This window comes from Photobacterium sp. GB-50, from assembly GCF_003026755.1.
In the GTDB taxonomy this organism is placed as follows: Bacteria; Pseudomonadota; Gammaproteobacteria; order Enterobacterales; family Vibrionaceae; genus Photobacterium.
This window is the reverse complement of sequence record NZ_PYNX01000002.1, coordinates 1-115,343: the sequence shown is the minus strand read 5'-3', so window position 1 is coordinate 115,343 and position 115,343 is coordinate 1. Positions and strand designations below refer to the sequence as shown.

96 protein-coding genes, 5 tRNA genes and 2 pseudogenes (1 of these 103 running past the window's edge) are annotated in these 115,343 nt (G+C 39.4%); 33 read left to right on the top strand and 70 right to left on the bottom strand.

The window, feature by feature from the left end; genetic code table 11:
* The 13 genes and pseudogenes from C9J41_RS03255 to C9J41_RS22135 all read right to left on the bottom strand — a co-directional run.
* Nucleotides 1-183 carry the start of a GDP-L-fucose synthase gene (locus C9J41_RS03255; RefSeq protein WP_107294210.1) on the bottom strand. The gene continues 795 nt to the left of window position 1, outside the view, so the window shows 183 of its 978 coding nt (coding positions 1-183); the start codon lies at nucleotides 181-183; its stop codon lies beyond the left edge, outside the window.
* Nucleotides 183-1,289, bottom strand: a complete 1,107-nt coding sequence (gmd, locus tag C9J41_RS03250; protein ID WP_107294209.1) for a GDP-mannose 4,6-dehydratase — start codon at nucleotides 1,287-1,289, stop codon at nucleotides 183-185. Before gmd ends, C9J41_RS03255 begins: the two co-directional genes overlap by 1 nt.
* Nucleotides 1,290-1,291: 2 nt before the next feature.
* The gene (locus C9J41_RS03245) at nucleotides 1,292-2,005 is read right to left on the bottom strand and encodes a glycosyltransferase family 2 protein (RefSeq protein WP_107294208.1); all 714 of its coding nucleotides are present in this window, start codon (nucleotides 2,003-2,005) and stop codon (nucleotides 1,292-1,294) included.
* Nucleotides 1,977-3,206: an oligosaccharide flippase family protein gene (locus C9J41_RS03240; RefSeq protein ID WP_107294207.1), complete on the bottom strand. Its 1,230-nt coding sequence runs from the start codon at nucleotides 3,204-3,206 to the stop codon at nucleotides 1,977-1,979. The genes C9J41_RS03245 and C9J41_RS03240 overlap by 29 nt, the downstream gene beginning before the upstream one ends.
* Complete coding sequence (locus C9J41_RS03235; protein ID WP_107294206.1) at nucleotides 3,199-4,041, bottom strand: glycosyltransferase; 843 nt, start codon at nucleotides 4,039-4,041, stop codon at nucleotides 3,199-3,201. Before C9J41_RS03235 ends, C9J41_RS03240 begins: the two co-directional genes overlap by 8 nt.
* On the bottom strand, nucleotides 4,034-4,729 hold the full coding sequence (locus C9J41_RS03230) for a glycosyltransferase (protein ID WP_107294205.1): 696 nt from the start codon (nucleotides 4,727-4,729) through the stop codon (nucleotides 4,034-4,036). Before C9J41_RS03230 ends, C9J41_RS03235 begins: the two co-directional genes overlap by 8 nt.
* The gene (locus C9J41_RS03225; protein WP_107294204.1) at nucleotides 4,722-5,975 is read right to left on the bottom strand and encodes an O-antigen polymerase; all 1,254 of its coding nucleotides are present in this window, start codon (nucleotides 5,973-5,975) and stop codon (nucleotides 4,722-4,724) included. Before C9J41_RS03225 ends, C9J41_RS03230 begins: the two co-directional genes overlap by 8 nt.
* Nucleotides 5,976-6,047: 72 nt before the next feature.
* On the bottom strand, nucleotides 6,048-6,611 hold the full coding sequence (rfbC, locus tag C9J41_RS03220) for a dTDP-4-dehydrorhamnose 3,5-epimerase (protein WP_107294203.1): 564 nt from the start codon (nucleotides 6,609-6,611) through the stop codon (nucleotides 6,048-6,050).
* Between the two features lie 19 nt (nucleotides 6,612-6,630).
* Complete coding sequence (rfbD, locus tag C9J41_RS03215; protein ID WP_107294291.1) at nucleotides 6,631-7,524, bottom strand: dTDP-4-dehydrorhamnose reductase; 894 nt, start codon at nucleotides 7,522-7,524, stop codon at nucleotides 6,631-6,633.
* Nucleotides 7,525-7,533: 9 nt separating this feature from the next.
* Entirely contained in the window at nucleotides 7,534-8,406 is an 873-nt protein-coding gene (rfbA, locus tag C9J41_RS03210; RefSeq protein WP_107294202.1) for a glucose-1-phosphate thymidylyltransferase RfbA, read from the bottom strand.
* Nucleotides 8,407-9,486 (bottom strand): dTDP-glucose 4,6-dehydratase, encoded by a 1,080-nt coding sequence (gene rfbB / locus C9J41_RS03205; protein WP_107294201.1) that lies wholly within the window; start codon nucleotides 9,484-9,486, stop codon nucleotides 8,407-8,409.
* A gap of 510 nt (nucleotides 9,487-9,996) precedes the next feature.
* A pseudogene (locus C9J41_RS03200) lies at nucleotides 9,997-11,037 on the bottom strand (polysaccharide biosynthesis tyrosine autokinase); the annotation flags it as partial.
* 18 nt (nucleotides 11,038-11,055) lie between these two features.
* Nucleotides 11,056-11,244 (bottom strand): annotated as a pseudogene (locus C9J41_RS22135) (polysaccharide biosynthesis/export family protein); the annotation flags it as partial.
* A 19-nt stretch (nucleotides 11,245-11,263) separates the two neighbouring features.
* Here C9J41_RS22135 and C9J41_RS03190 point away from each other — a divergent pair.
* On the top strand, nucleotides 11,264-12,457 hold the full coding sequence (locus tag C9J41_RS03190) for a YjbH domain-containing protein (RefSeq protein WP_255418306.1): 1,194 nt from the start codon (nucleotides 11,264-11,266) through the stop codon (nucleotides 12,455-12,457).
* Between the two features lie 70 nt (nucleotides 12,458-12,527).
* On the opposite strand, the gene C9J41_RS03185 is transcribed toward C9J41_RS03190, so the two are convergent.
* The 3 genes from C9J41_RS03185 to C9J41_RS03175 form a co-directional block, all read right to left on the bottom strand.
* Nucleotides 12,528-14,678, bottom strand: a complete 2,151-nt coding sequence (locus tag C9J41_RS03185; RefSeq protein ID WP_107294200.1) for a polysaccharide biosynthesis tyrosine autokinase — start codon at nucleotides 14,676-14,678, stop codon at nucleotides 12,528-12,530.
* Nucleotides 14,679-14,705: 27 nt separating this feature from the next.
* Nucleotides 14,706-15,791 (bottom strand): polysaccharide export protein, encoded by a 1,086-nt coding sequence (locus C9J41_RS03180; protein WP_107294199.1) that lies wholly within the window; start codon nucleotides 15,789-15,791, stop codon nucleotides 14,706-14,708.
* A gap of 331 nt (nucleotides 15,792-16,122) precedes the next feature.
* Nucleotides 16,123-18,135, bottom strand: coding sequence for an NADPH-dependent 2,4-dienoyl-CoA reductase (locus C9J41_RS03175; protein WP_107294198.1), 2,013 nt, complete (start codon nucleotides 18,133-18,135; stop codon nucleotides 16,123-16,125).
* Between the two features lie 243 nt (nucleotides 18,136-18,378).
* On the opposite strand from C9J41_RS03175, the gene sppA reads away from it, so the two are divergent.
* From sppA to C9J41_RS03160, 3 genes are all read left to right on the top strand, one after another.
* Nucleotides 18,379-20,226 carry a signal peptide peptidase SppA gene (gene sppA, locus C9J41_RS03170; protein WP_107287170.1) on the top strand — a complete coding sequence of 616 codons (1,848 nt, stop codon included), beginning with the start codon at nucleotides 18,379-18,381 and terminating at the stop codon, nucleotides 20,224-20,226.
* Nucleotides 20,227-20,476: 250 nt separating this feature from the next.
* A complete protein-coding gene (ansA, locus tag C9J41_RS03165; RefSeq protein ID WP_107206102.1) occupies nucleotides 20,477-21,490 on the top strand; it encodes an asparaginase in 1,014 nt (337 codons plus the stop codon).
* A 146-nt stretch (nucleotides 21,491-21,636) separates the two neighbouring features.
* The gene (locus C9J41_RS03160; protein WP_107260126.1) at nucleotides 21,637-22,320 is read left to right on the top strand and encodes a glutathione S-transferase family protein; all 684 of its coding nucleotides are present in this window, start codon (nucleotides 21,637-21,639) and stop codon (nucleotides 22,318-22,320) included.
* Nucleotides 22,321-22,322: 2 nt separating this feature from the next.
* On the opposite strand, the gene C9J41_RS03155 is transcribed toward C9J41_RS03160, so the two are convergent.
* Nucleotides 22,323-22,622 carry a YeaC family protein gene (locus C9J41_RS03155; RefSeq protein ID WP_107206100.1) on the bottom strand — a complete coding sequence of 100 codons (300 nt, stop codon included), beginning with the start codon at nucleotides 22,620-22,622 and terminating at the stop codon, nucleotides 22,323-22,325.
* A 313-nt stretch (nucleotides 22,623-22,935) separates the two neighbouring features.
* On the opposite strand from C9J41_RS03155, the gene C9J41_RS03150 reads away from it, so the two are divergent.
* Complete coding sequence (locus C9J41_RS03150; protein ID WP_107294197.1) at nucleotides 22,936-23,709, top strand: DUF2989 domain-containing protein; 774 nt, start codon at nucleotides 22,936-22,938, stop codon at nucleotides 23,707-23,709.
* Between the two features lie 140 nt (nucleotides 23,710-23,849).
* Here C9J41_RS03150 and msrB read toward each other — a convergent pair whose 3' ends face one another.
* Nucleotides 23,850-24,236, bottom strand: a complete 387-nt coding sequence (gene msrB, locus C9J41_RS03145; RefSeq protein WP_107245799.1) for a peptide-methionine (R)-S-oxide reductase MsrB — start codon at nucleotides 24,234-24,236, stop codon at nucleotides 23,850-23,852.
* Between the two features lie 333 nt (nucleotides 24,237-24,569).
* Between msrB and gap the strand changes: the two genes are divergently transcribed.
* On the top strand, nucleotides 24,570-25,565 hold the full coding sequence (gene gap, locus C9J41_RS03140) for a type I glyceraldehyde-3-phosphate dehydrogenase (RefSeq protein ID WP_105059727.1): 996 nt from the start codon (nucleotides 24,570-24,572) through the stop codon (nucleotides 25,563-25,565).
* Nucleotides 25,566-25,805: 240 nt separating this feature from the next.
* A complete protein-coding gene (locus C9J41_RS03135) occupies nucleotides 25,806-26,678 on the top strand; it encodes a D-hexose-6-phosphate mutarotase (protein ID WP_107294196.1) in 873 nt (290 codons plus the stop codon).
* A gap of 37 nt (nucleotides 26,679-26,715) precedes the next feature.
* On the opposite strand, the gene C9J41_RS03130 is transcribed toward C9J41_RS03135, so the two are convergent.
* Nucleotides 26,716-27,096: a VOC family protein gene (locus tag C9J41_RS03130; RefSeq protein WP_107206096.1), complete on the bottom strand. Its 381-nt coding sequence runs from the start codon at nucleotides 27,094-27,096 to the stop codon at nucleotides 26,716-26,718.
* 527 nt (nucleotides 27,097-27,623) lie between these two features.
* On the opposite strand from C9J41_RS03130, the gene C9J41_RS03125 reads away from it, so the two are divergent.
* The 3 genes from C9J41_RS03125 to C9J41_RS03115 all read left to right on the top strand — a co-directional run bounded on the left by C9J41_RS03125 (nucleotide 27,624) and on the right by C9J41_RS03115 (nucleotide 32,482).
* Nucleotides 27,624-29,558 carry a PrkA family serine protein kinase gene (locus C9J41_RS03125; RefSeq protein WP_107206095.1) on the top strand — a complete coding sequence of 645 codons (1,935 nt, stop codon included), beginning with the start codon at nucleotides 27,624-27,626 and terminating at the stop codon, nucleotides 29,556-29,558.
* Nucleotides 29,559-29,587: 29 nt separating this feature from the next.
* The gene (locus tag C9J41_RS03120; protein ID WP_105059723.1) at nucleotides 29,588-30,859 is read left to right on the top strand and encodes a YeaH/YhbH family protein; all 1,272 of its coding nucleotides are present in this window, start codon (nucleotides 29,588-29,590) and stop codon (nucleotides 30,857-30,859) included.
* Between the two features lie 93 nt (nucleotides 30,860-30,952).
* A complete protein-coding gene (locus C9J41_RS03115; RefSeq protein WP_107206094.1) occupies nucleotides 30,953-32,482 on the top strand; it encodes a SpoVR family protein in 1,530 nt (509 codons plus the stop codon).
* 80 nt (nucleotides 32,483-32,562) lie between these two features.
* Here the strand turns inward: C9J41_RS03115 and C9J41_RS03110 are convergent, their stop codons facing one another.
* The 4 genes from C9J41_RS03110 to fadR form a co-directional block, all read right to left on the bottom strand.
* Nucleotides 32,563-33,174 carry an outer membrane protein gene (locus C9J41_RS03110; RefSeq protein ID WP_107206093.1) on the bottom strand — a complete coding sequence of 204 codons (612 nt, stop codon included), beginning with the start codon at nucleotides 33,172-33,174 and terminating at the stop codon, nucleotides 32,563-32,565.
* Between the two features lie 147 nt (nucleotides 33,175-33,321).
* Nucleotides 33,322-33,723 carry a hypothetical protein gene (locus tag C9J41_RS03105; RefSeq protein ID WP_233217659.1) on the bottom strand — a complete coding sequence of 134 codons (402 nt, stop codon included), beginning with the start codon at nucleotides 33,721-33,723 and terminating at the stop codon, nucleotides 33,322-33,324.
* A gap of 83 nt (nucleotides 33,724-33,806) precedes the next feature.
* Nucleotides 33,807-34,652, bottom strand: coding sequence for a winged helix-turn-helix domain-containing protein (locus C9J41_RS03100; protein WP_233219352.1), 846 nt, complete (start codon nucleotides 34,650-34,652; stop codon nucleotides 33,807-33,809).
* Nucleotides 34,653-34,843: 191 nt separating this feature from the next.
* Nucleotides 34,844-35,695, bottom strand: coding sequence for a fatty acid metabolism transcriptional regulator FadR (fadR, locus tag C9J41_RS03095; protein WP_045084018.1), 852 nt, complete (start codon nucleotides 35,693-35,695; stop codon nucleotides 34,844-34,846).
* Nucleotides 35,696-36,216: 521 nt separating this feature from the next.
* Here fadR and nhaB point away from each other — a divergent pair.
* Entirely contained in the window at nucleotides 36,217-37,803 is a 1,587-nt protein-coding gene (nhaB, locus tag C9J41_RS03090) for a Na(+)/H(+) antiporter NhaB (protein ID WP_107206091.1), read from the top strand.
* A gap of 144 nt (nucleotides 37,804-37,947) precedes the next feature.
* Nucleotides 37,948-38,463 (top strand): disulfide bond formation protein DsbB, encoded by a 516-nt coding sequence (gene dsbB / locus C9J41_RS03085; RefSeq protein ID WP_107246047.1) that lies wholly within the window; start codon nucleotides 37,948-37,950, stop codon nucleotides 38,461-38,463.
* A 69-nt stretch (nucleotides 38,464-38,532) separates the two neighbouring features.
* Here dsbB and C9J41_RS03080 read toward each other — a convergent pair whose 3' ends face one another.
* Together C9J41_RS03080 and C9J41_RS03075 are read right to left on the bottom strand one after the other, a co-directional pair.
* Nucleotides 38,533-38,940 carry a (deoxy)nucleoside triphosphate pyrophosphohydrolase gene (locus tag C9J41_RS03080; RefSeq protein WP_107287174.1) on the bottom strand — a complete coding sequence of 136 codons (408 nt, stop codon included), beginning with the start codon at nucleotides 38,938-38,940 and terminating at the stop codon, nucleotides 38,533-38,535.
* Nucleotides 38,940-39,593 carry an SEC-C metal-binding domain-containing protein gene (locus C9J41_RS03075; RefSeq protein ID WP_107206089.1) on the bottom strand — a complete coding sequence of 218 codons (654 nt, stop codon included), beginning with the start codon at nucleotides 39,591-39,593 and terminating at the stop codon, nucleotides 38,940-38,942. Before C9J41_RS03075 ends, C9J41_RS03080 begins: the two co-directional genes overlap by 1 nt.
* Nucleotides 39,594-39,837: 244 nt before the next feature.
* Between C9J41_RS03075 and C9J41_RS03070 the strand changes: the two genes are divergently transcribed.
* From C9J41_RS03070 to C9J41_RS03060, 3 genes are all read left to right on the top strand, one after another.
* Entirely contained in the window at nucleotides 39,838-40,515 is a 678-nt protein-coding gene (locus C9J41_RS03070; RefSeq protein WP_107206088.1) for an NAD(P)H-binding protein, read from the top strand.
* Between the two features lie 79 nt (nucleotides 40,516-40,594).
* Entirely contained in the window at nucleotides 40,595-41,536 is a 942-nt protein-coding gene (gene dusC / locus C9J41_RS03065; protein ID WP_107206087.1) for a tRNA dihydrouridine(16) synthase DusC, read from the top strand.
* 417 nt (nucleotides 41,537-41,953) lie between these two features.
* On the top strand, nucleotides 41,954-42,937 hold the full coding sequence (locus tag C9J41_RS03060) for an MBL fold metallo-hydrolase (RefSeq protein ID WP_107206086.1): 984 nt from the start codon (nucleotides 41,954-41,956) through the stop codon (nucleotides 42,935-42,937).
* 64 nt (nucleotides 42,938-43,001) lie between these two features.
* On the opposite strand, the gene C9J41_RS03055 is transcribed toward C9J41_RS03060, so the two are convergent.
* Nucleotides 43,002-43,439, bottom strand: coding sequence for a YcgN family cysteine cluster protein (locus C9J41_RS03055; RefSeq protein ID WP_080896326.1), 438 nt, complete (start codon nucleotides 43,437-43,439; stop codon nucleotides 43,002-43,004).
* Nucleotides 43,440-43,704: 265 nt separating this feature from the next.
* On the opposite strand from C9J41_RS03055, the gene C9J41_RS03050 reads away from it, so the two are divergent.
* Nucleotides 43,705-43,953: a zinc/iron-chelating domain-containing protein gene (locus C9J41_RS03050; RefSeq protein ID WP_006646428.1), complete on the top strand. Its 249-nt coding sequence runs from the start codon at nucleotides 43,705-43,707 to the stop codon at nucleotides 43,951-43,953.
* Nucleotides 43,954-43,979: 26 nt separating this feature from the next.
* Here C9J41_RS03050 and C9J41_RS03045 read toward each other — a convergent pair whose 3' ends face one another.
* Nucleotides 43,980-44,225, bottom strand: coding sequence for a TIGR02647 family protein (locus tag C9J41_RS03045; RefSeq protein ID WP_107206085.1), 246 nt, complete (start codon nucleotides 44,223-44,225; stop codon nucleotides 43,980-43,982).
* 251 nt (nucleotides 44,226-44,476) lie between these two features.
* On the bottom strand, nucleotides 44,477-45,349 hold the full coding sequence (locus C9J41_RS03040; protein WP_199187027.1) for a Tim44 domain-containing protein: 873 nt from the start codon (nucleotides 45,347-45,349) through the stop codon (nucleotides 44,477-44,479).
* A 300-nt stretch (nucleotides 45,350-45,649) separates the two neighbouring features.
* Here C9J41_RS03040 and C9J41_RS03035 point away from each other — a divergent pair, with 300 nt between their 5' ends.
* The 3 genes from C9J41_RS03035 (at nucleotide 45,650) to C9J41_RS03025 (ending at nucleotide 48,739) form a co-directional block, all read left to right on the top strand.
* The gene (locus C9J41_RS03035) at nucleotides 45,650-46,054 is read left to right on the top strand and encodes an NINE protein (RefSeq protein WP_107206083.1); all 405 of its coding nucleotides are present in this window, start codon (nucleotides 45,650-45,652) and stop codon (nucleotides 46,052-46,054) included.
* Nucleotides 46,055-46,253: 199 nt separating this feature from the next.
* The gene (locus tag C9J41_RS03030) at nucleotides 46,254-46,847 is read left to right on the top strand and encodes a TetR/AcrR family transcriptional regulator (protein WP_107206082.1); all 594 of its coding nucleotides are present in this window, start codon (nucleotides 46,254-46,256) and stop codon (nucleotides 46,845-46,847) included.
* A 17-nt stretch (nucleotides 46,848-46,864) separates the two neighbouring features.
* Nucleotides 46,865-48,739: an MFS transporter gene (locus C9J41_RS03025; protein WP_107206081.1), complete on the top strand. Its 1,875-nt coding sequence runs from the start codon at nucleotides 46,865-46,867 to the stop codon at nucleotides 48,737-48,739.
* Nucleotides 48,740-48,810: 71 nt separating this feature from the next.
* Here C9J41_RS03025 and menE read toward each other — a convergent pair whose 3' ends face one another.
* The 5 genes from menE to C9J41_RS03000 all read right to left on the bottom strand — a co-directional run bounded on the left by menE (nucleotide 48,811) and on the right by C9J41_RS03000 (nucleotide 55,147).
* The gene (gene menE, locus C9J41_RS03020; protein WP_107294195.1) at nucleotides 48,811-50,247 is read right to left on the bottom strand and encodes an o-succinylbenzoate--CoA ligase; all 1,437 of its coding nucleotides are present in this window, start codon (nucleotides 50,245-50,247) and stop codon (nucleotides 48,811-48,813) included.
* Entirely contained in the window at nucleotides 50,235-51,209 is a 975-nt protein-coding gene (gene menC, locus C9J41_RS03015; RefSeq protein WP_107245761.1) for an o-succinylbenzoate synthase, read from the bottom strand. Before menC ends, menE begins: the two co-directional genes overlap by 13 nt.
* A gap of 89 nt (nucleotides 51,210-51,298) precedes the next feature.
* Nucleotides 51,299-52,108 carry a 2-succinyl-6-hydroxy-2,4-cyclohexadiene-1-carboxylate synthase gene (gene menH, locus C9J41_RS03010; protein ID WP_107245760.1) on the bottom strand — a complete coding sequence of 270 codons (810 nt, stop codon included), beginning with the start codon at nucleotides 52,106-52,108 and terminating at the stop codon, nucleotides 51,299-51,301.
* Complete coding sequence (menD, locus tag C9J41_RS03005; RefSeq protein ID WP_107206077.1) at nucleotides 52,092-53,819, bottom strand: 2-succinyl-5-enolpyruvyl-6-hydroxy-3-cyclohexene-1-carboxylic-acid synthase; 1,728 nt, start codon at nucleotides 53,817-53,819, stop codon at nucleotides 52,092-52,094. The genes menH and menD overlap by 17 nt, the downstream gene beginning before the upstream one ends.
* The gene (locus tag C9J41_RS03000) at nucleotides 53,810-55,147 is read right to left on the bottom strand and encodes an isochorismate synthase MenF (protein ID WP_369917464.1); all 1,338 of its coding nucleotides are present in this window, start codon (nucleotides 55,145-55,147) and stop codon (nucleotides 53,810-53,812) included. Before C9J41_RS03000 ends, menD begins: the two co-directional genes overlap by 10 nt.
* A gap of 392 nt (nucleotides 55,148-55,539) precedes the next feature.
* Between C9J41_RS03000 and C9J41_RS02995 the strand changes: the two genes are divergently transcribed.
* The 3 genes from C9J41_RS02995 to C9J41_RS02985 all read left to right on the top strand — a co-directional run bounded on the left by C9J41_RS02995 (nucleotide 55,540) and on the right by C9J41_RS02985 (nucleotide 58,853).
* Complete coding sequence (locus C9J41_RS02995) at nucleotides 55,540-56,754, top strand: pyridoxal phosphate-dependent aminotransferase (RefSeq protein WP_107206075.1); 1,215 nt, start codon at nucleotides 55,540-55,542, stop codon at nucleotides 56,752-56,754.
* Nucleotides 56,755-56,901: 147 nt separating this feature from the next.
* Nucleotides 56,902-57,486: a 5'-deoxynucleotidase gene (gene yfbR, locus C9J41_RS02990; protein WP_107206074.1), complete on the top strand. Its 585-nt coding sequence runs from the start codon at nucleotides 56,902-56,904 to the stop codon at nucleotides 57,484-57,486.
* Nucleotides 57,486-58,853, top strand: a complete 1,368-nt coding sequence (locus C9J41_RS02985) for an anti-phage deoxyguanosine triphosphatase (protein WP_107294193.1) — start codon at nucleotides 57,486-57,488, stop codon at nucleotides 58,851-58,853. The genes yfbR and C9J41_RS02985 overlap by 1 nt, the downstream gene beginning before the upstream one ends.
* A gap of 50 nt (nucleotides 58,854-58,903) precedes the next feature.
* On the opposite strand, the gene C9J41_RS02980 is transcribed toward C9J41_RS02985, so the two are convergent.
* The gene (locus C9J41_RS02980; protein WP_107294192.1) at nucleotides 58,904-59,515 is read right to left on the bottom strand and encodes a tRNA-uridine aminocarboxypropyltransferase; all 612 of its coding nucleotides are present in this window, start codon (nucleotides 59,513-59,515) and stop codon (nucleotides 58,904-58,906) included.
* A 46-nt stretch (nucleotides 59,516-59,561) separates the two neighbouring features.
* Here C9J41_RS02980 and rrtA point away from each other — a divergent pair, with 46 nt between their 5' ends.
* A complete protein-coding gene (gene rrtA / locus C9J41_RS02975) occupies nucleotides 59,562-60,098 on the top strand; it encodes a rhombosortase (protein ID WP_107206071.1) in 537 nt (178 codons plus the stop codon).
* Nucleotides 60,099-60,142: 44 nt separating this feature from the next.
* Here rrtA and C9J41_RS02970 read toward each other — a convergent pair whose 3' ends face one another.
* The 8 genes from C9J41_RS02970 to C9J41_RS02935 form a co-directional block, all read right to left on the bottom strand.
* Nucleotides 60,143-60,436 carry a ComEA family DNA-binding protein gene (locus tag C9J41_RS02970; RefSeq protein ID WP_107206070.1) on the bottom strand — a complete coding sequence of 98 codons (294 nt, stop codon included), beginning with the start codon at nucleotides 60,434-60,436 and terminating at the stop codon, nucleotides 60,143-60,145.
* Nucleotides 60,437-60,574: 138 nt separating this feature from the next.
* Nucleotides 60,575-62,467: a peptidylprolyl isomerase gene (gene ppiD, locus C9J41_RS02965; protein WP_107206069.1), complete on the bottom strand. Its 1,893-nt coding sequence runs from the start codon at nucleotides 62,465-62,467 to the stop codon at nucleotides 60,575-60,577.
* A 411-nt stretch (nucleotides 62,468-62,878) separates the two neighbouring features.
* The gene (locus C9J41_RS02960) at nucleotides 62,879-63,151 is read right to left on the bottom strand and encodes an HU family DNA-binding protein (RefSeq protein ID WP_005369098.1); all 273 of its coding nucleotides are present in this window, start codon (nucleotides 63,149-63,151) and stop codon (nucleotides 62,879-62,881) included.
* Nucleotides 63,152-63,370: 219 nt separating this feature from the next.
* Nucleotides 63,371-65,734 carry an endopeptidase La gene (gene lon / locus C9J41_RS02955; RefSeq protein ID WP_105061295.1) on the bottom strand — a complete coding sequence of 788 codons (2,364 nt, stop codon included), beginning with the start codon at nucleotides 65,732-65,734 and terminating at the stop codon, nucleotides 63,371-63,373.
* 192 nt (nucleotides 65,735-65,926) lie between these two features.
* On the bottom strand, nucleotides 65,927-67,207 hold the full coding sequence (gene clpX / locus C9J41_RS02950; protein ID WP_107206068.1) for an ATP-dependent protease ATP-binding subunit ClpX: 1,281 nt from the start codon (nucleotides 67,205-67,207) through the stop codon (nucleotides 65,927-65,929).
* Nucleotides 67,208-67,316: 109 nt separating this feature from the next.
* The gene (gene clpP / locus C9J41_RS02945; RefSeq protein ID WP_005369103.1) at nucleotides 67,317-67,940 is read right to left on the bottom strand and encodes an ATP-dependent Clp endopeptidase proteolytic subunit ClpP; all 624 of its coding nucleotides are present in this window, start codon (nucleotides 67,938-67,940) and stop codon (nucleotides 67,317-67,319) included.
* A gap of 105 nt (nucleotides 67,941-68,045) precedes the next feature.
* The gene (tig, locus tag C9J41_RS02940; protein WP_105059697.1) at nucleotides 68,046-69,344 is read right to left on the bottom strand and encodes a trigger factor; all 1,299 of its coding nucleotides are present in this window, start codon (nucleotides 69,342-69,344) and stop codon (nucleotides 68,046-68,048) included.
* Nucleotides 69,345-69,813: 469 nt separating this feature from the next.
* Nucleotides 69,814-69,890, bottom strand: a tRNA-Arg gene (locus tag C9J41_RS02935).
* A gap of 296 nt (nucleotides 69,891-70,186) precedes the next feature.
* On the opposite strand from C9J41_RS02935, the gene folD reads away from it, so the two are divergent.
* On the top strand, nucleotides 70,187-71,044 hold the full coding sequence (folD, locus tag C9J41_RS02930) for a bifunctional methylenetetrahydrofolate dehydrogenase/methenyltetrahydrofolate cyclohydrolase FolD (protein ID WP_107245750.1): 858 nt from the start codon (nucleotides 70,187-70,189) through the stop codon (nucleotides 71,042-71,044).
* A 155-nt stretch (nucleotides 71,045-71,199) separates the two neighbouring features.
* On the opposite strand, the gene galU is transcribed toward folD, so the two are convergent.
* Nucleotides 71,200-72,105 (bottom strand): UTP--glucose-1-phosphate uridylyltransferase GalU, encoded by a 906-nt coding sequence (gene galU / locus C9J41_RS02925; protein ID WP_107294191.1) that lies wholly within the window; start codon nucleotides 72,103-72,105, stop codon nucleotides 71,200-71,202.
* 89 nt (nucleotides 72,106-72,194) lie between these two features.
* Nucleotides 72,195-72,692 (bottom strand): transcription/translation regulatory transformer protein RfaH, encoded by a 498-nt coding sequence (rfaH, locus tag C9J41_RS02920; RefSeq protein WP_105059695.1) that lies wholly within the window; start codon nucleotides 72,690-72,692, stop codon nucleotides 72,195-72,197.
* Between the two features lie 453 nt (nucleotides 72,693-73,145).
* Here rfaH and C9J41_RS02910 point away from each other — a divergent pair, with 453 nt between their 5' ends.
* Nucleotides 73,146-74,534: a peptide MFS transporter gene (locus C9J41_RS02910; RefSeq protein ID WP_107294189.1), complete on the top strand. Its 1,389-nt coding sequence runs from the start codon at nucleotides 73,146-73,148 to the stop codon at nucleotides 74,532-74,534.
* A gap of 53 nt (nucleotides 74,535-74,587) precedes the next feature.
* Here the strand turns inward: C9J41_RS02910 and C9J41_RS02905 are convergent, their stop codons facing one another.
* Nucleotides 74,588-75,640 (bottom strand): response regulator, encoded by a 1,053-nt coding sequence (locus C9J41_RS02905; RefSeq protein ID WP_107294290.1) that lies wholly within the window; start codon nucleotides 75,638-75,640, stop codon nucleotides 74,588-74,590.
* A gap of 316 nt (nucleotides 75,641-75,956) precedes the next feature.
* On the opposite strand from C9J41_RS02905, the gene C9J41_RS02900 reads away from it, so the two are divergent.
* Nucleotides 75,957-76,841, top strand: a complete 885-nt coding sequence (locus tag C9J41_RS02900; RefSeq protein WP_107206063.1) for a LysR family transcriptional regulator — start codon at nucleotides 75,957-75,959, stop codon at nucleotides 76,839-76,841.
* A gap of 413 nt (nucleotides 76,842-77,254) precedes the next feature.
* On the opposite strand, the gene purF is transcribed toward C9J41_RS02900, so the two are convergent.
* From purF to fabB, 11 genes are all read right to left on the bottom strand, one after another.
* Nucleotides 77,255-78,772, bottom strand: coding sequence for an amidophosphoribosyltransferase (gene purF / locus C9J41_RS02890; protein ID WP_107206062.1), 1,518 nt, complete (start codon nucleotides 78,770-78,772; stop codon nucleotides 77,255-77,257).
* A 74-nt stretch (nucleotides 78,773-78,846) separates the two neighbouring features.
* Nucleotides 78,847-79,338, bottom strand: a complete 492-nt coding sequence (cvpA, locus tag C9J41_RS02885) for a colicin V production protein (RefSeq protein ID WP_006646399.1) — start codon at nucleotides 79,336-79,338, stop codon at nucleotides 78,847-78,849.
* 62 nt (nucleotides 79,339-79,400) lie between these two features.
* Nucleotides 79,401-80,057, bottom strand: coding sequence for a cell division protein DedD (gene dedD, locus C9J41_RS02880; protein ID WP_107294188.1), 657 nt, complete (start codon nucleotides 80,055-80,057; stop codon nucleotides 79,401-79,403).
* Nucleotides 80,058-80,108: 51 nt separating this feature from the next.
* On the bottom strand, nucleotides 80,109-81,368 hold the full coding sequence (gene folC / locus C9J41_RS02875; RefSeq protein ID WP_107294187.1) for a bifunctional tetrahydrofolate synthase/dihydrofolate synthase: 1,260 nt from the start codon (nucleotides 81,366-81,368) through the stop codon (nucleotides 80,109-80,111).
* Nucleotides 81,369-81,558: 190 nt separating this feature from the next.
* On the bottom strand, nucleotides 81,559-82,488 hold the full coding sequence (accD, locus tag C9J41_RS02870) for an acetyl-CoA carboxylase, carboxyltransferase subunit beta (RefSeq protein ID WP_107206059.1): 930 nt from the start codon (nucleotides 82,486-82,488) through the stop codon (nucleotides 81,559-81,561).
* Nucleotides 82,489-82,629: 141 nt separating this feature from the next.
* Nucleotides 82,630-83,415, bottom strand: coding sequence for a tRNA pseudouridine(38-40) synthase TruA (truA, locus tag C9J41_RS02865; protein WP_107206058.1), 786 nt, complete (start codon nucleotides 83,413-83,415; stop codon nucleotides 82,630-82,632).
* Between the two features lie 196 nt (nucleotides 83,416-83,611).
* Nucleotides 83,612-87,841 carry a FimV/HubP family polar landmark protein gene (locus C9J41_RS02860; protein WP_107294186.1) on the bottom strand — a complete coding sequence of 1,410 codons (4,230 nt, stop codon included), beginning with the start codon at nucleotides 87,839-87,841 and terminating at the stop codon, nucleotides 83,612-83,614.
* A 249-nt stretch (nucleotides 87,842-88,090) separates the two neighbouring features.
* Nucleotides 88,091-89,104, bottom strand: a complete 1,014-nt coding sequence (locus tag C9J41_RS02855) for an aspartate-semialdehyde dehydrogenase (RefSeq protein WP_045127745.1) — start codon at nucleotides 89,102-89,104, stop codon at nucleotides 88,091-88,093.
* Nucleotides 89,101-90,276 carry a 4-phosphoerythronate dehydrogenase gene (locus C9J41_RS02850; RefSeq protein ID WP_107294185.1) on the bottom strand — a complete coding sequence of 392 codons (1,176 nt, stop codon included), beginning with the start codon at nucleotides 90,274-90,276 and terminating at the stop codon, nucleotides 89,101-89,103. Before C9J41_RS02850 ends, C9J41_RS02855 begins: the two co-directional genes overlap by 4 nt.
* A gap of 19 nt (nucleotides 90,277-90,295) precedes the next feature.
* A complete protein-coding gene (locus C9J41_RS02845; RefSeq protein ID WP_107294184.1) occupies nucleotides 90,296-91,462 on the bottom strand; it encodes a nucleotide sugar dehydrogenase in 1,167 nt (388 codons plus the stop codon).
* A gap of 205 nt (nucleotides 91,463-91,667) precedes the next feature.
* Nucleotides 91,668-92,882: a beta-ketoacyl-ACP synthase I gene (gene fabB, locus C9J41_RS02840; RefSeq protein ID WP_107294183.1), complete on the bottom strand. Its 1,215-nt coding sequence runs from the start codon at nucleotides 92,880-92,882 to the stop codon at nucleotides 91,668-91,670.
* A 332-nt stretch (nucleotides 92,883-93,214) separates the two neighbouring features.
* Here fabB and mnmC point away from each other — a divergent pair, with 332 nt between their 5' ends.
* A complete protein-coding gene (gene mnmC, locus C9J41_RS02835; protein WP_107292391.1) occupies nucleotides 93,215-95,272 on the top strand; it encodes a bifunctional tRNA (5-methylaminomethyl-2-thiouridine)(34)-methyltransferase MnmD/FAD-dependent 5-carboxymethylaminomethyl-2-thiouridine(34) oxidoreductase MnmC in 2,058 nt (685 codons plus the stop codon).
* A 72-nt stretch (nucleotides 95,273-95,344) separates the two neighbouring features.
* Here mnmC and C9J41_RS02830 read toward each other — a convergent pair whose 3' ends face one another.
* The 6 genes from C9J41_RS02830 to C9J41_RS02805 form a co-directional block, all read right to left on the bottom strand.
* Nucleotides 95,345-96,643, bottom strand: coding sequence for a glycoside hydrolase family 18 protein (locus tag C9J41_RS02830; protein WP_107292390.1), 1,299 nt, complete (start codon nucleotides 96,641-96,643; stop codon nucleotides 95,345-95,347).
* Between the two features lie 310 nt (nucleotides 96,644-96,953).
* Nucleotides 96,954-98,327 (bottom strand): MBL fold metallo-hydrolase, encoded by a 1,374-nt coding sequence (locus C9J41_RS02825; protein WP_107294182.1) that lies wholly within the window; start codon nucleotides 98,325-98,327, stop codon nucleotides 96,954-96,956.
* A 177-nt stretch (nucleotides 98,328-98,504) separates the two neighbouring features.
* Nucleotides 98,505-98,945 carry a phosphotyrosine protein phosphatase gene (locus C9J41_RS02820; protein ID WP_107245730.1) on the bottom strand — a complete coding sequence of 147 codons (441 nt, stop codon included), beginning with the start codon at nucleotides 98,943-98,945 and terminating at the stop codon, nucleotides 98,505-98,507.
* A gap of 109 nt (nucleotides 98,946-99,054) precedes the next feature.
* On the bottom strand, nucleotides 99,055-100,113 hold the full coding sequence (locus C9J41_RS02815) for an LPS O-antigen chain length determinant protein WzzB (protein ID WP_107294181.1): 1,059 nt from the start codon (nucleotides 100,111-100,113) through the stop codon (nucleotides 99,055-99,057).
* 22 nt (nucleotides 100,114-100,135) lie between these two features.
* Nucleotides 100,136-100,396, bottom strand: coding sequence for a YfcL family protein (locus tag C9J41_RS02810; RefSeq protein WP_107206032.1), 261 nt, complete (start codon nucleotides 100,394-100,396; stop codon nucleotides 100,136-100,138).
* A gap of 41 nt (nucleotides 100,397-100,437) precedes the next feature.
* Nucleotides 100,438-100,962: an elongation factor P hydroxylase gene (locus C9J41_RS02805; protein WP_107260062.1), complete on the bottom strand. Its 525-nt coding sequence runs from the start codon at nucleotides 100,960-100,962 to the stop codon at nucleotides 100,438-100,440.
* A gap of 315 nt (nucleotides 100,963-101,277) precedes the next feature.
* Here C9J41_RS02805 and C9J41_RS02800 point away from each other — a divergent pair, with 315 nt between their 5' ends.
* On the top strand, nucleotides 101,278-101,898 hold the full coding sequence (locus tag C9J41_RS02800) for a trimeric intracellular cation channel family protein (RefSeq protein WP_107206460.1): 621 nt from the start codon (nucleotides 101,278-101,280) through the stop codon (nucleotides 101,896-101,898).
* Nucleotides 101,899-101,979: 81 nt separating this feature from the next.
* Here the strand turns inward: C9J41_RS02800 and aroC are convergent, their stop codons facing one another.
* The 3 genes from aroC to manA form a co-directional block, all read right to left on the bottom strand.
* On the bottom strand, nucleotides 101,980-103,065 hold the full coding sequence (aroC, locus tag C9J41_RS02795; RefSeq protein WP_107206030.1) for a chorismate synthase: 1,086 nt from the start codon (nucleotides 103,063-103,065) through the stop codon (nucleotides 101,980-101,982).
* Between the two features lie 184 nt (nucleotides 103,066-103,249).
* Nucleotides 103,250-105,154: a fructose-specific PTS transporter subunit EIIC gene (locus C9J41_RS02790; protein WP_107294180.1), complete on the bottom strand. Its 1,905-nt coding sequence runs from the start codon at nucleotides 105,152-105,154 to the stop codon at nucleotides 103,250-103,252.
* A gap of 405 nt (nucleotides 105,155-105,559) precedes the next feature.
* Entirely contained in the window at nucleotides 105,560-106,759 is a 1,200-nt protein-coding gene (gene manA / locus C9J41_RS02785; RefSeq protein ID WP_107294179.1) for a mannose-6-phosphate isomerase, class I, read from the bottom strand.
* Between the two features lie 282 nt (nucleotides 106,760-107,041).
* Here manA and C9J41_RS02780 point away from each other — a divergent pair, with 282 nt between their 5' ends.
* Nucleotides 107,042-107,884 carry a helix-turn-helix transcriptional regulator gene (locus tag C9J41_RS02780; protein ID WP_107291051.1) on the top strand — a complete coding sequence of 281 codons (843 nt, stop codon included), beginning with the start codon at nucleotides 107,042-107,044 and terminating at the stop codon, nucleotides 107,882-107,884.
* Here the strand turns inward: C9J41_RS02780 and C9J41_RS02775 are convergent.
* From C9J41_RS02775 to C9J41_RS02755, 5 genes are all read right to left on the bottom strand, one after another.
* Nucleotides 107,881-108,561 (bottom strand): PTS sugar transporter subunit IIA, encoded by a 681-nt coding sequence (locus C9J41_RS02775; protein ID WP_233217661.1) that lies wholly within the window; start codon nucleotides 108,559-108,561, stop codon nucleotides 107,881-107,883. The two genes, C9J41_RS02780 and C9J41_RS02775, sit on opposite strands and share 4 nt — an antisense overlap.
* A gap of 117 nt (nucleotides 108,562-108,678) precedes the next feature.
* Nucleotides 108,679-108,990 carry a PTS fructose transporter subunit IIB gene (locus tag C9J41_RS02770; protein WP_107206025.1) on the bottom strand — a complete coding sequence of 104 codons (312 nt, stop codon included), beginning with the start codon at nucleotides 108,988-108,990 and terminating at the stop codon, nucleotides 108,679-108,681.
* A 121-nt stretch (nucleotides 108,991-109,111) separates the two neighbouring features.
* Complete coding sequence (gene rluF / locus C9J41_RS02765) at nucleotides 109,112-110,185, bottom strand: 23S rRNA pseudouridine(2604) synthase RluF (protein WP_107206024.1); 1,074 nt, start codon at nucleotides 110,183-110,185, stop codon at nucleotides 109,112-109,114.
* A gap of 224 nt (nucleotides 110,186-110,409) precedes the next feature.
* Nucleotides 110,410-113,535 carry a multidrug efflux RND transporter permease subunit gene (locus C9J41_RS02760; RefSeq protein WP_107294178.1) on the bottom strand — a complete coding sequence of 1,042 codons (3,126 nt, stop codon included), beginning with the start codon at nucleotides 113,533-113,535 and terminating at the stop codon, nucleotides 110,410-110,412.
* Complete coding sequence (locus C9J41_RS02755; protein ID WP_107260054.1) at nucleotides 113,535-114,620, bottom strand: efflux RND transporter periplasmic adaptor subunit; 1,086 nt, start codon at nucleotides 114,618-114,620, stop codon at nucleotides 113,535-113,537. The genes C9J41_RS02760 and C9J41_RS02755 overlap by 1 nt, the downstream gene beginning before the upstream one ends.
* A gap of 180 nt (nucleotides 114,621-114,800) precedes the next feature.
* Here C9J41_RS02755 and C9J41_RS02750 point away from each other — a divergent pair.
* The 4 genes from C9J41_RS02750 to C9J41_RS02735 all read left to right on the top strand — a co-directional run bounded on the left by C9J41_RS02750 (nucleotide 114,801) and on the right by C9J41_RS02735 (nucleotide 115,338).
* Nucleotides 114,801-114,885 (top strand) — tRNA-Tyr (locus tag C9J41_RS02750).
* A gap of 66 nt (nucleotides 114,886-114,951) precedes the next feature.
* Nucleotides 114,952-115,036: transfer RNA gene (locus tag C9J41_RS02745), tRNA-Tyr, on the top strand.
* 66 nt (nucleotides 115,037-115,102) lie between these two features.
* A tRNA-Tyr gene (locus C9J41_RS02740) sits at nucleotides 115,103-115,187 on the top strand.
* A 66-nt stretch (nucleotides 115,188-115,253) separates the two neighbouring features.
* A tRNA-Tyr gene (locus C9J41_RS02735) sits at nucleotides 115,254-115,338 on the top strand.
* The last annotated feature ends 5 nt before the right edge of the window (nucleotides 115,339-115,343 follow it).

Here is a 115,343-nt window from a genome sequence, read left to right as displayed (position 1 = left end):
GTCAATACGTGCATCAGAAAAGAAATCACTGACTGCTTGTTGATTTAATAAATCGAGCTCGCTACGTGTACGTGTAATGATTTCAACGTTGTTACGCTGAGATAATTGACGAACAATCGCTGAACCCACCATACCGCGATGACCAGCAACAAAAATACGTTTTTTCACAACTGATACCGTCATTAGTTTTCGAGTGAAATCGCCACGTCAAAGCCATTGGCTTTAAGTAGAGCGTGTTGTTTTGCTTTATTGATGTCGTTTGCCACCATTTCAGCGCACATTTCTTCAACGGTAATTTCAGGTGTCCAGCCTAGCTTCTCTTTTGCTTTGCTTGGGTCGCCTAGCAAGGTCTCTACTTCTGCAGGACGGAAGAACTTAGGGCTGACACGAACAATCACATCACCGACGTTAACGCTTGGTGCTTTCTCACTATCAACTGCAGTAACAGTTGCAATCTCATCCACACCCGTACCTGTGAACTCAAGCTCAATACCCGCTTCTTTTGCAGACATACGAACAAACTCGCGCACAGAGATTTGTTTACCTGTTGCGATAACAAAATCATCGGCCACTTCTTGTTGTAGCATCATCCATTGCATGCGTACGTAGTCTTTAGCATGACCCCAATCGCGAAGCGCATCCATATTGCCTAGGTATAAGCAAGACTCTAGACCTTGAGAGATATTGGCAACCGTACGTGTGATTTTACGTGTTACGAAAGTCTCACCACGACGCGGGGATTCATGGTTAAACAAAATACCGTTACATGCATACATGCCGTAAGATTCACGGTAGTTCACTGTGATCCAGTATGCGTACATTTTTGCTACCGCGTAAGGAGAGCGTGGGTGGAAAGGTGTGGTTTCTCGTTGAGGGATTTCTTGCACCTCACCGTAAAGCTCTGAAGTTGATGCTTGGTAGAAACGTGTTTGCTTCTCAAGACCATTTATGCGAATAGCTTCAAGTAAACGAATGGTACCCATCGCATCTACATCAGCGGCGTATTCTGGTGATTCAAACGAAACGGCAACGTGAGACATGGCACCAAGGTTGTAGATTTCATCTGGCTGGATTTCTTTTACAAGACGAATAAGGTTAGAAGAATCGGTTAAATCACCGTAATGCAGATGGATATTGTCGTTCGTATTACAAACTGCATCTACACGCTCAGTATTGAAAGACGATGCGCGACGGATTAAGCCGTGAACTTCATAACCTTTTTCTAATAATAGTTCTGCAAGGTATGAGCCGTCTTGACCTGTAATACCTGTAATCAGTGCTTTTTTCATTTCTATTTCAACCTTAAACAAATTAGAGAATAAATTAATTTTACTCGATAAGATAATTTCACCCAAATACTATTTTTTGATTTCTCACCACTAGGGGAAACATTATTACCATGCCGCCTGTATAATAACATTGGTTCAGACAAGAAAATTATATTTAAATTTAAACATTCAGCCACCAAGCCGATATACCAATCGTGCATAGGTATGTTACCATATGCTTTATTCTCTAGTATAGAATCAAGCAATTCCCTACGAAAAGCCATACAACATCCTAAGTAAGAGTTTTTAATAATATTCTTTAGTAAACCTCTGTCACTTCCATTCACTTCAAAAAAAGAAGGGAATAAAACATTTTTATTCTCATCTACAATTGAACAATCGGATAATACTAAATCTGCATTTTTATGCTCAAATTCTATACAGTATTTTTCCACCTTGTTAGGGAGCCAAATATCATCTTGGTCAGCTAAGAAGATTATATCTCCTTTTGCTAAACTTAGTGCATTAAAAAAATTATCAATTAGCCCTGTTTGGGGACCATTGAACAATTTAACCCTAGGGTCTCCTATACTCTCAATTATTGATATAGTACTATCAGTAGAACCATCATCTGATATGATTAGTTCATCATCATCAGATAGTTGCTTCAAAATTGAAAGTAATTGTTCTTTTATGTATTTATGGCCATTATAACTTGCTAAACAAACACTTATCATCTGTTCTCTTTTTACTTAACAATAAAAAAAACAAAATAGTTAATATCATTTCAGAAGTAACAGTTGTAAACGCTGCCCATATTAATCCGAAATGTTGTAGAAACAGCACATTCAAAATGAGATTAATAAATGCAGAGAGCAAACGCAACTTCATGACCGTATTATAGCTATCAATATATATAAACTTAAGTTCTAGAATAACATTTGGATACCTAAATATAAAAAAGAAAGACAACACTATAATCAAATGATTTACAATATCTAGGTTATATTCACTTCCAAAAAACAATATAATAATTTCACTTGAGAAAAAGTAAATTACAAATATATATAATGCAGCACCAATGTAGGATATACACATTAAATAAATCTGATTCTTTTTACTAGCAAAAATCCTATTCACTCTCGGTAATAAAATATTCCATGCTACTCCACAAAAAATATCAGCTAAACTTACAAATGTTGCAGCAATTGTATAATATGCAAGTTCTTTGTCACCAAGTATGTTTCTCACTAAAACTTTATCTGAATTAAAGTATAAAAGAAATGAAATTGAGGATACTGCAAATGGAAGCCATCCTCTAAATTTAAACAAGGCTGAAGTATAACTAAATTTAAAATCTATTAAATTTCTAAAGTTATTAGATAAAAACAATAGAATTAAAGAAACTGATGAGAGCAAACCAGAAAAAAACAAAGAAAGATATAATTCTTTAATATAAATTATCAATGCTACTTTAAATAGAACAGAGCAAAAAAAGTATAAGACGTTGTATTTAAATACGGACTCTAACTTTTCATTAACTTGAAAATAAAATAATATTACTTTAGTAACGAAAAATGTAGAAAAAATATCAAAATAAGAGAACAACAACAACTTTGAAAAATCTGTTCTTTCATAAAAATGGAAAAAAAGCAAAAAAACAAAAAAGAGTAAAGAGTTTAATAGAATAACACTATAATATTCATTTTGAAAAACTAAACTTTTATCCTTTTTATTATCTCTATTATTGTTATTGCTAGATAAAAAATAGTCTTTTGAACCAAAATCTAAAAACAATAAAACATATGATATCAACACCATCAAATATGAATAATCAGAGTAATTTCCAATAGACATAGTTCTAGCAACACAAATATTAACTAGTAACCCGCCTAAAGGAAATAACATATATGATAGAACGTAATATATATTACCCATTAATATCCCTGAAAATCAATTCAAAATATCTTTTTAAGAAAAACATACTTTTCTTTTTTATTGTAAGCTTTAGCGCCCTTATTAACGCCCAAAATAAGACTATTCTTTGGTTTGACTTTTCCGAATAATACTTAGCTGATTTAATATAAACATCAAATCTTTTTAAAACAGATGTATCTTTCGGATTGAAAGTTGAAGTAAATGATGATAATTCATGCTGAACAGAGCTATTGAGTATATAAAAATTATTATATCTTAATTTGAACCTCTCAATAAAATCAAAATCACTATAATCTAGAGGTAGTTTATCATCAAAAAATATTCCATTTTTGAATACATCTATATTAATGCACAAAAGACTATTCAAAAGTGTTATATTTTCATTATTAACACACCCATGTATATCTTTTAAATCGTTATCAATCCAAGACTTATTAAACCTAACTTTGCTTGGGGAGATTAAAGTTTCATTGAAAAATAATTTTGGTGCTATAATTTTTGGTAATGGTGTTAATTTTATTGCCTGTAACAGATCTTTTATATATATGTCTGAAATATCAGTATCATGATCCATCAATAAGATCCATTTTGATTCATTATCCTTAACGAACCTATTTATATATTTATTATAAGCTCCAACAACGCCAGGATTCGTTTTATCATGTATATAATTAAACTTACTTAAATCAATGGATGAATTATCCATTTCATCTTCGGAGTTGTCGTATATATATATATTTTCACTTAGTCCGTTTTTAACTATAGTATTAATAGCTTTTATGTCTTCTACTTTTTTATTGTAAAGAACAATAATTATTTTTAAATCATTATGCATTTCTAAGCCTAATTTTAAGCGCTGTAATTTTCATTAAAAAATAAGAAATAATGCCAAAGAACATATTAAAATTACAACTAACAACTTTCGCCATTTCGAGAGAATCTAATTCATTGGTAACACCGAATGGATCAGCGTAAGCAATAAAATCAGAGTCTAATCGATATTTTTTTTTATCAATAAAAATACATTTTTGTATAAACTTGAAATCTGCATATTTTTTATATTTACAATCAAAAATATCATTAACGGAATCTATTTTTCTTATCATAAATGATTGATGATGTACGGTATTGCCATATTTTAACAACCAACTTACTTTTGAATTAAATAAATAATCGCCTACATAAGTTTTACCTATAATTATCTGATCATCATCTTTAATCACAGGTAAAGACAATATTTTATCTCCTGCGCCTAAGTATACAACAAAACTATTATTTGAAACTAAATTCCAGCCTTTATTCATGGCATCATATATACCATCATCTTTTTCTGAAACAAAATGATCGATTATTTTTGAGTCTAATATTTCTCTTGTTCCATCGTTTGACTCCCCATCAATAACTATAAATTCTATTTTATAATTTGGATATTTTAGTTTTAATTCTTCAACTGAATTAATTGTTAATTTTAATTCTTCATTACAATTAAAAACAACTGTTATTATAGTGATTTTATTATCCATTAGACTTTCTAAACCTCGAAAATAATGTTCCAACTAGTGAAAACAAGAATACAAATATAATAATATCAGATGTTATCATCAAATATAATTGCAACTCTATTGGTATTAAATACATGAGCGCTAATATTGATATAACCAAGGAAGAATATAAGTATGATGTTGTAGAAAACAAATATTTTATTAAAATGTTTCTTAAATTTGAAAATACAAACCCTAAAGTGAAACAATATAATATTGAACCAACATAACCAAAAAAGACTCGGCTTTCAAATATAAACTGTGAATTAGGTCCGAATCCGTTAGGTTCAAGCCCTATAGCCTCTTCTAATAATAAACTGCCAAGTGGAACATTATAATTTCCAAGATGGAAAAGTGTTAAAATGGGAGATACAAACATATAGAGATATGAATAAAAATCTAAACTTAACTTATCAGCAATATTATATACATAATAAAAATAGTATGTATCACCAAATGCCAACATCCTTGTAATTAACTTTAATACCACTTCTCCTGAATCTCTACTATATATGAAAATAACATATAATAAGGTTACAACTACCAACCTCAATGCATTTTTTTTCAATCTCTTATTTATTTTAAAATCGGCTATTTTAAGCATTATAAATGGTATTGAAAAAATGACAGGAAGAAATGCTGATTTTGATCCTGTTGATAATAGTATCCCGAATAAAATAAAAAGAGGAATTAATATTGTAATTTTTTTATTATGCAGAAAAAATAATAAATAATAGACAAATACTACAAGAAGTAAGCTCAAGTTTATTCGTTTGACAATACCAAAGCCTCCCGTATATAAAGTAACTTTAGATATACTAGGATCTGGACTAAATAAGGGAAATCCTTTTACTAAAAACATTATACTATTAAACAATAGTACAATGACAAACATAATATGAAAGCTATATTGCGATAAGGATGTATTAAATAATTCGTTATTTATTTTTTTATATAACTTAGTTTTACCATTTACAAAAATAAATAATGCGATAAAGAATACCAAATCACAAAGAATAAATTGGATAAAGTCACTAATTTGAATATAAGATATCTCATACAAACAAATAATCAACGAAAAACTTAACGAACATGATAATAATATATATACAATAGGATCAAATATTGTAAATAACTTACGCCTTATAAAGAATAGTTTAATACTAAAAATAATAAAAAAAAACAATCCAAATTGTTCAATATTGATAGCAGATACTAATGATTCCATTTATTTACAACTCTCAACAAACCAAATAAGTACCAACAAGTAAACGATAAAGAACATTTCTTATTATATTCATTATAAGAATCGTTCTAAATTTAATAGATTACTATCAATAAGTCGTTTTGCTAATCGATCTTTATCTGATAGTATAAGTTCTTCCATATGAGGCCAATCAATACCAATATCGGGATCATTCCATAAAATAGAATGTTCAGCCGATGGGTTATAATAATCAGTACATTTATAAACAAATTCAGCTTCATCACTGGTAACGTAAAAGCCATGTGCAAAACCTTCAGGAACCCATAACTGACGATTATTTTCATCAGATAAATAGACACCAACCCATTTGCCAAACGTTGGTGAATTTTTTCTAACATCTACAGCAACATCAAATACTTCCCCCGAAACTACTCGAACTAATTTGCCTTGTGTATTTTCTGTTTGATAATGAAGGCCACGCAAAATTCCTTTTTTGGATTTAGAGTGGTTATCTTGTACAAATCTAGTTACCTTACCTGTTACGGATTCTTCAAATTTCTTTTGATTCCATGTTTCCATAAAAAAACCACGTTTATCACCAAAGATAGTGGGTTCAATAATTTTCACATCTGGGATTTCGGTCTCAATTACTTTCATATTATTTCTTCTTCAAAAATTATTGATAATTAGATAAATTACTTAAAGCCCGTTGCCAGTCACTGGCATGGATGGAAAATATCTCAGTGATTTTTTGAGTGTTAAGCTTTGAGTTTGCTGGTCGTATGGCTGGTGTTGGATAGTCTGAAGTCTTAATTCCTTTTACCAATGGCGTTTTTTTGAGCACCCCTTGTTTTACCGCTTTATCAAAAATCGTTTGTGCAAAATCACACCAGTTTGTATGAGGTAAACCAGAAAAGTGATAAATACCATATTTTACATTATCAATGCTTTCACCTTGTAAATTGATAGCTTTTGCAATGACGATTAAAGCAGCTGCAATATCCCCCGCATAAGTTGGTCCACCAAACTGATCAGCCACAATACCTAATTCATCTCGCTGTTGTGCTAATCGAAGCATGGTTTTAACAAAGTTATTCCCTTCCTCACCAAACACCCATGCAGTACGCAAAATGATAGTACGAGCACAGGCCTTAAGCACTGCATTTTCACCAGCTAGTTTACTCTTACCATAAACACTTTTTGGATCAATATCATCCTCTTCAGAGTAAATACCATCCTTTTCACCAGAAAAAACATAATCGGTTGATATATGTAATAAAGCTGCACCAATATCTTCAGCCGCTTGTGCTAAATATAATGGGCCATCTCGATTAATCTTATATGATAAATCGACTTCTGATTCAGCTTTATCTACAGCTGTATATGCCGCTGCGTTGATAATTATATTAGGCTTAAATTCATTCACAGTCTCTACAACACTAGATTGTGAGGTGATGTCTAACTCATTTCTATCAACAGCTAAAATTTCGGTATTAGGGCAGGATTGTAGCTGTTTAACTAAACAGCTACCTACTTGACCATTGCTACCTGTAATTAATACTTTCACAATGTGCAATCTCTATTTCTTTTCAGACGTAATACGCATCAAATATTGACCGTACTCATTTTTCATCATTGGTTTTGCTAACTCTTGTACTTGTTCAGTGGTTAACCAACCATTACGCCAAGCAATCTCTTCTAAACAAGCTACCTTCAGACCTTGAACATTTTGAATCGTCTCAACAAAAGAAGAAGCTTGCTGCAGACTTTCATGAGTCCCCGTATCTAACCAAGCAAAACCACGTCCTAACAACTCAACATTCAATGAACCATCATTCAGATACATTTCATTCAAGGTAGTAATCTCAAGCTCACCTCGTGCCGAAGGTTTCACTTGTTTAGCCATTTCTACAACACGGTTATCATAGAAGTACAAACCAGTGACGGCGTAGTTTGACTTTGGCATTGAAGGTTTCTCTTCAATCGAAATCGCTTTCATCTCACTATCAAATTCGACCACTCCAAAGCGTTCAGGATCATGTACTTGATAACCAAATACCGTAGCACCATGTTCACGAGAGGCTGAATTTAATAAGGTTTTACTAAATGATTGGCCATAGAAAATATTATCACCAAGAACTAAACAAACACTATCATCACGAATGAAGTCTTCACCAATTAGAAAAGCTTGTGCTAGACCATCCGGAGAGGGTTGAATGGCATATTCTAAGTTGATACCAAAATCAGAGCCATCACCTAATAATCGACGAAAACTTTCATTATCCTCAGGCGTAGTAATAATAAGGATGTCTTTAATACCCGCTAACATCAGTGTAGATAGCGGATAGAAAATCATTGGCTTGTCATAAATGGGTAATAGCTGCTTTGATACACCACGAGTAATAGGGTAAAGACGAGTGCCTGAACCACCGGCTAAAATAATCCCTTTCATTTATTTCACATCCTTATTAACCGCTGTACCTAAACGCTCAAAACTGTATGAGCCATCTAGTACTCGACCCCACCACGTTTTATTATTCAAATACCATTCAACAGTTTTTCGAATCCCTGATTCAAAAGTCTCAGCTGGTTTCCAGCCTAATTCTCGCTCAATCTTAGATGCATCGATGGCATAACGAACATCGTGTCCTGGACGGTCAGCAACATAAGTGATTAAATCTTGATACTTCTCAACACTATCAGGTTTATTTGGCACTAGCTCTTCAAGTAAAGAGCAAATCGTTTTAACTACTTCAATATTGGCTTTCTCATTGTGACCACCGATATTGTATGTCTCACCAACTTCACCTTTGGTCACGACGGTATAAAGTGCGGATGCATGGTCTTCTACATACAACCAGTCACGAATTTGCATTCCATTACCATAAACAGGCAAACTCTTTCCGTCTAAGGCATTTAAAATCATCAATGGGATCAGTTTTTCAGGGAAATGATATGGACCGTAGTTATTTGAACAATTGGTTATAATTGTTGGCAGACCATAAGTACGTAACCATGCTCGCACTAAATGGTCGCTAGATGCTTTTGATGCTGAATAAGGGCTTGATGGTTCATATGGTGTCGTTTCTGTGAATAACTCTTCTGTCCCCTCCAAATCACCATACACTTCGTCAGTTGAAATATGATGGAAACGGAAAGCCGACTGCCTCGTTTTATCTAATTGATTCCAATATTGACGAGCGGATTCAAGCATTGTATAAGTGCCAATAATATTAGTTTCAATGAATGCAGCTGGCCCATCAATGGAACGATCAACATGGCTTTCAGCAGCCAAATGCATCACAACATCTGGTTGATATTGATTAAATACACGCTCTAACTCAGTTCGATTACAAATATCAACTTGTTCAAATTTATAACGCTTACTATTTTCAACTTCAACAAGCGATTCTAGATTGCCTGCATACGTTAACTTATCAACATTAATCACTTCGTCTTGCGTATTATTAATAATGTGACGAATAACTGCAGAACCAATAAAGCCTGCTCCACCAGTAACTAGAATCTTCAAGTTTAATATCCTTTTTTATTTCTAAATTATAAATTTGTATTAACTGAACCGAAAGTTAGCATTTATAACGTTGAATTTTCTCTCATTTTTTTAATCTGAGACGTTTTTTAATACTAAATCATAAAAACATTAGCAATTTAGACAAATACACTTAAAAATAAATCAAAAAGTGATACTTGGTGCTATTGAGGAATAAGTCCTAAAAACTTAATAATCAACTTAATTTGCATTACGCATTTTAACACTTTTACCCTAGAAATATCACCATTTGCCTAAAACAGGCACGCTACCGCCCATTGGTTAAATGCTATTACCAATTAGCAGCTAAATCTTTCCTGTCGTACTTTTAAGATTATTATACCATTTCCATTAAGGAAAGGTATCCTATCTCTAAGTGATAGTTATGTCATTCTTTTCACAAGTAAAATCTATTTAAACGTTCATTTTTCAAACGGATATTAATCATAATAAGACAACAACAACTTACGACTTTCTAAAGCTATTACAAAATTACTTACTGTCGTAGCTGTAATTATAGTAGCCGTAATTTCCGCCGTAGGTGCTGCTTGCTTTACGGACAATAGCGTTAAGAATAAAGCCTTTCACTTCAATGCCGTTTTGTTCAAAGCGTTGTTTAGCAACCTCGATTTCTTTCACAGTATTTTGCTCAAATCGTCCCACTAATAAGGTAGTTGCTACATGGGCGCCAACAATAGCAGCATCAGTTACCGCTAAAATAGGCGGAGTATCTACAATCACCATATCATAATGCTGCCCAGCCCACTCAGTTAATGCTTTAAAACGTGGGTGCATTAATAACTCTGATGGGTTTGGCGGCGTATCACCGCGAGGTATAAATTCTAAACCGCTCACACCTGTTTCACGGACAATATTGCTAAAATCTTGCTTGCCACATAAGTAATCAGATAAACCCGGTTTGTTGTCAGTACATAATTGTGTTTCCATGAGGCCTTTTCGCATATCAGCATCAATCACTAAAACTTTTTGCCCTGCTTTTGCAATTACTGAGGCAAGGTTTACAGATACAAACGATTTACCAATACCAGGACTAGGGCCTGATAGCATTAGCGCATTATTTTTGCTTCCATCATCGCAAAGTGCAGCTTGTACGTAAACTACGAAGTGCTTCAACCGATAAATCCGCAGGGTTATAAACACTTAACAAAGTTTGCTCTACTGTTGAGTTTTTACCTTTTTTCTTTTTCAATAGTTCAATTTGTTAGTCAGATAATGGAATTGAAGCATAAACAGGTAAGCCAATTTCTTCAATTTGATCTGGCGTTTCAACTCCCTTATGGAACGCTGCACGAAGTAAAGCAATAGCAACCGACAACATGCCGCCTAGTAGCGTTGCAAGAACAACAATTGAGGCTTTTTCGGTTTCACTGCCTGTGAATAGCTTTGCGCTGAATCTAGAATACGCACGTTACCCACAGTACTTGCTTTTACAATGCTTAGCTCTTGGACTTTGTTTAGCAATTCAACATAAATTTGCTGATTTACTTCAATATAAGCGGCTAATCGACGGACAATCTCCTTACGTACCTAGGTAACGGTTTTACCTGCCACTTTTACTTTACCGATATAAGGATAAAAAATAGTGCCATCAGCATGTACCCAGTTACCCGCCTCACTCGCACTTCGATAAGAGCCCGCAGGGATCGTTAGTTCTGGATGATCCCAAATAGTGACATTTAAAATATCTCCCGGACCAATGTGATACTCATAATGCTTTAATTAATTCTCAAGCATTTGATTGGTACGCGCTGATGCTCTGGGTATTATTGCTAGCAAAGCTAGCGACGGTGCCTTTAGTGATCTTGCTAAACTCATCAAAAAATCAAATGGCAAAGCTAACATCCAACAAAAACAAGAACAAAATGTTGAGCTAATTTTACTGACTAACGGATTACCAATGTTTGCAGTAAACACGGAAACACAATGTTATCGTGAATTTATTCAATCAGATATCCCTTGTAAGCAACTTAGCTTTAACACCATAAGTGCAAAGCCTAACTTTGACCAAACGACTTGGTTATACCAAACCATGAATAGCGGTTTTGGTCGTAGCCAAGTGATTTTATCTCCCGCATTAAATCACCGAACAGCAACAGAATATGGCTTCTTTGATTATTCTCTCGCACTTGCTGCCAACCTTTATACCCCACTATGGCAAGGTTCCGCTGTTGATCTGCGTTATATGGTACCTATTGATAATAGTGACGATTTTGACCAAGGTGGCTTATGGCATCAGCAAGCGTTTGAAAACAAGCTTGACCGTGCACTTCTTCATCAAGCATTTAAACTGCCACAAAATATCATTACTCAATTTAGTGGTGGCTACATGATGGGCGGCTACTGGGGAGGGATAAATGAAACACAATGGTACTCACCACAAGGCGATCACATGCTGGGTTTTGAAGCGAGTAAATTCATATCTAAAGACGAATATGATGCTCGAGAAAGAAAAATTGCAGATAAACAAAGTGTATTAGCTAACTATACCTATTCACTTCCAGAATATAACTGGCAATTAGGCCTTCAAGCAGGCGAATATTTCCAAGGTGATGTCGGTGCACGTGTAACTTCTAGTCACTGGTTAGGAGATACTAAATTAAGTATTAACTACCTAACTTCGAAAGCAAAAGGTAGTAGTGAATATGAAGACTTTGTTGCCGTTAGTATTGCCATCCCATTAACACCTTGGCGTGATATGAAGCCTAACTATGCTCAGGTACGTGGTATCGATCAGTTTGTATACTCATTGCAAACACGCGTCGGTGAAAGCCACAATAACTTAAACTCTGGTTTAGGAGCTTCATCGGATCTTCAGCATAATATTGTTCGTCAATATGAGAACCGTGGCCGACTTTCTCCTGCTTACTTCAAAGCAAACACTCAACGTTTAAGAAATGCATACATCAAATATGTGAAAGTAACCGTAGAGTAAAATAATAAAGGATAAGATAAATATCTTATCCTTTATTAAGGATATTTAGGACTTCGCTAGTTAAAAATATTTATTTATCAACATAACTATAATTATAATATCCGTAGGTATTACTGATTTTTTTCTCTACCGAGTTAAGTATAAAGCCGGTGATCTCTACGCCAGCATGATTAAATCGCTCTTTTGCTACTTCAATTTCATGTATAGATGTCTTTTTAAATCGACCAACTAAGAAATTAGCCCCTGCATACTTACCAACTAATGCTGCATCAGTCACAGCTAATAATGATGGGGTATCTACAATAACAATATCATAGTTTTCATTAGCCCACTCCATTAATTCAGACAACCTATTTCCCATTAGTAATTCAGAAGGATTGGGGGGTATACAACCACAAGAAATAACATCTAAATTATCAACATTAGCTTTTTGTACAATTTCATCTAAATTACCTTGATAACTTAAATATTCAGAAAGTCCATTTTTACCTTTTAAATTAAATACTTTAGTACTCTTTCCTTTTCGCATATCAGTATCAATAAATAATACTTTCTTTTTAGCTTGAGAAAATACTATGGCTAAATTTTTCGATAAAAATGACTTACCAAGATCAGGACTTGAACCTGAAATCATTATTATCTTATTTTTCGCAGTAGATATTGAAAAATATAAACTTGTTCGTAACGATTTTATTGCCTCTATCGCTAAGTCATCAGGATAAAGACACGCAAGTAACATCCCCTCTTCATTAAATTCACGACTGCTTTTACTTTTTTTAAGTAATTTACTTTGATTAACGGAGTATGGCACAGTTGCATAAAGAGGAAGTCCTAACGATGATATTTGACGAGGATCATCAATACCACTCATAACAGTTTTCTTTAATAAAACAATTGCAATAGAAAGCATCCCACCAAGTAAGGTAGTGAGAACAACGATAAGGGCTTTTTTAGGTTTAATTGGAACTGGTGACGTTTCTGCTGAGTCAATTAATCTTACACTACCAACTGTGCTTTCTTGACTTATTCTTAATTGCTGAACTTTATTAATAAGCGATATATATATATGTTGAGCTGCCATCACGTCACGATTTAACGTAATTATTTTTTGATTTGTTTTAGGCATAGCGCTAACTTCATTTTCTAATTCAGCTTTTCTTTTTAGTAGTGTCCTTTGTTGTTGTAATAATGAAACATATGCAGGATGCTCTTTGGTATATAATTTAGATATTTCAGACTCTTTGAAACCCAAATCAATTAATTTACTTTCAACTGATGCTAAAATATTAAGTGTCGACTTAGCTTGATAATCCATATCAATAGAATCGCTAGACACTTTAAATGCATTTAGTTTATTTTCAGCAATATCCAACTCTTGTTTAACTTCAGGTAACTGATTTTCTATAAAAGCTAAACTTTTAGCTGCTTCTAGCGCATTATGATCGATATTTTGTGCCAACTCATTATTAGCGATATCATTTAAAATAGTCTCCATCCGCAGAGGATTACTACCTACTAATGAGAGCTGTAAAATACCCGTGTCTTTGCCAGACTCCTTTATAGATAAGCTTTTTCTAAGAGATGATACCGTATTATAACGATTAAGTTTCTTAATGATAAACTTCTGCCCAACCTCACCATTCAGCTGTAAAATAAGTAACTGATATCCATTTTTATTTACTAGTTTTCCAACTTCACCGGAGAAAATCAGTTCATTATTTTTATTAAAGAAATCGTATAACCCTTTCTTAGCATCACTTATTTTTACAATATACTCACCACCTCTATTACCACTTGATTTATTATCATTTTCAGGTGTTATCAATAGTGAAACTTTAATCTCAGGCACATCACCTAAAAAATACGCTATCTTTTTACCTATGATAGGCGTAAATATGGGTGAAGAATATAAAGTTAGATTTAGATTATCAACAGTTCTCCCCAGCACCATACGAGACTTAATAATCTCTATTTCTGTATTTGCTGTAGACTGTGATATAAATAAGTTTGAAATATCATTCACGTGAAAATCTAAATGCTGATGCTGTGTCTCTACTTGTAGTCTTGCTACCGCTTGATAAGTTAAAGGTGTTGACTTCGCATAGAGCACACCTAGTATAGTAAAAAAACACGTGATACTTAAAATTAGCTTCCAAGATTCAAGAACTGATTTAAATAAATATATTAGATCAATCTCATCATGATTTAAATTACTATCCATTCTTATTTCATCCCTAATTTAATCATGTTATTTAAGGTCCGTATAATAATCCACACCTTGAGTGAGTGTGGTAAAGTTTGTAATGGTTGGTAGAACCTGCGCCATCACTCTATTCCACCTTCCCATTGGTGATGCGGTAACATAGATTATATCTTGAGGGTTTAATTCGAATTGATTGGCAATAATCATAGCTGCTGCACTTTTCATATTCAGTTGATAAATATCTGCAACTTTATCCTCTTTATCCTCTTTATTTATTCTAATAACAAAGACACCTTCAGCATCAGCACTGATTTCATTAATCCCGCCAACTGTACTGAGCGCCTCAGTTAAATTCATTCCTGAACGGTCAATTTGAAGCGTTTGGGGGTTATTCACCTCCCCCATTACGAATACTTTTAAATCGTCATTATTAGCTATATGTATAATATCATTATTTTTTAATAATATATTCTGAGTTAAATCGCCATTTTGAATAAGATCGTAAGCAGATAAATGAATAACATTATTATTTCTTGTTACAGTAACATTATGCCAATCAGCATCAATACTAAAACCCCTCGCCTTATTAATAGCAAGCAATAATGTTAATGCCTTATCTGTAATAGCTTGCTCTCCAGGAAGCTTCACTGAGCCTGTTACATAAACTTGTTTTGATTTATAAGCTGCCACTGAAACTTCAATTTGTGGCATTTCAATGTATCTCGCTAACTTCTTTGTTAACACACTTTGTATATAAGATAATTTGTGTCCTGCAACATGAATAAAGCCAACATAAGGATAAAAAATACGCCCATCAGCATGCACGCGAGTACCCGCCTCTTCAGGTGTACGTTCCGGTCCTTGCGGAATTGTTAGCTCTGGATGATTCCAAACGGTAATATTTAATACATCAGTGGGGCCAACAATATAACTATAATTGTTTATATCAGTTTGTAACTGTTCATTCGTCTTAGCTTTTACTTCTTTTTTTCTTACTTTGTTTATCACACTACTATCTAAATAATAAATATTTACCTTGTTCAAAATAGATTCATTTTTAGTGTTTTTTATCTCTTTATTTTTTATATTAAAATGCATTCCAGGCATACTGCAACCGGAGAGAAAAAACATACAAAAAAAACCAACTAAACATACATTTTGTAAAGCTTTACATCTATAGAAGGGCATTATTTAAATATTCATAAGTCAATAAATGATAACAACTATACCAAATAAGAATCATAAAAACTCATTGCATAGTATTTATGTATGTTTTTAATGACCAACATCATAATAATTAATGAAATATAACTCATAATCAAAAAAAACACATAAGTATGACAATTAAATAAAAATAGTAATAAATCTATTTAAATAGCTTTTTACAGTTTTTTATTTTTAAAATATAAAAAAGGTGAGATATAAACCTCACCTTTTGGAGCAATAATGCTTTAATTACTGCTTATAGCTTTGCAGCTAATTCAACACCTTGACGAATTACCCGTTTAGCATCTACCTCTCCAGCAACATCTGCCCCACCAATCACATGCACATTAATGCCTTGCTCGGTGAGCTTTTCTGACAGTTCTTCAACCGATGTTTGACCTGTACAAAGTACAATATTATCGGCATCTAATATTCGAGATTGTCCTTCAACAGTAATATGTAAACCTGCATTATCGATTTTGTCATAACTAACCCCACCAAGCAGTTCAACACCGCGTTTTTCTAATGTTCTACGGTGGATCCAGCCTGTTGTTCTGCCCGGACCTTTACCAACCTTGCCCGGTTTTCGTTGCATTAACCATACTTGTCGCGGGCTAATGTATTCATCATGCGGTAATAAGCCACCTTCATGAGTCAATGTTTTATCAATCCCCCACTCTTCAAGCCATTGATCAAGATTTTGATTTTCAGGCTCTGTTAGCATGGTAGATACATCAACCCCAATACCACCAGCACCAATAACAGCGACTTTTTGTCCTAACTGTACTTTATCTCTAATCAAAGTTTGATAATCAATCACCTTCGGGTTATCAACGCCAGGAATAGGTGGAATACGTGGTTTAACCCCAGTTGCGATGATCACTTCATCATAGTTAGCTAAATCATTTTCTGTTGCAGTGTAACCAAGTTTTACGTTTACACCTGTTTGCTCTAAACGACGGGTAAAATAACGAATCGTTTCTTTAAACTCTTCTTTACCTGGTATTTGCATCGCAAGGTTAAATTGTCCACCAACGTGATCATTTTTCTCAAATACATCGACGGTAAAACCTCGCTCTGCAACAGCAACAGCGCACGCCATTCCAGCAGGTCCAGCTCCAACAATCGCCACTTTTCTATTTTGTGCTACCGGGGTTAATACCAGTTCGGTCTCATAACACGCTTGAGGGTTAACTAAACAACTCGCACGTTTACCAACAAAAGCATGATCTAAACAGGCCTGGTTACATCCAATACAGGTATTAATATCATCAGCGCGATCTTGCGCGGCTTTTTCGACAAAATCAGGATCGGCAAGGAACGGTCGTGCCATCGATACCATATCAGCTTGCCCTGACGATAGAATATCTTCAGCCACTTGTGGGGTATTAATACGATTACAGGTAACTAAAGGAATAGAGACTTCTTGTTTAAGCCTTTCTGTAACCCAAGCAAATGCGGCACGTGGGACTTGCGTGGCAATCGTCGGAACACGTGCTTCATGCCAACCAATGCCGGTATTTAAAATGGTTACACCAGCTTGTTCTAGAGCCTTTGCAAGCATTACTACTTCTTCATGAGTACTGCCTTGCTCGACTAAATCCAGCATTGAAAGACGGAAGATAATAATAAAGTCACGTCCAACTCGCGCGCGAACTGCTTTCACAATTTCTAGTGGGAAACGAATTCGATTTTCATAACTCCCGCCCCAATCGTCATAACGTAAGTTCGAACGCTGACAGATGAACTGATTAATCAGATAGCCTTCTGATCCCATCAGTTCAACCCCATCATAGCCAGCTTCGCGAGCAAGCTCGGCGCTTTTTGCAAAAGCATTGATGGTTTTTAAAATCTGACGTTCAGACATTTCACTTGGGGTGAATTTAGAAATAGGTGAACGAATAGCAGAGGCACTCACTGCAAAAGGCGACATTGCATAGCGCCCTGCATGTAGTAACTGAAGCGCTATTTTTCCACCTTCATTATGTACTGCATCTGTAATGTTTTTATGTGCCCGAGCTGCACGTGATGAACTAAATTCAGCACTTAACGGATGTAGTCGCCCACGAAAGTTGGGAGAGAAACCGCCAGTGACAATTAGTCCTACACCACCACGCGCACGTGCGGCATAGAACGCAGATAATTTTTTAAATCCATCTCGTGATTCTTCAAGCCCTGTGTGCATAGAGCCCATTAACACACGGTTTCGTAGGGTAGTAAAACCAAGATCCAATGGCGCTAACAAATGAGGGTATGCTTTATTGTCCATGGCTTTTGCTTCTCTTTTTATTATGGTCTGACCAGTATATTAACCCTGTTATGCCATTTCAAACATTTGTTTACATTAAGTTAACATTTGTGCTTTCGCGCACTTTTCTTATGCCTTGGATGACTAACAATACGGCTATTTATTCAATACCTTGTTTTGATATCTCTTCTTAATAGTAAATTTACTGAAATTAGTTAATGAGTACGATACGATATGTCTCAAGAATCATTAAAGAGAGCATCCATGAAAGCCATATTCAAAGGGATTGGAGCGTTTTTCAGAACAATCTGGAAGTTAATCAACTTTGCCCGTAAGTTTATTCTTAACTTAATTTTCCTACTGATTGTAGGTGCCATTATTTTTGCTTTTAGTGATAACGATGATAACGCTGAAAAGCCAGAAGCATCGGCGCTGGTACTAAACCTATCAGGCCCGATTGTTGAGCAGAAAAACTATGATAATCCATTAGATAACGTTATTAGTGATGTGATGGGGCAACCACCTGTTGAACAAAACGTTTTATTCGATATTGTCGAAGCCATCCGCACTGCAACTACCGATAGCTCTATCACTGGCCTTGTATTAAATCTTAAAAACATGCCAGAAACGAGCCTGACAAAACTGCGTTACATTGCAAAAGCCATTCAAGAATTTAAAGCATCCGGTAAACCTGTTTATGCTTATGGCGGTCATTACAGCCAAAGCCAATACTACCTTGCAAGTTATGCCGATAAGATCTTTATGTCACCTGATGGCGGTATCATGTTAACGGGTTATGGCACCTATACGCTTTACTATAAAACATTATTAGAAAAGCTAGATGTCACTACTCACGTTTTCCGTGTCGGTACTTACAAATCATTTGTCGAACCGTATATCCGTGATGGCATGTCAGCCGCAGCAAAAGAAGCCAATACGGTTTGGTTAGATCAATTATGGGATGCTTATACCTCCGATGTGGCGAAAAACCGCAATATCGATGCTAAATCATTGACGCCTGAAATGAACAGCTTTGTTGAACAACTCACTGCTGTTAATGGCGATTTTGCTCAACTGAGTAAAAAAATGGGTCTTGTTGATGAGTTGGTAACCCGTCCTCAATTAAGCCAAATCTTAATCAAAGAATTTGGTGATAACGGTGAGCACAGCTTTAAACAGATCAGCTACTACGATTACTTATCGATGCTGGTTGATGATCAACAACCATCCAATAACAAAGTAGCTGTCGTTGTTGCAAGTGGCGCCATTGTTGATGGCAAGAGTAGTCAAGGTACAGCAGGTGGTGACACGATTGCAGCACTACTTCGCAAAGCTCGCTTTGATAACGATGTTAAATCTGTGATCTTACGTGTCGATAGCCCAGGAGGCAGCGCCTTTGCTTCTGAAGTGATCCGTAATGAAGTCGATGCCTTAAAAGCGGCGGGGAAACCTGTTGTTGTTTCGATGTCGAGTGTTGCAGCATCAGGTGGTTACTGGATCTCTTCAAGTGCCGATAAAATTATCGCACAACCAACAACGATCACCGGCTCTATTGGTATCTTTGCGATTTTAACCACATTTGAAAAAAGCTTAGAAAAGCTAGGCGTTTACAGTGATGGGGTGGGAACGACTCCTTTCTCAGGTGTCGGCGTAACACGTGCTCTACCTGAAAATGTCGGCAAAGTTTTCCAGCTTGGGGTTGATAATGGCTACCAGCGCTTTATTGGTTTAGTCAGCAAATACCGCCATATGTCACTTGAGCAAGCAGATAAAATTGCCCAAGGCCGAGTATGGACAGGTAAGGACGCGAAAGAACGTGGTTTAGTCGATGAGCTCGGTGACTTTGATACTGCAATAACGGAAGCGGTGTCGCTCGCTAAAGTAGATGATTACCAATTGGTCTGGATGCAACAGCCTCTTTCTCCTATCCAGCAATTCTTTAAAGAAATGTCAGGTGAAGTAAAAGCACAGGTTGTGGCAATGGTTATTGGTAACACACCAAATGCATTAGCGCCAGTGACTAAAGTTGCAAAAGATCTGACTTCTCTTAGTAACTTTAACGATCCTAATGGTCGTTATGCGTTCTGCTTAAATTGCAGCACCGTTAACTAGTAACAAAAACGTTATCAGCAACCAATAATTAAAAAGCTCGGCGATATGTCGAGCTTTTTATTATGCAAAAACGCTTAAATAAGCCAGCCAATCAACATTAGTGATAAAAACCGAAATAACTCAAAAGATAAGCACATCAATCTTAGTTCACATTTCAATGCAATAAGTATCACTCTAAAAATCGCTTAACTCGCATCTTCATACAGTTTGCGTATAATGCGCACACCAACCGTTAACTCTGTGCTTAAAAATGGAAAGAAAACATATTTATATCGCCTACACTGGCGGCACCATTGGTATGCAAAAATCTGATCATGGCTATATTCCTGTATCAGGTTTTATGCAAAAGCAATTAGCTAGCATGCCAGAATTCCATCGCCCAGAAATGCCTGAGTTCACTATCCATGAGTATTCACCTTTAATCGACTCATCAGATATGACACCTGCGGATTGGCAACGCATTGCTGACGATATAAAAGATAATTACGAAAAGTATGATGGTTTTGTGATCCTTCATGGCACAGATACTATGGCGTACACCGCTTCTGCTTTATCTTTTATGTTCGAAAATTTAGATAAGCCTGTCATTGTCACCGGTTCTCAAATCCCGTTAGTTGAACTTCGCTCTGATGGTCAAAGCAACTTATTGAATGCGTTACACATTGCGGCTAATTACCCGATCAATGAAGTGACCGTTTTTTTCAACAACCAACTGATCCGTGGTAACCGCAGTACTAAGGCTCATGCCGATGGTTTTGGCGCGTTTATCTCACCAAACTTGCCACCATTATTAGAAGCAGGCATTAACATAACCGTTAATAGCGGAACGGAATTAAACAAAAAACCGAACGGTGAATTTAAAGTTCACACCATTACGCCACAGCCTATTGGTGTGATCACCATGTATCCAGGGATCTCACCAGAGGTTATACGTAATACCCTACGCCAACCTGTAAATGCGATGATCCTACTGACTTTTGGCGTAGGTAATGCACCTCAAAATAAAGAGCTGCTTGATCAGTTAAAAGAAGCATCGAGTCGCGGTGTGATTGTCATGAACTTAACCCAATGTTTATCAGGTAAAGTTAATATGGGTGGATACGCAACGGGTTGTGCGCTAGCAGATGCTGGCGTGCTAAGTGGCTATGATATGACACCTGAAGCAGCATTGGCTAAATTACATTACTTACTCAGCCAAGATTTACCGATTGAAACAATGCGCACGCTGATGCAGCAAGATCTCCGTGGTGAGTTAACCTTGTAAGTTAGCAGTACTTGTTTAATAACGAAAAGAGCCGAACGGGCTCTTTTTTATTTTTAGCTATCATAAAATAAAACACCACTCCCCCAAAATTTTCCAACCGAACTACAATTACAGCTAATAGCAATCTACCTTCATGGGTTGAAACAATGATGATTTTACACGGTGCCTCTATTTCGCCCTTCGTCAGAAAAATCATGTTGGCACTTAATTACAAAGGGATACGTTATGAACTCCAACCTCTCAACCCCTTTTTAGAAAAAGAGCTTGCGCACAAACGCCACCCAATGGGAAAAGTCCCTGTACTTGAACATAACGATACAACAATCATTGATTCAACCGTTATTGCCCATTATCTTGACGATACCTACCCCGTTCCCCCACTTTATCCGGGCGACGCTAAACAACGAGCGAAAATTCGTTGGTTTGAAGCTTATGCTGCAACGCGTGTCACGTCATTACTCGGTGGCGTTTTGTTTTACCAAAAAGTATTGCGCGATAAAATGCAAGATAAGTCGTGTGATGGAGAAGCAGTGGCTCAATGCCTTACTCATCATCTTCCTAATGTGTTGAATTACCTTGAAGAGCAACTCCCCGAGCTAGGGTATGTTGGCGATCATTTCTCAATGGCTGAAATAAGTATCTGGAGTATTTTTAGAACGGGATGGATGGCAGGGCTACGATTGCAACCCCATTATCCTACTCTACACCACTATCTACACCGTATAGAGCAAGAGCCATGGATAGCCAATATTGTGTCAGAAGAAGATCATCAATTACAAAGTTTCTATTGCGAAGCTATGATATGGCCTAACCTGCATGATAAAGTCTAATGTTAGATATCATCATGTTCAAAGCGAGCTATCTCTGGCGACTTTCCAAGAGTCCCTTGAGTCGCAAAATCACGTTTTAATTCAGCTTTACTCTTAAATTTTATTTCGCCACCTGCTGCAACCGTCATATGTTGCGCATCACTATTATGGCGAGACTGATAAAGCATCACAGCCTGCATAGCAGAATCTCTTTGATTAGCCGTTAATACTGAACCATCAGGCCACTTTCCGGTTTCTACTGCAGTTGATATCCGCTCAAAAACTTCTGGCGTCATAGCCTTCAATAATTGCGACACATCCATATCCACTCCTCATTTTGATACTAACAGGCTTGTTTAAGTACATCGCTGTAGCTTATAAAATACGTAATAACAGTCAACGCTTTCCCCTCAAACTGTAATAGCGATCACAGGTTGATAGCTCTATCAAAATAAATTCACCATTTTCGAGATCATCCGTCGATAACAACAAATGACATCGTTATATTTATCCTTATTCGTAACCAACATGTAGGTCACTATGGCGTATTACTCCGCAATTATAGAAACATCAAAAAGAGTAGTGCCGACAAGGTTGCTCTTAAACAGTACTAAACGTCTTATCACAACGATCAGTATGAGCTTATTATTAACTGGCTGTTTTGAACGACACCGTACCACAGATAGCTTATGTGAAAGTTATCCTGAATTGTGTACCCAGCTCAACGTCAATGATGGTCAATGTCGTATTCAACGAACAGGATTAATTTGGCAACGTTATGATGTGTTGAAAAATCCAACCGACCAAGAAAAATTTAAAGAGCTTGAAGCGACGCAAAAGTACATTTTTTGCTTGGAATATGCCGCTCGTATTGAACCAACAGAGCTAAAAGATCGAAAGACTATTCGTATGAACGCACTCTACGATAGCTATAACAATGTAACACGCCTAAACAAAGAGCTATCGTTGTCGACCGATCCAGAGATTATTTACTACCGTTGGAGTCAAGGTGATGAACAAGCACAACAACAATTTCTCGCTCTCGAAGGTAAAAAGGAGTTAGAAACCCCGGATCTTCAGCTTGCGCTTGCCAGCTACTACATCAGCAAAGATAAGGATAAAACCTATCAATTACTGCATCATGCACTTTCACTCTATAAGAAAAATGAAACAGTAAACCAAGATATTATTAAATCATTGGCAACCTTATCTCAGCAGCAAAAAAAACTGAAGGAAGCTTATATCTGGGTATTAATTGCTAATGATATGAATATGCCTGTAGTCGAGGCCAAAAATATCGCCAACCTATTTTTATTAACAGAAAATGAACAGAAGGTTTTAAATAAAAAAGCAGTCAATATTTTAGATAATTTACAAAATGGCAGCTATGAACGAAAAATGATTAATTAAAATTTTATTGCAAATATCAAATAATTTTATAATTGACACATACAAGATTTAATCATTAAACTTATTTAATTTTAAGCGTTATATTTAGATATTTATTTCAGCGACGGTCAATAATTATATATTACCGTCACTCATACGTTTTATTCATCTGCAAAAATTAGAGAAACAGAATTAACACAGTAACGTTCACCTGTTGTTTGCGGGCCATCAGTAAAAACATGTCCAAGATGACTATCACAATGCTTACAGCGAATTTCTATGCGCTGCATGCCATGACTATTATCTTCTAAATAAGTGATACAATCGTTATCAATAGGCGCATCAAAGCTAGGCCAACCGCACCCTGAGTCATACTTATTCGCTGAAGAAAACAGTGGGGAATCACAACAGACACATGAATAAATACCTGTTTTATGATTATGAAGAAGCGTACCGCTAAAGGGAGGTTCAGTTGCCTGTTGTCGACAAACTTGATAAGCCTCTGCTGATAATTTCTCTTGCCAATAAGTATCAGGTTTATTTTTCATCACACCCTTCCCTTCTTTCCCTCAATATTACTTTTCAAAATATATTTTTTATTTATAAAGACTGTAACACATATGGCTGTTTTAAAAATTCACAGTTTAAAGAAAAACCGTCTAATGTATTTATCAGCGATATAAAATTGAAAATTACGCCGCTGTTAAATCACACAGTATTTGTATGATTTACCGCCGTTGTAGTCGAAATGTAAATTAAATCCGATCTTTTTTTTGATTTTAAGCAATATAAACGATTTTTTTGCTTGCAGGGTCACGTAGTATTATGTAATTTTACTACCAGTTATCTTTCATTAGAAATTAAGTTGTGGAGCAACTGTAATGACAATTAAAGTAGGTATTAACGGTTTCGGCCGTATCGGTCGTTTTGTTTTCCGTGCAGCGCAAGAGCGCAACGACATTGAAGTTGTTGGTATCAACGACCTTATCGATGTTGAGTACATGGCATACATGCTTAAGTACGATTCAACTCACGGCCGTTTCAACGGTACTGTTGAAGTTGAAGGCGGTAACCTAATCGTTAACGGTAAAACTGTTCGTGTAACAGCTGAACGTAACCCAGAAGATCTTAAGTGGGATGCAATCAACGTTGACGTTGTTGCTGAAGCAACTGGTCTTTTCCTAACTGACGAGACTGCACGTAAGCACATCACTGCTGGTGCTAAGAAAGTTGTTCTTACTGGTCCATCTAAAGACGCAACTCCAATGTTCGTTATGGGTGTTAACCAAGACACTTACGCAGGTCAAGATATCGTTTCTAACGCTTCTTGTACTACTAACTGTCTAGCGCCTATCGCTAAAGTTCTTAACGACAAGTTCGGTATCGAATCTGGTCTTATGACTACAGTTCACGCAACTACAGCTACTCAGAAGACTGTTGACGGTCCTTCTGCTAAAGACTGGCGTGGCGGTCGTGGTGCTTCTCAGAACATCATCCCATCATCAACTGGTGCAGCTAAAGCTGTAGGTGTTGTTCTTCCTGAGCTAAACGGCAAACTAACTGGTATGGCTTTCCGCGTACCAACTGCTAACGTTTCTGTAGTTGACCTAACAGTTAACCTTAAGAACGGTGCATCTTACGAAGCTATCTGTGCTGCTATGAAAGAAGCATCAGAAGGCGCTCTAAAAGGCGTTCTTGGTTACACTGAAGATCAAGTTGTTTCTCAAGATTTCATCGGCGAAACTCAAACTTCAGTATTCGATGCTAAAGCTGGTATCGCACTAACTGATAACTTCGTTAAAGTTGTATCTTGGTACGACAACGAAATCGGCTACTCAAACAAAGTTCTAGACCTAATCGCTCACATCTCTAAGTAATGTAAGCAATTAGCTCGCTTTCTTTGAAAGCAATTAAAAAGGCGGCGCATTTTGCGGCGCCTTTTTTATATCTAGTACAATACAAAAAACGATCAGAACTCTTCACTGCTTTAACAAATTAATTTTCATATTTTTTGATATTTTAAAGCGAAAAATAAGTGTTTTTTTGCTTAATGTTTAATGCACGAATAAACGCTAAACAAATAAGCACTTCCTGCTTTTAACTTTTAAGGAATGAAGATGAACCTACGTCAACTTTCTACTGTTAACGCTTTATCCGACAACGTCACAGTTTGTGAATATCAAGGGATTAATATCATTCGAGTGATCCACCCTCTTGCTGAAGCTGGAATTTCACTGCATGGTGGCCACCTGTTATGGTTTAAACCACAAGGTGAAAAAGACATTATTTGGTTAAGTGAAAAAGCCATTTTTGATCAGTCAAAAGCGGTACGCGGCGGTATTCCAATTTGTTGGCCTTGGTTTGGTCAAGCTGGTACCCCATCTCATGGTTTTGCCCGCACATCGCAGTGGTCATTATTAGAACACCGTGAAAATGAAAACGGCGTTATTGTCAGCCTAGCACTGGAAGATAATGAAGAAACCTATGCGATTTGGCCGCATAAGTTTAAAAACGTCTTAACGTTTGAAATCGGTCAAGAACTCAAAGTAAGCCTGACATCGACTAATACCGACAATCAACCATGGTCATACAGCGGCGCATTGCATACTTACTTTGATATTGCCAATATTAACGATATTGATATTACAGGAATGGGGCCAAACTACCTTGATAGCACACAGCAAGGTAAAGCGTGTGAAGGTGGTTCTACACTGATCTTCAACAGCGAAACTGATCGTGTATATACTCAGCCAGAAGCCACTATCACGATTAATGATAAAAACAATAATCGTGAAATTTTGGTCACTAACGAAGGTCACAATGCTGCTGTAATTTGGAACCCTTGGCAAGCTCTATCCATTAGTATGGGTGATATGGCTGATAATAGTTTTGAAACTATGGTATGCGTGGAATCAACAATCCACCAACCAAGTATTGAGCTAGCGCCTGAACAGTCACATACTTTAGTGACAACGATTTCTAGCCGTTAATTAGAAACGAACCACGGGCAATATTATTGCTCGTGGTTCAAGCATACATTTTTGCAGAAGCTTCAATCAATACCCAGCCATTTCCATCGGGATCATTAAACGTAGCAAACTTACCACCGACTAAATTAACAATACTTGATAATAATACACCACGTTGCTTGAGCTCTTTATGTGTTAGCTGTATATCATCCGTTTGTACGACTAAACCTTGCACTGTACCTGCTTCCATTCCGCCAAATGGCGTCACTAAACTGATTGTCGTTTCTGCACCTCTTGGTGCTAATTGCAGCCAGCGTTTTTTATTATTCGAACAATGATCTCGGATCAATTCAAAACCAAGTGCATCTCGATAAAACTTCAAAGCCTGATTTTGATCCGAAACCGGAATGGAAACAGTATCGACACGTGAAATTGTCATAAAGCCACCTACCTATACAATTTTTAGGACTTCATTTCAGCTTATGTCAGAGAAAGCTGTTTCGTGGAAAAAAAATATCTTAGGCTCAAATACACAAAAAAATTCTCAATAATTGTCCTTCTCTATCAATAATTCAAAAAAAAACAAATAAAACCAAACAAAGCCAATAGACCAAAACAATAATTCAACACAAAAAAGTTTTATAGTTTTTTACTTCAACATAACCCACAAAAACAAGATTCTTCATTAATTACTATAATTAACAGTAGATTTACATATTAACAATAAAAAACAAAAGCATTTTAGCGTCAAAAGCGCTTGCAGAACCCATCCCATAAGAGGATAGTAAAAATATACGGTTAAAAAACATCCAGTTTTAAACCGTTATCACAAGCTATTTTTTATTTAGAAATCATTAACTCAGTACAGCAAATTGATTAGTTCGGTCTAGGCTTACAGTAAGGGATGCAAAAGAGGTTGATTTTCGTCCTGTCTAAATGATCAAAGAACGATTCAGGGGGCATACCATGAGTATTTTTGACCACTATCGTCATCGCTATGAAGAATCCAAGGACGAAGAACTTTCATTACAAGAATTCCTTGATATTTGTCGTAACGATCGCAGCGCCTACGTCAACGCCGCAGAGCGTCTATTGATGGCGATTGGCGAACCAGAAATGATTGATACCGCACAAGACCCATATCTTAGCCGTCTCTTCTCTAATCGGGTCATCTCTCGTTATAAAACGTTTGAAGACTTCTACGGTATGGAAGATGCGATAGAACAAATCGTCTCTTACCTCAAACATGCAGCCCAAGGGCTTGAAGAGCGTAAGCAAATTCTTTATTTATTAGGCCCTGTCGGCGGTGGTAAATCGTCGCTAGCAGAAAAATTAAAAAGCTTAATGCAGAAAATGCCTATTTATATTCTAACGGCAAATGGTGAGCGTAGCCCAGTTAATGATCACCCTTTCAGTTTATTTGATAAATCAGAAGATGGTGATCTACTTGCCAATGAATACAATATTCCATCACGCTATTTAAATACCATCATGTCACCGTGGGCGGCAAAACGACTCCATGAATTTGGTGGCGATATTACACAATTTAAAGTGGTGAAAGTGCGTCCGTCCATCCTTGACCAAGTCGGTATCGCAAAAACTGAACCGGGAGATGAAAATAACCAAGATATTTCATCGCTAGTTGGTAAGGTAGATATACGTCAACTTGAACATTATTCTCAAGACGATCCTGATGCTTATAGTTATTCAGGTGCTCTATGTAAAGCTAACCAAGGCTTAATGGAGTTTGTTGAGATGTTTAAAGCGCCGTTAAAAGTACTTCACCCACTTCTTACCGCAACACAAGAGGGTAACTACAACGGTACTGAAGGGTTATCCGCATTACCTTTCGATGGAATGATCCTTGCTCACTCTAACGAGTCAGAATGGCAGACCTTTAGAAATAACAAGACGAATGAGGCTTTCTTAGATCGTGTTTACATCGTCAAAGTCCCTTATTGTTTACGGGTTTCTGAAGAAATAAAAATCTACCAAAAACTACTTGAAAATAGTGAGCTATCAGCCGCGCCTTGCTCACCAAGTACGCTTGAGATCCTTGCTCGATTCACCGTTCTGTCTCGCTTGAAAGAGCCTGAAAACTCAAGTGTGTATTCAAAAATGCGAGTCTATGACGGTGAAACACTAAAAGATACCGATCCAAAAGCAAAATCTTACCAAGAATATCGCGACTATGCCGGTGTCGATGAAGGTATGAATGGGTTATCAACTCGTTTCGCCTTTAAGATTTTATCGCGGGTCTTTAACTTCGATCATTCAGAAGTTGCAGCAAACCCTGTTCACTTGTTCTATGTGCTTGAGCAACAAATTGAACGTGAACAATTCCCACAAGACATTGCTGAAAAATATCTTGAACATTTAAAAGGCTTCCTTACACCGAAGTATGTCGAGTTCATTGGTAAAGAGATCCAAACCGCTTATCTCGAATCTTACTCCGAATATGGTCAAAACATTTTTGACCGCTATGTCAGCTACGCCGACTTCTGGATTCAAGACCAAGAGTACCGTGATCCTGAAACTGGACAGCTCTTTAATCGCGAAGCACTTAATAACGAATTAGAGAAAATAGAGAAACCAGCGGGGATCAGTAACCCTAAAGATTTCCGAAATGAAATTGTTAACTTCGTTTTACGTGCTAGAGCAAACAATGCAGGCAAAAACCCCAACTGGACCAGCTATGAGAAACTCAGAACAGTCATAGAGAAGAAGATGTTCTCAAATACTGAAGAGCTACTTCCTGTTATTTCATTTAATGCAAAAACATCAACAGATGAGCAAAAGAAACATGATGATTTCGTCGCTCGTATGATGGAAAAAGGCTATACCCGCAAGCAAGTACGCTTATTGTCTGAATGGTATTTACGCGTACGTAAATCGTCGTAAACCAGCTGCAAATGAAATAAGGGGGAGCTATGGCATATTTTATCGACCGCAGGCTCAATGGTAAAAATAAAAGTACGGTTAATCGCCAGCGCTTTTTACGCCGCCATAAGCAGCAAATAAAAGAATCTATTGCTGATGCGGTAAATAAACGCTCGATCACGGATGTTGATAGTGGTGAAGATATCACTATCCCATCTCGTGATATCCGAGAACCTAGCTTTCATCAAGGTAAAGGTGGACAACGTGATGTTGTCCACCCTGGCAACGACCAATTCACACCCGGTGATCGTATCGAGCGACCGCCAGGTGGCGCTGGTCAAGGTGGGGCTGGTAAAGGAGATGCAAGTCCTGATGGCGAAGGCAATGATGAGTTTGTTTTCCAAATATCTAAAGATGAATATCTTGATCTTTTATTTGAAGATCTTGAATTACCTAATTTACAAAAAAACCAAATGAACAAAATAGTCGAGTGGAAAACCTTCCGTTCAGGCTATAAATCACAAGGTGTTCCCGCCAATATTGCCATTGTGAAAACCTTGCAAAACTCATTGGCAAGGCGTACCGCAATGACCGCAGGAAAAAGAAGAAAACTGCGTGATTTAGAGCAAGCGCTCACTTTATTATTTAACACTGAACCTGCGCAACCTTTTGAAGAAGAAAGGATAAAGCAAGAAATCGAGTCATTGAAACAAAAAATAAATAGAACACCATTTATTGATACCTTTGATCTTCGCTATAAAAATTATGAACGCCGACCGCAACCATCAAGTCAAGCGGTGATGTTTTGTTTGATGGATGTATCAGGCTCGATGGATCAAGCCACAAAAGATATTGCTAAACGTTTTTATATTTTGCTTTATCTCTTTTTAAACCGTACCTATAAAAATGTGGATGTTGTTTTTATTCGCCACCATACCCAAGCAAAAGAAGTGGATGAACACGAATTTTTCTATTCACAGGAAACTGGCGGCACCATTGTTTCAAGCGCACTACGTATGATGAATGATATTGTAAAAGACCGATATCGTCCTGAAGAGTGGAATATTTATGCGGCTCAAGCTTCTGATGGCGATAACTGGGCTGATGACTCACCCGGTTGTCGAGAGCTATTAGATAAGCATATATTGCCATTTTCACGTTATTACTCATACATAGAAATCACACGACGAGCACATCAAACATTATGGCGTGAGTATGAAGCGCTACATAACAGCCATGATAATTTTGCGATGCAAAACATACGGACTGTAGATGATATTTTCCCAGTATTTAGAGAGCTATTTAAAAAACAAGTAAGTTAATATTTGAAAGCTTACTAAACGATAGTCAGCGATATTGAAACAATATCGCTACTCTTTCTGGCCGGTATCACGCGCTTTAAGGGGATCTTAGTCATGAATACAAAGACAAAAACAAAAACACTCAGCGATGGACCGGATTGGACCTTCGACTTATTAGAACAATACCATGTCGAGATCAAGCGAGTTGCTGAGCACTATCGCCTAGATGCCTATCCAAACCAAATTGAGATCATTACTGCCGAACAAATGATGGATGCCTATTCAAGCATTGGTATGCCCATCAATTATCATCATTGGTCTTTTGGTAAACGTTTTATCGAAACCGAGCGAGGCTATAAGCATGGGCAAATGGGACTCGCTTATGAGATCGTTATCAATTCGAACCCTTGCATCGCTTACCTAATGGAAGAAAACACCATCACAATGCAAGCCTTAGTAATGGCACATGCCTGCTATGGTCATAATTCATTTTTTAAAGGTAATTACCTGTTTAAAACATGGACTGATGCAAGTTCAATCATCGATTATCTTCTCTTTGCTCGAAAGTACATTACTGAATGTGAGGAGAAATACGGCGTCAATGACGTCGAAAAGCTCATTGATTCCTGCCATGCATTAATGAACTACGGTGTGGATCGTTACAAACGCCCACAAAAAATTTCATTAGTCGAAGAAAAGGCGCGTCAAAAAGCCCGTGAAGATTACCTTCAATCACAAGTTAATTCGCTATGGCGCACCATTCCTGTTCAAGCCGAAAAAGAAACCGTGATTGAAGAAACACGATTTCCTTCTGAGCCACAGGAAAATATTCTCTATTTCTTCGAAAAGCACGCTCCGTTGCTTGAACCTTGGCAACGTGAATTAGTCCGGATAGTACGTAAGATAAGCCAATATTTTTATCCTCAAAAACAAACTCAGGTTATGAATGAAGGCTGGGCGACATTTTGGCACTACACGATTCTTAATCACCTCTATGATGAAGGCTTGGTGACTGAGCGTTTCATTATGGAATTTCTCCATAGTCACACTAATGTTGTTGCCCAGCCTGAATATAACAGCCCCTATTACAGTGGTATAAACCCTTATGCTTTAGGGTTTGCTATGTTTCAAGATATACGTCGAATATGTGAAAATCCTACAGAAGAGGATAAGCATTGGTTTCCTGATATAGCAGGATCTAATTGGCTTGATACCCTACATTTTGCGATGGAAAATTTTAAAGACGAAAGTTTTATTAGCCAGTTTCTTTCACCTAAAGTTATGCGAGATTTTAAACTTTTTGCAGTAAATGATGATGATCGTCATAACTATGTTGAAGTGAGCGCTATACATAATGAAGAAGGTTATCGTGCGATAAGAGAAAAACTCTCTTCACAATATAACCTCAGTAATAATGAACCCAATATTCAAGTCTGGGATGTTGCTTTGCGCGGTGATCGCTCATTAACACTACGCTATATTCCCCATAATCGGATCCCACTTGGTGATAGCCATAAAGAAGTAATTAAACATCTTCATCGACTTTGGGGATTTGATGTTACATTAGAAGAAGAATTACCGGACGGACGTACCCAAATCATTGCGACTTGTCCAATTAAGACACAATATAATACTGAGATTTAAATTTTCTATCTCTCGTTAAAAACAACGCCACTGAAATCTTTAATTTCAGTGGCGTTTTATTTATTAGAGTAAATTAGTAATTAAAACTTATAGGTTGCGCCTAAGTACCAAGAGCCAACAGACATATCATAATCTTTATTCGTCGCTTCAAGTGTATAGAAGTCTGCTTCATAAGCTGTTCGAATACCTAAACCTGGTGCTTGTTTAATTTGATACTCGAAACCCGCACCTAAACGAATTAAACCACCATCATCTTTAAATCCAGGCTCTTTAACAGAGATTTGACCTAAACCAACAAGAGCAAAAGGGCGTAAACCATTATCAAAGGTATAACCCAAGTTTGCAGCTAGGCTGAAAGATTGATGCTCTGTTTTACCAGTGAACTTGTGACCTTTTACTTCTAATGTATTTTTAATATCACCATAGGTCGTGTATTGCGCTTCTAAAGCAACTACGCGGTTAAACTGATAACCCGTAATTAGTTTATAACTTTCACCATCAGCTTTATTTGAATAACCAATTTCGTGGTTATTTTCAAAACTGTTTGTAAGTGATTTATCATAATGAAAATCAGTAGTACCCACACCAGCACCAATATAAAAACCATTATATTTATTAGATGGGTTTTCAGATGCTGAAGCATAAGATGAAGTTAGTGTGCCAATAAGTGTCACTAATAATAATTTTTTCATATTTTTACGTTTTAAACTGCTTTACAAAAGAGGTGCCCAGCTTAGTAAATCATGTATAAAAAAAACAAACGAAAACCAAACCTTAACTACACTAAAAATAAATCAACATAAAAAACAAACAAAATCATAATGATACATTTAAATTGGTTACTGCTTGTCGGTATAACAAACCATATCAAACGCTTCATTTTTGCTATCAGTGAAAAAATACAATCTATTATCTATTCTCTTATAGCGATAATAGATGCTGTAGCCTTCATAATCTTTATAGGCTCTATTTAAATTAGGATCATCATGTTCTTTTAAAATTCTAACACGATTAAAATTCAAGGTTAAATGTTCTCTCGTTTGTATATAGTCGCCTTCATAATAAAGCTCCATCAGCTTATACTCATCATCCCCTTCCTGAGCTTGTATAAATTCATTAATCAAAAAGCTTCTTTTAGAGCTAAATGTTAAGATCATACTTTCAGATATATGACTATATTTAGTATAAGATTTTGATATAAACCCCGACTTTATTTGGTCGCATACCCATGTCGTTGACACTAAATTATCTTTATTTGTAAATAAGTAACAAAGACCTAATATAAGGAGAAAAAAAACGACCATTAATACTGCATTAATATACTTCAACATACTACTTTTTTACTCTTCAAATAGTCATTTAACTGTTTAGAAAATCTACCATTAATAAATTTTGACATTCTAAAATTAAATGTTCTACCATCTGATGTAATTATAAACACTACGACTGCCGTATTGTTCGCTATTCTCGTATTATAATAAAATTGTATAAAAACCTTAGAGTCACATATTGATGAAACACCTTTCTTTATATCTTTAATAAAGAAAACTTTATCAACCTTATATTTATCGATATTATTGAAATATATATTATTACTACCAATACTGAGTTCATTACTATAATTTTTAGTATCAATAAAATACGGTAATGAATGTATTTTATTATTTGTATAAATAAATATGCTTACTAACACAACAGTCAGAAAAAGTAGCAAATAAAAAAAACGTTTATGAGCATAGAATGACAGTTTTATTTCTTTAATCTTATCATCACCTTTCTCGATAGCATCATCCTCTGAAACTGGTTCAGGTGTAATATCGCAACTTTCTTGGTGGCATTGAGTTATAAAACTTTTTTCTTTTATTTCAAGTAAATACCCTGATTTACTGACGGTTGTGATCGTAATCATCTCTAAAGCATGATTGGCTAATACTTTTCTAAGTTTAGAAATCACATTCGTTAAGGCCTGCTCAGATACAATCGTATCTCCCCAACACTGAGATAATAAAAACTCTTTTTCTACACATTTTCCTTGGTGCGCCAGTAAAAGTAAAAATACATCACTCACACGAGGCGTAAAATACTCTGTCTGTCCATTGTCATGAGTAAGAGTTCGTGTGGAACTGTCGTAGGTTACGGAACCAATTCGGTACACTTCACTGCTTGCCATACTGACCATTTTATTAACATAATTAATCCTTAATTATTAGTTATGCTAACTATACAATCAACTTACAATCGAGTTATTCACCTTCAAGCATTCCTATTTACATCAAGATGCTGATTTAAACAGCAGAAATACAGGCATAAAAAAACCAAGTGCTTAACACTTGGTCTAATATTCGCCGCAGTAATTTTAAATTATTGCTCTTCTTCGTACATATATTTTGAAATTTCAACACGGTGACTATACCAGATCGCACCACTTTCACGTCCATATAAACGAATACGATCAGCAACTAGCTCTGGTTTATTTTCATCACAGTATGATTTCATGTCGCGGTAGAAGTTTAATGCTAATTCACATGCTTCTGGCTTCATAAAATAATAACCACCAACACGCGTATAAATTTTACGTAAGCCATTAATAGTTAAAACATAAAGTGTATTACCAGACTTACCCGCCATACCTTGGAATAGACGATAATCATAATAGTTGAACGCACGAGCTAAACAAATTTCTTCACAAAGCTGTGGATCATCTTTGCCGTATTTATCTACGATTTTTTTAACTTCTTGAATAAGATCAATACGATCATCGCTGTTTTCAATAAACTCAGCAAAGCTTGATGCTTTTCGAAGTCTTTCAACTGAGTCAATGACATGCTGAATTAGAAGACTTGATTCTTCTGCATTACCTCTTACAGCATAACGCATAAATACGCTACTAATGTCAGTTCGAGCAGCAAGAAGATCGGTTAATACTCGTTGAACATCCTGCCCATCTAGTGTCACTAAGGTATCAAGGATATTTAAACCTGAAGTATCCATGTAGTTATTAACACGTGTTGGCTTACCATGTTGGATGGTTAACCATCCATCACGTGCTAAACGCTGCAATACTTCACGTAATGTTGTTCGAGTTACGCCAATTAACTCTGAAAGTTCACGCTCAGCAGGAAGAATCGACCCCTGAGGAAAGTGATTATTCCAAATGCTTTCAATAATATATTTCTCAGCAAATGTCGCTGGGCTATCTGCCTTAATGACCATCTAAGTAAAATCCAGTTCGCTTCATGCACTTTTATAATTGCACTCATCATACCACTAGTTTCTTATTAGAAGAAACCTCACTATTAACTCTGACATGAACATGAAAGAGAAGTATAAAAATACAACGATATTGTTAAACTGATCACTAAAAAAAAGGGAATTTGAATGCATCTAACAATTCCAGTCATATTTTCTGTATACTGTGCGGTTTATAACACTGACATATTCAACTCCCATTTCAAGATGAAAATGTAACGAAATAATTGCATTATTGTTTAACTTATTGACTAATACCTCTTAAACGGTAGAGTTATATAAAGATGAACTGGGAGCGAATGGAAGCTGCTGCCTAAGAAAGTTAAAACATCCGAGAACCATATTCTTGTTTAACTTTGATACCTCAATCTCGACCATTAATCTTTTGCAAGAAGCGACTGATTACCCTGCTGATTGATCAATCAAGGCATTTAGCCAACATCAGATCCATACTATTTTGCGCTAATAATAAAGAGATCCAACACATGGCTATATCGCTAGGGAATGCCTTTATCAAAAATTTTTTGGGTAAGGCACCTGACTGGTACAAAATTGCAATCATTACTTTTTTGATCATTAACCCTATTGTCTTTTTTCTTATTGATCCGTTTGTTGCTGGCTGGTTGTTAGTAATTGAATTCATCTTTACTCTCGCAATGGCATTAAAGTGTTACCCATTACAACCTGGTGGGTTATTGGCAATAGAAGCTGTTGCTATTGGAATGACAAGCCCAGATCAAGTAAAACATGAACTTGTTGCAAATATTGAAGTTTTACTCTTACTGGTCTTTATGGTCGCGGGTATCTACTTCATGAAACAGCTTTTGTTGTTCATGTTTACTAAAATATTAATCGGCATCCGCTCTAAAATTTTACTTTCTCTCGCTTTTTGTGTGATGGCCGCTTTTCTTTCCGCTTTCCTTGATGCTCTAACCGTTATTGCGGTTGTTATCAGTGTAACGGTAGGTTTCTACAGCATTTATCATAAGGTTGCTTCAGGGCAAGATCCTCATTCTAATCATGATCATACCAATGATAATCACGTTCCAGAGCTCAGCCGCGATGACTTAGAAAACTACCGCGCTTTCCTACGTAGTTTGCTAATGCATGCTGGTGTAGGTACCGCGCTAGGTGGCGTAATGACAATGGTAGGTGAACCACAAAACTTAATTATTGCCGATCAAGCCGGATGGGATTTTGGTGAGTTTATTATTCGTATGGCGCCCGTTACTGTCCCTGTCTTTTTCTGTGGCTTGTTAACCTGTGCACTGGTTGAGAAATTTAAAATTTGTGGCTATGGTGCTGAATTACCTGAAAATGTTCGCCAAATTTTAGTCGACTTTGATAATGAAGAACGTAAATCACGTACTAACCTTGACTACGCGAAATTGATTATTCAAGCGGCAATAGCAGTATGGTTAATTATCGGCCTTGCAATGCACTTGGCTGCGGTGGGTTTAATCGGTTTAACCGTTATTATTTTGGCAACATCGTTTACTGGGATCACCGAAGAGCACGCTTTGGGTAAAGCATTTGAAGAAGCACTGCCCTTTACCGCACTACTTGCTGTGTTCTTCTCTGTCGTTGCAGTCATCATTGATCAACAGCTATTCGCACCTATTATTCATTGGGTGTTAAGCCTTGAAGGTAGTTCACAGCTTACTATGTTCTACATTGCGAATGGCTTGCTATCGATGGTTTCAGACAATGTATTCGTTGGTACGGTATATATTAACGAAGTAAAAACCGCGCTAACAAACGGTGTTATTAACCGTAGTCAGTTTGATATGTTAGCCGTTGCTATCAATACAGGTACTAACTTACCATCAGTAGCAACGCCAAATGGTCAAGCGGCATTCTTGTTTGCTTTAACCTCTGCTATTGCACCACTTATCCGTCTTTCTTACGGTCGTATGGTATACATGGCGTTACCTTACACTATTGTTCTTGCATCCGTAGGTTTAGCCGGCATTGAGCTAATGCTAGTTCCTATGACAGATTGGTTCTATACCATGGGCTGGATCACTGATGCATCATCAGCCGCCGCAACAATACCTGCACTTGCTCACTAATTCACAATAGCGAAATTGACAGATGATTTACTTCTCTATAAAGCTATGATTGAATATTGGTGTTAGATTAGTGTCATAACGTATATGAAAACCCTGATAGTTCAGGGTTTTCTTTTATCTTAATTAGTACGTAGAGTATCGATGATGCAATACCTCAATACCTTTTCAAAATCACGTTTAGCATGGCTGCTACTACTTCTTTCTATTGTTACCTTTGAAGGTTGTGCCCTATTCTTTCAACATGTAATGAACCTTGCACCGTGTGTGATGTGTGTTTATGAACGTGTCGCGATGATGGGGATCGGTTTTGCCGCTCTTGTTGGTCTTCTCGCCCCTCAAAATGCCTTTTTCCGATGGATTGGTTTAGCCGGTTGGGGATATTGTGCATACCGTGGTGTTGTATTGGCCTATCAACATGTGGGTTTTCAGTTAAACCCATCACCATTTGCAACCTGTGATTTATTCGTCCGATTTCCAAGCTGGGCGCCAATAAATCATTGGGCTCCTTGGATGTTTGAAGCATACGGTGATTGTGCAAAAATTGTTTGGCATTTCTTAACACTTACGATGCCACAATGGTTGGTTGTTATTTTTGCTGGAAACCTCATTGTTTGGGCTGTCATGGTTATCGCGCAGTTCTTCGGTAAGAAATCAGCTTAAGTTCGAAGCGAATAAATAAGACAGAAAAAGCGAAGACTAACAATTTAGGCTTCGCTTTTTTGTTAGTCGTTACTTCGCTAATACATGTTGTTCTAAGGCGGTTAGAATAGGGTAATCAGCAGGACATAATGGATAACGTTTAAATTCGTTTAAACTCACCCATACCATTGCTTGATGCGTATTTAATACAATATCGCCTTCACACCATCGAGTTAAATAACCTTTTAATTCAATGATTTTATCACCGTAATCAAACACGCTATCAGCCAACCATTGTTGTGTTTTAGTCGTGATCGCTAACTCTTCCATAAGCTCACGCTCTAATGCGTACTCTGGTAATTCCCCCACTTCAACTTTACCGCCAGGAAATTCCCATAAACCACCTTGGCTCGCATTATCTAATCGCTGAGCAAGTAGGTACTTACCTTCTTTCTCAATCACTCCCGCAACAACAACGATTGTTTTAAGCTTTTGCATTAATGTGACTTACCGCAGCACTGTTTGAATTTCTTACCGCTATCACATGGGCAAGGATCATTACGACCAATATTTTTATAAGGGTTAATCGCTTGTGCTCCTGCGCCAATTTGAAGTTGATCCGCAGCCATCATTACTTCAGTTAGCATCAATGGTAGTTGCGAATAAAGCTCACTTGGTGCAGGCATTCCTGTTACGCCCGCTTGCTCCATTTGTTCCAGAGTACCCGCTTCATCAACACATAACATTAGCGTTGTCAGTAATGCTGATAACATACGCATTGTGCCATCTGAAATCGACATCTCTTCCCAGTTTGGTTCAATGTAATACCAAACAGCTAAAAAGCCTTGAGCAAACTGTGAAAGTGCCTCATTTGTATCACCACTTTCTTGCCATTTAAGCTCTACCGGTAATTGGTATTCACCCGCTTTTACTGTGCGATACTGCATTTCAAAGTGGTTTAATACGGCAACTTTATCGGTTTCTGAAAGCGCTATATCATTATCTTCTGTGACAACACCAGTTAATAACACAGGTAACCAAATCTCTGGCTCCATAGGTTTCGGGTTTGCATTTGCAGCAAATAACGCGCCTTCAATAAAAGGAGCAGACATGCCATCCCAGCCAGTTGGGAGTGTCATTAATGTATTCATGATAATTTCCAATAAAAGTTTCTATCGCCATTATACCTGAACTCATCCTTTAACTTCATATCATCACTTATTGAGTAGAATAAATCGCAATATTGATTGTTTCTGATAACAATGTAAGTCGTGCTGATTAAAAATTTATTATGCTAATTACTTGATATTTGATGCAGTTCAGCGAAATTAAACATATATTCTGTTTAATTACAGATAAATGTCATCATTTATAATCTATGCGATGGGAATAGCCATGGATAATCACGATTTAAATGCAATCATTGCTGGCGCGAGTGGTTTAGTTGGAGATGAACTCTTACACCAGTTACTTGCCAATAAAAAATTTAAACATATTTATGCTCTGTCTCGTCGTGATTTACCGTTTCACAGCAGTAAATTACACCAAATCATTGATCCGCTCCTTCGAATAAATAACTGGGAGCACGAAACGCCTCAGCCGCAATATGGCTTCATTTGTTTAGGTACGACAAAACGTAAGGCGGGCAGTAAATCGGCACTTGCAGCAGTTGATCTCGATTTGGTAAAAGATGTCGCCACCACAATGAAAAATCTGGGCGTTAGACACATTATTGTCGTATCCAGTCTTGGTGCATCAAGCCGCTCTCCTTCCCACTACTTACGCTGCAAAGGAAAAATGGAGCAAGCAATCACTAAGATGGGATTTGAACACTGTATTTTTATTCGACCAGGCCCTTTAAAAGGTGAGCGCAGTGAAATGCGTACTGACGAGCAATTATTACAACACGTGTTTGATGTGATCAATCCATTGGTTGTCGGTCCCCTAAAGCATTTCTCCCCAATACCAGCTGAGTGCGTGGCACGTAGCATGGTGAAAATGGCGCTATCTTGTCAACAACATCAACTTGAGCAAAAAACCATTGTTTCGGGTCATCAACTCCGCACTATTTAAAATCAATGGTGACAAATTAACCCTCTCGCACTAGAATCTTGCCCCTTATATGTAATTACCGAGCAGAGCTATAACCACTATGCGAGTTATTTTAGGCCCGATGGAAGGCGTCTTAGACCATTTAATGCGTGAGATGCTGACTGAAATTAATGACTACGATCTTTGTGTCACTGAATTTGTCCGTGTCATTGATAGCCTATTGCCTAGCAGTGTTTTCTATCGTCTATGTCCCGAGTTACGTCAAGGTGGAAAAACACGCTCAGGTACCCCTGTGCGGGTACAAATTTTAGGACAAGATCCTAACTGGATGGCTGAAAATGCGCAGCGTGCATGTTCACTAGGCTCTGCAGGTGTTGATATTAACTTTGGTTGTCCAGCAAAAGCGGTCAATAAAAGTCGTGGTGGTGCTGTTTTGCTAAAAGAGCCAGAGCGTATTTATCAAATAGTTAAAGCTTGTCGCGCTGCTGTCAATCCCATTAAGCCTTTAACGGCAAAAGTACGTTTAGGCTGGGATGATCCTGCCCAATGTTTTGAAATTGCAGATGCTATTGCCCAAGCCGGCGCAGATGAAATGGTGGTCCATGCGCGTACTAAAGAAGATGGTTACCGTGCAGAGACGATTAAATGGGATTATATTAAGCAGCTTAAACAAAGTGTCACTATCCCAATTATTGCTAATGGCGAAGTCTGGAATTATCAGGATGGTCAAGCATGCCTATCTGCCACCAATACAGATGCATTAATGGTCTGTCGCGGCGCGCTTAATTTGCCAAATTTAGGCAATGTCGTAAAACATAACCAAGCGCATATGAGTTGGGAAGAAGTACTCTCTTTATTATTAACTTACTCTCAATTTGAGATCAAAGGAGATAAAGGGCTTTACTACCCTAATAGGGTAAAGCAATGGTTCTCTTACCTACGTCATGAGTACCCCCAAGCGAAATTATTATTTACCGATATTCGCGCCTTAAATAAAGCTACCCCCATCATCGAAGTGCTTCAGCGCGCGCAGCAGCAGTAGCAGTAGCATCAATGGACAGCCCAACCTAATTAGGCTGTCTTCTTTTACCTTCCACCATCATTGAATACTCCCCATTCTTCACACTTGTGCATAAATGGCAGGCCATGCCGTTCAACTTGACAGTTTTACACATCGCACCTCTGCACAACGTATTAAATAGTTTAAGAAAAGGCTATAAACTGACGATCCTCGTCAATGCAATTCCTTTAACACGTTGTAATCATTTCCTCACTAATCAGCCTAATTAGCATACTTATTTATTAGACTATATTTTATTTCAGCTATCTCTCACTTCTTATAAAAATTACTTTGCTCCCAACCGTGTATTTTGTATATATCTCGCTGTATTAGGACTCTTTCAAGTTACGTTTTAGCGTTTATCAGCACTAAAACCATTTCTTATCAGTATGGATTTTTATGAACAAACATTTAATTATGGCTGCACTGTGTTGCTATTCATCATTCAGTTTTGCTGGGTTTGATGTTATTACACTTGGCGCTAAAGGTGGGATCCAAGACGGCAACCTGACCGCATTTATGCTGAAATCAAACACTGACAACAATTACATAACCTTAGATGCTGGTAGCATTGTCAATGGGCTTATCGCTGCGACCAATAAAGATGCATTCAATGACATGATGGCACCGATATCCAGCCCTTACACCCAAGAAGGTTATATCCTAACCCAGAAAATTCAGGGCTACTTTATTAGTCATGCCCACCTTGATCATATTGCAGGACTTATTATTGCTTCGCCAGATGACAGCAATAAACCTATTTATGCCCTTCCGTCTGTTCATCAAACTATCAGCCAAGATTATTTTAATTGGAAGGCATGGCCTAATTTTACGAGCCAAGGTGAAGGCTTTAAACTCGGCAAATATGAGTTAGCACCACTGACTATCAACCAGTGGTTACCCGTTGCCAATACCGAATTAAAAGTAAAAGCCTTTCCATTAAGTCATTCAGGCGCAGAATCTACCGCATTCTTATTTAAAAATGTCGCCAACGAAGTGGTCATTTATTTAGGGGATACTGGTCCTGACGCGGTCGAAAAAAGCACGGCGTTAGATACTATTTGGCAACAGATTGCACCGTATATTCAGCAAAAGAAACTAAAAGGGATCTTCATTGAGACTTCTTTTAGCAATAGCACACCAGATAAATTACTATTTGGTCACTTAACACCAAAATGGTTACTCGCAGAATTAGATTCATTGGCAAGCTATGTTGGTGGTGAACAACCATTAAAAGATCTTAATGTGATCATCACACACATTAAACACAGCTTAAAGAAAGGCACGAATCCACAAACCGTTATCGAACAAGAACTCAATGCAGATAATAAACTAGGTGTTAATTTTATTTTCACTGAGCAAGGCGATAGAACGCTGCTTTAGATTATTATAAAAATAAACAAAAAAGGCTCGTTATCTAACGAGCCTTTAATATATGTCTTTAAAATCAACGACGTAAGGGGTGATTTGTGATGTGATCTTCCCAATCAATCACATCAATTTCGTACACAATCTTGTCGCGTACCGATTCGTTGGCTTTATGCATCGCTTCTTTTGAACCAGTGAGCAGTGGATGCCACTCAGGTAATGGTTTTCCTTCTGCTAATAAACGGTATGCACACGTTTCAGGAAGCCAAACAAACTCATCAATACGATCACGAGTCAACTTTAGGCATTCTTCTCCGGATTCAAAACGATTAGGATAATCTTTACAAGAACATGTTTTATTATCTAATAAACTGCATGCCACATTGGTGTAATAGATATCATCTGTATCATCATCAATAAGCTTATGCAGACAGCACTTACCACAACCGTCACAAAGTGATTCCCACTCCTGATCGGTCATTGTTGCTAAGTCTTTTTCTTGCCAAAAATGCGTCATGATACCTACACCGAATTCACGTTACGCGCTTTATAACAGCGCTAAATTACCATTTACTATTTTATTATAGCGCGGTGTTTATAGCGATCCTGACGGTAAACTGCAAATTTAAATTACCTATTAATAAACAACAGCATCGAAATGAGAGCTATTATTATTTATAGAAATAAAGTAAATATATCGCTGAAATAGTTCTTTAATTTTGATCTTATGAATAAGGAGTGGTAATTTGCGCAGCCAATTTAAACAATGAAGAGAGTGATTGATGGAATGTCGTCTTGGCTGTGGTGCCTGCTGTATAGCTCCAAGTATCTCATCAAGCATACCAGGAATGCCAAACGGCAAGCCTGCAGGTGTCCCTTGCGTTCAACTCAATGAGCAAAATTTATGTAAACTTTTTGGCAAAGCTGAACGCCCTGCTGTATGCCACCACTTTAAAGCTTGCCCTGATATTTGTGGAAAAACCAATGAGCAAGCTTTAACGATAATTACAGAATTAGAGCAAATGACTTGATCAATGCTCACTATCTTGCGACGGCGTTATTCTGTCGTTTTCCCCGTCAGAATACGTAACGCAATTTTTGCGCTTTCCGCCACCTGATGGCCAGTATGTGTTAAATAACCACCATCCAGTTGAGTAACCAATCCTTTCGCATATAAACGTTGAGCAGCTGAAACCAATGCTGGATTTGCATCACTATGAACTTTTACCCCTTCCATGTTGCTATGAATAGGGAATTTCACTAATAGATTCATTTCTTCAACAATATCTTGAGTGTATGGCATAACGACCTCTTATTAGTCTCTATTTAGATCTCAATGTCTAACGACTGACCTATTTAATATCATGAGTTAATACTAGCGGTTACTGGTGATAAAACTAGGTGCCAAGATCAACATCTTACGATCTTTATATCAGTGAAATGCGATCGCGCTCATAATTTTAGAACTCTTTTTTCGGATGTTTACAATTGTACAAAAAACGCCCTAACCTGTTGAGAGATATAAAAAAGCCGCTAATAAAAGCGGCTTTTAAATTAAGCTTGAATACCGACAATTAACCATGGTGCATTTGGCGTTTTTAAATCTCGCTCTAAATGCCATACATCATTAATATCTTCTTCAATCCCTTCTTGGGTATCTTTATAACGACCAGAGAACTTAATACTTAGCTGTGCTGAATTTGCGTCATAGTCTGCACGTACAAGTTCAGCATCAACGTACATCACTTCGGTGTGTTGCTCACCTGAAAGTTTAGCACGTTCAGCTTGTAAATCAGCAAATAACGCAGGTGATACGTACTCTTTGATTTTCGCTAATTCGTTATGATTCCATGCACCTTGAATAATGCGATAGTGATCGCGAGAACCACTTAAAAATGCATTCATATTAAAGTTAGGCGGCAAATTAAATGGCACATCACTATCGGTTGACTCAAAACCACCATTTTGTGGTTGAGATTGCGAACCTGTCGCTTGACGATATTGCTGTTGTGCTTGTTGTGGCTGCTGTCGAGGAGAGTTTCCTGCATAAGATTCACGATGCCCCATCGGAGTGCCTTTATTTGCACGCATTGCTTTAAATAATTTAAACAATACAAATGCAATCACACCGATAATGAGAATATCCATAAACTGGATACCATCAAATGAACCACCAAAGAAAGCAGCGAGTAAGCCACCTGCAAGTAAGCCACCTAATAGACCGCCCATTAAGCCTTTCTTGCTCGATGACGCAGGTGAGTTTTGTTTACGAATAGTATCTGTTTGTTGTGGCTGTTGTTTTTTCATTGGCGCAGTTTTAAAACTTTTACCAAACGACTTGCCACCACCGAATTTCTTTGCTTCAGCATGCGGTGCCGACAATGCGACCACAAACACTAAAGCAAATACGGTAAAAAAGCGTTTCATCATTGTTGAAGTACCTTATCCATGTCCTGTATGCATCGTAGCCATATAACGGAGAATGTCAATTCAAAGCCGTCGCGAAATTGTTACTATTTCTTAACATTTATCGGTGATAATCTCATCATTCTTAAATACAGCGCCTAAATATTTTTGTATACTGTTTTTTATTTAAACGACTTATAAAAATGTTCTTCTTTTTATGGCACTTTCCCCATCAAAAGTGGTCTTTTATAAGTAATCACACGTTAAGTCTTTGTTGTTTTTTTATCTTACGATATTTTCAACACTAACATGGATATTTTTATGCAAGAGAATAACACTCACAGCAAAATCATTGGTTATCTACTCTGGATATTCGGCTTTACGGGCGCTCACCGCTTTTATTATGGCAAACCTGTAACAGGGACTATTTGGTTTTTAACCTTAGGTCTATGCGGTATTGGCTGGTTAATTGACTTGTTCTTAATTCCATCAATGAACAGAGAGTCTGACTTGCGTTTTGCTAGTGGTGAGATTGATTATAATATCGCTTGGCTACTGCTCACTTTTCTTGGCGTGTTTGGCGTCCACCGCATGTACATGGGTAAATGGATCACAGGGATACTTTATCTTTGTACCTTTGGGTTCTTCCTAATAGGTATTCTTATCGATTTTTGGACGTTAAACGATCAAGTATCTTTAGAAAATACCAAGAATAAAACTGTATAGCGTTTAGTATTGGTGATTTTTGTTGTGACAAGATATCATTTCCAATCTTTAGAAATAAATTGTCACAACTTGTTCTGGCATCGAATTCCTAACAACGATGGTTTCGATTAAATAACAATAACAATATTGAACACCGTTCTATAATTAATAACGTTAGTTTTTAAAATACGATAAGCAAACACATCAAAGAGTAATACCCATGGCAAGAAGAAATGACCATACTCGTGAAGAGTTGGTAAGCATGACACTGGAGCAGGTAAAAAACTTTCTCAATGAGCACCCTCACCATGAGCTAAGTTTACGTAAAGTCGCCGCTATGATTGGCTATGTTCCAAGTACATTAGTGAATGTATTCGGTAACTATAATTTACTGTTACTACACGCAGTTGCCCAAACACTTGATGAATTATCTCAAGAAGCACAGACGTGTTTAACAGGTGCAACCAATCCAGAGCAGGCACTTCGTAGTCTCGCATATTGTTATCTCGACTTTGCAATTGCTCATCCATACCGCTGGCAGTTAATCTTCCAACACACCATGAATGGTGAAGATTTACCAGAATGGCAATCAGATCGAATCAATAACATGACGGGCATGTTGGAATCATTGATTGGTCAAGTTAGCAGTAACATGTCTAAAGAAGAAGTACTGGAAACAAGCCGTGTTATTTGGGCTGGTGTTCACGGTATTACACTACTGACTGTTGATGATAAGCTATTTACCTCGACGCCTGTTGACGGCAAAGCACTTATTGATAACCTTTTAAATACTTATCTAAATAAGTGGAATTAGTAATAGAGATAGCGTAAATGACCACAAAGCCCCAATCGAGTCTTCTAACCAAACGGCGTTTCTTACCGTATTTTTTAACGCAGGCACTTGGGGCATTTAATGATAATGTTTACAAAAATATATTATTAATCCTGATCGCTTACGCTTCTGTTGATACCCTTCCACTGAGTGCTAATTTACTGATTAACATTGCCGCTGGGTTATTTATTTTACCTTTCTTTTTATTTTCAGCCTCTGCTGGTGTTATTGCCGATCAATACGATAAAGCAATGATCATGCGCCGAGTTAAACTCGCTGAAATTGTGATAATGAGCCTTGCTGCAATAGCCTTTTTCTATCACAGTTATTCCGCTCTTCTGGTGTTGCTCTTTTTGATGGGAACCCAATCGGCTTTCTTCGGGCCTGCAAAATATGCCTTACTTCCCCAGCACTTAAAATCAGAAGAGTTAATATCAGGTAACGCTTTGGTTGAAACAGGGACCTTTTTAGCTATTTTACTTGGCACATTGCTCGCAGGTTTTATTGCCGACAGCCATAACGCTCACTATATTGCTGCAGGAGCCGTGATCATTTTTGCGATATTAGGCTATCTCACATCTCTTGCTATTCCGAGCGCGCCACCTACGGTAAAGAAAACAACGTTCAAATGGCAACCGATTAAACAAACTCGTTCAACCATGGCTATTGCACGACAAGATAAAACGATTTTCCAATGTATTATGGGGATTAGTTGGTTTTGGTTTTTAGGGGCTTGCTATCTCACCCAATTCCCTAATTATGCAAAAATCAGCCTCGGTGGTAATGCCGCTTCGGTCTCTTTCTTACTGATGCTATTTTCTATTGGTATTGCTATTGGCTCAATGTGTTGTGATCGCTTATCTCAACACCGTATAGACCCAGGAATAGTACCTATTGGTAGTTTAGGGATCACGTTATTTGGTTCAGGTTTATATTTCCTCGCCCCAGCAACTACAGTGCAAACTCAGAGCCTAATGGCGTTTATGACGGCACCAAGCCTATGGCCAATCTTTGCGTCATTGCTTTTACTCGGTATTGCTGGCGGTATTTTTATTGTTCCGCTTTATGCCTTAATGCAGCAGCGCTCTAAAGAAGATGAACGTGCACAAATCATTGCAGCAAATAATATATGGAATGCTGTGTTTATGGTTGTCAGTGCTATTTCAGCCATTGTCTTCTTATCTGTTTTAAAGCTTTCCATTCCAGAGTTCTTCTTAATCTTAGCGGCGGTTAATTCATTAGTTGTTGTCTATATCTACTTCCAAGCCCCTGATTTTTTTTGGCGCTTTGTGGTTTGGATGATCACTCATACGATGTATCGTGTAAAAAAACAGAATTTGAATAATATTCCTGAACAAGGTGGTGTGTTACTTGTCTGTAATCATGTCAGCTACATGGATGCATTACTATTAGCAGGCAGCTGCCCACGCCCTATCCGCTTTTTGATGGACCGTGATATTTATAACCTGCCATTGGTCAAATCCTTCTGTAAAGCATGTAAGGCAATTCCTGTCGATGCGAATGACCGTACATCTATTCGTAATGCTTTTTCAAAAGTGTCAGAACATTTGGATAATGGCGATATTGTTTGTGTTTTTCCAGAAGGACAGCTCACCTTTGATGGCGAAATAGCCCCGTTTATGCGTGGCATTGATTTAATCATTAAACGTTCGAATGTCACGGTGATCCCTGTGGCACTGCAGGGGCTATGGGGAAGTTATTTTAGTCGAGAGGGTGGCGTTGCTTTATTAAAATGGCCAAAACGTTTCTGGTCACAAGTCACTATCGTCGCTGGGGAGTGTCTATCTTCCCAAGAGGCAAATAGCCAATTGTTATATCAACAAGTAACGCAATTACGGGGCGATAGAAAATAGTGCTCTTCTTTGTTAGGTTCTAACTAACAAATAGATTAAAAAGGCGAAGCTATATTAGCTTCGCCTTTTTATTATTGCTTAGATAACCAGTCGGCTAATTTCGTCCGAGAGAGTTTAATCCCTTGATAAATATCGCCATCAGGTAAAGCAAGATAACGAACTGGGCGCTTAAACGCAGCCACTTTATCTGTCATATAAGTCATCACATGATCAATAAATACCGCATCCATCGGGCAAGTTGTTTTCACAATAGCAACCGGTCGTTGACCAAAATCATAATCATCAATGGGTAAAACAACAACTTGCTCTATCTCTGGATACTGTAACAGTACCGCTTCAATATCTTCCGGTTGAACATTCTCTCCACCAGAAATAAACATGTTATCTGCGCGACCATGAATAAATAGCTCATCATCATGCCACTCACCCATGTCTTTAGTTGCAAACCATTCCCCATCGTGACCATGGTTATCTAAAATAGAAAAAATAGTATGGTTGCGGTAATACCCCAAGCACAAGGTTTTGCCTCGAACTAAGATCTCACCATCACGTAAAAGTAATTCTCTATTCGGTAATACGTTACCGACACCACTACTCTCATTCGCTTGTTTAGCCGATATTGTTGATGCCATTTCCGTCATACCGTAACCACACCAACAGCTAATACCAGCACTGTGCGCTTTATTAGTGAGAGTAACTGGGATATGTGCACCACCTAATAACACCTGTTTTAGCATCATCGATGATGGTGCTGCCGTATTATCAATACTCTCAAGCAGACGTTGTAATTGCGTTGGTACTAATGATGCGTGAGTCACCCAATGCAATGCTTGTTGCTGCTGTGCCTTATCGACAATAACTAAACATGCTCCGCGATATAACCAGCGCCATACAATCGCTAAACCCGAAATGTGGAATAACGGTAATGACAATAACCAACTATCCTCTGCTGTGAATGTCATTTGACTCAGCAAGCCAGAAGCACTGGCTAAATGTGACTCGGCATTATGAACCACTGCCTTGGGTACACCCGATGAACCTGATGTTAAAGTCAGTGTCATTGGACGATGCTCTTGCCATGTCACAGGTACCATCCGTGCAACAGTGGGGGATTGCAGAACAATATTTTGCCCAGTTAGCGCTGTTATATCGTGTTCACTATCCGACCAAATATAGTCATTATCGAGTACCACTAACTGTTGCTGCAATTCAGTAGAAGACAACTTCGGGTTAAGCCCTACATAGCGTGCCCCCACTCGAAAAATTGCAAGCATCAGCCATAATACTTGGATCGAATTATCAGCGATGACGGCCACAAGTTGATCACGCTTAACGCCCTGCTCGACTAACCCTTGTGCGTAATCATCAACGTTTGAAGAGACATCTGCCCAGGTGTACGTTTGTGCATCACGCGTTTTATCACCTAAAGAGATGGCTATATCTGATGGGCGTTCTGCAGCCCATCGCTGCCAAGGCCATGTTAGAAAATCGTGTTTTATTTCTGCCATACTAGGTCTAATTCTGCTAAAGAAATCATTGGAAGTTCACTATCCGGCCAAGGTGTCACCAATTGTGCTTTAAACAACTGCATGGTATCTAGACCAGGGATAACATTGGGTGTCTGCCACTGGGCGAAACGTGCTAACTGATTTAATCCTAGGCTTGATTCTAAACTTGAACTAATCACTGCCGTTAACCCTACCGCTTGAGCTTGTTCCACCAGCTCGATACAACGGGCTAAGCTACCAGTTAGTGTGGGCTTGATAATAATTGCCGCAACACCTGGTTGTGCTTTTACTTCAAAATGAGGCTCGCGGACAGTTTCATCCCAGGCAATATTAATACCTGTTTGCTCTGCAAAAATCAGGCTATCTTGAGGATCAATGCAAGGCTCTTCTAAAAACGCGATCCCTTGCCGATTTTCAGGTTTCACATATTTAGCAAACTGCTGTGCTTTAAGCGGTGTCCATCTACGGTTAGCATCTAAACGTAACTGAACCTCAGGGATCGCTTCAATAAACATATTAGCGACAATACCATCACGCACCGCTTCATACATGCCGACTTTAATTTTAGCGACTTTATCGCCATTTTCGGTATTTAAACGCTCAATCAACTCGTCAGGATCACCTGAGCATAATGGCGCTACCGCATAGTTTGCAGTAAGAGGTAATTCGCCCGCTAACTCTGCCATTGCACAACTAAAACCAAAGGCAACAGAGGGATAAGCATCGTTGATATGGATATCTTTCCCTTCAAGCCAATGTTCAACTAGTTGTTTTGTTTGATCTAACGCTTGCTCTAGCGTTTCATTGCTAAACTCAGGCAGTGGCGCAATTTCACCTACACCAACTTTGTCACCTTGAGTAAGTTCGACAACCAAACCTTCACGTGTTACTAAACGTTGATTACGTAAAATAACACCAGAATCCATCGGTAACTGATATCGATATAACTTAACGCTGCGCATTCTTGATAACCTTTAATTAATACCAGAGCATAAAACACGCTAAACCTTAGTCTAACGGCATATTAAATCACTTTAATTACAATGGCTCGTTACAACTTTTGAATAAAAGCAGATAAGGCAGATGTAAATGCATGTGGTTGTTCTACATGAATATTATGCCCAGCATCAGGGATCACTTCTACGCTTAGCTCTGATTGCATAGCGATCTGACGAAATTTCGCATCATATTCACCACAAACATAACGAACGGGTAATTTTAAGTTTTGTAGCGGTGTGAGTAATAATGGTTGTTTAGATAATGACGTTGCTAGCAACATATTCGCGACACCTTGCCCAAGGTTATCACTACGTTTAGCGACTAAGCTTTGTCTTTGGTCATGGTTCAGTGATGAAAAAACAGTTTGTTGATACCAATCATTCAGCACTGAAATTAGAGATTGTTGAGAAAAACGTGCAGCCCATGTTTTATCATTATCAAGACGCGCCGCACGGTCTAAAAGCGGTAATCCAAAGTGCCCACCTTCTAAAAAGATACCTTGCAACCTTGGCCCACGCTTCGTGGTATCCTCATTTGATAATTGCGTTGCCAGATACATAGCAAGTCGCGCACCTAACGAATACCCCACCAAAACGAAACGTTGAATACCACGGTGTTCCAACGTTTTGAGTATCGCCTGATAACTCTGTTTAAAGCCAATATCAGAATCATCTAGTGGCATAGATACTGACGCACTAAAGCCATGCCCAGGCAGATCGATAGTTACACAACAATAGTGATGCATTAGTGCTGAAGTAATTAATCGCCAGTCCCGCCCTGAGCCTAATAGCCCATGAAGAAAAACAATCACGGGTTGGCCTGCTTGCGGGCGTTTTCCAAATACTTCAGAGTAAAGACGCACGTTTTACCTCAGAAAAGATCTCTTTTAACATCTGCCCAGCTTCTCCAGCAGGCGTTTTAATTTCGATGATCGTTGTCTGGTTAACTTGTTGTGCATTCACTACCGCAGTTTGGGCTTCAGCAACTGTTGTTGGGCTTTGATAGTTAAATCCAAACATGGCAGCTGCATGGCTAAATTCAAAACCATGAGGCATACGATAAAAATCATCTTTTTGCTGCTCTGGTACTGGTAACATATCAAAAATACCGCCACCATCATTATTCGTAACCACCACGACCATAGGTAATGCAGTTTGTTTTAATAATGCGAGAGAATTAAGATCGTATAAAAATGACGTATCGCCTAATAGCATCACTAATGGTGCTTTTCTAGCGCGTTGCACACCAGCCGCTGTTGCTATTAATCCATCAATACCTGATGCACCACGGTTGGTAAATGTCGCTGTAGTTGGTAAATCACCAAACATATCTAGCAGTCGAACAATCATGCTATTACCGAGAAACAACTCAGAATCAGGTGCGAGCCAATCTCTCAATAATGTCGCTAATGACATTTCAGATAAATTGTCACAATGCTGCTTCGCTATTTCACGATAACGCTTAGACGCGCCCACTAACGGTAATGCCCATCCACTATGTGGTGATGTTTTTTCATCAAGAAGCGCTGCACAAGTCCATGCGCTCACATTCGCTTGAATACGAGAACCAGAATGATGATGAGGGTCTAAACGTCCTTGTTGTGGATCGATTAACCAATAATCATCCCACGGCTGATCGCCAATAAACTGTAATAAACGTTTAGAAACAATCCGTGCACTAAATTGCAGTAATACTTGTGCTTGAGACAAAACTTCGGCACAGGCTGGATTTTGTAACCAACCATCAAACCCCGCATATTCGCTCGAGCCTCCAGCTTGAGGATCGACCAATAATGGCCAGCCTAATCGGGCTGCTAACGCTTTCACATCAGCAAGTTCATTGGTCGCTAACTTACCCGCAACAATTATGCCTTTTTTGTCGCACAACCGCTGCCATTGCACTGAATCAATGACGATATCAGCGCTAGTCGCTTGTTGATGTTGGCAATACGGTAATACCGTTGCCTGCCACTTTTTAACTGGCGCTAGATAGGCCGAAAAATCTATCGCCTCACCATATAGCGGCTCAGGGTAATGACAATTTAAATGGATGGCTCCGCCACGTAACTGCTGTTGATGCATCAACTCATCAACCACGCCTAATAACCAATTAGGAGAGATATCAAGTGTAGGGGCGGGTAGATCAACAAACTCTGTTACATGTTGCGAAAAAATACCATGCTGGCGTATGGCTTGATTTGCGCCACATTGCAGTAATTCAACAGGACGATCTGAGGTTAACAGCACTAATTTTTCTTTTGTTAGCCCAGATTCAGCAACGGCAGGTAATAAATTAGCGACTGCTGTACCTGATGTCACAATCACCGCAATGGGGGTTTGTGATGCTTTGGCTAAACCTAATGCGAGAAAGCCTAAACCACGTTCATCAAAATGAGTGTGAATAGTCAGTTTTGACTGCTTTGCTGCCGCTAACGTCAATGGTGTGGAACGAGAACCTGGCGCAATACAAACATGTTGAACACCTTGTCGGACTAACTCTTCAAGTATCAGCTCAGCCCAACAACTATTTAATGCAGCCCTATAAGAAAGACTATTCGATAAGGTTAATTGCATGATGCTCTTTTATACTCCATTTCAGCAGCTAACGAGCTATCCGTCTCTTGCTCAAATAAACTACAGAGTGTTGATGTTTTTCGATCAAGTTCTTTCCATTCACTTTCTGCTACTGAGCCCGGTACAATGCCTGCTCCTGCAAATAAATGAACTTCACCTTCAATGATTAATGCACTACGAATAGCCACACAAAACTCACTATGCTGCTGGCTAATATAACCCACCGCACCACTATACCAACCGCGAGAAAAAGGTTCGTTTTCAGCAATAAAATGAAGCGCAGGATCACGAGGTAATCCGGCAATCGCAGCGGTTGGTTGTAAATTTTCTAATAGATCTGCACTAAAGACGCCACTATTTAATTCAGCATCAATACTTCGCTTTAAATGCTGGACTTTACGTAGTTGAACCAACTCAGGAGTTTGAGACACATTCATCGATTGGCTACAGGGCACCAATCGATTAACAATATCATCAACCACTAAACGATTTTCGTAGCGATTTTTATTATCAGATAATAACCATTGTGCTAATTGCTGATCTTCTACATCATCTTTACCACGCCCAATCGTACCTGCCAACGCTTCAGTTTGTATCGCTTGTTCATGGCGTTGAAATAAACGTTCTGGCGTTGAGCCCATAAAGCCATGCGTTTCATCCAGCGCCAGTAAAAAGTGAAAACTATTGCTGTTATTAGCGCAACTCGCTTTCAGTAATTGAGCGGGTGATACAGGTTTATCAAGCTGTAACTTTGTTCGTCGAGCAAGCACCACTTTTTCAAATTCTTTATGTTCAATCGCATCTAATGCTCGTGTCAGCATGTTTGACCAACCAGAAAAATCTGGCGTATAACTGCGATTTAAAATTTTACTGTGAATACCACTGATCAACGATGTATCAAATATCAACTGTTGTAATGCCGTCACAATACGTGCGCGATCTTCACCGACATTAACAGCAATATGCCATTCATTATCCAGACGGCTTAATTCAAGCAGCGGTAAAAAGAAAAAGGAGGAGAGACAACGTTTATTTCGCTCTGTTCTTCCATCAAAAGATCGCCCGCCCCACACTCGCTGCTCATTAGAAATCACTTTCTCAGCGGCTTTAGGATCAGTAAATGTTTTTATTTGTCCTAGCGCGACAACCTCTTCTCGGCAATTACGCGATTGCCAATAGAATTTGGGATACAAAGCTTGTGTATCCATCCAATCAATCAGGTCGATATGTTTTGATAGATCTAATTTAACCAATATACGCTGGGTTGTTGCAGATGCTTGCTCTAATTTAGCAATTAATCGTTCAACGGCTTGTTGTAACGCAGTCAAGATAACCTCGCTCAGCTCTATTACACCAATACGGCTCATCCCTGGCTGAAAGATACATATGTCACTCTCTTAGACATATTTTCCTTACTAAGAATAGACACTTATTTCCTAAAGAGAGAGAATAACTGCTAATTCTCTTAGTAAAGAAGAATGATGTATTATTCTACCTCACAAGAAAGCATCTGACTAATGAAGTAACACATTTGTATTACTTATCTGACTAGCAGAAACCTCTGTTCAACTTTGCTGATTCTAGTTAAACACGCCATTTTCATTCTGCCAAAAGAAAACAAAACACTATTTTACATAATTATCTTCTAAAAGGTGTTCCTATATCCCTCTTTTATAGTGTAATTTGTGGTTATACCTAATAATCATCAGGAAAGCCTCATATGCAAAAATTCGGGATGTCATCCAAGCTTAATAATGTTTGCTATGACATACGTGGTCCCGTTCTGAAACACGCTAAGCGTATGGAAGAAGAAGGGCAAAAAATACTCAAACTAAACATCGGTAATCCAGCACCGTTTGGTTTTGATGCCCCTGATGAAATTCTCGTGGATGTGATCCGTAATCTACCAACATCCCAAGGTTACTGTGATTCAAAAGGCATTTATTCTGCGCGTAAAGCCGTTGTTCAACACTACCAAAAGCGCGGCTTACTTGATCTTGATGTCGAAGATGTTTATATCGGTAACGGTGTCTCTGAATTAATCGTTATGGCAATGCAAGCACTGCTAAACCATAAAGATGAAATATTGGTTCCATCACCTGATTACCCATTATGGACAGCAGCAGTCTCATTATCTGGTGGCACACCGGTTCACTACACATGTGATGAACAATCAGATTGGTATCCAGATCTTGATGATATAAAGAAAAAAATCACGCCAAATACTCGCGGTATTGTTTTAATCAATCCGAATAACCCGACGGGTGCGGTATATAGCCGAGATTTTCTGATCGAAGTGGTTGAAATTGCACGTCAGCACGATTTGATTATTTTCGCCGATGAGATCTACGACAAAATTCTATACGATGGTGCACAACATACCTCTATTGCCCCATTAGCAGAAGATGTAGTTTGTGTAACCTTCAATGGCCTTTCAAAGTCATACCGAGTGTGTGGTTTCCGTGCAGGTTGGATGGTTATTTCAGGGCCAAGACACCGAGCTAAAGGTTACATCGAAGGGTTAGAAATGCTGTCATCAATGCGCTTGTGTGCCAACGTACCTATGCAGCATGCCATTCAAACTGCATTAGGTGGTTACCAAAGCATTAATGAATTAATCTTGCCGGGTGGACGCCTGCTCGAACAGCGCAATAAAGCTTATGATTTATTAACTCAAATCCCTGGAATTTCTTGTGTTAAGCCAAAAGGCGCGTTGTATCTATTCCCGAAATTAGATCAGAAAAAATTTAATATTCAAGACGACCAAAAAATGGCAATGGACTTTTTACTACAAGAGAAAGTGCTTGTTGTGCATGGAACCGGATTTAACTGGAAACAACCGGATCACTTCCGCATTGTAACCTTACCTCATGTCGATGATCTTGAACTGGCAATGGGACGCTTAGAGCGCTTCTTACATAGCTATCGTCAATAACCTTTACAAACAATTCTTAAGCCTCGGTAAACCGGGGCTTTTTATTAACTAAAAACTGTCAATATTTCCCTAACTTCTGTTACCTTTAGTGCATAACGTCTATAGATGCTGCTCATCAGCACATTTAGTTTAAGAGAATTGATCATCATGGAAAAAAGTCATTTCTTCGCTCACCTTGCTCGTATGCGTTTAATTCAACGCTGGCCATTAATGCGAAGTGTCGAAACTGAAAATATCTCCGAGCACAGCCTTCAAGTTGCTTTTGTCGCTCATGCACTCGCGTTAATTAAAAACCGTAAATTTGGTGGGAATCTAAACCCTGAACGTATCGCGCTGCAAGGTATGTTTCACGATGTTAGTGAAGTACTCACAGGTGATATGCCAACCCCAATAAAATACTATAACCCTGCAATTGCTGAAGAATATAAGAAAATCGAATTAGCAGCAGAACAACGACTTATTTCTATGCTTCCTGAAGAATTTCAGGATGATTATGCCTCTCTACTTGATAGCCATAAAATTGATACTGAAAATGCAGCTATTGTTAAACAAGCCGATACATTATGCGCTTATATAAAATGCCTTGAAGAGCTCAGTGCAGGGAACCATGAATTTACTCGAGCGAAGAAAAGATTGGAACAAACCCTTGAGCAACGCAAAACACCTGAGATGACCTATTTTCTTGAGACATTTGCTGATAGCTTTAATCTTACTTTGGACGACATTAGTTAATGACTGAATTTACTATCTCACCTATATGGGAAGAACGCTTTTATAACGAACAAAAAATGCGCCGTGATGATCATCGCTCAGCTTTTCAGCGCGATCGAGCCCGTATTCTTCATTCTGCCGCCTTTCGTCGTTTACAAGCAAAAACTCAAGTCCATGGCGCTGGTAATCACGACTTCTATCGGACTCGACTCACCCACTCGCTAGAAGCATCCCAAATCGGTACAGGGATTGTTGCACAACTCAAATTAAAACAACCTGAGTTTAAATCATTACTCCCTTCAACCAGTTTAATGGAAAGTTTGTGCTTAGCACATGATATCGGTCACCCACCATTTGGTCATGGCGGTGAAGTCGCTTTAAATTACATGATGCGAAATCATGGCGGCTTTGAAGGAAACGCACAAACCTTTCGTATTGTAACCTTACTCGAACCTTATACCGAAGGATACGGTATGAACCTCGCCAGACGTACCTTGCTTGGTTTACTAAAATACCCAGCTCTACTCAGTGAAACTACCGCTCCAGAGCGCGCACCTGATGTCGTGAACTTTCGTCACCTTAAAGCAAAAGACTGGTATCCAGCGAAAGGCTTATATGTGGACGATAAAGAGGTCTTTGACTGGGTATTAAGCCCGTTATCAGGCAAAGATAAAGCCCTCTTTGCGCAAATGCGTTGTGAGCGTTTATCGCCAAAAGAGCCCTGTAAGACACGTTTTAAATCATTAGATTGTTCAATCATGGAATTAGCTGATGACATTGCATACGGTGTCCATGACTTAGAAGATGCCATCGTAATGGGGATTGTGACACGTGATGATTGGCAAGAAGCGGTTGCCTCAAAAATAGCAGAATGTGGTGATCCATGGCTAGAAGAACGGATAAGTGATATCAGCGAGCTGATGTTTGCTAGCCACCATCAGCGCAAAGATGCCATTGGCGCGCTGGTCAATGGTTTACTTACCTCTATAACCATTAGTCCTACGATTCAAAACGGTACTGATTTTTTTGATGAGCCATTATTACAATGGAATGCCTTTTTATCCGAGCCGATGGAGCGAGCTTTAGAAGTACTTAAACAGTTCGTTAGTATCTATGTGGTAAAAAAACCGGAGATACAACTGTCGGAATATAAAGGGCAACAATTGATCATGGAACTCTTTGAAGCTTTTGCTTCTGATCCCGAAAGATTGTTACCAGATAATACTCGCATGCGGTGGTTAGAAGCTAAAGAACAGGGAGATAACGAGCTTAGGATCATTGCCGATTACATTTCAGGCATGACGGATGGATTCTCTCAACGTCTCTATAGCACATTATTCTTACCTACCTCTGAAACAGGTATAAGCAATAATGGTTATGGTTTTTAATCATTAACCAGTGAATATAAAGGGAGCCCATGCTCCCTTTTGTGTGCCAACTAACCCTTATAGTTTTTATCAAATACGCCGGGCGGCATTTGTTGAATTTGAAAATTAATCATATTTTCGAATGTATCAAGCAATGGCTGAAGATTTAAAGATATTGGCTCTAACACTGATAATGCTAAATATCCCGCCTCAACCGTTGATACTCCCTGCTCTTTTGGCGATTTTCTAATACGATAGTTTCCAGTCTCTACATTATCTAAATGGACTAACGGTAAGTGATGTAAATTGGTCGATAGTTGCCACATTTTATAGGCTTTCTTCCAAGTCCCATCAAGTAAAATAATCACGTTGTTTCGAGATGGCTGAGCCTGCTCTGCTACATCAGACAGTGCTATCGCACGCTCTCCTGGGTAAACTACATAAATATCACGTTCGGAATCAGTTAAAGCTGCATTTAATTCCTCATGCAGCGAAAAATCCTCACCTACCCAAAGTCGGCTATTGGGTAAAGAAAGTGATAGTATTCTTGCAGTACCAATTGCTCGTTTAACTTCTGATGGATGTTGTAATATCCATAACTCTGTTTGAGTTGCAATAGGTTTAATCCAGTGGCAAATGCAGGCTTTGTTTGCTTTACCACAGTTATCACAGTACCGACTCATTGAGGTTGCCTTGTCTATTCGAAATTATATTGTTATTGCGATAATCATGATGGTTATAGCTCAATTACCACAATGTCAGCCATTATTAGTTTGGGATCGCCAAGACATTATCAATGGCGAATTATGGCGGATCCTATCAGGAAATTTCACGCATACCAATTGGGTGCATCTTGCAATGAATGCTAGCGCCTTTGCAATCATTAGCTATATTTTCCGTGCCCATTTTCATGCTAAGTCTTATAGCTTATTGATCTTAATTTTATCGTTCACTATAGGTATTGGGCTCTTTGCTACCAGTATTACTTGGTATGCTGGATTTTCAGGTGTACTACATGGCATCTTCGCTTGGGGTTGTATTCGTGATATCCAATCAAAAACGCGGGGGGGATGGCTCTTACTCCTCGGGCTAATCATTAAGATAGGTTGGGAACAATACTTTGGAGGCTCTGTGAGTTCTGAAGAATTGATTGGCGTTCGTGTAGCAACTGAAGCCCATTTGATTGGCGCAATCACAGGCATACTGTATGCCTTGCTTATCAAGCAAAAAATCAACGCTCAAGTTGAATATAACCGCTTTAAATGACGACCAATATACGGGAGCACGCTCGCTCCCGTTAATATTAATAATTACAATTCAATACGCTTTCTATTTTTATCGACAGTCGCCTCACCGATCCCTTTCACTTTAGTTAGATCATCAACGCTCGCAAATTTACCATGCACTTTTCGATAATTAATTATCGCTTGTGCTTTCTCAGCACCAATGCCAATTAGCAATGTATCCAATTGCTCAACATTAGCAGTGTTAATATTAATTTTGATATCAATACCTTCATGCGTATTGTCAGCAGCGTAACTTAAAGAGGCGAGTGCTAATCCACCAGCCAACGAAATAGCTTTAAACAAGCGAGATGGCAACATATTTTTATCCTTTATTGGTATGAGTGTTTAAAAAGGATAAAAAGAAAAGCGGGACGATGAGGGGATTATTTAAAAATAAAAGATAAAAAAACGACGGGCCGCACAATAGCGGCCCGTTAATAGAAATGTAAATTTCAATTAATTTGCTGGTTTGTCCAACATTGGGTAAGTCACTTTCGCCGACTCACGTAAAGTCTGAAGTGTTGTTGATAGATCTTGTTGAGCAAACATATTCTCAACTTGGGTTGCAAACTGAGTATCAACATCATCTTTCGATGGTGTAACATTCACAACTTTATCTAATGCAATAATTTCAACATTACCTTTGTTGTCACGTGTTACACCATAAGACACTTTACCATCTTTTGGTTTAGGTAATGTAAACGCAACACGTGCAACATTAGCATCAGGACCTGAACGTGTTATGGTTTGATCGCCAGAGAAACTTAAGCCATCTTTTGCTACAACATCTGACTTACCGTCACGTAATGCTGCAATGATAGAATCCGCCTTCTCAGTTGCTTGCTTCTCACCTTTTTGTTGAGCCAATAGTGTTTTCACTTTTGCTTCAACATCAGTAAATGGCAGCACTGATTCAGGGCGTGCATCATCAACACGAACCACAACAACATGCTCTGGTGCAATCTCAATTACATCAGAGTTCATACCGTCATCATGAACCTCAGGGCTTTGTAATGCTTCTTGCACTTTCTTATCACTTAACACACCGGTCTCATCTTGTAATGAGATAAAGCCTGTTTTAATGATCTTAGCCTTTACAGCTTCTGCTGCTTCATCTAGTGAATCTGGTGATTCAAATGCTGTCTCAGCTAGCTTGCTTTGTAGCTTATAGAATTGCTCTGCTACTTGCTGCTCTTGAAGTTCAGCGACAATGCTAGCTTTAACATCAGCAAAAGGTTTAACTTTAGGCTCTTCGATACCATCCAGTAAAATAATGTGGTAACCATAAGGTGACTTCACAAGGCCAGACATATCACCTGGTTTTGCTAATGAAAATGCTGCTTTTTCAAACGCAGGATCCATCACACCTTTACCGAACCAATCAAGCTTACCGCCATCTTTTGCACTGAAAGTATCATCGGATGATTTTTTCGCAACATCAGCAAAGTTAGCACCAGCTTTCAACTCAGCCAGTAATGCTTCCGCTTTTGCTTTAGAAGCATCACTATCACCTTTTACTAAGATATGGCTAACTTGAATCTTCTCAGCAGTACTGTATTTGCTCTTATGTTCGTTGTAATACACTTCAGCTTCTTTATCAGTGATCTTAATATTGTTCACTAGATTTTTATCTGACAGTTCAATGTAAGACACTTTCACTTGAGCTGGGCGTGTAAACTGCGTTTTATTCTCATCATAATAAGCTTTAGCTTCTGCATCCGTTACCGTTACTTTATCGGTAAAGTCTGCAAGGTTTAGCTTCAAAGTACGAACAACGCGCTCTTGTGATTCAAGTTTACGAAGTTCATTCAATTCATTTTTAAGTGCGAAGTCACTGCCTTCTAATGCGCTTAAGAATTGTTGACGTAGCATGTCTTTACGGATTGACTCTGCAAACTGCTCAGGAGAAATTCCAGCACGACGTAACGTTAAATTATATTGTTCATTATTGAACACACCATTAACTTGGAAAGCAGGCATTGCTACAATCGCTTGCTTAACTTGAGCATCGCTCACACTCAGGCCTAGCTCTGTTGCGCGTTGCTCAATCAACTCATCATTAACCATACGCTCAAGCACGCTATTACGGAGTTGCTGTACGTAAGCAGGATCACCCATTAGTGTTGAGAAGTAATCACCTAAACGTTGCTGCATTTGGTTACGTTGATTTTGATAAGCCTGCTCGAATGCACGCTGACTAATTTCTTTACCATTAACTTTTGCTGCAACTTGCTCATTACCGCCCGCCAGATAACTGCCGACACCAGCAAATACAAAAGAAAAAATAATTAAGCTAAGAATAATCTTAACCCAGATGCTGTTAGCGCCTTCGCGCAATCGCTCCATCATAATTTGCCGTCTCTCCTACTTGTTCGATCTGGCACGGTTTCGAACTACAAATGTGTGCACAAAATATCGGTATCAACGCGATAGCCGAACCTTCAATATTATTAAGCCGTTACTGACTAAAACGTAAATAACCTGTTGTATTAGTTTTTAAACTAAAGATAGCACCAACACAATAAGCCACAAAGCGCATAGTATGATAACTTGATACCGATTTGACTAATGAAATGTTCTTTATCTTTATATTGGTTAAGAAACAAAACAATAAATCCCTAGTCAAATAGGCATCATTATAAAGTAAAAAAAGCGCATCAACCGATGCGCCTTTGTTGTACTGGATCAGTATACCCTTTCCAGTAGCAATATTTAAGCCATGATAACATGACAAAACAGTCAGAAAAAACCAACTATTTCTTAGTTAACAGAATCTTTTAGCGCTTTACCCGGCTTAAAACCAGGTACTTTTGCAGCTGCAATTTGAATTTCTGCACCTGTCTGTGGGTTACGGCCAGTACGAGCTGCACGTTCACGTACAGAGAAAGTACCAAAACCAACCAATGCAACTTGCTCACCGTCTTTCAATGTATCTGATACCGCTTCGATGAATGCGTCTAAAGCACGACCCGCTGATGCTTTTGAAATATCTGCGCTTTCTGCGATTTTATCTACTAGTTGAGTTTTGTTCACGATTAAATCCCCTTAATGAACTTGCCTACCCGTAACTCGTCACTGAGACGCTGTGAATAGTAGACAATAAATTGTTTCTAGACCTGATTGTGTTGATAGAAACTTAACAGGCCTTAATAATACATCGCTTAGCGCGGATTAGAGTTAACTTATAGCCAGACAAAAAAACGCTGACAAGGACTTTTGTCTTTGAAAGCGTTTTTTATTTAGGTAATTTTGCTACAGGTCACTATTTTGAGCATTTACCAGCTCAATACCTGTTGGATTATTCTGAAGTGCAACAGTTAACACTTCATCAATCCAACGTACTGGACGTACTTCCAAGTCGGCGATTACGTTCTCTGGGATCTCTTCCAAATCACGCTCGTTCTCTTTGGGAATAAGCACTGTTTTAATGCCACCGCGGTGTGCTGCTAATAGTTTTTCTTTCAAACCACCGATAGGTAAAACTTCACCACGAAGTGTAATTTCACCCGTCATAGCCACATCAGCACGAACAGGATTACCCGTTAGGCTAGATACAAGTGCTGTACACATTGCAATACCCGCACTTGGGCCATCTTTCGGTGTCGCACCTTCAGGTACGTGAACGTGAATATCACGTTTTTCGTAGAAATCAGCTGCAATACCTAAACGCTCAGCACGAGAACGTACCACCGTCATTGCCGCTTGAATCGACTCTTGCATCACATCGCCGAGTGAACCGGTATAAGTTAACTTACCTTTACCTGGCATAGACTCTGTTTCAATGGTTAATAAGTCACCACCGACTTCCGTCCACGCAAGTCCTGTTACTTGACCAATGCGATTACTTTCGTCAGCTTTACCGTAGTCGCAACGCTGAACACCTAAGTAATCTTTTAAATTATCTTGGCTGATTTCAACGTGTTTAATGTCTTTATTAAGTAAAATTTCTTTCACTGCTTTACGGCAAAGTTTAGATATTTCACGCTCAAGGCTACGAACACCCGCTTCACGTGTGTAGTAACGAATGATGCCAATAATCGCAGAATCATCAACAGTCAACTCACCCGCTTTTAAACCATTACGTTTAATTTGCTTATCAAGTAAATGGTTCTTAGCAATGTTTAGCTTTTCATCTTCGGTATAGCCCGATAGACGAATAACTTCCATACGGTCAAGCAATGGACCTGGGATATTCATCGAATTAGATGTAGCGACGAACATTACATCAGATAAATCGTAATCCACTTCTAAGTAGTGATCATTAAATGCACTGTTTTGCTCAGGATCTAGCACTTCTAGCAACGCTGAAGCCGGATCGCCTCGCATATCTGATGACATTTTATCAATTTCATCCAATAGGAAAAGTGGGTTTTTCACCTCAACTTTTGCCATTTTCTGGATCAATTTACCAGGCATAGAACCGATATAAGTACGACGGTGACCACGAATTTCCGCTTCATCACGTACACCACCTAATGCCATACGAACGTACTTACGTCCCGTTGCCGCAGCGATCGATTGACCTAGAGAGGTTTTACCAACACCAGGAGGACCAACTAAACATAGAATTGGGCCTTTTAGCTTGTTTACACGGCTTTGTACTGCAAGATACTCAAGAATGCGTTCTTTCACACGCTCAAGGCCGTAATGATCGGCATTAAGCACTTCTTCGGCTTTTGCAAGGCTCTTCTTCACTTTAGAGCGCTTATACCAAGGCACGCTTAGCATCCAATCAATGTAACCACGAACAACGGTTGCTTCCGCTGACATTGGCGACATCATTTTTAACTTTTGCAGCTCTTGCTCGGTTTTTTCACGAGCTTCGGCTGGCATTTTAGATTCTTCAATCTTTTTCTTTAGCGCTTCAAACTCATCTGGCGCATCATCAAGCTCACCCAATTCTTTTTGGATAGCTTTCATTTGCTCATTTAAGTAATACTCACGCTGAGATTTTTCCATTTGCTTCTTAACGCGTCCACGGATACGCTTTTCAACTTGAAGCAAATCAATCTCGGATTCCATCATTGCCATTAAGAACTCTAAACGTTCTGTAATATCAACGATTTCTAATACTTTTTGCTTATCAGCCAGTTTCAGCGGCATATGCGCAGCAATGGTATCTGCTAGGCGGGCCGCTTCATCGATACCGTTAAGTGAAGTTAATACTTCAGGCGGGATCTTTTTATTTAGCTTGATAAAGCCTTCAAACTGGCTGATAGCGGTGCGAACAAGTACTTCTTGTTCGCGTTCATCCATTTCAGGCGTAACCAGATATTCAGCATGAGCAGTAAAGAACTCATCATCAGCTAAATCTTCAACTTTGGCACGTTGTTGGCCTTCAACCAAGACTTTTACGGTACCGTCAGGTAGCTTCAATAGCTGTAAAATAGTTGCAACAGTACCGACATCATAAAGATCAGTGATTGACGGTTCATCTGTCGCTGCTTCTTTTTGGGCAACCAACAGAATCTGTTTATTGTTCTCCATTGCCGATTCTAGGCAACGAATAGATTTTTCCCGTCCCACAAACAATGGAATAACCATATGAGGGTACACCACCACGTCACGTAGTGGCAGAACCGGGATCTCAAGGCGCTCAGAACGCTCCAGGTTCATATTCATCTCTCTTCCTGTCAATACTAATCGTATTAAGTAACTGGTTGAGTCACTTACTTAATACGACTAGAAAGTTAGCTTATATTGAGTATATGGGGGTGAAACATGATTATTCAACGAAAGAAGTAACAGAAAATAAAAAAGGAGGCTTATGCCTCCTTTTTTTAGCCTTTATGTGCACTTATTAGACACTTACTCAGCTGCAGCTGCTGGTGCTTCCGTGTTTTCATAAATCAGTAGAGGCTCAGACTCACCTTTAATTACTGACTCATCGATAACAACTTTACTTACACCTTGCTGAGACGGGAGCTCATACATAGTATCAAGCAGTACCGCTTCCACAATAGATCGTAGGCCACGAGCACCTGTTTTACGTTCCATTGCTTTACGTGCAATAGCAACCAGTGCATCATCACGAAACTCAAGCTCAACATTCTCTAGCTCTAATAACGCAGCATACTGTTTAGTTAGTGCGTTCTTAGGCTCACGAAGGATCTGAACCAGAGCTTCTTCGTCAAGCTCACCTAATGTTGCAGTGACTGGTAGACGACCGATAAATTCCGGAATTAAGCCGTATTTAACAAGATCTTCAGGCTCAACTTTTTCAAACAGATCACTTAATGTGTCGGCTTGGTCTTTTGAACGCACTTCTGCGCCAAAGCCAATACCAGTACCTGTTGCTACACGCTGCTCAACAACTTTATCTAGGCCTGCAAATGCACCACCACAGATAAATAGGATCTTAGAAGTATCAACCTGTAAGAATTCTTGTTGAGGATGCTTACGACCACCTTGTGGTGGCACAGATGCAACAGTACCTTCGATCAACTTCAGTAATGCTTGCTGTACACCTTCACCAGATACATCACGAGTAATCGATGGGTTATCTGATTTGCGAGAAATCTTATCGATTTCATCAATGTAAACAATACCACGTTCAGCTTTCGCCACGTCGTAATCACATTTCTGTAGCAATTTCTGGATAATATTTTCTACGTCTTCACCCACATAACCCGCTTCAGTCAGCGTGGTTGCGTCAGCCATCGTAAATGGAACATCTAACATTCGTGCTAATGTTTCAGCTAATAGTGTTTTACCACTACCAGTAGGGCCGATAAGTAAGATGTTACTCTTACCTAGTTCAACACCTTCACTAGTTGTATCGCCATTACGTAGACGTTTGTAGTGATTATATACCGCAACAGCTAGCACTTTTTTCGCATGTGCTTGCCCAATTACGTAATCATCTAGGTTGTTACGAATTTCTTGCGGAGTCGGCAGTTCATCGCCATCGCGTTTAGGCATCACTTCTTTAATTTCTTCGCGAATAATATCGTTGCATAAATCAACGCATTCATCACAAATATAAACAGAAGGGCCTGCAATCAGCTTGCGAACTTCATGCTGACTTTTACCGCAGAAAGAGCAATACAATAGCTTACTGCTACCACTCTCTTTTCGCTTATCTGTCATTCGCTAACCTCTTATTGGGGTATTCCCATCATTGCCTTGTCTTGAGTGTATAACAAGTCGGCTTATTTTGCTGCGTTAACTATCTAGAGTTAATCAGCGAAATAAGTACTTAGTCACGTTGACTCAACACGGCATCCACTAAACCATATTCTACAGCTTGTTCTGCAGACATAAAGTTATCACGGTCAGTATCACGCTCAACAACCTCTAGTGGTTGGCCTGTATGTTCAGCCAATAAACCGTTTAGACGTTGTTTGATTGTTAGAATTTCTTGTGCATGGATTTGAATATCCGATGCTTGTCCTTGGAAACCACCTAATGGCTGGTGAATCATTACACGTGAGTTCGGTAGACAGTAACGCTTACCTTTCGCACCACCAGCAAGTAAGAATGCTCCCATTGAACATGCTTGACCCATACATACAGTACTCACATTTGGCTTAATGAACTGCATAGTGTCATAAATTGACATACCCGCAGTAACAGAACCACCTGGAGAGTTGATGTATAGGAAGATGTCTTTATCTGGGTTTTCTGACTCTAAAAATAGTAGCTGTGCTACTACTAAATTAGCCATGTGATCTTCAACCTGACCAGTTAAGAAAATCACACGCTCTTTTAAGAGACGAGAATAGATATCATAAGAACGCTCACCACGAGAAGTCTGCTCGACCACCATAGGTACCAGCGCATCCAAAATTGGTGACATGGCGTTTTTTTCTTGGTAGCTCATAACGTTATTTCCCTAAAATAAATGGCCCGAATGAAATGACTCACACGGACCATTGTTAGCAGAAGACTTGAGATAATGTCAAATCTCTACATCAATTTCAGCAAATTAAGCAGCAGGATTCATTAGCTCGTTGAAGCTAACGTCTTTATCAGAAACCTGTGCTTTAGCTAGAAGTGCGTCAATCGCTTGCTCTTCTAGAGCAACATTACGCATGTTGTTCATTAGCTGTTCGTTAGTTTCGTAGTATTTAACTACTTCTGATGGATCTTCGTATGCAGAAGCCATTTCAGCGATGATTGCTTTAACGCGCTCTTCGTCTGCTTTTAGCTCTTCTGACTTGATCACTTCACCAACTAGAAGACCTACAACTACACGACGTTTAGCTTGCTCTTCGAACAACTCACGTGGTAGTTCAGGCATGTTCTTAGCATCACCGCCAAAACGTTGTGCAGCTTGCTGACGTAGTGCTTCGATTTCTTGATCGATAAGTGCAGCAGGAACTGTGATGTCGTTTTGCTCAACAAGACCGTTAAGAACTTGATCTTTGATGCGACCTTTAACAGCTTGCTTAAGCTCACGCTCCATGTTCTTACGAACTTCAGCTTTAAGACCGTCAACAGAACCGTCTTCAACGCCGAACTTAGCAACGAACTCTTCAGTTAGTTCAGGAAGCTCTTGTGCTTCAACTTTGTGAAGTTTAATAGCGAATGCTGCAGCTTTACCTTTTAGGTTTTCAGCGTGGTATTCTTCAGGGAACGTTACTTCAACAGTAAACTCTTCACCCGCTTTTTTACCTACAACGCCTTCTTCGAAACCAGGGATCATACGACCTTGGCCCATAGCAAGTGCGAAACCTTCAGCTTTACCGCCCTCGAACTCTTCACCGTCGATAGTACCAACGAAGTCGATAGTTACACGGCTGTTTGCATCAGCGGCTGCATCTACTTCAGTCCACGTAGCTTGTTGCTTACGTAGAGTATCAAGCATTGTATCAACGTCAGCTTCAGTTACTTCAACAACTGGCTTCTCAACAACAACTTTATCTAGACCTTGAAGTGCGATCTCAGGAAATACTTCGAAAGTCGCTTTGAATACTAGGTCTTTACCTTCAGCAACTTCTACTGGAGTAAATGTTGGCGCGCCTGCTGGATTGATTTTCTCTTTAACGATAGCTTCGATAAAGTGACGGTGCATTACTTCACCTAGGATGTCTTGACGTACTGATGCGCCAAACATTTTAGCAACCATCTTAATTGGTGCTTTACCAGGGCGGAAACCGTCGAAACGACGAGTTTTAGCAATTTTCTTTAGTTCAGCTGTTACTGCATCTTCGATGTTTGCAGCAGGAACAGTGATTGTTAGTTGGCGTTCTAGGCCTTCAGTGGTTTCAACGGTAACTTGCATTATATTTAACCTCAAAACTTACTCAGCTTTCTGAGTGATGTTGCCGAACAGCCATTTACTGACGGTGGCATCCTTTTCGTGTTACGGCTCGAAAACCATAACGCCTCAATTCTTTTACTTTATTTCTAAACTGTCAGATATACTCATCCAACTTAGAAATTAAAGCGCGTTATTATAACGACACACTTAGGTGGCGTCGAGGTGAGATAGACTAAACTGCTATCTAGCTCTACAACTGAAACACAAGATAGGGTCTATAACGAACATTTCAAGGGGTAAGGAGAAAATAATCATAGATCTCTGCGTTTTTTGGGTTCAAATGTTGGAAAAACAGTCGAATTAACGCAAATATGACGTAACAGAGAAAGCATTTTTTATGCCGTTATAAGACTAACTACAGAGTGATTTTTGTATTAAAAAAGCTTAGAAATGAATTAGATTTTGGATCTTATATATAAAGAAGAGAGAATGGCACGCCCTGCAGGATTCGAACCTGCGACCACATCCTTAGAAGGGACGTGCTCTATCCAGCTGAGCTAAGGGCGCATCATTGTGTAACATGGCGTTACGAGGCAGGATTATACGTTGCTAATCATTTAGGTCAATACGTTTACTTTAAATTTCATGATTTAAACCGCCAAGCGATTAAAGTTAAAGCAATCTGTTTTATTTTCAGTTTTTTCAGTGCAATTGTAGATACCTATTCCCTTCAACGATAAACACTTAAGATTGTTCGCCATTATTAAACAAACAAAAAGCAAACGTTTGCGTTATAGCTAAAGTAATCATTTTCTGACACAATAATAGCGTCCACATGCTTAGCCTATATAAAAAGGATTACCATGACCGCCCAAATTATTGATGGGAAATTAATATCCCAAACAGTTCGACAGGAAGTTGCCGCTAGAGTGAAAGCTCGTAAAGATGCTGGTCTTCGTGCACCCGGCTTAGCTGTTGTGCTCGTAGGTCAAGATCCTGCTTCTCAAATTTATGTCGGTAGTAAGCGAAAAGCCTGTGAAGAAGTCGGCTTTGTCTCTAAATCATTCGATCTACCACCAACAGCCTCAGAAGAAGAGTTATTACTTCTTATTGACGAATTAAATCTCGATCCAACGATTGATGGCATTTTAGTCCAACTTCCATTACCAGCTGGTATGGATAGCACACGAATTTTAGAGCGTATTGATCCTGAAAAAGATGTTGATGGCTTCCATCCATACAATGTCGGACGCTTAAGTCAACGTATCCCAAAACTACGCTCTTGTACCCCTAAAGGTATTATGACTCTCTTAGAACGTTACAATATTCCGGTACGAGGGAAAGAAGCGATTATTGTTGGCGCTTCTAATATTGTAGGTCGCCCGATGACACTCGAATTATTATTAGCAGGGGCTACAACAACAACTTGTCACCGTTTTACTCAAGATCTTGAGAGCCATGTTCGTCGTGCAGATATCCTTGTCGTCGCTGTAGGTAAACCTAACTTTATTCCTGGCGCTTGGATTAAAGAAGGGGCTACCGTCATTGATGTGGGTATTAACCGATTAGATAATGGTAAATTATGTGGTGATGTTGAATTTGATATTGCCAACCAAAGAGCAAAACATATCACTCCAGTCCCTGGCGGTGTCGGCCCAATGACAGTCGCAACATTAATAGAAAATACTATGTTAGCTTGCGAGCAGTTTCACGGCGAATAATTGGTAATAAAAAGAGTGATACCTATTGCTCTTTTATTCTCCAAAACAATGCTATTTTAAATTAGCAGTCCTCTTCTTATTAACAAATAGAATAAATAAAAAAAGCGATGGAACACCATCGCTTTTTCTTTTGATTATACAATTTATGGCGTCGACTATAAGCTTTTAGCTAGTTGTTTGACATACGCTGTAAATTCTTCACCAAATTGATTATGGCGCAAACCGTACTCAACAAACGCTTTCATGTAACCAATTTTACTACCACAATCATGGCTTACGCCTGACATATGAAATGCATTCACTTGTTGAGATTGCATTAGCATATCGATAGCATCGGTCAATTGAATTTCATCACCCGCGCCAACAGGCGTACGGGCTAATAATGCCCAAATTTCCGCTGGAAGTATGTAACGACCGACAATAGCTAAATTAGAAGGCGCGTCTTCAACTGAAGGCTTCTCAACAACCTTTGTCATCGGTGCAGATTCGCCAGCATGTAATTCCACACCATTAATATCCGCAACACCATAGTTTGACACTTCAGACATAGGAACAGGTTCAACCATCACCTGACTCACTTTAGTCTCGTTGAACATTTTCACCATGGCTGCCATATTATCGCAACGTAAATCGCTCGCAGCATCATCCAAAATCACGTCAGGTAAAACAACAGCAAAAGGTGCATCACCAACAAGGGGATGTGCACATAGTACTGCATGACCTAAACCTTTAGCTTGCCCTTGACGTACATGCATAATGGTCACATCAGGGGGACAAATCGCTTGTACTTCTTCAAGTAGCTGGCGTTTCACGCGCGCTTCTAATGTCGCTTCTAATTCAAAAGAAGTGTCAAAGTGGTTCTCAATCGAATTTTTTGAAGAATGCGTCACTAAAATAATTTCTTTAATTCCCGCAGCAACACACTCATTCACTACATGCTGAATAAGCGGCTTATCGACAATTGGAAGCATCTCTTTTGGAATAGCTTTAGTTGCAGGTAACATTCGAGTCCCCAGACCAGCAACAGGAATAACAGCTTTACGCACTAATGAAGTATTCAATTTTTTTTCCAGTATATTGTATTTGTAAACATCGTATTCGATGGCTTTAAAATAAGCAAAAGAGAGCTCTAACTTATAGAGAAAAATGATTATTTTTTAAGTAAATCAGTATTCTCAACACTTACTTTCACAGGCTTACCTAACAAGTTAATCAACATAAATGAGCGTTTCTCACCATCAGGCTCTTGGTAAATAGCTTCAAGGCCTTGAAACTTACCTTGCTCTAACTTTAATTTTTCACCGGGCTGAGGGAGCATAGACAACAAACGTTGATGCTCTTCACTATCTTCATTCATCATTAAGTTATAGATAAGTTCTTCACGTACTTTTTGTGGCATTGCGCCGCAGCGAATAAAGTCAGCCACCCCCCGCGTTGAACGCACCGACGTATAACTTACCGTTTCAGGGTCAAATTGAACAAAAACATAACTTGGAAATAATGGTTCGATTGACTCTATGCGTTTACCTCGGCTCACTTTTTTTACTGTTACCTGAGGGTAGTAGCAATCCACACCTTGACGATCCAGATTGATCACTGCACGCTCTTGTTCACTGCGCTTACAATAAAGCAAATACCAATCTTTCATCATCAATCCTAAACATTAAAATTCATCACTATTATATACATAAATAGCTACTTTTTATATTGCGGCTAATTAGAGATAAAAGCATTTTTTAAGATCTTATTGTTGCTCAACTCATTGATGGAAACCAAGACAGTCACCACTTTTACAGTAATTTCACAGCCAAAACTTGTAACATTCATGAACAACCCAAATAGACAGACAAAAGAACCACAGAAAAACCAAAAAACAAAATATAAACCCAAGCAATTAACAATCATAAAAATAAAATCATCATTACCATACTTAAAATTAACTTTTCAATTTTGGCTGAAAAAACCACAACCATTTATTTTTCAATAGGTTGAAATGTTTATCATTTGTTCTTTAAATGTAAAAACTTGCAGTCGTATATATTGTGCTTTATAAAACTACCGGTATAAGCAAACACACCAGCACAATAATATAGAGAATCCTATGAGTCATAATAGTAGTGGTACCTTATTGGGCCACCCAAAAGGCTTGTTCCTGTTATTTGGAACTGAGCTATGGGAGCGTTTCTCCTACTACGCCATGCGCGCTATTTTAGTTTTGTACTTAACAGATAAAACAATTGATGGCGGCTTAGGCTGGAGTACTCAAGAAGCATTAAGCCTATATGGTATTTACACCGGTCTGGTCTACTTCACACCTTTAATTGGTGGATGGATTGCGGATAACTACTTAGGTCAACGTCGATCAATTATTATTGGCGGCGTATTAATGGCTATTGGTCAATTTACTCTCGCACTCCCTCACAGTGTCGTTGATCCTCATGCTGTAAACGCTTTCTATTTAGGCCTTACTTTCCTGATCATTGGTAATGGTTTATTTAAGCCAAACATCTCAACCATGGTCGGTGATCTCTACAAAGAAGGCGATAACCGTCGTGATGGTGCGTTTACTATTTTCTATATGGGTATCAACATAGGTTCATTACTTGCGGGTGTTATTGCAGGTACAGCTTCTGCCATTTATGGTTGGAAAGCAGGCTTCTTATGTGCAGGTTTCGGTATGCTCCTCAGCCTATTGATCCAACTTTTTTTCGCACAACGTTACCTAGGTGATATTGGTACTGTTCCAGCTGCGGTTCGTGATGCAGCAAACAACGCAAGCGGTAAAAAAGAGCCTCTAACCAAAATTGAACGTGATCGCCTGAAAGTAATTATGGTGATGTGTACTTTTGTTATCGTATTCTGGGCAGGCTTTGAACAAGCTGGTGGCTTAATGAATATCTATTCTCAAGAATACACAAACCGTATGATTGGTAGTTTCGAAGTGCCTGCAGCTTGGTTCCAGTCACTCAATCCATTTTTCATTATTATTTGTGCCCCTATTCTTGCAGCTCTTTGGGTAAAAATGGGTAAGAGTGAACCTAATTCACCAGTGAAATTTGCACTAGCAATGTTCTCGTTAGCATTAGGCTTTGCTTGTATGATCGGTGCAGCGCTTGAGCAAGGCGGTGATATGACAGTGAAAACATCAATGCTATGGCTGATTGGCGCATACTTCTTCCATACTATTGGTGAGTTATGTTTATCACCGATTGGTTTATCAATGGTGACAAAACTTGCACCTCTTCGCTTGGCGTCATTAATGATGGGAGCATGGTTTGGTGCTAACGCCATTGCTAACTATATTGCAGGTGAGATTGGTTCACGTATTGGTGAAGCCGGCCCTCTAGCAATATTCTCTGGTATTGCAATTACTGCAGTGATTGCTGGGGTATTACTGCTTTTACTATCCAATACATTAATTAATTGGATGCATGGAGCAGAATCTTCATCTAATGATGATACTGCAGAGGTTAAAACAGCAGAAGCGTAATAGCATACTGATAACAATCTGTTTAGGGGTGGTGTTGCTAACACTGCCCTTTTTTACATCTTAATGTTTTTAAAGTTCACACTAAAACTAGCATGCCCCAATTGGCTTAGCGATAAACGCCCTCCTGAGGGAGACAATGCTAGCTTCGATAACATATTGTGCCTTGCTTCTCGTCCAAGCCATTCACCTGATGCGACTTCAAAAGAGTCATCACTTGTTCGAAGTTGTGCTTCAATACCTGCAGGAAGAATATGCAAACATCTATCAGACAAATCAAATACGCCAAACAAAGCCTTGATAGGTGACGCATAACCTGAGTGTTTCATCCCTTTTTCAATCAATGTGACTAAGTGGCTCAAGCTTTCTAAGCAATTACCTTGATTACGTAAATAATCATTAAAAAAAGCACGAATTAATAACGCTGTTGCCGTCGCATTATGATCACCACTACTGGTATCAAGAAGATAAAAGGCTAATTGACCATCTAATAGCCACGTATAATCAAGAATAACGGGGAGGGAATCAATGGATTGTAAAACACAATAATTTAACTGCCATCGCCCATAAGTCGATTGTGTTTCAGGCATTAATCCCACTAATAGCTCACGCGCCGCTTTAGGGTTATTTTGCAAATCTTTAATGTGCCATTCCAATTCTTCTTCAACAGGCTCTGTATCCTCTGAAGTAGCAAACCATCGATTAGAAAAATCTTGTCGATGATGTGTCGCACTGTCTTGCCCCTTTAATACCGAGATCATAGAAGATTTCAGCATTAAAATATTTTCCAATGGCTTTATTAAGAAATCCTTAACACCAAGTCGCAACGCTAAAGCGACATCTGTCATTGCTCCCGTTCCTGAAATAACAATAATTGGTATCATTGGATATTGAATAGACACTTCTTCAACAAACTCCATACCTGTCATAACAGGCATAGCGAGATCGCAGAGTAACAGATCAGGAATATGCTCCTTTAATGCACGTAGCCCTTCTAAACCATTATCAGCCTCTTGCACCAAGCATCCTTGGCTCTCAAGAAAGCCAACAATCATATTTCTAAATACTGGGTCGTCTTCTACAACGAGAACATCTTTCCCTTCTAGCAAAACCACCTCCACCAATACCTACTTAGTTTAAGGCACATTACAAACTGAAATTAAAGGCCTTAAAGACTGTCTAATTTTTGCGACTCTATTAAGCATAGAAAAAACACCACAAAAAATATGTATTCATGAACATTTAATAAAAATAAATTCATTTATGTAATACACTTCAAATTATCGTACCCCTTTATTTTGGTAAATTGACCATAATAAACATGATAAAAATACTATTTCAGTAGGAAAAACAAAGAAAAAGAGATGCATTTGACTCATTTTGTTATACAATTGCTCATCATAAGCGTTCAATAATGACTTTTTTATGAAACTTGACGATCTAAACTTATTCCGCATGGTTGTGGAAAATGGCAGTTATACCGCTGCATCTAGAAAAACCCAGGTACCAGTTGCGACACTGACACGTCGAATTCAAGCACTTGAAGAAGGCCTTAATATTCGCCTGCTTAATCGTCATGCCCGTAAACTGTCACTTACTGAAGCCGGTCAAAAGTTCTATCATGACTGTGCGCCTTTACTACAACAGTTACTTGATACGACTGAACATATTAGTGAAGAGTGTAAAGGTGCTGCGGGCAAGCTACGTATTGCCGCACCAACCAATATTACCAAGGTAATGCTTCAACCTTTATTGAATGCCTTTATGTTGGAACATCCAGCAATTAGCATTCAGCTATATATGAGCAATGAGCCAGATCAACTTGATCCGACGGACTGGGATGTTATGTTCCGTATTGGTCCTCAACGAGATTCAACACTGATCGCTCGTCGTATCAATGAAGTAAAAGATATTCTTGTTGCTAGCCCTGAATATTTAAAGAAAAACCCAGAGCCTAAACATGCTCAAGATCTTCACGACCATGTTTTACTGAAGGGTAATCCTTTACTACGCTGGCGTCTAAACAACCACAACGGCGAAACGGTTACGATTAATGAACGAGGTCGCTTTGAAGCAAGCGAACTTAACGTCGTACGTAAAGCGTGTTGTGCAGGCTTAGGGATCACGTTAATGCCTGATGTTATGCTGGAAAAATACATTACAGCTGGTGAGGTGACTCAAGTACTTAAAAACTGGTCAGCAAACCCACGTGATGTATATTTGATTTATAATCACCGTGATTACCAACCAGAAAAATTACGTCTATTTATTGATTTTGCAAGTCACTACTTTGACTTAGAAAAACACTAAAAACATTTATTAATAACGTAATATTTTAGAAAAATGCCATATTAGCCATTAATATGGCATTTTGTTTTTATCCTGTTAAGAACAATCACCCACATAAAAAAACATACAGTTACAAACCTTGCCCTCCCCCAAAAACCAAGAATGGCGTACTCTTTCCGCATCTCAGTTTTCTCATGATCTCAAGTCTTGTAGAACTGACTTATTCTGTATATTTACTTAATACTGCCGTCCCCATTAATGCGCATCCATAAAGAGCGTGGATTTATTTATGCATGCTCAATTGTTACTGCAGGACAGGCGATTATCACATCGCCAGTGATCTTATAGAGTCATGGTTTGGGGCCTGAGTTTATCCATAAAAAAGCCGAAGTTTTACACTCCGGCTTATAACTCTATTTGCTCACATATAAGACTTAAATGCCTTCGTTATGTAACTCTAAATTAGCTAAATCTTGCTGAATCTCACGCTGCTTTTTCGAGTCATCACTGCGTAGTGAATCTAAATACTCTAAGTACTTTTGGTTCACATCACCGGTTACGTAATTACCATTAAACACAGACGTTTCAAATAATTTAATTTCAGGGTTTCCTTCAGCGACGGCATCAACAAGATCTTGTAAATCTTGGAAAATAAGACCATCGGCACCGATAATATTTGAAATTTCATCCACTTCGCGACCATGAGCAATTAACTCATTAGCGCTTGGCATATCAATACCATAGACATTAGGGAAACGAATTTCAGGTGCTGCTGATGCTAAGTAAACTTTCTTCGCACCTGCCTCTCTTGCCATTTCGATTATCTGCTCTGATGTGGTACCACGAACAATAGAGTCATCGACTAACAATACATTTTTATCTTTAAATTCAGAACGAATGGCATTGAGTTTACGACGCACAGACTTACGACGCATTTGTTGCCCTGGCATGATAAACGTACGGCCCACATAACGGTTTTTAACAAAGCCTTGGCGATAAGGTTTATCTAACGTACGTGCAATTTCTAGCGCACTGTCACAAGAAGTTTCTGGAATAGGAATAACAACATCGATATCAATATCTGCCCATTCTCGTTTAATCTTTTCACCCAGCTTGGTGCCCATCGCTAAACGCGCGCCATAAACAGAGACTTTATCAATAAATGAATCAGGACGAGCAAAATAAACAAACTCAAATACACATGGATTTAACTGTGGATTATCGGCACATTGCTGAGTAAATAATTGCCCATCAAAAGTGATGTAAACGGCTTCACCAGGCGCAATATCACGGACAAAATCAAAACCAACCGCATCAAGTGCCACTGATTCTGAAGCTACCATGTATTCGGCTTTACCTTGTTCTTCACGCTTACCAATACATAAAGGGCGAATACCATTTGGATCACGAAATGCAATTAAGCCATGACCGATAACCATAGCAACAACCGCATACGCACCTTTTACAATTCGGTGAACTTCACTGATTGCTTTAAAAATTTCCTCAGGGCTAATAGGATAACTTGGACAATGCTCAAGTTGATTTGCCAGAATATTCAGTAAAATCTCAGAATCTGAGGTTGTATTGACATGACGTTTAGCTTGCTCAAATAAGGTCTCACGAATATCTGCTGCGTTGGTTAAATTACCATTATGAGCCAGTGAAATACCGTAAGGAGAATTAACATAAAACGGTTGGGCTTCTGATGCACTAGAGCTACCCGCAGTTGGATAACGCACGTGTCCGATACCTACATTACCTTGTAAGCGTTGCATGTGTTTAGCTTCAAAGACATCACGCACTAAACCATTCGCTTTACGCAGACGGAAACGATTGCTTTCTAAGGTACAAATACCCGCAGCATCTTGGCCGCGATGTTGCAGCACAGTAAGTGCATCATAGATAGACTGGTTTACCGGGGTTGAGCCCACGATTCCAACAATACCACACATTTCCAAAATCCTCGTCGTGCATAAAAATACAGTTACCAAATCGAATAAATTTGGTAACTGCTATTAATTTGGCGCTATTTCATGTTAGGTAAGAAGCTTGAACTGTGTTTGATATAGGAAAAAAACCATTCAATGACAACGCCAAACTGTGGGATGAGTTTTGACTGTTTCCACCAATCAGCACTTGCAAACCCTGTAAAGGCATCGAGAAAGAACAATACTGCCGCAACAATTAACACGCCGCGAACCCCACCAAAAACTACGCCCAAAACTCTATCAGTACCAGATAACCCTGTTTTCTGTACTAACTGACCAATAACATAGTTAACTACCGCGCCAACAATCAGCGTTGCGATAAATAAAACGGCAATAGCGCTACCGTTGCGAAGCATTTCATCATGAAAGTTTGTAAAGTAAACCGCAAGCTGTGGGTAGAAATTACTCGCCACAAAAAACGCAGTAAACCAGATAACTAATGAAAGTGCTTCTTTAACAAAACCACGGATTAAACTTACCAAAGCGGAAAAGCCAATCACGGCTAAAATTACATAATCAATCCAGATCATCATGTGTATTTCGTCTTGTTGATGCGTATTCTAACAGAAAAAATGAAGACGCAAACGTTTACTTAAGGTTTTATTGGGCTAAATTGATACAATTTACCACTTAACCCGGTTAATTTTTTCAAGTCATCAATCTTAGCCAAAAGCTTATCTTTTGAAAGATCGGGTCCCACAACAACTTTTACATACTGACCCGGTTGCGCATCTTTAGGTAATAAATGTGCCTGGTAACCATTTAATCGCAGCTTCGCCACTAGTGCGCTGGCATTCTTAAAATTACCAAACGTACCTAATTGGATCATCCAGCCACTATTTTTTAATCCTTGCTCAGACACAACTGCAGGCTCTGGCTTTACAACAGGTTGGGTTGTTACGACAGTTTTTGGTTGCTCAACGGGCACAACAGGCTGTTCAGGTTGAGGTGCTTTATCTTCTTCAACGGTATAGGTTTCATTATTATCACCTGATGATGTTGAAACCGTATCTTTACCATTATCCACTGTTACTGTGACAGGATCTTTAGGTAGCTCCGAATTTACCGTTTCAGGGTTAGGTATTTGAGTAAACTCCTTTTGATCACCCATTTTAGGCTGCAACGGAATGCTTTCGAACTGCTCTTTATAGTGCTGTTTTTGCCCATCAAAAAGATCAGGAAGAAAAATCACGCCAACGGTTACCAAAATAATGGTACCAATCAGTCGATTTTGAAATTGGCTAGCCACATGGACTCCTATACTATTTAACCACTTTATAATAAAAGTGTTTTTCACTCATTAACGTAAATAACTCGTTATTTGCCCGACAGTGTAAAACGAGCCAAAGACGATTACCATATCATCTCGGTTAGCTTGTGTTAGCGCTTGGTCAAATGCAGCCTCTGGCTTATCAAAACCCATACAATCTGGTGGTAAATACTGCAATATTTCATCGGCAGTCGCCGCTCTTGGGCCCGTTAAAGAAGCGGGATACCAATGATCTACTACATCTTTCATCATTGCGATAGTCGACGCGATATCTTTATCGTGAAGCATCGCAACGACAGCATGAATATGCTTCTTACCTTCTTTTTGTTTCATTCGGTTTAATTGCTGAGCGAAATACTCGGCTGAATGGGGATTATGTGCGACATCCATAATGATCAATGGATCATCACTCACACGCTGCATACGTCCTGGTAATTGAGCTTTACTTAAACCTTGAATAATATTCTCTTCCGAGATATCAAGCTCTGCCGTTCCTAAAGCCATTAATGCTGTGGCTGCATTAGGGAGCGGTAAATTAGGTAGTGGCAAGTGAGATAAATCAAATGCACCACACTGCCAGTTCCAATGGTCATCGGCTACTTGATAATCAAATTGATAACCAACTTGATGTAATTCTGCGCCAATATCATCCGCGTGAGCAGGAACCGTAGCTGGCGGATGAGGTTGGCCGCAAATAGCCGGTTTGCCTGAGCGGAAAATACCTGCTTTTTCATAACCAATTACGTCTATATTATCACCAAGCCAATCGACATGATCGATTGCAAGACTGGTGATCACGCTAACATCATGATCAACAATATTAGTGGCATCTAATCGCCCACCAAGGCCAACTTCCAATACAACAACATCCACTTGATGTGTTTTAAATAGTATTAACGCAGCAAGCGTACCAAATTCAAATAAGCTTAAACTTATATCACCCCGCGCTGCTTCAACGCTTGCAAATGCTTTGCTATGTTCACCGTCGTCAAGCTCTTTATTATTGATACGAACACGTTCGTTATAACGTACAAGGTGAGGAGAACTATAAACACCAACCTTATAACCCGCTTCAATTAAGATAGCTTCTAGCATGGCACAGGTTGAACCTTTACCATTAGTACCCGCAACAGTAATAACACAAGGCGCAGGTTTAAGAAGATTTGCTTTTTCACCCACAGCTTTAACGCGATCTAATCCAAGATCGATTGCACTGGTATGTAATTGCTCAAGATATTTCAGCCATGTTGAAAGCGAGGCTGTCGCTTGTGGTGCAGTCAATCCTGACATGAGAAATCATTCACTTGTTTATAAATTACTTGAGCCATAATTTACCATCGAATCTTAAATAACTTAAACCTATGACGATATAAATTCGATTAAACGCCACGTTAATGGCAATAGCGCTATTACATACTCAAAAAAAAACCGCCTAGCGATTAGCTAAACGGCTTCTATATTCATCAATCAATATAATCAATTAGGTGTTTTCTGAATCTTCAGCTTGGACAGTAGCCTCAACAGACTCTGGCTTACTATCGACAGAAACAACTAACGGTGATGCTTGGTTGGTCATTTTGGCAACAAGACCTGCAACACGCTGACGCATTTCACGGCGATCAACAATCATATCAATCGCACCATGTTCAAGGAGGAACTCACTACGTTGGAAGCCTTCTGGTAGCTTCTCACGTACGGTTTGCTCAATAACACGTTGACCTGCAAAACCGATTAGTGCTTTGGGTTCACCAATATTGATGTCACCAAGCATTGCAAGGGATGCTGATACCCCACCCATAGTTGGATCGGTTAACACAGAGAAGAAAGGTAAGCCTTTCGCTGATAAACGCTCTAACGCCGCACTGGTTTTCGCCATTTGCATCAGTGACATCAGCGCTTCTTGCATACGTGCACCGCCACTTGCAGAGAAGCAGATCAATGGGCAGTTATTTTCAATTGCCGCATCCACTGCTCGTACAAATTTAGCACCAACGACAGAGCCCATTGAACCGCCCATAAAAGAGAATTCAAAAGCACATGCAACAATAGGTAAACCTAAGACTTCCCCTTTCATTGCGATTAATGCATCTTTTTCACCCGTGGCTTTTTGCGCGCTATACAAACGATCTTTGTACTTTTTAGAATCGCGGAATTTAAGCTTATCTTGCGGCTCTAGCTCTGCGGCAATCTCAACTTGCGTATCAGCGTCTAAGAAAGTTTCAAGACGACGACGTGCTTTCATACGCATGTGATGATCACACTTAGGGCACACCTCTAGATTGCGCTCAAGATCTGCATGGTACAGTACTTGATCACAAGAGGTACATTTCGTCCAAACGCCCTCAGGAATCGACACTTTTCGTGAAGAGACAATGTTGCTTTTAGTTAGAATCTTTTCAAGCCAGCTCATGAATGACCTTTATTCTTTAATGCTTCCGCCGTCAATGGCCGAAGATACAAATTCATTGGATAACGATCAGAGATTAAAACACAATCTTACTAATCTGTAGATAAAAAACTGGTACTACCTTATCAAGCTAACCCTTGTAACTCAATCAGCTAAGAATAACGGACCTAATGGTACACGCGGTAAATTGTGCTCTTTCGGGTAATCAACATCAACCAAATACAAGCCTTCAGCTTTGGCTGTTGCTCCTGCTAATGTGCGATTTTTTTGCGCAAGTAGCCACTCAATCCACTCTGGTTTTTCTTCACCTTTGCCGACTTTAATTAAGCTACCTGTGATGTTACGTACCATATGGTGAACAAACGCATTCGCTTTGATATCAATGATCACAAAGTCGCCTTGGCGAGTGACATTCAGGTGCATTAAATTACGCCATGGGCTTCGAGATTGACAGTGAACCGCGCGGAACGACGTAAAATCATTTTCACCCAGTAAGTACTGACCAGCCTCATGCATTTTTTTCTCATCAAGATGGCCGTGATAATGGCTAACACCATTACCTAAAATAGCGGGACGTAAGGCGTTATTAAAAATGATGTAGCGGTAACGGCGTGCTGTCGCAGTAAAACGAGCATGAAAATCCTCATTCACTTCTGTCGCCCAACGTACCGCAATATCTTTAGGAAGATGAGCATTAGCACCCATCGTCCACGCCACCATTTTGCGATCAATATTAATATCGAAGTGAACAACCTGCCCCGTGCCATGAACGCCAGCATCAGTTCGTCCAGCACAGAAGACTTCTACTGGTTGATTGGCGACTTTAGAGAGAGCTTTTTCCAAACGCTCTTGTACGCTATCTACATCACGTTGGCGTTGCCAGCCATAATACTTAGCACCATCGTACTCTACACCTAAAGCTATTCGCATAATTTATTCAACTTCGATTAATCAAACCTATGTAAACCACTAACACGTAATTTACGAAACTGTTCCGAATTATAAGTAATTCACAAGATAAGGGAAAGAATAGCGCGATAGGGATAACATAATGCAGCAAGTAAAAATAAAAAAGCACGATAGAATTATCTCTACCGTGCTTGTTCTATCTTAAACAAGAGTGATGTTACAACTTCAAAAGCAATCTTTTGGCTTCTGCTTGAAGATCTTGTTCAGCATTTTTCGCAATATCCTCTAATAAACCAACAGCACCTTCGCTATCATTCATTTCTAAATAAGCTTTAGCCAAATCAAGTTTACTTGCATACTCACCATTAGTATCAACATCATAGTCACCAATACTGGCTAACATATCAGGGTACTCGTCAAGCCCTACCTCTAAATTTAAAGGATTGGTATCGGGATCAACTTGCTGATGCGATGGGTCATCTTTCATTAATTCATCAATACTAATATAAGATGGTTTTTCAGCTATAGATTGTTCAGCCAGTAACTCACTGGTTGCTACGCTTTCCAGATCATTGGTATGTAATGAGAAGTCAGACTCTAACGAAACAGACTTCACGTCGTCTTTTACCAAATGCGGTTGTTGTGTCCAATCTTCTTGAGCTAACTCAGGCTCAGATACCGAGGTTTGCCATACTTTAGCATCATCATCAGACATCTCATCGTCAAAAGTATAATCTGCTTCTAACTCATCTTCTGTTTGCGTTAATAATCCATCACGTTCACCGTCTTCTAAACCCAGCCCAGAGCGCTCCACTTGCTGTTTGGGTAATTCATCCATTAATAATGGTTCAGTCTCAACATCAGTCGTGTTGTCACTAACCTCTTGTGGCTGTATTGACTGAGATGGGCCTTCATTATCTGCATTATCATTTAATGAATCATCAAACAGTAATGCATCCATATCAAGACCTGCAGAATCAACCATGGTTTGATCCAACTGATCTAATACAACTGGTTTCTCTGTTACCTCAATAGGCTCTTCATTGGGTAAACGTAAACCTTGTTCAATTTCATATTGCTCAAGCTCATGTTGTTCATCCAATGAGGCTTGCAGCGCTTCACCTTCATCAAACTCTGGAATGGTCGTTGGATCGAGTTTTTCAAAAGGATAAACATCCCTTTGAGCGGTATCAAATGGCGATACTTCATTTTCACTAGCAACCGTTGATGCTGGTAACGATGACTCATCAGGTAATTCAGGAGCGGTTTCAGCAACAAAATCTACTGTATTTTCAGGAGATAATTCAGATTTAGGTGAATACTTATCTGCAGCTTCCGCGGCCTGCTGCAATTGACGAATAACATTATCAAGTGCGATTTGCTCATCAATGTCGTTATTCAGTTCTGTTTCGTCAAAAGGCTCAGCATCAGGATCATCCAATGCCGCTTGTTCATCAAATTCAGGTAAATCATCGAGTGATAATACGTCTTGATGAACAGCATCTTCTTGTGGTGATTCATACACATCATCAGCAAATGCTTTTAATGCATCCTCTTCATCAAAAGAAGGAAGATCGTCTACATTCAGCGGTTCATGTGGCTCTGCTGCAACATGACTCGCTAATGCATCTTGCTCATCTAGTTCACGTTCAAGATCTGAAACGGTTAATGGCTTAACATCACTGTCTAGCGATTGACGATAAAAGTCTTCGTCTAAAACATCATCTAAGATCTCATCGAATTTCTGTTCACTACTTGGCGATAAGGTTTGCAGCTCTTCAGTATTTTGTGACTCAAGGACTTCTTTCGATGGCGTATCGCGAGTGTCACTCACAAATTCAGACGTGAAAACATCATTCGGTGCTTCTTCACTTGGCAATTCAGTTACAACTTCAGACCCTAATATATCAGGCTCTACAGTATCAGCATTGCTTTCATCAGTAAGAGATATGTCTTTTTCCTGTTGAGCATATTTTTCAACATCACTTTCAGGATTAATAACATCCTGTGATTTCTGCTCTAGATCAGAAGCGAATGATGGCGATTCGATAATTTCATCAAGATGTTGATTCTCATTATTAGGAGCATCTTGTTCATCGACTGCTGCTAACTGCTCAGATAAAATTTCATCTAACAATTCAGTACTGGATTCATCGATAGCAATATCATCTTGTGATGATGAGGTTTCACTTTCAGCGTCATTGTCTTTCAATAATTCATCAAGCAGTTCAGTACTATCTTCAGCCACTTCTATCGTTGAATCAGATTGTTCCGGTTCATCCTCATCTAAGATCAACTCATCAAGCAATGCTGTACTGTCTTCAGCCACTTCTATCGTTGAATCAGACTGTTCCGGTTCATCTTCATCTAAGATCAACTCATCAAGTAATGCGGTACTGTCTTCTTCAAGTTCAATATCACTACTTAATTCATCATCTTCTACTAACTCATCAAGTAATGCAGTACTACCTTCTTCAAAAACACGTTCATCATCTTGTGTTTCATCCGTCAGTTCATCTGAAACAGTTTGATCTAATTCAGGTAAATCAGCACCAAAGCTACCAAATAATGCATCCAATTCATCTTGGTCAATATTCTCAGAGGCTTTAACTTCAACATCTTTTGACTCATCATTAATTTCAGACGTAGCGCGGTCTTGGCTTTGCTCTTCTGCTTGTTGCAAAATTTCATCTAATAACGATTGCTCTAACAAGCCATTATCTAACTCTTCATCTTCGTTATCTGCTGGCAATGGCTTAACATCGTCATTATCACTAAGATCAAAGTCATCCTGAGATAAATCAAAATCATCGAGACTATTTTCAGAATCTTCATTTTTCGCTGATTCATTGAGAGATTTCTCCCACATTAACGCTAAGGCTTCATCTGAACTTGGCTCGCTCTCATTATCCATTTCATCAAGAGCACGCTCCATGTCTTCTAAACCAATAGCATCATCACCTTTAACTGAAATACTACTACTTAAGTTATTTTCAAAAGCTTCATCAAATTCAATATCATTAACAACTGCTGATTCAGTCTTCGTATCAGCGTCATCGCTAAATTCAGTAACAGACTCTTTTACCTCTTCTTTCTCATTTTTAGTTGACGGATCATTTTTATCATCAATATCTAACGTAAAGTCAGGCTCATTGAATAGATCATCATCCGCAAACAGGTCATCTAGGTCATCTGAAGTATCAAGAGCTTGCTCATCACCATCAATAGGAGGGATGACAACAGGTGCCGTTTCAGCAGCTGAAGCCTCTGGAGCATTTAATGATTTCACCTCATCTTGCTCTTCTTCTTTACGACGCAATAAGAAGAATGCCAGCAATGCAGCAAGTAAACCGCCAGGAATAATACCAGCAGCAGCTAATGCCCAAGGGTTATTAGCCAGTGAATCAAACCAGGTTGAAGTAGGTGGTGTCACAGGTTGTGGCGCATTTTGCAGTTGTTTTTGTTGCTCTAAGAAAGTCAGCAGTTCTTGGCGTACATCATCGCTATCTTTAACTTGATCTTTTAATGCATCAACTTCTTGTTGCATTTCCGCTAAGCGTAAACGAAGCATGTGGTTACTTTCCACCAGCTTTGTCATTTGCTCATCTGTCATCGCTTTTTGCTGTTCTGATAATTCAGGCTTGGCAGGAATAGCCGTATTTTCTACATTATCAACATCAGCAACTTCAACGTTTTCAGTTTTAGGCGTTTCAGAAATATTCGCGGTTGATTCAGCTGGTGTCGCTGCACTAATCACAGCAGCAGTTGTAGCTACCGCTACCGCTTTCTCTATTGTTTTTGCTGGAACATTTGTTGTTGAGTTAGCCGTTTCATCAACTACCGCCACAGGCTTTACAACTGGCTCTGCGGGCTGTGTGCTTTTTACGTCTTTTTTCGCTGCTTGCTCTGCTTGTATTTTTTGTAGTTCTTCAGGCTTGGGCTTTAATTTTACAACACGTTTTTGGCTAGCTGGCTTTGCTTTAATATAGGGTGCACGTCTTTTATCCGCTTCTAATTGACGACGGATCAAGCTCTCTTTCTCGTTCTTAACCTGGCTTAATGTTGGCATAACCAAGGTACTACCAGGGATCAATCCATGAATATTGCTGTTTTCAAATGCTTGTGGATTAACGTGATAAATAGCACCGATAACTTGGTATACAGATACTGAAGCATTAGGACGATTTCGAGATGCGATTGACCACAAGGTTTCTTTTTCACCTGTAGGGCCATAACGACGAGTAGAAAGTGGTGCGGTGTTTGACTGCGAAATTGAACGCAGATCAGGTGTATCAATACCTCGGCTCGCTTGCGAATAGGATCCATCCTCATTCGACGGGCCAATAATCCGAACAGTATTCGCATTCACCACAGGCAAATAAGAAGAAATGGTAACGAAAGCTACCGGTACAATAAAGCGCTTTACTATCTTAGGGATATCAGACACTGCCTGCGTTCCTCTCTGGCAGAGATAAATAAGCCGAAAACGTTAATTCAATGAACGCATTTCGAAACAATACGAGTTGCTTATATGTTCTACAAACTACACATATAACGACAACATAAAGAAAATCTTAAGGTTGTTATGGCTAATTTTTGCTAGCTGACGATGTATGTCAAGTGACTACTTAGGGTTTTACCAGCAAGATCATGGAAATGAGAAAGGAGCAATCTCTTGCTCCTTTTTTTATTTCTTTTACAAATATTCTTCAATTAGCTTTTCAGCAATCTGAATACTATTTGTTGCCGCACCTTTACGAACGTTATCAGCTACAACCCACATATTCAGACCACATGGGTGACTAATATCTTCACGGATGCGACCTACCATCACGTGATCTTTACCTACTGAATCTGTTACCTGTGTTGGGTAATCAGTACCATGGAAGACTTCAATACCATCAGTATTTTCAAGTAGATTAATTGCATCTTCGATAACAACAGGTTGATGCGTTTCAACATGCACCGCTTCTGCATGACCAAAGAAAGCAGAAACACGCACACAAGTTGGGTTAACACGAATACTTGAGTCGCCAAGAATTTTTTGTGTTTCCCACACCATTTTCATTTCTTCTTTGGTGTAACCGTTATCCATAAACTCATCGATATGAGGTATGCAGTTAAATGCAATTTGCTTGTCATAAGCACTGTTTTCAGCTGGCAAACCATTTAGCAATTTTGCTGTTTGACCGGCAAGCTCATCAATTCCCTTACGACCAGAGCCAGATACCGATTGATAAGTCGCAACATTAATACGATCAATACCATAAGCATCTTGAATTGGCTTAAGAGCAACTAACATTTGAATCGTAGAGCAATTGGGATTTGCAATAATATTACGGTTGCGGTAATCAGCAATCGCTTCAGGGTTTACTTCAGGGATCACTAACGGAACATCATACTCATAACGGAATTCAGATGTGTTATCAATAACCACTACACCAAAATCTGTGGCAATAGGCGCCCAATGACGTGATGCTTCAGCGCCTGCTGAAAACAAAGCAATTTGAACTTGGCCCCAATCGAAATCTTCCACGTTCTTCACACGGATTGATTTACCTTTAAAACGTAACACTTTGCCAGAGCTACGATCACTTGCCAGCAAGTAAAGATTGCGAACAGGAAAATTACGCTCTTCTAGCACCTCGACCATAGCTTCGCCGACAGCACCTGTTGCGCCTAGTATTGCGATATCATATTCCTGACTCATTGAGTGACCTCTACTACTGTAAAACCTAATTTAGCCAGCGACTCTACCTCAAAATCGGCCTTGCCTGCTACTGTAATTGCACTATATTCACGGCGATCCCAGTAGTTTTTTCGCATCATATCAAAAGCAGTGGCCATTTTGCTGTTATCGTCACCAGCTAGCTGCATTTGACGACGGAAAATACCGTCATCTTTACGTACATCATACACCAATTGGGTAAGGCTAAATAAACTTGCCTCGTCCCATTGACGACTTAATTCAACTTGAGGAATTGGCGCAACAGGCAATAGTTCACTCGCATCTACCTGCTTATCAACACCTAGAAACTCACAAAAGCGGTTGAAAACCATGGTTGTTCCACGCGCTTTACCTTCAAGCCCATATCCAGCTACATGCGGTGTCGCAAAAGCTAAATACGGTAGTAGCTCTAAATCCACCAATGGCTCTTGCTCAAACACATCAAGTACTGCTGTAAGTGCCTTCCCTGTACCATTATAAGAAGCCACTAAGGCCGCTTTTAAAGCACTATTATCAACAATAGGACCACGTGCCGCATTAATTAAAATAGCATTGGGTTTTAATGCATTTAGAAAAGCGTCGTTGACTAAGTGATGAGTTGGAAACTCGACATCGCGAGTTAACGGGGTATGGGTTGTGATGACATCACACTCAGCAAGTAGCGTTTCAACTGAATCAAATTGACGCTCATCGCCTTGCGCTTGCTTTAATGGATCGTTAAGCAGATAACGAATACCTAATGCATCTAAACATTTCGCCAAATATGAGCCAACATTACCAGCACCAATGATCCCAACAGTGCGATCAAAAATAGAAAAGCCTTGTTGCTGGCCTAATACCATTAAGCTACTCAGTACGTACTCGGCAACACCCACTTTGTTACAGCCTGGTGCTGCTGTGAAAGTAATACCACGCTCAGCTAATAGCGGTTGATCAACATGATCTTGTCCTGCTGTTGCAGTTCCCACAAATTTTAACTTATCAGCTTTTTCTAACAGACTGTTATTAACTTTCGTCACCGAGCGGATCATCAGGGCATCAATCCCTACCAAATCATCAGCCGTTAAATTTCGACCTGGTTTGGCGATGACCTCACCAAGCTCACTAAACAACGCCAACGCATACGGCATATTTTCATCAATAAGGATTTTCATTTCGGCTTCCCTGCTTTACTTAATCAGCCCCGAATAAATCTCGGGTATATACTTTTTCTTGTACATCTTGAAGTTCAACCGCCATACGGTTCGAAACAATCACATCAGACATCGCTTTAAATACATCAAGATCTTTGATGACTTTAGAATTAAAGAATTCATCTTCTTCCAGTACCGGTTCAAACACCACCACTTCAATGCCTTTGGCTTTTATGCGTTTCATGATGCCTTGAATACTGGATGCGCGGAAATTATCAGATCCTGATTTCATAATTAAGCGATAAACGCCTACAACTTTAGGCTGTTTAGCAATAATTGAATCAGCAATGAAATCTTTACGTGTGGTATTCGCATCTACAATCGCACCAATAATGTTATTCGGTACATCACGGTAATTCGCGCGTAATTGCTTAGTATCTTTCGGTAAGCAGTAACCGCCATAACCAAAAGATGGATTATTATAATGATTGCCAATGCGAGGGTCTAAGCCTACGCCTTCGATAATCTGACGACTATCTAAGCCTAATGCTTCTGCATAGCTATCAAGTTCATTAAAATAAGCCACACGCATCGCAAGGTAAGTATTGGAAAATAATTTTACCGCTTCTGCTTCTGTAGAATCTGTAAATAAAACGGCAATATCTTGTTTCTCAGCGCCTTGTTTTAATAACTCAGCAAAAACTTCAGCTCGCTCAGAACGTTCACCGACAATAATACGAGAAGGGTGTAAATTATCGTACAGAGCACGACCTTCGCGTAAAAACTCTGGCGAGAACATAATATTTGTAATGCCGAACTGTTTTTTAATACTTTCTGTATATCCAACAGGCACGGTTGATTTAATCACCATGGTCGCTGATGGATTTTTCTCGATCACATCTTTAATAACGGCTTCTACTGAGCTGGTATTAAAGTAATTTGTGATCGGATCATAATCAGTTGGGGTCGCTATAATGACAAATTCAGCGCCATCATAAGCATGTGATGCATCCGTTGTTGCTACAAGGTTCAATACTTTATGCTGTAAAAACGCTTCAATTTCCGTATCAACAATTGGAGAGAGACCTTGATTAATTAACGCAACTTTCTCTTCAATAATATCGAGTGCAACAACCTCATTATGCTGAGATAACAGCACCGCATTAGACAGACCGACATAGCCGGTTCCCACCACAGTAATTTTCATTACCTAACCTCAATGAATAAATGTGCAAGTAACTGTAATTCAACCCTTGCCTACTGACTTTAGTGTAACTGAAAACATGTTAAAAAAACAAAAGCAGCAATAACTAACAACTATCTCACTGTATTATTGAAAAAGAGTGAATAAAAAAAGAGCCATAATCACTTATGGCTCTTTCTTAATATAAACGGTGAGTAATTAAATACGATTACGCTTCGTATTTCTTAATCACTAGTGTTGCGTTAGTACCACCAAAACCAAAGCTGTTAGACATAACAGTCTTCAGTTCAACATCACGCTTCTCAGTCACAATATCAAGACCTTGTGCTGCTTCGTCTAGGTTATCAATATTGATGCTTGGTGCAACAAAACCGTGCTCTAACATCAATGTTGAATAAATCGCTTCGTGCACACCCGCCGCACCCAATGCGTGACCCGTCATGGCTTTTGTTGCAGAAATTGCAGGGCTGTTTTCGCCAAATAGCTCTTGGATTGCACCTAACTCTTTCACATCACCAACAGGCGTTGATGTACCGTGAGTATTGATATAGTCAACAGCCGCATCTAGATCTTGCATCGCCATCTTCATACAACGAACTGCGCCTTCACCTGAAGGTGCAACCATATCGTAACCATCAGATGTTGCGCCATAACCGACGATCTCACCGTAGATTTTTGCGCCACGTGCTAGTGCGTGTTCTAGCTCTTCAACCACAACCATACCGCCACCACCAGAAATCACGAAACCATCGCGATCAGCATCATAAGTACGTGATGCTTTTGATGGATCATCATTATATTTGGTTGATAGTGCGCCCATTGCGTCAAACATCATCGTTAATGACCAATCTAGCTCTTCACCACCACCTGCAAAAACAACGTCTTGTTTGCCCAGTTGGATTAGCTCTAATGCGTGACCAATACAGTGTGCAGATGTTGCACATGCAGAGCTCATGGTGTAGTTAACACCACGGATCTTAAACGGTGTTGCTAAACACGCAGAAACCGTTGAAGACATTGTACGGGGTACCATGTAAGGACCCACACGTTTCACGCCTTTTTCACGTAGCGTATCAACTGCAATGTATTGGTTATGCGAAGACGCGCCACCTGAACCTGCCACAAGACCAGTACGCTCATTAGAAACTTGATCTTCAGCTAAGCCTGAATCGGCAACCGCTTGTTCCATTGATAGGTAAGCAAAAGCGGCAGCGTCACCCATGAAACGCATTTTTTTACGATCAATATGTTCTGCTGGGTTAATTTTCAAATCACCCCAAACATTTGAACGTAGTTTCATTTCAGCAAACTGCTCAGAAAAATTAATGCCTGACTTGCCTGTTTTCAATGACTCTAGTACTTCTGCAACGTTGTTACCAATACTAGATACAATGCCCATGCCTGTAATTACGGCTCGTTTCATGATGACTTCCTACTAAAATTAATTGGATATAGCCTAACCGTGAGCTATCTCTACGGTGGATTTTCTCCCAAACGGCTTTAAGATGCGCGTTCATAACAGCAATTTTACCGTCTTAACGGAACATCATATCTTAAAGCGGTTTGGCGTTTGTTATACCGAGATAACAGAGCTATCGACTATAACGGCTTTAGTGGTAAAAAGTGGTCAGCTTTCCTGATATTCGGGTACAATCGGTTCAAAATTGCCATTTCTTTCTATATTACGCCTAAAAGTGGTGATATTTAAACCAAGTTTTTCATAATCGTTTGTCCGTTATAAAAGAGGTTTCCCTTTTGTCTTCTTCACAACAAGAAAAATCCCCCTTACAAATTGAAAATGCCGTTCTTGATTGGAATGATGTGGGAACCCCCGTCTCAAATAACTTTGATGATGTCTACTTCTCCAACGTTAATGGATTAGAAGAAACGCGCTATGTTTTCATTAAGCAAAATGGCTTACCTGAGCGCTGGATTGACGGCGATCGACGTCGTTTTGTTATTGCAGAAACAGGATTTGGTACCGGATTAAACTTTTTAGCCGTATGGAAAGCATTTAAAGATTACCGCTCTCAACACCCTGATGCCACAACCACTGAGCTACATTTTATCAGCTTTGAAAAATTCCCGGTAACTCAGCAAGATTTGATTAAAGCCCATCAAGCATGGCCTGAACTTGCTGAGTTTGCAGAGCAACTTCATGCCCATTACCCACCCGCTATTGCAGACTGTCATCGTATCGTATTAGAAGATGGCATGATCACCTTAGACCTCTGGTTTGGTGATATTAAAGATTGTATGCCTCAAGTATGGGTTGGCGATGAGGGTATCGTCGATGCATGGTTCCTTGATGGTTTTGCCCCTAGCAAAAACCCTGAAATGTGGAATCAAAACTTATTTAACGGCATGGTTAAAATGGCACGTAAAGATTGTAGCGTAGCAACCTTTACCGCTGCGGGCTTTGTTCGTCGAGGGTTAATAGAAGCCGGTTTTGATATGCGCAAAACCAAGGGCTTTGGTACTAAACGTGACATGATCGTAGGTCACGTTGTTGAACGTCAGCATAAAACGAATATTATGCCTTGGTATAATCGTGAAGCACAGACAGAGCCAAACGCAAATATTGCGATTATTGGTGGTGGTATCGCATCTGCAACTACCGCACTGTCTTTGCTTCGTCGAGGTCAAAATGTCACATTATATTGCGCTGACAATGAACTTGCTGAAGGTGCATCAGGCAACCGACAAGGCGCTGTCTACCCGCTATTGAATGGCAATAATGATAAGTTATCCCGTTTTTTCTCTAGCGCTTTTATCTATGCACGACAACTTATAGAGCAAGCCGCAATTCACAGCGATTTTAGTCATAACTGGTGTGGCGTAACTCAACTGGCGTGGGATGATAAATCAAGCCATAAACTCGCAAATATCATCAATGGTGGTTTTGCATCTGAACTTGTTCATCATCTCGATAAGGAACAAACCAAACAAATCACGGGTATTGAAACCGGTTTTGAAAGTGTTCATTACCCACTTGGCGGATGGCTATCACCTAAAGAGTTAACCACAGCGTTAATTGAACATGCCGTTAATGAAGGGAAACTGACGCTACAAACACAAAAAGAATTATGTCAGCTAGAACAAGTTAACAAAACTCAATGGCAACTGACTTTTACAGATGGTAGTGAAACGCGGCATAGCACAGTTATTTTGGCTAATGGTCACCGCTTTAATCAATATCCTCAAACCCAGCAGATCCCTGCTTCTTCTGTACGCGGGCAAGTCAGCCACGTGCCGACCAACCCATCACTGGGCGAGCTAAAAACGGTGCTTTGTTATGACGGCTATCTCACTCCAATAAACCCAGAAACCCAAAGCCACTGCATTGGAGCAAGTTACGATCGTCGTAATATTGATCTTAATTTTAATGAAAACGACCAACAAGATAACAAGCAACGGTTAGTAAACTGCTTACCTAATGTTGAGTGGCCTAAACAAATTGATATCGATGGCTTTGATGTTCACAACAGAGCACGTGTTGGTATTCGTTGTGCAGTACGAGATCACTTACCGTATGTGGGTAATGTTTGTCGTTATGATGATTTATTACAGCAATACGATGATCTTAGAGATAATCAAACGTCAGCGAAAGCTGCCCCAATCTATAGCAATCTTTTTGCTATTGTTGGTTTAGGCTCTCGTGGATTAAGCTCAGCACCATTACTCGGTGAACTCTTAGCATCGCAAATTTGTGGTGACCCACTACCACTACCACTTGACGTACTTGAAGCGCTCCACCCAGGTCGCATGTGGGTTAGAAAGCTACTTAAAGGCAAAGCAATTCAGGCACTATAAATTAATAAAAAAGCGCAATGACTATCCTCTAATTACTAGCGGATAACTTATTGCGCTTTCTTTATTTTACCGTTACTTCAATTCTGCCGACATAACATTCATTAGTTCATTATTTTCATCGCCAGATAAATCCCATACAAAAAGACCTGCAAGCTTGTTTTTCTTCACCCAATCAGCTTTGGCTTTTACCGAGCGTGAATCATCATAACTAATAAAGACTTGTTTCTCTTCATTCCACAAGTAAGGTGCCTCAGCTTTCTCGTCATAACCTGAGATATAGCCTTGTGCTTTTGTATAGTTACGTTTTAAGTCCCAATACATAAAGTAACCAGGCTCTTGTGCTGACGTACCAAAACTTGCACCTTGCGTAGAAGAAAGCTCTTTCGGAATGGCTTTGCCATCAAATCCTTTGGTTCCTTCCCAGCCTCTACCATAAAATGCCGCACCAACAACTAATTTATCAGCAGGGATCCCCAGAGAAATCATTTTATTCACAAAGACATCGGTGCCCATTCCCCACCAACCATTATCCGTTGCATGAAGATTAGTTAAATGCCCTGTTTGTGTCCCCCATCCACCTAAATAATCATAAGTCATCGCAAACATATTAGTTAAGTGCGGAGCAACAGCAGCCCAATCAATTGACTCTGCTTTACTTCCTACACCAACAGCAGTAGAAAGCTCATATTCACGCCCTGTTTTTTTCTCTAAGTTATCTAACTCTGCACGTAGTGTTTTAACTAAATGGGTATACGCTTCTTTTTCTGATGCTTTCTGCTCATCCGATAATTTAGTATCAGGATTCCAAGGAGAGGTTGTTAAACCGCCACCACCTGGGTACTCCCAATCTAAATCAATACCATCGAAAAAATCATACTGAGCAATAAGTTCAACAGCTGATTTTGAAAAGTGCTCAATCGATGCTTTATCTTTTGCCATTGCATGGAAAGGTTCAGACATTGTCCAACCACCAAAAGAAGGCAATATTTTTAATTCCGGCTTTTCATTTTTTAAATCTTTAAGCTGAGCAAAATGTCCTTTATAAGCAACCTTAGCTTTCGTCGGCCCAAAATCTTTCTGTAATGCTGATACTTGATCAACTATCACCGCACTAAAAGGCTCTTTACCCTGACATGCAGCTTCAATTTGTTTCTGTACCGCATCACTCGCACCTTGATGTGGACCACACATGCTTAAAAAAGCATAAATAACATGAGTAAGCTTATCTGCAGGAATATCTTTAACAGTATAAGGATTAGCTTCATTATTGTATTGCCAGTCGGCAAAGTAACCCGCAACAACAGGAGAATCAGCGGCAACGGCTGAAGAGCTTAATAGAGCGGCTATCGTAAGAGGTAAAATCGCTTTCATAAATGTCCTTATTTATCATTATAACTAGCGGCTAATGCTTTTAGCTTCACAATAAAAACAGAACAACAGCTAAGATAACAATAAGCCAATATAGAGTAATGACTACCTTAGTTTGAAGATTGATAAGAAGGGATAAATAAAAAGCGTAAATACTAAATTTTAGATATTTTTCAGATTCAGCTCTTATTTATAATTGAAATGAAATTTAAACCATTAATTTTATTCAATACAAAGCATCTTATTATATTGAGAGCAAACAGCGTAATCACTCTCAAAATAAAGACATTAGAAATACTATTGAATTATATTGCTATTCATGAGCAGCAATAATGATATGGGCTTCGGGCTTACAGTCTTGTAAACATTTTGCCAGTTGTGTTTGCGCAACAACATCACCATGAACAACACGGATCACAGAGGGACCCTCATTGATCCCAGCAACAAACTTGACCAAATCATCTTGCGCAGCATGAGCCGAATAACCTGACATTTGATAAATATTGGCTTTAACATCTATTACTTTATTATGTATTTCAACCACTTCATCGCCATCACATAACGCACGTCCCAGTGTTCCTTCTGCTTGATATCCAGCAAAAATGACATCCGTTCTGGAATCTGGCAATAACGCTTCTAAGTAATTAACAATCCGTCCGCCTGCACACATTCCACTTGCGGCAACGATAATCGCAGGCTCCCCTGAATACTTTAAACGATTAACTAACTCGATATGATCTTGATGTGTTTCTATCGTAATACACTGTTCAAAAGAAAGAGGGTGACGCCCCATATAACGTCGATCTTTTGCTTCTTTTGACCATAACTCTTGAAAATGGCGATATTGCTCCGTCACCTTCAAGGCTAACGGTGAATCTAAGATCACGGGTAACGATTTCCAGCGTCGATAGGTATTATCATGACTAGAACCTGTTAACACATCGGCTAATATATTCTCAATATCAAATAATAGCTCTTGTGTACGACCTACACTAAAAGCAGGAATTAAAATTGCTCCGCCATCTTGTAATGAATGTTCTATAATTTTCCGCAAATGAGCTTCACGTTGCTGGGTATCATGTAGGGCTTTGTCACCATAAGTACTTTCAATCACAAGCACATCGGCTTTTTCAGGAGAAACAGGATCGGTTAATAGTGGTGTATTACAAGGACCGAGATCGCCACTAAATACTACAGTATTTTGTTCTGGAAGCTCGACTTCTATATAGGCAGAACCTAGAATATGACCGGCTTGACGAAAGCGAACAGAGACACTATCTCCATTTAATAAAACGACTTTCGCCCAACAATCATAAGGAACAGGACGTATTCTTTGCTGAATAAGTTGTGTAAATTGCTGACATTGCTGAGAGTTAAAACCTAATTGGATTTTTAAACCATCTTCAAGCATTAATGGCAATAATGCTGCCGTTGCTTCTGTCGCATAAATTGGACCGGTAAAACCAGCGGCAAGTAACCATGGTATACGACCAATATGATCAATATGGCTATGAGTGATCAAGAGCGCTTCAATACGTTTAACATCGAATTCAATATCAAACTTATTATTCTTACTTTCAGCACCCTGAAACAGACCACAATCAATTAATAGGCTGCTATTACCAATCACTAACTCATGGCACGATCCTGTTACGCCAGTTTTTGCTCCATGGTGAATAATATCCACGAACATTCCTTGTGTTTATATTTCGTCCAATTTTTGATAATGACAGAGCCATTACCATGATAGAAATATTAACAACTAGAATCGGATCAGGCTCACGAAATCAACGAAAAACAATCTTGTAACACGCAAATAACGCACTACTGACTCAATAAATAAACCATATTTATAAACGGAAGATTAAAGTTTAGCCACCCACGCTTGTGAGGCTTGTTCAACTAACATTAATGAATGCTCAAACGCTTCACGACTTTGACGGTATGGATCAGGAATATCACGCTGACCAATCCATTGCCCGAATAGCATGGTTTTACCTCGCGCTTCAGGCGCAATATTGGTCACAGCTTCAATATGGCCTTTTTCCATCACTAGAATTAAATCATATTCATGACATAGTTCAGGCGTTAGTTGCTGTGCTTGGTGATGGGACAAATCAACATCATATTGCTCCATCACCTCACATGCCATCGCATCAGCACTCTTGCCAATTAACCCACTTTTTTGAGTTGCAATACCCGCAGAGGCGATATGTTTCGCTGGCAACTTTTTCTGCAAAAGACGTTCACCCGAAGGAGAGCGACAAATATTGCCAACACATACCGCGAGGATTTTGTTGAACATGGTTAACTCCGTTTAATTATATTCAATAATCGAAAGTAAACAAAAAGGCCAAGTAATATAGTACTTAGCCTTTCATTTATTTTCTAATTTTCTTCTACGTTAAATTATTTTATTTAACGTTTTTATTAAACGCACTCTTTAATAAAACAATTGCAACACCGAGCATCATACCAAGTAAGAAACCTAATACAGCAATGAGTGGACGCTTTGGCTTATCACGACTGATTGGGTAATCAGTATTTTGTAAATAGCGAACACTTTGTAAGGCTAGATTATGATCCATTTTAATTTTAGAGAGTAACTCTAATTTAGTTTGAATAATTCCAAGCTGAGGCTGGAACACACTAAGATCTGTAATTTTTTTAAGAACCTTACTTTTTTCAGCTAGAGCTTCTGTTCCAAGCTCAATTTGGAATAACTCACCATTATTCATATCGGCTAATGGTTTAGTTACATCAGCTGATTTAGCCATATCTAAAGCATAATTTGTTTTGATTAATTCATTTGCTAGCTGTTGCTTAGCATTTGCCTCTAACGATATTTTGTTAGCTTGTAAAATTTGTTGGTGGTATGAAATTTTAGCATCAAGTTCATCAATTAAATCATTACGAACTTTATTTGAAATAGCGTCTGAGTACGCAACTAAAAGATCGTGTGCTAATTTTGAAGATGTTGCTTCAAAGCTAAGTTGATAAATGCCTGGTTGATTTTTTTTATCTGGTTGTGATGCTGAAATTCTTTTTGCCCAACGAGTGATAAACAGTGCTTTTTTTTCATCAGTAAGCTTTGCTTCATCAGCATATTGCTTCATGATCTCATTATTTTCAATAAATGCTTTTTTATTATCAAAAGCATTAAACTCAGTAATGTAATCATTTAATAAAGCACCACTACTCAAAACTGCATTTATTTTTGAAGGGTTATTAATGACAGCATATAGGTTTGTTATTTGACTCCGAATATTAGCGGTATTTTGGTACTGTCCTGCTGTTATAACAGCTTTCGATGTCCACCACTGCTGAGCCGTGAATGCATAAACAATCGCACAAATAGTAAACACAATTGTACATAAAGCTATTGTCACTTTACCTTGCCAAATTGTTTTGACTAACTCAACTAAATCAATCTCATCACTTGGAGAGTTATTTACAGCTTGAATATCACTCATTATTTTTCCACAAACCTAAAAACTAAGCCGAAACTTTTTGCCACATTTGGCACACAAGAACATAATCTGATGGAGAAAGCTCACTTTTTGCATCAGCAATGCTTCGCTCTACTTTTTCCTTCATTGCTGACAGTTGTGATTCATTTTCTAATTCACAATCAGCAGCCGCTAATGAAATATGCCCACGCAAATAACCACCAGCAAACAGCTCATCGTCTGTTGCAGTGTCTATCCCATCGTCGATAAGCTGCAATAGCCTCTCTTCATATTCTTGAATTGTCATTTCCTATCCTATACACAACACATTTCATTATATCGAACGTGTTATGTGAAATCCTGTTCTGTTAACTGTTTAATACCATAAAAAACTCGAAATGCATCAGATAGCATTTTTGCTCGTTCTGGAACTCCGCACTCTAAATAGATTAGCACTTGTTCACGTACTTTTAACGTGAACGCTACCCTATCAGGCTCACAGTCACCACTCAAGTTGTCACAGCTTACTTGGAATTTAAATCCGCAACTTGCTGATAAAATCCACTCTATGGCCTGTGGTTTAATCTCTACTTTCTCGAATGCTGCTTGAACAGCTTCAGAGCGTCCATCAGGTTCATACCAATAACCATAATCCTCTAATTTGCGTCGTTCAGCACCTGCGATACACCAGTGTGCTAACTCATGCATTGCCGAGGCAAAATAGCCACGAGCAAAAATTATCTGATTATGCTGTCGCTCACTAGAAGCAGGCAGATAAATTGGCTCTTCACCGCCTAGAAGTAACTCTGTATTGAGACTGTCTAAAAATAACCCATTGAAAATAACGATTAAGTCGTTGTAATCATGTCTCATACTAATGGTAACTTCTAAAATACATAACTTATCGATTATACAATGCAGTGAATCTAAGTGCGAATATTCTTAAGGTGACAGACTATGACAAACGTCATGTTATTGTCATTTTATAAAGAGATGACAATTTTTGCTTACTTTTCAGTCAACTATTCTAATAAAAATAAGAATACGCCACTCAAAGCATAACAAACTTAAATACTCAGCTATTAATTTAGGATGAATTAAATTCATGCATAACCATTTTCTTTTCATTAGAAGTAGATGACTATCACAAATACAATCAGTTCAATTTCTTTTTGGACGATGAATATCATGCTGCTTTCAATTTTATACATTATTGGCATTACTGCAGAAGCAATGACCGGTGCATTAGCAGCAGGTAAACGCCACATGGATTGGTTTGGGGTAATGCTGGTTGCAAGTGCTACTGCAATTGGTGGCGGCACGGTACGAGATATTTTACTCGGTCACTATCCACTAGGTTGGGTAGCTCACCCACAATATTTAGTGATCACGTGCGTTGCAGGGATTTTAACTACCTATTTTGCCCGTTGGGTAGTTCGTTTTCATAAAGTGTTTATCTTGCTCGATGCTATCGGCTTAATCGTGTTTAGCATTATTGGATGCCAAGTTGCAATGACAATGGGGCTTTCTCCAATTATTTGTGTTGTTGCGGCGGTAGTGACAGGCGTATTTGGTGGTCTGCTACGTGATATGATCACTCGCCGTAAACCTATGGTGCTACATAAAGAGCTTTATGCATCGGTCGCATTTATTGCAGGTATTATGTATTACGCCATGTCGTATATAGGTATCCATCCTGATATCACCACACTCATTACTTTAATTACAGGTTTTAGTCTACGCATGGCTGCTGTCTATTTTAGCTGGAGCTTACCTGTGTTTGAGTTTAAAGAAGAAACCTTCCACTAAAGCTCAACGTATTATTAGATAAAGCAAAGCCACGCTGAATATGTCAAGGCGTGGCTTTTATATATCAATTAGTTTATTTGGTTAAATCTTCGGTGTATCTGTAGCAACATCTGCGTTTTGACCACGATGACGTAATAGATGATCCATTAAAGTAATCGCTAACATGGCTTCAGCAATAGGTACCGCACGAATGCCAACACATGGATCGTGGCGACCTTTCGTCACAACTTCCGCTGATTCACCCTGCTTAGTAATGGTTTCACCCGGAACCGTAATACTTGATGTTGGCTTAAGCGCAATATGTGCCACAACATCTTGACCAGATGAAATACCCCCTAAAATGCCACCAGCATGATTAGTTTTAAAACCTTCCGGTGTCATCGCATCACGGTGTTCGCTTCCACGTTGTTCAACCACATCAAAGCCATCACCAATTTCCACACCTTTTACCGCATTAATACTCATTAAAGAGTGCGCAATATCGGCATCCAAGCGATCAAAAACGGGTTCGCCTAAACCAACAGGGACATTTTGCGCAACCACGGTAATTTTCGCACCGATTGAGTCGCCTTCTTTTTTCAGCTTACGGATCAATTCATCGTAAGCTTCAACTTTATCGATATCAGGGCAGAAAAAGGCGTTTTGCTCGATTTGCTCCCAATCTACTTTATCTATTTTTACGTCACCCATTTGTGATAGGTAAGCGCGTACTTCAATGCCATGTACTTGCTTTAGGTATTTCTTTGCCACAGCACCTGCAGCAACACGCATTGCCGTTTCACGAGCAGATGAGCGACCACCGCCACGATAATCTCGTACCCCGTATTTTTGATGGTAAGTGTAATCGGCATGTCCTGGACGGAATAAGTCTTGAATATTCGAGTAATCTTTAGAGCGTTGATCGGTATTTTCAATCAATAGACCGATAGATGTGCCCGTTGTTACACCTTCAAATACGCCAGATAGAATTTTCACTTCATCCGGTTCGCGACGTTGCGTGGTATATTTTGATGTTCCCGGACGACGGCGATCCAAGTCATGCTGCATATCAGCTTCAGTTAATGCGAGTCCCGGTGGGCAGCCATCTATAATACAGCCCAGCGCCAAGCCATGGCTTTCGCCAAATGTGGTGACGCGAAATAGTTGTCCAATCGTATTTCCTGCCATTACTTCCTCTGTGATATCTCTATGCTTACATGCATTTTTAATTTTTACTAATACAGACATAGTGCAAAGTTGTCCGATAGATTGCAAGAACAAGTGTACAAATTGCCGCCAGTGCCATCTTTCCAAAACAAAAAAAGCGACAGGCTTTCACCTATCGCTTTTATTTAGCTCTTTAAATTAGAGGTTAAGCTGTTGCTAATGCTCGTTCAGCCTTCGCTTTACGTACTTTCTTAAGTGTTACCGCAACAAGAGCAGTAACGACCATACCTGATGCCATACATAGTAGGGCAAGAACTGGTTTGTTCATCGCACCCAGTAGAGCAACAACTGGACCACCGTGTGCCACGCTGTTGGTAATACCGAAAGAGAACGCCATCACTGCAGCAACCATACTACCTAACACGTTTGCTGGAATCACCGACAGCGGATCTTGCGCTGCAAATGGAATTGCACCTTCAGAGATACCTACTAAGCCCATTGCACCTGCCGCTTTACCGGCTTCAACTTCTGATTGCTCAAAGATATTTAACTTACGACCAAGTACTGTTGCTAAGCCCATGCCTAAAGGAGCGACTGGAATAGCACATGCCATTGCACCCATGAACTGTGTATGGCCGTTTGCAATCATACCAACAGAGAACAAGAACGCGACTTTGTTAAAGGGACCACCCATATCAAAGCCAGCCATACCACCCAGTACAATACCGAGTAATACTACGTTACCTGTGCTCATTTCAGTAAGCATGCTGTTCATGCTATCCATTAATCCAGCGATTGGCGCACCAATAACGAAGATAAATAAGCTAGCGATAAACAAGGTACCCGTAATTGGCGCAATAAGAATCGGCACTAATGGCTGCACCATCTTATGGTAATTACGTGTTGCAACCCAGCGAACGAAGTAACCCACCAGCAAGCCCGCAACAATGGCACCAATAAAGCCAGTACCCGCACTTGCGTCATAAAATGAACCGTTATTAGCAATCCAACCACCGATAAAACCCGGTGCTAACGCAGGACGATCACCAATCGCAAAAGCAATGTAACCCGCAAGAATTGGGATCATTAAAGTAAACGCAACAACACCAACATCGAGCACTTTTTGCCATAAACTACCCGCAGGGATCTGCATACCGGCATCTGTGGGTTGACCACCAATGGCCAGTGATAATGCGATTAACAAACCACCGGTAACTACAAACGGGATCATGTGCGATACACCGTTCATCAAATAACGATATAAGTTCGAACGGGTTTGCGCGACTTTGCTTTCGCTAGAATCAGAGGTGTCATCACCATCAGCTTCATAAGCTTTCGCTACTAATGCTTGTTGAATAAGACCTTTTGCATCTTTAATTGGCGCTTTTACGCCAGTTTTAATCAGTTTTTTACCAGCAAAGCGAGCCATATCGACTTGCTTATCACAGCTAACCACTATCGCTTCTGCACGAGCAATTTCTTCAGCTGTTGGGGAGTTTTTGACACCAATTGAGCCATTAGTTTCTACTTTTACTTCATACCCAAGCTCAGTACCGGCTTTTTCTAATGCTTCAGCGGCAAGGTAAGTATGAGCAATTCCAGCAGGACAGCCAGTCACACCAATGATCAAACCTTTCGTTTGAGCTTGCGTAACGACTTGCTCTTTTTCTTCAAGCAATAAGGCTAAGGCTTCTTTTTCAGTCTTAGCGGCTAAGAACTTCTCAACAAAACCATCTTCAATCAACTTTGATGAAAGTTCAGCTAAGACTTCAATATGATGGTTATCGCCGTTATCAGGTGATGCGATCATGAAAAACAGTTGTGATGGTTTGCCGTCTTCTGCGCCGTATTCAATACCGGCACGGCTAACACCAATCGCTACCGCAGGCTGTGCAACGGCTGCACTTTTCGCATGAGGGATAGCGATCCCTTCTTCAAATCCTGTATTGCCTAATTCTTCACGTGCTTTTACATCAGCAATGAATTGCGTTTTATCAGCCACGCGCCCTTGCGCTGCCAATATTTCAGCCATTTCATTAAACACGTCATCTTTGGTTTTCGCCTTAAGATTAAGGTTAATTAAGCTTTCGTTGATCAAGGAAGTGATCATGTTCTATCCCCAAGAATTATTTTTATCGCCCATCACACTACGCTTGATGGATTTGAGTATGGGAATATTGTCTAGTGTTTGGCTGCTTCAAAATAGAGCATAGAAAAGGCTTTAACTGGATAAATGTAACCTTAGAACAAGGATGTGAACTATCACACATTTTACTCAAACATCAATAAACTGATAGGGTAAAGATTAAAATCTTTTTTTATCAATCAATTAAGGTTAAATTAAAGTTTAAATATATACAAAAAACTATAGCGATAAATTTTTATTAACTAGAAATAACACACATCCAACATTCCATCTCAGCCTACTTTTAGTGAAAGACTTCACACTATCAAAAACAAAAAAAGCGACAGAATATTCTGTCGCTTTAAATAAGTGCTAGGACGTTAGATCTGCTTAGTTGTAGGCGCGGGCAAAAGTACCAACACAAGTGACTTGATACTGCTCAGTATAAGCCGGAATAAACACTGACTGACCTTTCTCTATTTCAACACTATCACCATTACTATGAGTCAATGTTACAGGTGCATCAATAGCAAAAACGATTTCAGCACTATTCACCGTAAGACGAATATTGTCTACTTGCTTGTAAACACTGAACTTAAAATCAGGAACAGGGATAGCGTAATGTAAACCATTTTCTGCTTGTGTTGGGGCTAATAGCAATGAATCAAACGCCATTGGCGTAAAATAGGTGTTTGCAACTAGCTCAGGTACATCCATGTATTTTGGCGTTAAACCAGCGCGCAATACATTATCGGAGTTCGCCATGATCTCTAAACCCGTACCTTTAATGTAGGCATGTGGCGTACAGGCACTCAAAAACATCGCCTCACCCGGTTGAAGGGTTAATACATTTAACATTAACGGTGCAAATAAACCGATATCACCAGGATATTGCTCAGCTAACTCTGATAATAAAGCAAACAATGGCTGATCTTTATGTGCTTCACTGTAAGCCAATAATGCGTTTACCGCTGAAGCTTTTTGCTCACCTTCTAGCGATAACATTGCCGCAAAGAAATCACGTAAGCCCGCTTCCGTTTGATTTACATTAAATGCAGCGACTAGCTCACTAATAGTCGTAATTTCAAGTGCATTGAACTGCGCAGCAATATCTTCAATTTGGCGGAAACCATTCATCGCTTGGTACGGCGTTAACGCAAAGACTAACTCTGGCTTGTGGTTTGGATCTTTGTAATTACGGTTCGCCGCATTACGCGCAATGCCCATTTGCTCTTCTTTCGCAAAGCCGACTTCTGCTTGCTGCTTATTTGGGTGAACCTGAATAGACAGTGCTTTTTCTGCCGCTAACACTTTAAATAAATACGGCAGCTCACCAAATTGTTGCTGGGTTTGCACACCAATGATCGCATCCGGATCCGTTGCAATAAAGTCAGACAGCTTTACCGCTTTTCCCTGCATTTCAATTTCAGAGCAGCCATTCGCATGAGCGCCCATCCATAATTCTGCTTGTGGTTTCGCTTCAGGGTTTGCGATACCAAACAAAGATTCAATCGAGGTTTTACTTCCCCATGCATAATCTTGAATCACGTTATTCATTTTAAAAAACACAGGACAGTGAATTCCAGCCATATTCATTCCTAAATTTATTATCGTTGTGCATCGATGAAGATAAAATCGTATTCCACTTAGCAAATCTGAAAAGAACTAAGAGGAATGCCATTTAAGCAATGCTAAATGTTACATAAGTCAAAAAGTGGTACATCAATCAGATCACCATAAGCCCTTATTCGATATAATCCATTAAGTGAGTTATGTTTTACGAAATATTGCTCTGTACTATAACAAAAATAGCCATAAATATTTATTGCTAACTCACAATTCCTCACAACATTGGGCGACTTAACGCAAATTATGGATACCGTATTTCTTAATCTTATTGATTCTATTCTCGAAGAACGAGAAAGCTTTAACCATATTTGGTTTGCTAATGATCACACCACACCGCCACAATTTAGTTACCAAGTGAATTTCCCTCGTCTTGAACTCGTGCTTAAAGGCGAATATGTGAATCAATTAGAAGACGGTGAGTATGGCATTCGAGATATTAACTTAATGCTGGGTGATGCTCTGTATATTCCACCGAACTGTTGGAATAAACCCAATTGGGATACGGAATGCTCGGTATTGAGCCTACTGTTTGGTAAAAGACAAATTGGTTTCAGTTTAGTCAGCAAAAGCAAAGACAATCCTCACTTTTTTGATGTGCAAAAACACTCAATCCAAGCCGCGACAGGACATGCTATTGATCCTATTTTATCGGCATTGAATATGCTGGCAAAAGAGCCAACGAAAAAACCAATGGATGAATACCTATTGTTAGCGCTCCTCAGCTATAGCCGCTCTATGCTCAATACCCCAGATAGAGTGAAAAAAAATCGTTGTGAAGATCTTTATCAAGGGATTTGTATTTATATTCAAGAGAATTTTCACCGCGCGATCAGCCGAGAATCTATTGCTCATCGTTTTAACATTACCCCCAATCACCTCTCGCGCTTATTCAGACAACAGGGACATATGCGATTAGCAGATTACATCTGCTGGGTACGGTTAGAACGCGCAAAATTTATGCTCAGGAAATACAATTTTCGTTTAGCGGAAGTAGCAACCCGATGCGGGTTTCAAGATATGAATTACTTCTGTCGGGTATTTAAAAACAAAACAGGCCGTACACCAACTGAATATCGTAGCCTTTAATCAGACGCTAGCATCGCCTCAATGATCAGCGCTTGTATAACATTACTATCAGAAGCTTGGCGTAAAGCATCTGCATAACGATCTTGTAGTAGTCGCTTTGAAAACCGAGAAAAAGCCATGAGTACAGAACGCGATAAGGGCTTAGGTAATACCATCATCAATACCTTGCTTACATCTCCTCGTGCGCTGTGCCAATTCATTTGCTGACAACAAGAAATCACCATCGCAGGCTGAGTAATAGGTTCTATCATCACATGGGGCATCGCAATACTATTGCCCATTACAGTAGCAGAAATACTCTCACGTTTTTCTATCGCAGCTAACACCTCTTGATAATCATCGACTTTAATCACTTTTTCATCCACCAGCGAGCGCGTCATCGTTGCTAATAATTGTGCTTTATTATCGGCTTGAATCTGTTTTGGCGTGATAAAAGACAGAGGAAAATCCAGCATTGTCATACGCTGTTTTAAAATAGCATTTCCCTTACTATCGCTCGATGGCAACAATAACGGACAAGCATATTCGTGAATAATATCAGTCAGCACCAATAGGGCTAATTCAGCATCCACGCCTGTAATAACGAGCTGACACAATTGATAAGGCTTACTTGCAAGCGTTGAAACGCGCAGAGGCTTGGTTACCGATTCAGATCGTAACAATTGCAAGTTAAACACCTGCACATCGGCAGTAAAATAGCTGGCGAGCTTTTTCAATTTGTCTAACTGATAAAGGGGTAATCCACTATGACCACAATAGAACGTAAGGCGCCTTTCCAACATCGTAATGCTCTGCTATTGGGTAATTAATTGCTGGCAACGTTTTAGCACAGCTTCTGGATCAACCAAGACCTCTTCAATAGTAACACAATGGATTTTACTGCCTGTGAATCGGCTACGCTGCTCTACTTCAATATCTGAAGCAATCAAGGTTAAATCTGCTTTAGCTATATCTTGCAGTGTTAACTGATCTTCAATCCCCATCGCACCTTGGGTTTCAACGTGGATCTGAATTCCCATTTTATGAGCCATTTTATTTAGCGCATCTGCTGCCATGTAAGTATGGGCGATCCCCGTAGGACAAGCTGTTACAGCAACAATTTTCATGCTCTTTCCTTATCAATATCATCGCGAGTAACGACTACAAATAAAAACGCCCTTTAAACTATCTACTCTGTCTAGAGAACGTATAGAAAACTAAAGGGCATTATTTATCTATTTAAGTGAATTAATCTTCTCTTTTAGATTTCCACTTTTTGATGCCAGTACTTTTACCACCAAAACTTGGTTTTGAATCACGATCTGAAGGACGCGCTGGACGACGATTATCATTACGTCCCTGACCACGCTGTTGGCGCGCTTCACCACCTTCTTCATTGCGGCGATTTTGACGCTGACCACCAGGACGACGAGTAAATTCCCCCGTACCACTGTAGGTTTTAAACGCTTTTTCTTGAGCACGCTTTTCATTACGCGCTTCTTGCTGGCGGTGATCGTAAAGTTTCGCATCAGTGGCTTTAGCAATTTTACGACCTTCAGCATCAACTTTTGATGCTTCTTCAGTACCTGATGATTGTGCAATTAAGCGGTTAATTTCACCGATTTCATCATCAGTTAAGTAACGCCACTTACCATTAGGTAATCCATCAATCGTGATGTTCATAATGCGTACTCGGCGAAGCTTATAGACTTCATAACCAAGCGCTTCACACATACGACGGATCTGACGGTTCAAACCTTGAGTTAGCACAATACGGAAAGAGAAATTCGTTTCTTTCGTTACCTTACAAGGTAGGGTTACCGTATCTAAGATCTCAACACCTGATGCCATTTTCTCTAAGAATTCTGGCGTGATCACTTTATCAACACGGACTACATATTCTTTTTCGTGAGAGTTACCCGCACGTAGGATTTTATTAACGATGTCGCCATCATTCGTTAAGAAGATCAAGCCATCTGATGGCTTATCTAAACGACCAATAGGGAAAATACGCTTGCGGTGACCAATAAAATCAACGATGTTACCTTCGATATGACGTTCGGTGGTACAGGTGATCCCAGTTGGCTTATTTAGCGCGATATAAATTGGACGCTCTTTGCTACGAAGTGGCTTATCATCAATAAGCACATCATCGTTATCCATTACTCGTACGCCCATCTCTGGTTTTTGACCATTGATAGTGACGCGTCCCTGATCAATCAGCTTGTCCGCCTCACGGCGTGAGCAATAGCCTGTATCACTAATGAATTTATTAAGACGAACCCCTTTTGGGCTCTGCTGTTCAGTTGGATTCTGTGACATGGTTTTCTTCTATAAAGGGCTTTAGGACGATCAGGGTAAAAACTGCAAACGTGCAGTTTAATTACTCGATAGTTATCTATGCAGAAGTTTAACTGATTGCTCACTAAAGAGGTAGTCGCCGTAAGCTTGCACCGATAAAAAGGTAAATAAAAAGGCGACAAGGTTTATCCTTATCGCCTCTTATTAAGCTAACTCTTTAATAGCATTCTCTATAAATAGATCATCTATTTAGGTAAATCACCATGGCTAATACGCCCTGTGTAATCATGTTGCAGCTCTTTTTCTAACAAGCTTTCGACATAACCCGGTGATTTCGTCTTACCAGCCATTAAACGGTACATTGCAGGAATAACAAACAAGGTCACTAAGGTCGCGAACGCCATACCGAAGAACACCACTGTCCCCACAGAGATACGGCTTTCAGCCCCCGCTCCCGTCGAGATAATCAGCGGAATTGCGCCAAATAAAGTCGTAAATGCAGTCATCAATATTGGACGCAGACGACGTACTGACGCATCAATGATCGCTTGTTCAAACTCAACACCTTTATCACGCAATTGGTTAGCAAATTCTACAATCAGAATACCGTTTTTAGTTACCATACCAATAAGCATGATCATACCAATTTGACTGTAGATATTGAGCCCTTGCCCCATTAACCATAACCCAGCTAAGCCACCGAAGATCCCCATAGGAACTGTCAACATCACCACCAGCGGGTTTACAAAGCTTTCAAACTGCGCAGCAAGAACTAAGTAAGCCACTAGCAAAGCTAAACCAAAGACAATGGCAATGCTGCTTTGATTGTCTCTAAAGTCTTTCGACTCTCCCGCATAGTTAATCGTAATATCCGATGGCAACTTCTCTATCGCTTGTTGATCCAAGAAATCCAACGCTTCCCCTAAGGTGTAACCTTCAGACAAATTCGCCGTTAACGTGATCGATTTCTGTTTCTGGTTATGGCTAAGCTTCTGCGCTGAGGCGACTTCATCAATCGAAGCAACGGTATCAAGCGTGACAAGTTGACCATTTTTCGCACGTAAATAAATCTGACTAAGATCAGCAGAGCTATTAAAACGATTCTCGTCACCACGCAGGTAAACATCGTATTCTTCACCACGCTCAACAAAAGTAGTTTCACTACGTCCGCCCAACATCACTTCCAGTGTTTCTGCAATATCTGAAACCGGAATACCTAAATCCGCCGCACGCTGACGATCAATATTAACCATTAACTCAGGCGTCGTTTCTGCATAATCTAAATCAACCCCTTCCATCATTGGACTGTCTTCTGCAATGTGTTTTAGCTCCGAAGCCCACTTAAACAACTCTTGATAATCAGAGCCACCGAGCACAAATTGAACCGGCTCAGAAGAACCACCACGAAAGCCTGGCATAATTGGAATAACACGCACATCAGGAATTCCCGTTAGTGCTTTACTCACAATGCCTAATGCTTGTTGTGCCGACACACTGCGATCTTGCCAATCTTCTAACTGCATGATCACAAAGCCTGTTTGATCTCCTGCTCGACCACCAAACGCGGGTGATTGAATACTGACAGATTTCAATACGCCTTTGCCCAACATTGGCAGCAAACGGCTTTCAACTTCATCCATATTGCCGATCATACGGTTATAACTGGTACCTTCTGCACCTTTTACAAAGGCAAACAATACACCGCGATCTTCTTGTGGCGCTAATTGAGCAGGGATCACCTTCATCAACGCGGCACTTGCGCCAATACACGCTAATACAACAATCGGTGCGATAAAGCGTTTTTTAACCGCAAACGTAACACCTTTGCGGTAGACATTTTCAAGCTTATCAAACTGACGATTCACCCATAGGTTAAAGCGAGTTGGTTTTACATTGGCTTTTAAGATTTTACTCCCCATTACAGGCGTTAAAGTTAACGCAATTAATGAAGAGAAGATGACCGCCATCGCAAGCAATACTGAGAACTCAGTAAATAAGCGCCCTACCATGCCTTCCATAAAGGAAATCGGTAAGAACACCATCACCAGTACCGCTGTGGTCGCAATCACCGCAAACCCCACTTCACGGGTACCTTTAAAAGCGGCAAGCAATGGTGATTCACCGCGCTGCATGTGATGGAAAATATTCTCAACCACCACAATGGCATCATCGACCACCAACCCAATAGCAAGAATTAATGCCATTAAGGTCAGCAAGTTGATTGAAAAGCCAAAGAAATACGCGGTAATAAACGCTGAAATTAACGATACTGGCACCGTTACCGCTGGAATTAAGGTTGCGCGAGCTTGTCCAATAAAGACATAAAGCACCAAAATAACCAAAGCACCCGTGACTAATAATGTGCTGTACACTTCACTGATTGAGCGATCTATAAATACCGTCGCATCATAATCAACCGTTAAACTTGTCCCTTCAGGTAAGAACTTCTGCATTCGCGCGACTTCTGCGCGAACATCTTTTGCCACTTCTAATGGGTTAGCATCAGACATAGTGACAATACCCAAACTTAAGTTAACGACTCCGTTGCTTTTAAAGGTTGAATTTTCGTTTTCTGCACCAATCGCAACATCAGCCACATCTTTTAAGTAAATCGGCGTACCATTTTCTGTGGTTCTAACTGTCAGGTATTTAAAATCATTAGCCGTGCGATATAAACGGGCCGTTCGCACAGCCATCACAGTTTGGTCATTACGTACTTCACCACCAGGTAATTCAACGTTTTCATCACGTAACGCGTCAATAATATCTTTGGTGGTAACACCGCGACCTGCCATTAATTCAGGTTTCAGTTTTATGTACATCACCTTATACAGGCCACCACTTAAACTGACTGAACTCACCCCATTAATTAAGCTGAAACGATCTTCCAATACTCGCTGGGCGTAATCCGTTAACTGCGTACGATCCATCTCTGATGAGGATAAATTGATATAAACGGCAGGCTCACCTGAACCATTGTCTTTCGACACAATAGGATCGCTCGCATCATCCGGTAGACGTCGTTGAGCACGGGCAACCGCATCACGCACATCACTGACACCTTCGGTAAGGTCCCAATCCATCGAAAATTCAATCGAAATACGTGACATGCCATTTCGTGTTATCGAGGTGATGTTGTCAATGCCACTAATACCTGACAACTCATCTTCGATCGGAGTAGTAACTTGGCTTTCCATTACCGTCGCTGATGTGCCGTCATATGTAGTCATCACGGTAACAACAGGGCTTTCTACATCAGGCATTTCTCTTATGGCTAATTTAGAGAAAGACACCACACCAAACACACACAGCAATAAGCTTAAAACAATGGCAACAACAGGGCGTTTAACCGAAATGTCTGATAACCACATTAGCTACTTGCTCCATGCTGTGAATCATTCTTTGTTGCTGTTATATCCGAAACTTTTATTCCATCTCGCATATTCACTAATCCTTGAACAACAATACGATCGCCAATCTCTACCCCCTTATTAACGACCACGGTATTATCAATACGGGCACCAAGCTCCACTTCAGTTCGATGGACTTTTTGTTTATCGTCAACAAGGTAGATAAAGCGTTTAGTTCCTGAGTATTCAATCGCTTGAACTGGAATTACCGCTTTAGGTTGTGGGACAAAACCTATATCTGCAGCTAACAGCATGCCAGGCTTAAGTGAATTATCTTTGTTATCAAATACCACTCGAACTTTGATATTTAAAGAATCGGTTTGAACACGTGAATCAATCGCTTGTACTTCACCATTAAACACACGATCAGGCCATGCTTGGCTTGTTGCGATAACTTTCATTCCCGGTATAAGGTGTGAGAGATATTGTTCAGGAACAGGAATGTCTAATCGCATTGTCGAAAGATCGTCAAACGTCAACAGTTCCACGCCTTCAGCAACACGATGACCTTGGCTGAAATCAAAGAGTCCAACTGTGCCATTAAAAGGCGCACGGATCATATGATCATTAAGCTCAGCACGCGCCGCTTTTAAACGAGCTTGAGCGATATTGACACTGGTCGTCTGCGCATCAATTTCTGTTTGAGTGATAGCTCCACGTTTCACTAAGCGTTTAAATTCGTTTAATTTACGTTGCTCGTCATTGAAATAGGCTAGAGCTTCATCAAAAGCCGCTTTTGCTTTGTCATCATTAAGTTGAATTAATAGCGTGCCTTTTTGAACACGTTGATTTGGTTTAACCTCGATGTTTTTAATCTGTGCAGATGTTTCTGCTGCAATATTTACAGAGTGCTCAGCTTGCAACTTTCCAGTTAAAGAAAGTGATTGAGCGATAGGCATAGAAGAGACCGTTCCCGTCGTGACACTCACAACACGGCTTGATCGCGCATCCTTCTTTTCTTGCGCAGCATGAGAGGTTCCCTGAAAGTAGAAGTAACCACCAGATAACACTGCAGTTACTAATATTGCTACGGCCATTTTTTTCATTATCAACACACCATAAATAATCCTGCCGCAATCATATCTGAATCTACGGTTTAGCAACGTCAAGAAATGTAAATATAAGCAACAATTGGTAATCTGATGAAAATTCAGGCAAACACTCAGTATTTAAAAGAAAAGTCTTTACAGGATCCGAATGTTTGCTATTATCCGCCCCGCACTTGTGGTGGGGTTCCCGAGTGGCCAAAGGGAGCAGATTGTAAATCTGCCGGCACTGCCTTCGAAGGTTCGAATCCTTCCCCCACCACCATCTAATTTGAAAAGCTGTCGCCACTGACGTCTTTTCTGGCGAAAGCCAAATATAGCAACACCCCGTGGTGGGGTTCCCGAGTGGCCAAAGGGAGCAGATTGTAAATCTGCCGGCACTGCCTTCGAAGGTTCGAATCCTTCCCCCACCACCATCTAATTTGAAAAGTTGTCGCCACTGACGTCTTTTCTGGCGAAAGCCAAATATAGCAATACCCCGTGGTGGGGTTCCCGAGTGGCCAAAGGGAGCAGATTGTAAATCTGCCGGCACTGCCTTCGAAGGTTCGAATCCTTCCCCCACCACCATCTAATTTGAAAAGCTGTCGCCACTGACATCTTTTCTGGCGAAAGCCAAATATAGCAATACCCCGTGGTGGGGTTCCCGAGTGGCCAAAGGGAGCAGATTGTAAATCTGCCGGCACTGCCTTCGAAGGTTCGAATCCTTCCCCCACCACCATCTAA

Coding starts and splice junctions, on each gene's coding strand:
- gmd (WP_107294209.1), bottom strand. CDS start 1,289: ATGAAAAAAGCACTGATTACAGGTATTACAGGTCAAGACGGCTCATAC.
- C9J41_RS03245 (WP_107294208.1), bottom strand. CDS start 2,005: ATGATAAGTGTTTGTTTAGCAAGTTATAATGGCCATAAATACATAAAA.
- C9J41_RS03240 (WP_107294207.1), bottom strand. CDS start 3,206: ATGGGTAATATATATTACGTTCTATCATATATGTTATTTCCTTTAGGC.
- C9J41_RS03235 (WP_107294206.1), bottom strand. CDS start 4,041: ATGCATAATGATTTAAAAATAATTATTGTTCTTTACAATAAAAAAGTA.
- C9J41_RS03230 (WP_107294205.1), bottom strand. CDS start 4,729: ATGGATAATAAAATCACTATAATAACAGTTGTTTTTAATTGTAATGAA.
- C9J41_RS03225 (WP_107294204.1), bottom strand. CDS start 5,975: ATGGAATCATTAGTATCTGCTATCAATATTGAACAATTTGGATTGTTT.
- rfbC (WP_107294203.1), bottom strand. CDS start 6,611: ATGAAAGTAATTGAGACCGAAATCCCAGATGTGAAAATTATTGAACCC.
- rfbA (WP_107294202.1), bottom strand. CDS start 8,406: ATGAAAGGGATTATTTTAGCCGGTGGTTCAGGCACTCGTCTTTACCCT.
- C9J41_RS03185 (WP_107294200.1), bottom strand. CDS start 14,678: ATGGATAGTAATTTAAATCATGATGAGATTGATCTAATATATTTATTT.
- C9J41_RS03180 (WP_107294199.1), bottom strand. CDS start 15,791: ATGTTTTTTCTCTCCGGTTGCAGTATGCCTGGAATGCATTTTAATATA.
- C9J41_RS03175 (WP_107294198.1), bottom strand. CDS start 18,135: ATGGACAATAAAGCATACCCTCATTTGTTAGCGCCATTGGATCTTGGT.
- sppA (WP_107287170.1), top strand. CDS start 18,379: ATGAAAGCCATATTCAAAGGGATTGGAGCGTTTTTCAGAACAATCTGG.
- ansA (WP_107206102.1), top strand. CDS start 20,477: ATGGAAAGAAAACATATTTATATCGCCTACACTGGCGGCACCATTGGT.
- C9J41_RS03160 (WP_107260126.1), top strand. CDS start 21,637: ATGATGATTTTACACGGTGCCTCTATTTCGCCCTTCGTCAGAAAAATC.
- C9J41_RS03155 (WP_107206100.1), bottom strand. CDS start 22,622: ATGGATGTGTCGCAATTATTGAAGGCTATGACGCCAGAAGTTTTTGAG.
- C9J41_RS03150 (WP_107294197.1), top strand. CDS start 22,936: ATGAGCTTATTATTAACTGGCTGTTTTGAACGACACCGTACCACAGAT.
- msrB (WP_107245799.1), bottom strand. CDS start 24,236: ATGAAAAATAAACCTGATACTTATTGGCAAGAGAAATTATCAGCAGAG.
- gap (WP_105059727.1), top strand. CDS start 24,570: ATGACAATTAAAGTAGGTATTAACGGTTTCGGCCGTATCGGTCGTTTT.
- C9J41_RS03135 (WP_107294196.1), top strand. CDS start 25,806: ATGAACCTACGTCAACTTTCTACTGTTAACGCTTTATCCGACAACGTC.
- C9J41_RS03130 (WP_107206096.1), bottom strand. CDS start 27,096: ATGACAATTTCACGTGTCGATACTGTTTCCATTCCGGTTTCGGATCAA.
- C9J41_RS03125 (WP_107206095.1), top strand. CDS start 27,624: ATGAGTATTTTTGACCACTATCGTCATCGCTATGAAGAATCCAAGGAC.
- C9J41_RS03120 (WP_105059723.1), top strand. CDS start 29,588: ATGGCATATTTTATCGACCGCAGGCTCAATGGTAAAAATAAAAGTACG.
- C9J41_RS03115 (WP_107206094.1), top strand. CDS start 30,953: ATGAATACAAAGACAAAAACAAAAACACTCAGCGATGGACCGGATTGG.
- C9J41_RS03110 (WP_107206093.1), bottom strand. CDS start 33,174: ATGAAAAAATTATTATTAGTGACACTTATTGGCACACTAACTTCATCT.
- C9J41_RS03100 (WP_233219352.1), bottom strand. CDS start 34,652: ATGGCAAGCAGTGAAGTGTACCGAATTGGTTCCGTAACCTACGACAGT.
- fadR (WP_045084018.1), bottom strand. CDS start 35,695: ATGGTCATTAAGGCAGATAGCCCAGCGACATTTGCTGAGAAATATATT.
- nhaB (WP_107206091.1), top strand. CDS start 36,217: ATGGCTATATCGCTAGGGAATGCCTTTATCAAAAATTTTTTGGGTAAG.
- dsbB (WP_107246047.1), top strand. CDS start 37,948: ATGCAATACCTCAATACCTTTTCAAAATCACGTTTAGCATGGCTGCTA.
- C9J41_RS03080 (WP_107287174.1), bottom strand. CDS start 38,940: ATGCAAAAGCTTAAAACAATCGTTGTTGTTGCGGGAGTGATTGAGAAA.
- C9J41_RS03075 (WP_107206089.1), bottom strand. CDS start 39,593: ATGAATACATTAATGACACTCCCAACTGGCTGGGATGGCATGTCTGCT.
- C9J41_RS03070 (WP_107206088.1), top strand. CDS start 39,838: ATGGATAATCACGATTTAAATGCAATCATTGCTGGCGCGAGTGGTTTA.
- dusC (WP_107206087.1), top strand. CDS start 40,595: ATGCGAGTTATTTTAGGCCCGATGGAAGGCGTCTTAGACCATTTAATG.
- C9J41_RS03060 (WP_107206086.1), top strand. CDS start 41,954: ATGAACAAACATTTAATTATGGCTGCACTGTGTTGCTATTCATCATTC.
- C9J41_RS03055 (WP_080896326.1), bottom strand. CDS start 43,439: ATGACGCATTTTTGGCAAGAAAAAGACTTAGCAACAATGACCGATCAG.
- C9J41_RS03050 (WP_006646428.1), top strand. CDS start 43,705: ATGGAATGTCGTCTTGGCTGTGGTGCCTGCTGTATAGCTCCAAGTATC.
- C9J41_RS03045 (WP_107206085.1), bottom strand. CDS start 44,225: ATGCCATACACTCAAGATATTGTTGAAGAAATGAATCTATTAGTGAAA.
- C9J41_RS03040 (WP_199187027.1), bottom strand. CDS start 45,349: ATGAAACGCTTTTTTACCGTATTTGCTTTAGTGTTTGTGGTCGCATTG.
- C9J41_RS03035 (WP_107206083.1), top strand. CDS start 45,650: ATGCAAGAGAATAACACTCACAGCAAAATCATTGGTTATCTACTCTGG.
- C9J41_RS03030 (WP_107206082.1), top strand. CDS start 46,254: ATGGCAAGAAGAAATGACCATACTCGTGAAGAGTTGGTAAGCATGACA.
- C9J41_RS03025 (WP_107206081.1), top strand. CDS start 46,865: ATGACCACAAAGCCCCAATCGAGTCTTCTAACCAAACGGCGTTTCTTA.
- menE (WP_107294195.1), bottom strand. CDS start 50,247: ATGGCAGAAATAAAACACGATTTTCTAACATGGCCTTGGCAGCGATGG.
- menC (WP_107245761.1), bottom strand. CDS start 51,209: ATGCGCAGCGTTAAGTTATATCGATATCAGTTACCGATGGATTCTGGT.
- menD (WP_107206077.1), bottom strand. CDS start 53,819: ATGCAATTAACCTTATCGAATAGTCTTTCTTATAGGGCTGCATTAAAT.
- C9J41_RS02995 (WP_107206075.1), top strand. CDS start 55,540: ATGCAAAAATTCGGGATGTCATCCAAGCTTAATAATGTTTGCTATGAC.
- yfbR (WP_107206074.1), top strand. CDS start 56,902: ATGGAAAAAAGTCATTTCTTCGCTCACCTTGCTCGTATGCGTTTAATT.
- C9J41_RS02985 (WP_107294193.1), top strand. CDS start 57,486: ATGACTGAATTTACTATCTCACCTATATGGGAAGAACGCTTTTATAAC.
- C9J41_RS02980 (WP_107294192.1), bottom strand. CDS start 59,515: ATGAGTCGGTACTGTGATAACTGTGGTAAAGCAAACAAAGCCTGCATT.
- rrtA (WP_107206071.1), top strand. CDS start 59,562: ATGATGGTTATAGCTCAATTACCACAATGTCAGCCATTATTAGTTTGG.
- C9J41_RS02970 (WP_107206070.1), bottom strand. CDS start 60,436: ATGTTGCCATCTCGCTTGTTTAAAGCTATTTCGTTGGCTGGTGGATTA.
- ppiD (WP_107206069.1), bottom strand. CDS start 62,467: ATGATGGAGCGATTGCGCGAAGGCGCTAACAGCATCTGGGTTAAGATT.
- lon (WP_105061295.1), bottom strand. CDS start 65,734: ATGAACCTGGAGCGTTCTGAGCGCCTTGAGATCCCGGTTCTGCCACTA.
- clpX (WP_107206068.1), bottom strand. CDS start 67,207: ATGACAGATAAGCGAAAAGAGAGTGGTAGCAGTAAGCTATTGTATTGC.
- clpP (WP_005369103.1), bottom strand. CDS start 67,940: ATGAGCTACCAAGAAAAAAACGCCATGTCACCAATTTTGGATGCGCTG.
- tig (WP_105059697.1), bottom strand. CDS start 69,344: ATGCAAGTTACCGTTGAAACCACTGAAGGCCTAGAACGCCAACTAACA.
- folD (WP_107245750.1), top strand. CDS start 70,187: ATGACCGCCCAAATTATTGATGGGAAATTAATATCCCAAACAGTTCGA.
- rfaH (WP_105059695.1), bottom strand. CDS start 72,692: ATGAAAGATTGGTATTTGCTTTATTGTAAGCGCAGTGAACAAGAGCGT.
- C9J41_RS02910 (WP_107294189.1), top strand. CDS start 73,146: ATGAGTCATAATAGTAGTGGTACCTTATTGGGCCACCCAAAAGGCTTG.
- C9J41_RS02900 (WP_107206063.1), top strand. CDS start 75,957: ATGAAACTTGACGATCTAAACTTATTCCGCATGGTTGTGGAAAATGGC.
- purF (WP_107206062.1), bottom strand. CDS start 78,772: ATGTGTGGTATTGTTGGAATCGTGGGCTCAACCCCGGTAAACCAGTCT.
- cvpA (WP_006646399.1), bottom strand. CDS start 79,338: ATGATCTGGATTGATTATGTAATTTTAGCCGTGATTGGCTTTTCCGCT.
- folC (WP_107294187.1), bottom strand. CDS start 81,368: ATGTCAGGATTGACTGCACCACAAGCGACAGCCTCGCTTTCAACATGG.
- accD (WP_107206059.1), bottom strand. CDS start 82,488: ATGAGCTGGCTTGAAAAGATTCTAACTAAAAGCAACATTGTCTCTTCA.
- truA (WP_107206058.1), bottom strand. CDS start 83,415: ATGCGAATAGCTTTAGGTGTAGAGTACGATGGTGCTAAGTATTATGGC.
- C9J41_RS02855 (WP_045127745.1), bottom strand. CDS start 89,104: ATGAGTCAGGAATATGATATCGCAATACTAGGCGCAACAGGTGCTGTC.
- C9J41_RS02850 (WP_107294185.1), bottom strand. CDS start 90,276: ATGAAAATCCTTATTGATGAAAATATGCCGTATGCGTTGGCGTTGTTT.
- C9J41_RS02845 (WP_107294184.1), bottom strand. CDS start 91,462: ATGAAAATTACTGTGGTGGGAACCGGCTATGTCGGTCTGTCTAATGCG.
- fabB (WP_107294183.1), bottom strand. CDS start 92,882: ATGAAACGAGCCGTAATTACAGGCATGGGCATTGTATCTAGTATTGGT.
- C9J41_RS02830 (WP_107292390.1), bottom strand. CDS start 96,643: ATGAAAGCGATTTTACCTCTTACGATAGCCGCTCTATTAAGCTCTTCA.
- C9J41_RS02820 (WP_107245730.1), bottom strand. CDS start 98,945: ATGTTCAACAAAATCCTCGCGGTATGTGTTGGCAATATTTGTCGCTCT.
- C9J41_RS02815 (WP_107294181.1), bottom strand. CDS start 100,113: ATGAGTGATATTCAAGCTGTAAATAACTCTCCAAGTGATGAGATTGAT.
- C9J41_RS02810 (WP_107206032.1), bottom strand. CDS start 100,396: ATGACAATTCAAGAATATGAAGAGAGGCTATTGCAGCTTATCGACGAT.
- C9J41_RS02805 (WP_107260062.1), bottom strand. CDS start 100,962: ATGAGACATGATTACAACGACTTAATCGTTATTTTCAATGGGTTATTT.
- C9J41_RS02800 (WP_107206460.1), top strand. CDS start 101,278: ATGCTGCTTTCAATTTTATACATTATTGGCATTACTGCAGAAGCAATG.
- aroC (WP_107206030.1), bottom strand. CDS start 103,065: ATGGCAGGAAATACGATTGGACAACTATTTCGCGTCACCACATTTGGC.
- C9J41_RS02790 (WP_107294180.1), bottom strand. CDS start 105,154: ATGATCACTTCCTTGATCAACGAAAGCTTAATTAACCTTAATCTTAAG.
- manA (WP_107294179.1), bottom strand. CDS start 106,759: ATGGCTGGAATTCACTGTCCTGTGTTTTTTAAAATGAATAACGTGATT.
- C9J41_RS02780 (WP_107291051.1), top strand. CDS start 107,042: ATGGATACCGTATTTCTTAATCTTATTGATTCTATTCTCGAAGAACGA.
- C9J41_RS02770 (WP_107206025.1), bottom strand. CDS start 108,990: ATGAAAATTGTTGCTGTAACAGCTTGTCCTACGGGGATCGCCCATACT.
- rluF (WP_107206024.1), bottom strand. CDS start 110,185: ATGTCACAGAATCCAACTGAACAGCAGAGCCCAAAAGGGGTTCGTCTT.
- C9J41_RS02760 (WP_107294178.1), bottom strand. CDS start 113,535: ATGTGGTTATCAGACATTTCGGTTAAACGCCCTGTTGTTGCCATTGTT.
- C9J41_RS02755 (WP_107260054.1), bottom strand. CDS start 114,620: ATGAAAAAAATGGCCGTAGCAATATTAGTAACTGCAGTGTTATCTGGT.